The 115,343-nt window shown below is 53.2% G+C and carries 96 protein-coding genes and 6 tRNA genes (2 of these 102 only partly in view); 31 read left to right on the top strand and 71 right to left on the bottom strand.

The annotated features are described in order from the left end of the window. The 9 genes in view from FE848_RS01610 to FE848_RS18845 are tightly spaced (at most 21 nt apart) and all read right to left on the bottom strand, a layout consistent with a single transcriptional unit that may run on beyond the window. A protein-coding gene (locus FE848_RS01610; RefSeq protein WP_200200985.1) for a tetratricopeptide repeat protein crosses the window boundary here: on the bottom strand, positions 1-2,271 show its 5' portion. It extends 648 nt beyond the left edge of the window; only the first 2,271 of its 2,919 coding nucleotides appear in the window; the start codon lies at positions 2,269-2,271; the stop codon falls past the left edge of the window. Continuing rightward, positions 2,264-4,228 carry a tetratricopeptide repeat protein gene (locus FE848_RS01615; RefSeq protein ID WP_227715074.1) on the bottom strand — a complete coding sequence of 655 codons (1,965 nt, stop codon included), beginning with the start codon at positions 4,226-4,228 and terminating at the stop codon, positions 2,264-2,266. Before FE848_RS01615 ends, FE848_RS01610 begins: the two co-directional genes overlap by 8 nt. Continuing rightward, a complete protein-coding gene (locus FE848_RS01620) occupies positions 4,225-4,770 on the bottom strand; it encodes an AraC family transcriptional regulator (RefSeq protein ID WP_200200986.1) in 546 nt (181 codons plus the stop codon). Before FE848_RS01620 ends, FE848_RS01615 begins: the two co-directional genes overlap by 4 nt. A gap of 19 nt (positions 4,771-4,789) precedes the next feature. After that, positions 4,790-5,917, bottom strand: coding sequence for a DUF3570 domain-containing protein (locus tag FE848_RS01625; protein ID WP_200201300.1), 1,128 nt, complete (start codon positions 5,915-5,917; stop codon positions 4,790-4,792). A 10-nt stretch (positions 5,918-5,927) separates the two neighbouring features. After that, the gene (locus tag FE848_RS01630; protein WP_200200987.1) at positions 5,928-6,164 is read right to left on the bottom strand and encodes a DUF4266 domain-containing protein; all 237 of its coding nucleotides are present in this window, start codon (positions 6,162-6,164) and stop codon (positions 5,928-5,930) included. 20 nt (positions 6,165-6,184) lie between these two features. Continuing rightward, on the bottom strand, positions 6,185-6,682 hold the full coding sequence (locus FE848_RS01635; RefSeq protein ID WP_200200988.1) for a TlpA disulfide reductase family protein: 498 nt from the start codon (positions 6,680-6,682) through the stop codon (positions 6,185-6,187). A gap of 17 nt (positions 6,683-6,699) precedes the next feature. After that, positions 6,700-7,350: an outer membrane beta-barrel domain-containing protein gene (locus FE848_RS01640; protein ID WP_200200989.1), complete on the bottom strand. Its 651-nt coding sequence runs from the start codon at positions 7,348-7,350 to the stop codon at positions 6,700-6,702. Beyond that, entirely contained in the window at positions 7,320-8,069 is a 750-nt protein-coding gene (locus FE848_RS01645; protein WP_200200990.1) for an SH3 domain-containing protein, read from the bottom strand. Before FE848_RS01645 ends, FE848_RS01640 begins: the two co-directional genes overlap by 31 nt. A gap of 21 nt (positions 8,070-8,090) precedes the next feature. Beyond that, positions 8,091-10,757 carry a hypothetical protein gene (locus FE848_RS18845; RefSeq protein ID WP_200200991.1) on the bottom strand — a complete coding sequence of 889 codons (2,667 nt, stop codon included), beginning with the start codon at positions 10,755-10,757 and terminating at the stop codon, positions 8,091-8,093. A gap of 214 nt (positions 10,758-10,971) precedes the next feature. Between FE848_RS18845 and FE848_RS01655 the strand changes: the two genes are divergently transcribed. The 3 genes from FE848_RS01655 to FE848_RS01665 are packed head-to-tail and all read left to right on the top strand — an operon-like array spanning position 10,972 to position 16,320. Continuing rightward, positions 10,972-12,219 carry a hypothetical protein gene (locus FE848_RS01655; RefSeq protein WP_200200992.1) on the top strand — a complete coding sequence of 416 codons (1,248 nt, stop codon included), beginning with the start codon at positions 10,972-10,974 and terminating at the stop codon, positions 12,217-12,219. Positions 12,220-12,225: 6 nt separating this feature from the next. After that, positions 12,226-14,739 carry a LamG domain-containing protein gene (locus tag FE848_RS01660; RefSeq protein WP_200200993.1) on the top strand — a complete coding sequence of 838 codons (2,514 nt, stop codon included), beginning with the start codon at positions 12,226-12,228 and terminating at the stop codon, positions 14,737-14,739. Between the two features lie 12 nt (positions 14,740-14,751). Then, a complete protein-coding gene (locus FE848_RS01665) occupies positions 14,752-16,320 on the top strand; it encodes a general secretion pathway protein GspF (protein WP_200200994.1) in 1,569 nt (522 codons plus the stop codon). A 70-nt stretch (positions 16,321-16,390) separates the two neighbouring features. Here the strand turns inward: FE848_RS01665 and FE848_RS01670 are convergent, their stop codons facing one another. The 8 genes from FE848_RS01670 to FE848_RS01705 form a co-directional block, all read right to left on the bottom strand. Beyond that, the gene (locus tag FE848_RS01670; protein WP_227715075.1) at positions 16,391-17,413 is read right to left on the bottom strand and encodes an FAD:protein FMN transferase; all 1,023 of its coding nucleotides are present in this window, start codon (positions 17,411-17,413) and stop codon (positions 16,391-16,393) included. Beyond that, complete coding sequence (locus FE848_RS01675) at positions 17,413-17,943, bottom strand: methylated-DNA--[protein]-cysteine S-methyltransferase (protein WP_200200995.1); 531 nt, start codon at positions 17,941-17,943, stop codon at positions 17,413-17,415. Before FE848_RS01675 ends, FE848_RS01670 begins: the two co-directional genes overlap by 1 nt. A 182-nt stretch (positions 17,944-18,125) precedes the next feature. After that, complete coding sequence (locus FE848_RS01680; protein WP_200200996.1) at positions 18,126-19,874, bottom strand: extracellular solute-binding protein; 1,749 nt, start codon at positions 19,872-19,874, stop codon at positions 18,126-18,128. 216 nt (positions 19,875-20,090) lie between these two features. Next, the gene (locus FE848_RS01685; RefSeq protein WP_200200997.1) at positions 20,091-20,366 is read right to left on the bottom strand and encodes a DUF2160 domain-containing protein; all 276 of its coding nucleotides are present in this window, start codon (positions 20,364-20,366) and stop codon (positions 20,091-20,093) included. Between the two features lie 11 nt (positions 20,367-20,377). Beyond that, the gene (locus FE848_RS01690; protein ID WP_200200998.1) at positions 20,378-21,184 is read right to left on the bottom strand and encodes a carbohydrate ABC transporter permease; all 807 of its coding nucleotides are present in this window, start codon (positions 21,182-21,184) and stop codon (positions 20,378-20,380) included. A gap of 10 nt (positions 21,185-21,194) precedes the next feature. Then, on the bottom strand, positions 21,195-22,061 hold the full coding sequence (locus FE848_RS01695; protein WP_200200999.1) for a carbohydrate ABC transporter permease: 867 nt from the start codon (positions 22,059-22,061) through the stop codon (positions 21,195-21,197). Beyond that, complete coding sequence (locus FE848_RS01700; RefSeq protein WP_200201000.1) at positions 22,061-23,161, bottom strand: ABC transporter ATP-binding protein; 1,101 nt, start codon at positions 23,159-23,161, stop codon at positions 22,061-22,063. The genes FE848_RS01695 and FE848_RS01700 overlap by 1 nt, the downstream gene beginning before the upstream one ends. Further along, positions 23,161-24,255 carry an ABC transporter ATP-binding protein gene (locus FE848_RS01705; protein ID WP_200201001.1) on the bottom strand — a complete coding sequence of 365 codons (1,095 nt, stop codon included), beginning with the start codon at positions 24,253-24,255 and terminating at the stop codon, positions 23,161-23,163. The genes FE848_RS01700 and FE848_RS01705 overlap by 1 nt, the downstream gene beginning before the upstream one ends. 333 nt (positions 24,256-24,588) lie before the next feature. Between FE848_RS01705 and FE848_RS01710 the strand changes: the two genes are divergently transcribed. Next, positions 24,589-26,490, top strand: a complete 1,902-nt coding sequence (locus FE848_RS01710; RefSeq protein WP_200201002.1) for a sigma-54-dependent Fis family transcriptional regulator — start codon at positions 24,589-24,591, stop codon at positions 26,488-26,490. A 42-nt stretch (positions 26,491-26,532) separates the two neighbouring features. Here the strand turns inward: FE848_RS01710 and glpK are convergent, their stop codons facing one another. Next, positions 26,533-28,005, bottom strand: a complete 1,473-nt coding sequence (glpK, locus tag FE848_RS01715) for a glycerol kinase GlpK (protein WP_200201003.1) — start codon at positions 28,003-28,005, stop codon at positions 26,533-26,535. A gap of 210 nt (positions 28,006-28,215) precedes the next feature. Between glpK and FE848_RS01720 the strand changes: the two genes are divergently transcribed. Then, positions 28,216-28,974 (top strand): DeoR/GlpR family transcriptional regulator, encoded by a 759-nt coding sequence (locus FE848_RS01720; protein ID WP_200201004.1) that lies wholly within the window; start codon positions 28,216-28,218, stop codon positions 28,972-28,974. Positions 28,975-29,164: 190 nt separating this feature from the next. Next, positions 29,165-30,655 (top strand): glycerol-3-phosphate dehydrogenase, encoded by a 1,491-nt coding sequence (glpD, locus tag FE848_RS01725; RefSeq protein ID WP_200201005.1) that lies wholly within the window; start codon positions 29,165-29,167, stop codon positions 30,653-30,655. Here the strand turns inward: glpD and FE848_RS01730 are convergent. Then, complete coding sequence (locus FE848_RS01730; RefSeq protein ID WP_200201006.1) at positions 30,650-31,243, bottom strand: uracil-DNA glycosylase family protein; 594 nt, start codon at positions 31,241-31,243, stop codon at positions 30,650-30,652. The genes glpD and FE848_RS01730 overlap by 6 nt on opposite strands. Positions 31,244-31,359: 116 nt before the next feature. Between FE848_RS01730 and FE848_RS01735 the strand changes: the two genes are divergently transcribed. Then, positions 31,360-32,103, top strand: coding sequence for a nitroreductase family protein (locus FE848_RS01735; RefSeq protein WP_200201007.1), 744 nt, complete (start codon positions 31,360-31,362; stop codon positions 32,101-32,103). Here the strand turns inward: FE848_RS01735 and edd are convergent. Beyond that, positions 32,094-33,911, bottom strand: coding sequence for a phosphogluconate dehydratase (gene edd, locus FE848_RS01740; protein ID WP_200201008.1), 1,818 nt, complete (start codon positions 33,909-33,911; stop codon positions 32,094-32,096). The genes FE848_RS01735 and edd overlap by 10 nt on opposite strands. A gap of 179 nt (positions 33,912-34,090) precedes the next feature. Here edd and gap point away from each other — a divergent pair, with 179 nt between their 5' ends. Next, positions 34,091-35,095 carry a type I glyceraldehyde-3-phosphate dehydrogenase gene (gene gap, locus FE848_RS01745; protein ID WP_200201009.1) on the top strand — a complete coding sequence of 335 codons (1,005 nt, stop codon included), beginning with the start codon at positions 34,091-34,093 and terminating at the stop codon, positions 35,093-35,095. A gap of 67 nt (positions 35,096-35,162) precedes the next feature. Further along, complete coding sequence (gene pyk / locus FE848_RS01750; RefSeq protein WP_200201010.1) at positions 35,163-36,611, top strand: pyruvate kinase; 1,449 nt, start codon at positions 35,163-35,165, stop codon at positions 36,609-36,611. Here the strand turns inward: pyk and FE848_RS01755 are convergent. Genes FE848_RS01755 through zwf form a run of 3 tightly spaced genes read right to left on the bottom strand, consistent with a single transcriptional unit; the run spans position 36,604 to position 39,475 of the window. Then, positions 36,604-37,254, bottom strand: a complete 651-nt coding sequence (locus FE848_RS01755) for a bifunctional 4-hydroxy-2-oxoglutarate aldolase/2-dehydro-3-deoxy-phosphogluconate aldolase (RefSeq protein ID WP_200201011.1) — start codon at positions 37,252-37,254, stop codon at positions 36,604-36,606. The genes pyk and FE848_RS01755 overlap by 8 nt on opposite strands. 39 nt (positions 37,255-37,293) lie before the next feature. Beyond that, positions 37,294-38,013: a 6-phosphogluconolactonase gene (gene pgl, locus FE848_RS01760; RefSeq protein WP_227715076.1), complete on the bottom strand. Its 720-nt coding sequence runs from the start codon at positions 38,011-38,013 to the stop codon at positions 37,294-37,296. Then, positions 38,000-39,475, bottom strand: coding sequence for a glucose-6-phosphate dehydrogenase (gene zwf / locus FE848_RS01765; protein WP_200201012.1), 1,476 nt, complete (start codon positions 39,473-39,475; stop codon positions 38,000-38,002). The genes pgl and zwf overlap by 14 nt, the downstream gene beginning before the upstream one ends. A gap of 211 nt (positions 39,476-39,686) precedes the next feature. Here zwf and hexR point away from each other — a divergent pair, with 211 nt between their 5' ends. Next, positions 39,687-40,565, top strand: coding sequence for a transcriptional regulator HexR (hexR, locus tag FE848_RS01770; RefSeq protein ID WP_200201013.1), 879 nt, complete (start codon positions 39,687-39,689; stop codon positions 40,563-40,565). Between the two features lie 71 nt (positions 40,566-40,636). Here the strand turns inward: hexR and FE848_RS01775 are convergent, their stop codons facing one another. The 10 genes from FE848_RS01775 to FE848_RS01820 all read right to left on the bottom strand — a co-directional run bounded on the left by FE848_RS01775 (position 40,637) and on the right by FE848_RS01820 (position 50,122). Continuing rightward, positions 40,637-42,490 (bottom strand): SurA N-terminal domain-containing protein, encoded by a 1,854-nt coding sequence (locus FE848_RS01775; protein WP_200201014.1) that lies wholly within the window; start codon positions 42,488-42,490, stop codon positions 40,637-40,639. A gap of 163 nt (positions 42,491-42,653) precedes the next feature. Continuing rightward, complete coding sequence (locus tag FE848_RS01780) at positions 42,654-42,926, bottom strand: HU family DNA-binding protein (protein WP_200201015.1); 273 nt, start codon at positions 42,924-42,926, stop codon at positions 42,654-42,656. 238 nt (positions 42,927-43,164) lie between these two features. Further along, positions 43,165-45,582: an endopeptidase La gene (gene lon, locus FE848_RS01785; RefSeq protein WP_200201016.1), complete on the bottom strand. Its 2,418-nt coding sequence runs from the start codon at positions 45,580-45,582 to the stop codon at positions 43,165-43,167. A 186-nt stretch (positions 45,583-45,768) separates the two neighbouring features. After that, on the bottom strand, positions 45,769-47,052 hold the full coding sequence (clpX, locus tag FE848_RS01790) for an ATP-dependent Clp protease ATP-binding subunit ClpX (RefSeq protein ID WP_200201017.1): 1,284 nt from the start codon (positions 47,050-47,052) through the stop codon (positions 45,769-45,771). Between the two features lie 80 nt (positions 47,053-47,132). Further along, positions 47,133-47,768, bottom strand: a complete 636-nt coding sequence (gene clpP / locus FE848_RS01795) for an ATP-dependent Clp endopeptidase proteolytic subunit ClpP (protein WP_200201303.1) — start codon at positions 47,766-47,768, stop codon at positions 47,133-47,135. A gap of 187 nt (positions 47,769-47,955) precedes the next feature. Next, entirely contained in the window at positions 47,956-49,260 is a 1,305-nt protein-coding gene (gene tig, locus FE848_RS01800) for a trigger factor (RefSeq protein WP_200201018.1), read from the bottom strand. 268 nt (positions 49,261-49,528) lie between these two features. Beyond that, positions 49,529-49,613, bottom strand: a tRNA-Leu gene (locus FE848_RS01805). A 113-nt stretch (positions 49,614-49,726) separates the two neighbouring features. Continuing rightward, positions 49,727-49,802: transfer RNA gene (locus FE848_RS01810), tRNA-His, on the bottom strand. Positions 49,803-49,935: 133 nt separating this feature from the next. Next, positions 49,936-50,012 (bottom strand) — tRNA-Arg (locus FE848_RS01815). A 33-nt stretch (positions 50,013-50,045) separates the two neighbouring features. Then, a tRNA-Pro gene (locus tag FE848_RS01820) sits at positions 50,046-50,122 on the bottom strand. Positions 50,123-50,348: 226 nt separating this feature from the next. Here FE848_RS01820 and folD point away from each other — a divergent pair. Next, entirely contained in the window at positions 50,349-51,206 is an 858-nt protein-coding gene (gene folD / locus FE848_RS01825) for a bifunctional methylenetetrahydrofolate dehydrogenase/methenyltetrahydrofolate cyclohydrolase FolD (protein ID WP_200201019.1), read from the top strand. Between the two features lie 68 nt (positions 51,207-51,274). Here folD and FE848_RS01830 read toward each other — a convergent pair whose 3' ends face one another. From FE848_RS01830 to FE848_RS01840, 3 genes are all read right to left on the bottom strand, one after another. Further along, complete coding sequence (locus FE848_RS01830) at positions 51,275-53,455, bottom strand: malate synthase G (RefSeq protein ID WP_200201020.1); 2,181 nt, start codon at positions 53,453-53,455, stop codon at positions 51,275-51,277. Between the two features lie 136 nt (positions 53,456-53,591). Beyond that, the gene (gene cysS, locus FE848_RS01835; RefSeq protein ID WP_200201021.1) at positions 53,592-54,980 is read right to left on the bottom strand and encodes a cysteine--tRNA ligase; all 1,389 of its coding nucleotides are present in this window, start codon (positions 54,978-54,980) and stop codon (positions 53,592-53,594) included. A gap of 24 nt (positions 54,981-55,004) precedes the next feature. After that, on the bottom strand, positions 55,005-56,675 hold the full coding sequence (locus FE848_RS01840) for a glutamine--tRNA ligase/YqeY domain fusion protein (RefSeq protein WP_200201022.1): 1,671 nt from the start codon (positions 56,673-56,675) through the stop codon (positions 55,005-55,007). Positions 56,676-56,811: 136 nt separating this feature from the next. Here FE848_RS01840 and FE848_RS01845 point away from each other — a divergent pair, with 136 nt between their 5' ends. The 3 genes from FE848_RS01845 to FE848_RS01855 all read left to right on the top strand — a co-directional run bounded on the left by FE848_RS01845 (position 56,812) and on the right by FE848_RS01855 (position 60,808). Continuing rightward, positions 56,812-57,321, top strand: a complete 510-nt coding sequence (locus FE848_RS01845) for a peptidylprolyl isomerase (protein ID WP_200201023.1) — start codon at positions 56,812-56,814, stop codon at positions 57,319-57,321. Continuing rightward, positions 57,318-58,052, top strand: a complete 735-nt coding sequence (locus FE848_RS01850; RefSeq protein WP_200201024.1) for a UDP-2,3-diacylglucosamine diphosphatase — start codon at positions 57,318-57,320, stop codon at positions 58,050-58,052. Before FE848_RS01845 ends, FE848_RS01850 begins: the two co-directional genes overlap by 4 nt. Before the next feature lie 65 nt (positions 58,053-58,117). Further along, on the top strand, positions 58,118-60,808 hold the full coding sequence (locus FE848_RS01855; RefSeq protein WP_200201025.1) for a mechanosensitive ion channel domain-containing protein: 2,691 nt from the start codon (positions 58,118-58,120) through the stop codon (positions 60,806-60,808). Between the two features lie 15 nt (positions 60,809-60,823). Here FE848_RS01855 and FE848_RS01860 read toward each other — a convergent pair whose 3' ends face one another. The 3 genes from FE848_RS01860 to FE848_RS01870 all read right to left on the bottom strand — a co-directional run bounded on the left by FE848_RS01860 (position 60,824) and on the right by FE848_RS01870 (position 63,023). Further along, positions 60,824-61,711: a hypothetical protein gene (locus FE848_RS01860; protein ID WP_227715077.1), complete on the bottom strand. Its 888-nt coding sequence runs from the start codon at positions 61,709-61,711 to the stop codon at positions 60,824-60,826. 39 nt (positions 61,712-61,750) lie between these two features. Then, complete coding sequence (locus FE848_RS01865; protein ID WP_200201026.1) at positions 61,751-62,143, bottom strand: acyl-CoA thioesterase; 393 nt, start codon at positions 62,141-62,143, stop codon at positions 61,751-61,753. A gap of 109 nt (positions 62,144-62,252) precedes the next feature. Further along, positions 62,253-63,023, bottom strand: coding sequence for a ferredoxin--NADP reductase (locus tag FE848_RS01870; RefSeq protein WP_200201027.1), 771 nt, complete (start codon positions 63,021-63,023; stop codon positions 62,253-62,255). 143 nt (positions 63,024-63,166) lie between these two features. Between FE848_RS01870 and FE848_RS01875 the strand changes: the two genes are divergently transcribed. Further along, on the top strand, positions 63,167-64,051 hold the full coding sequence (locus FE848_RS01875) for a LysR substrate-binding domain-containing protein (protein WP_200201028.1): 885 nt from the start codon (positions 63,167-63,169) through the stop codon (positions 64,049-64,051). Between the two features lie 3 nt (positions 64,052-64,054). On the opposite strand, the gene FE848_RS01880 is transcribed toward FE848_RS01875, so the two are convergent. After that, positions 64,055-64,681: a tRNA-(ms[2]io[6]A)-hydroxylase gene (locus tag FE848_RS01880; RefSeq protein ID WP_227714579.1), complete on the bottom strand. Its 627-nt coding sequence runs from the start codon at positions 64,679-64,681 to the stop codon at positions 64,055-64,057. 193 nt (positions 64,682-64,874) lie between these two features. Between FE848_RS01880 and FE848_RS01885 the strand changes: the two genes are divergently transcribed. After that, a complete protein-coding gene (locus FE848_RS01885; protein WP_200201306.1) occupies positions 64,875-67,469 on the top strand; it encodes a bifunctional aconitate hydratase 2/2-methylisocitrate dehydratase in 2,595 nt (864 codons plus the stop codon). Positions 67,470-67,552: 83 nt separating this feature from the next. On the opposite strand, the gene FE848_RS01890 is transcribed toward FE848_RS01885, so the two are convergent. The 16 genes from FE848_RS01890 to FE848_RS01965 form a co-directional block, all read right to left on the bottom strand. Further along, a complete protein-coding gene (locus FE848_RS01890) occupies positions 67,553-68,545 on the bottom strand; it encodes a zinc-dependent alcohol dehydrogenase family protein (RefSeq protein ID WP_200201029.1) in 993 nt (330 codons plus the stop codon). A 28-nt stretch (positions 68,546-68,573) separates the two neighbouring features. Next, positions 68,574-69,320 (bottom strand): sulfite exporter TauE/SafE family protein, encoded by a 747-nt coding sequence (locus FE848_RS01895; RefSeq protein ID WP_200201030.1) that lies wholly within the window; start codon positions 69,318-69,320, stop codon positions 68,574-68,576. Continuing rightward, positions 69,317-71,494, bottom strand: a complete 2,178-nt coding sequence (locus tag FE848_RS01900; protein WP_200201031.1) for a TRAP transporter permease — start codon at positions 71,492-71,494, stop codon at positions 69,317-69,319. The genes FE848_RS01895 and FE848_RS01900 overlap by 4 nt, the downstream gene beginning before the upstream one ends. After that, positions 71,494-72,501 (bottom strand): TAXI family TRAP transporter solute-binding subunit, encoded by a 1,008-nt coding sequence (locus FE848_RS01905; protein WP_200201032.1) that lies wholly within the window; start codon positions 72,499-72,501, stop codon positions 71,494-71,496. Before FE848_RS01905 ends, FE848_RS01900 begins: the two co-directional genes overlap by 1 nt. A 167-nt stretch (positions 72,502-72,668) precedes the next feature. Then, positions 72,669-74,162: a sodium/proline symporter PutP gene (putP, locus tag FE848_RS01910; protein ID WP_200201033.1), complete on the bottom strand. Its 1,494-nt coding sequence runs from the start codon at positions 74,160-74,162 to the stop codon at positions 72,669-72,671. Between the two features lie 303 nt (positions 74,163-74,465). Continuing rightward, positions 74,466-75,245, bottom strand: a complete 780-nt coding sequence (locus FE848_RS01915) for an AraC family transcriptional regulator (RefSeq protein WP_200201034.1) — start codon at positions 75,243-75,245, stop codon at positions 74,466-74,468. A 38-nt stretch (positions 75,246-75,283) separates the two neighbouring features. Further along, a complete protein-coding gene (tmk, locus tag FE848_RS01920) occupies positions 75,284-75,919 on the bottom strand; it encodes a dTMP kinase (protein WP_200201035.1) in 636 nt (211 codons plus the stop codon). Then, positions 75,916-76,968, bottom strand: a complete 1,053-nt coding sequence (gene mltG / locus FE848_RS01925) for an endolytic transglycosylase MltG (protein ID WP_227715078.1) — start codon at positions 76,966-76,968, stop codon at positions 75,916-75,918. The genes tmk and mltG overlap by 4 nt, the downstream gene beginning before the upstream one ends. A 5-nt stretch (positions 76,969-76,973) precedes the next feature. Continuing rightward, positions 76,974-77,804 carry an aminotransferase class IV gene (locus tag FE848_RS01930; protein ID WP_200201036.1) on the bottom strand — a complete coding sequence of 277 codons (831 nt, stop codon included), beginning with the start codon at positions 77,802-77,804 and terminating at the stop codon, positions 76,974-76,976. 7 nt (positions 77,805-77,811) lie between these two features. After that, entirely contained in the window at positions 77,812-79,059 is a 1,248-nt protein-coding gene (fabF, locus tag FE848_RS01935) for a beta-ketoacyl-ACP synthase II (protein ID WP_200201037.1), read from the bottom strand. 139 nt (positions 79,060-79,198) lie between these two features. Further along, positions 79,199-79,432 carry an acyl carrier protein gene (gene acpP, locus FE848_RS01940; RefSeq protein ID WP_012136033.1) on the bottom strand — a complete coding sequence of 78 codons (234 nt, stop codon included), beginning with the start codon at positions 79,430-79,432 and terminating at the stop codon, positions 79,199-79,201. A 135-nt stretch (positions 79,433-79,567) separates the two neighbouring features. Then, positions 79,568-80,311: a 3-oxoacyl-ACP reductase FabG gene (gene fabG, locus FE848_RS01945; RefSeq protein ID WP_200201038.1), complete on the bottom strand. Its 744-nt coding sequence runs from the start codon at positions 80,309-80,311 to the stop codon at positions 79,568-79,570. Positions 80,312-80,328: 17 nt separating this feature from the next. Further along, positions 80,329-81,267 (bottom strand): ACP S-malonyltransferase, encoded by a 939-nt coding sequence (fabD, locus tag FE848_RS01950; protein WP_200201039.1) that lies wholly within the window; start codon positions 81,265-81,267, stop codon positions 80,329-80,331. A gap of 129 nt (positions 81,268-81,396) precedes the next feature. Then, the gene (gene plsX / locus FE848_RS01955) at positions 81,397-82,398 is read right to left on the bottom strand and encodes a phosphate acyltransferase PlsX (RefSeq protein WP_200201040.1); all 1,002 of its coding nucleotides are present in this window, start codon (positions 82,396-82,398) and stop codon (positions 81,397-81,399) included. Positions 82,399-82,441: 43 nt separating this feature from the next. Beyond that, positions 82,442-82,621: a 50S ribosomal protein L32 gene (gene rpmF / locus FE848_RS01960; protein ID WP_144776298.1), complete on the bottom strand. Its 180-nt coding sequence runs from the start codon at positions 82,619-82,621 to the stop codon at positions 82,442-82,444. A 105-nt stretch (positions 82,622-82,726) separates the two neighbouring features. Next, the gene (locus FE848_RS01965; RefSeq protein WP_200201041.1) at positions 82,727-83,281 is read right to left on the bottom strand and encodes a YceD family protein; all 555 of its coding nucleotides are present in this window, start codon (positions 83,279-83,281) and stop codon (positions 82,727-82,729) included. A 138-nt stretch (positions 83,282-83,419) separates the two neighbouring features. Here FE848_RS01965 and FE848_RS01970 point away from each other — a divergent pair, with 138 nt between their 5' ends. After that, a complete protein-coding gene (locus FE848_RS01970; RefSeq protein ID WP_200201042.1) occupies positions 83,420-84,019 on the top strand; it encodes a Maf family protein in 600 nt (199 codons plus the stop codon). Between the two features lie 9 nt (positions 84,020-84,028). Here FE848_RS01970 and FE848_RS01975 read toward each other — a convergent pair whose 3' ends face one another. Genes FE848_RS01975 through rluC form a run of 3 tightly spaced genes read right to left on the bottom strand, consistent with a single transcriptional unit; the run spans position 84,029 to position 86,803 of the window. Beyond that, on the bottom strand, positions 84,029-85,054 hold the full coding sequence (locus tag FE848_RS01975) for a S49 family peptidase (RefSeq protein ID WP_200201043.1): 1,026 nt from the start codon (positions 85,052-85,054) through the stop codon (positions 84,029-84,031). A 37-nt stretch (positions 85,055-85,091) separates the two neighbouring features. Beyond that, positions 85,092-85,739 (bottom strand): HAD family hydrolase, encoded by a 648-nt coding sequence (locus FE848_RS01980; RefSeq protein WP_200201044.1) that lies wholly within the window; start codon positions 85,737-85,739, stop codon positions 85,092-85,094. After that, entirely contained in the window at positions 85,739-86,803 is a 1,065-nt protein-coding gene (gene rluC / locus FE848_RS01985) for a 23S rRNA pseudouridine(955/2504/2580) synthase RluC (RefSeq protein WP_200201045.1), read from the bottom strand. Before rluC ends, FE848_RS01980 begins: the two co-directional genes overlap by 1 nt. A gap of 614 nt (positions 86,804-87,417) precedes the next feature. Between rluC and rne the strand changes: the two genes are divergently transcribed. Beyond that, positions 87,418-90,588 carry a ribonuclease E gene (gene rne, locus FE848_RS01990; protein ID WP_200201046.1) on the top strand — a complete coding sequence of 1,057 codons (3,171 nt, stop codon included), beginning with the start codon at positions 87,418-87,420 and terminating at the stop codon, positions 90,586-90,588. A gap of 3 nt (positions 90,589-90,591) precedes the next feature. Beyond that, positions 90,592-91,134: a YecA family protein gene (locus FE848_RS01995; RefSeq protein WP_200201047.1), complete on the top strand. Its 543-nt coding sequence runs from the start codon at positions 90,592-90,594 to the stop codon at positions 91,132-91,134. On the opposite strand, the gene FE848_RS02000 is transcribed toward FE848_RS01995, so the two are convergent. Continuing rightward, positions 91,131-92,009, bottom strand: coding sequence for a PHP domain-containing protein (locus tag FE848_RS02000; RefSeq protein WP_320159493.1), 879 nt, complete (start codon positions 92,007-92,009; stop codon positions 91,131-91,133). The two genes, FE848_RS01995 and FE848_RS02000, sit on opposite strands and share 4 nt — an antisense overlap. A gap of 139 nt (positions 92,010-92,148) precedes the next feature. Here FE848_RS02000 and FE848_RS02005 point away from each other — a divergent pair, with 139 nt between their 5' ends. The 3 genes from FE848_RS02005 to FE848_RS02015 all read left to right on the top strand — a co-directional run bounded on the left by FE848_RS02005 (position 92,149) and on the right by FE848_RS02015 (position 93,543). Beyond that, positions 92,149-92,448: a YciI family protein gene (locus tag FE848_RS02005; RefSeq protein ID WP_200201049.1), complete on the top strand. Its 300-nt coding sequence runs from the start codon at positions 92,149-92,151 to the stop codon at positions 92,446-92,448. Between the two features lie 127 nt (positions 92,449-92,575). Then, entirely contained in the window at positions 92,576-93,247 is a 672-nt protein-coding gene (locus tag FE848_RS02010) for a TIGR04211 family SH3 domain-containing protein (protein WP_310965872.1), read from the top strand. Positions 93,248-93,252: 5 nt separating this feature from the next. Next, positions 93,253-93,543, top strand: coding sequence for a PilZ domain-containing protein (locus FE848_RS02015; protein WP_200201050.1), 291 nt, complete (start codon positions 93,253-93,255; stop codon positions 93,541-93,543). 16 nt (positions 93,544-93,559) lie between these two features. Here the strand turns inward: FE848_RS02015 and rraA are convergent, their stop codons facing one another. Together rraA and ppsA are read right to left on the bottom strand one after the other, a co-directional pair. After that, on the bottom strand, positions 93,560-94,039 hold the full coding sequence (gene rraA / locus FE848_RS02020; RefSeq protein WP_200201051.1) for a ribonuclease E activity regulator RraA: 480 nt from the start codon (positions 94,037-94,039) through the stop codon (positions 93,560-93,562). 41 nt (positions 94,040-94,080) lie between these two features. After that, positions 94,081-96,453, bottom strand: coding sequence for a phosphoenolpyruvate synthase (ppsA, locus tag FE848_RS02025; protein ID WP_200201052.1), 2,373 nt, complete (start codon positions 96,451-96,453; stop codon positions 94,081-94,083). Between the two features lie 224 nt (positions 96,454-96,677). Between ppsA and FE848_RS02030 the strand changes: the two genes are divergently transcribed. Continuing rightward, complete coding sequence (locus tag FE848_RS02030) at positions 96,678-97,493, top strand: pyruvate, water dikinase regulatory protein (RefSeq protein ID WP_200201053.1); 816 nt, start codon at positions 96,678-96,680, stop codon at positions 97,491-97,493. Positions 97,494-97,549: 56 nt separating this feature from the next. On the opposite strand, the gene FE848_RS02035 is transcribed toward FE848_RS02030, so the two are convergent. Further along, positions 97,550-100,474: an insulinase family protein gene (locus tag FE848_RS02035; RefSeq protein WP_200201054.1), complete on the bottom strand. Its 2,925-nt coding sequence runs from the start codon at positions 100,472-100,474 to the stop codon at positions 97,550-97,552. 102 nt (positions 100,475-100,576) lie between these two features. Here FE848_RS02035 and FE848_RS02040 point away from each other — a divergent pair, with 102 nt between their 5' ends. The 3 genes from FE848_RS02040 (at position 100,577) to FE848_RS02050 (ending at position 103,643) form a co-directional block, all read left to right on the top strand. Beyond that, a complete protein-coding gene (locus FE848_RS02040; protein WP_200201055.1) occupies positions 100,577-101,038 on the top strand; it encodes a hypothetical protein in 462 nt (153 codons plus the stop codon). A gap of 113 nt (positions 101,039-101,151) precedes the next feature. Beyond that, a complete protein-coding gene (locus FE848_RS02045) occupies positions 101,152-102,489 on the top strand; it encodes an MORN repeat-containing protein (protein WP_200201056.1) in 1,338 nt (445 codons plus the stop codon). Positions 102,490-102,551: 62 nt separating this feature from the next. Then, positions 102,552-103,643, top strand: coding sequence for a response regulator (locus FE848_RS02050; protein WP_200201057.1), 1,092 nt, complete (start codon positions 102,552-102,554; stop codon positions 103,641-103,643). Here FE848_RS02050 and FE848_RS02055 read toward each other — a convergent pair. Beyond that, entirely contained in the window at positions 103,603-104,208 is a 606-nt protein-coding gene (locus FE848_RS02055; protein WP_310965868.1) for a nucleotidyltransferase family protein, read from the bottom strand. The genes FE848_RS02050 and FE848_RS02055 overlap by 41 nt on opposite strands. 181 nt (positions 104,209-104,389) lie before the next feature. On the opposite strand from FE848_RS02055, the gene FE848_RS02060 reads away from it, so the two are divergent. After that, positions 104,390-105,238, top strand: coding sequence for a 6-carboxytetrahydropterin synthase (locus tag FE848_RS02060; protein WP_200201058.1), 849 nt, complete (start codon positions 104,390-104,392; stop codon positions 105,236-105,238). Between the two features lie 237 nt (positions 105,239-105,475). Here the strand turns inward: FE848_RS02060 and FE848_RS02065 are convergent. From FE848_RS02065 to gltX, 3 genes are all read right to left on the bottom strand, one after another. After that, positions 105,476-105,551, bottom strand: a tRNA-Glu gene (locus FE848_RS02065). Positions 105,552-105,559: 8 nt separating this feature from the next. Further along, positions 105,560-105,635 (bottom strand) — tRNA-Ala (locus tag FE848_RS02070). Between the two features lie 113 nt (positions 105,636-105,748). Beyond that, positions 105,749-107,230 (bottom strand): glutamate--tRNA ligase, encoded by a 1,482-nt coding sequence (gene gltX, locus FE848_RS02075; protein ID WP_200201059.1) that lies wholly within the window; start codon positions 107,228-107,230, stop codon positions 105,749-105,751. A 185-nt stretch (positions 107,231-107,415) separates the two neighbouring features. Between gltX and FE848_RS02080 the strand changes: the two genes are divergently transcribed. Next, positions 107,416-108,342, top strand: coding sequence for a zinc ABC transporter substrate-binding protein (locus FE848_RS02080; RefSeq protein WP_200201060.1), 927 nt, complete (start codon positions 107,416-107,418; stop codon positions 108,340-108,342). Here the strand turns inward: FE848_RS02080 and FE848_RS02085 are convergent. After that, positions 108,319-109,233: an AEC family transporter gene (locus tag FE848_RS02085; protein ID WP_200201061.1), complete on the bottom strand. Its 915-nt coding sequence runs from the start codon at positions 109,231-109,233 to the stop codon at positions 108,319-108,321. The two genes, FE848_RS02080 and FE848_RS02085, sit on opposite strands and share 24 nt — an antisense overlap. 233 nt (positions 109,234-109,466) lie before the next feature. On the opposite strand from FE848_RS02085, the gene FE848_RS02090 reads away from it, so the two are divergent. Then, positions 109,467-110,645: a trans-sulfuration enzyme family protein gene (locus tag FE848_RS02090; protein WP_200201062.1), complete on the top strand. Its 1,179-nt coding sequence runs from the start codon at positions 109,467-109,469 to the stop codon at positions 110,643-110,645. Here the strand turns inward: FE848_RS02090 and FE848_RS02095 are convergent. Genes FE848_RS02095 through FE848_RS02105 form a run of 3 tightly spaced genes read right to left on the bottom strand, consistent with a single transcriptional unit; the run spans position 110,640 to position 114,157 of the window. After that, positions 110,640-111,011, bottom strand: coding sequence for a DUF488 domain-containing protein (locus FE848_RS02095; protein ID WP_200201063.1), 372 nt, complete (start codon positions 111,009-111,011; stop codon positions 110,640-110,642). The two genes, FE848_RS02090 and FE848_RS02095, sit on opposite strands and share 6 nt — an antisense overlap. 21 nt (positions 111,012-111,032) lie before the next feature. Beyond that, positions 111,033-112,175 (bottom strand): L-lactate dehydrogenase, encoded by a 1,143-nt coding sequence (locus FE848_RS02100; RefSeq protein ID WP_200201064.1) that lies wholly within the window; start codon positions 112,173-112,175, stop codon positions 111,033-111,035. Then, positions 112,175-114,157, bottom strand: coding sequence for a putative bifunctional diguanylate cyclase/phosphodiesterase (locus FE848_RS02105; RefSeq protein ID WP_200201065.1), 1,983 nt, complete (start codon positions 114,155-114,157; stop codon positions 112,175-112,177). The genes FE848_RS02100 and FE848_RS02105 overlap by 1 nt, the downstream gene beginning before the upstream one ends. Positions 114,158-114,411: 254 nt before the next feature. Here FE848_RS02105 and FE848_RS02110 point away from each other — a divergent pair, with 254 nt between their 5' ends. Further along, positions 114,412-115,125 carry a succinate dehydrogenase iron-sulfur subunit gene (locus tag FE848_RS02110; RefSeq protein WP_200201066.1) on the top strand — a complete coding sequence of 238 codons (714 nt, stop codon included), beginning with the start codon at positions 114,412-114,414 and terminating at the stop codon, positions 115,123-115,125. A gap of 118 nt (positions 115,126-115,243) precedes the next feature. Further along, positions 115,244-115,343, top strand: partial view of a PA2779 family protein gene (locus FE848_RS02115; RefSeq protein ID WP_200201067.1) — the start only. Its footprint extends 302 nt past the window's final position; the window shows 100 of its 402 coding nt (coding positions 1-100); its start codon is at positions 115,244-115,246; the stop codon falls past the right edge of the window.

Below are 115,343 nucleotides of genomic sequence, written 5' to 3' on the forward strand. Positions count from 1 at the left end.
ATCAATTGCCTTGGTATCGTTGCCTGCCCGATCATATAATTCTGCCGCAATCTGCAGGTTTTGCCGGCGCTCCTCTGGCGTGGTCGCCTTGGCCACCATGAGATTAAGCTCATCGCCGGCTTTCTCCCACTGTTCTGTTTCCCGATAGGCGAACGCCAGTTTTGCGGGCACCGTATCGGCTAGCTCATGCTCGGGGAAATCTGCCCGGAAACCTGTCAACACACTAATCGCCTCGCCCCATCGTGCGGAGCTTACCAGCAGCGATGCCGCATCGTATTGGGCATTGGCGTTCAGTGCGGAGGCAGGCGCGACAAAACCTACCCGCAGGTACTCGCTAACGGCGGTATCTGTATCGCCTGCTTGCGCAAACTGCTCTGCCTGGCGGAATACCGAGGCCGCCATGTTTTCCTGTACGCCCGGCCGCCGTTGGTCTTCGGGGGGCATCATGGAAAGGGCGTCGCGGTAGGACTGTTCGGCCTCGCCATAGCGTGCAAGCTCAAACAGACTGTGGCCCGCAAGCAACAAGGCTTCGGTGACCAGGGCGGGGTCTGCCGCTGGCTGCCAGGTAACCAGGCGGCTGGCCATAGGAATCACTTCTTCAAGATTCTGCTGGTCATATTCCCGCTGCAGTGCAATGTAGTAGACATCTGGCGCACGCGGGTCTTCGGGGTATGCGTTCGCAAACCTTAGTCGGTTCAGTTGCTGCATTTCCTGCAGCGCGAAGAGATCTTCAGTGGTTTCATTCATCCAGGTGCCTGCGTACTCACGGAATGCCAGCACTGAGGCATAACCTGCTTCGGCTGCCCTCTCCGGTACTGTTCCAGCCGCTGGAAAATCGTAGGCAACACGCTCAAAGGCTTCGATGGCATCTGGCCACTGTTGAAGCTCCACATAGGTTTCTGCCAGCAGGAACAGGCGCTCAGGTGTGCGAGGATGATTCGGGAAGGTCGCCGCAAATTCGGAATAATAGGCTGCTGCCTGGCGGTAGTGTTGATCCGCATTCAGGCTTTGCTGGTCCCTTCGCGCCTCCCCGGCTAAAAGATAATGGCGATCAGCCAATTCGGGCAGGAGAATTTCAAGCTGAACTTCAATGTAGGCCAGGGTTTCTAGATTCGTCTCCGGCCAGTAACGGCTATAGATGCCATAATTTTCTATGAATGCGGCTTTTCGAACCGGAATAGCCTTGTCGAAACCGGCAAGTATCAGGGTATCAATGGCTCGCATGTGATAGCTGGGCGCCCAGGGGCTATCCGGGTGGTCTTCGATATAGGCATCAAACACAGCAACAGCGTCGCTGTAGCGCTCACGGCCAATCAATAAAGTGCTGTAGCGATCGTAAACCAGAATTTCATAGGGCCGGCTTCCGGTTTCCCTGAAAAGCGCTTGAAGGGTTTGAGCGCCATCCAGATAGGACAGTGAAAGCCCCATAACCCGGAACAAGTCTTCCGTAAGTGTTTGATAGCGCTGCTCTGGCGCCTCTGCGGCCTGTTCAACCGGCATGATCAGATCCAGCACTTCAATGTAACTGAATAGCGCCTGTTGGTAGTCCCCCTGCTTGAATTGGCTCCACCCCTTCATGTATTGAGCGTTCATCAAGAAGGACGGATCGGCGTTGCGCTCCTTGGCCGCAAGAGTAACCTCATGAAATGCCTGTTCCGCTTCCGGGTAGCGGCCATTGATAAACAGAATATCTGCCCGCCGGAATTGGGCTTCTACCCAGTAAGCTGAGCCCGGATACTGTGTTACCAGGGTATCCAGGGCTGCTAACTGTTCATCCGTCATGCCCCGCATTTCCCAGGCTCGGGCTAACTGGTAGTAAATCTGGTCATTGCCCGCACGCTCCGGGTACTCTGCCAGCAAACCGGTATATGCATCGATAGCGCCGGAAAGGTCATCCTCTGCGGTATCTGTCATCAAGCGCTCGGCCCGGGCGAACTCGAGATCTGCCAGGCGGTGCCGAATGGTGACCTGTTTGATGGGGTCATCCACCAATGGCAGTAACTCACGGTAGCTGTGCATCACAGATTCGAGAGAAACGGCCTCAGCACCAGCTTCAATCTCTGGGAGATCGGCTTCACGTTCCCGGCTAACAGGGCTCAAAGACGCAAGAGTACCTGGCCGGGCTGCGGGCATTACTCCACCACCCTGCCCCCACCCCAGCGATTGGCAACCACTAACCAACAGGGCAAGCAGCACTGGCACCAGCGCACGGGTCACACCCGCGAAAGTGTCCAGCCTATCACCGTTCGTGTTGCGGGGCCGTTTAATCATTTGCGGCCTCCGTGCTCTTGCCTGCCCTGAACAACTGGTCCGCCAGCCGCGCCTGTGCATGGCGAGATGCCACCCGGTAACGCCGCAGTTCATTGCTCTGTTGTTCCAGCGCATTATCCAACCGGCTAATGAGAATATTCCGCGCCTGAGCCAAGGCTTCATCTACTTGTACTTTAAGCGACTGGACCTCGGCGGCGTTATTGGCAAGCCGACTCGCCAGCTCCTCATGTTCGCTGTCGCCTGCCATCAACTGCTCTATATCTGATCGCTGGGTTTGAAGCTGCTCCATTTCCGAACTCAGCTCACGAAGCTGCTTCTGCGCGGCCCAGCGGTTTACACCGTAATCGTTAGCGACACTCCAGTCGAAGTAGGCCTTCATTCTCTGGTACTTTTTTCGCTGCCGGGCTGTGCGCTGGTCGTCCGGGAGCTGAGCAAGCGTAGCCGCGACCTTGCCCAATCGGGCTTTCAAGGCTTTCTGTTCCGTTGTCATGAAGAATTCAGCATCTTCTTCGGCAAGGGCGGCCTCAATGTTTGCCCGAAACGCATTCTGGGCTTCTATCCACTCATCCGGCTGTTGCTGCTCTAGTTCAATACCTGCTTCCTGGCTTCGGCGCGCTCGTTGCACCCGGCGGGTTTCCAGCATGGTTTCAAAGGTGCCGAGCTGTTGTTCCCGCTGCGCCAGCAATGCTTGCATCCGGTAAAGCTCATTGAGTTCCCCCAGAGCCTGCTGGAATGGTTCCGTTGCGAGCACTTCCGAAAGCCCGAAATCAGCAGGCGTTACCCTAAGGCGGCCGTAGGAGTCGGTAATAATTTCATCGCTGTCCCGAAGAAAATTCAAACGTGCCATGAGGCTTTCTTCGGTCAGTGCTTGCCGGGCTGCAATCAGCTCTTCACCTCGGTTTTCGTAGTGTTCCGCGGCCTGGGTAAATGCTTGTAAGGCCTCACGTGGCTGGTTCATCTGTTCGAGCACATAGCCACGAGCGTAGGGAACCTGCTCTCTCCAGGGTAAAAACAATTCTCTTTGGGAGAGTGCATCCAGCGCGTCCAATGCCCTTTGCATCTCGCCCTGACCAGCAGCCGCGACGGCATAATCAAATAGAGCTCGGTCAGCAAACACACCATCCAAAGGCATGGCTCCGAGCAGCACTAACGCCTCATCAAACCTGGCATCTCTGAGATATAGACGGGCAAGGGAGAGCCGGCTTTTATCAAGCAAGGCCTGGTGCTCGGAAATCAGTTCGTCTTTGGGTGCCTTGCGCTGCATAGCCTCAATGAGTTCTCGCAGGCTTTGTTCTGCTGCCGTGAAATCATCGTCGGCAATCTCGGCCATGGCCAGGTTATAGTTCAGGTAGTGTGCCCAAGGGCCAGAATGCTGCCCCCCGGTCTGTTCGTCCGGATCACCGCGGAACCCCTCAGACATCATGGCCAGTTGCGCTCTGAGGTAACCCCATTCTGCGTATAACTCTGAGTCGGCTTCCTCCAGCACGCTAGAATCAACCCGCTGAAGATTTTCGTAGGCCAGTTGGTAATCACCTTCAAGGTAAAAAACCTTGCCCAGATAAAACCAGGCCTGGCTGCGCACTTCAGGTGCAAGGGTGACGCGGGAGCGGCCGTGTTCATCTTCAAGCAATCGGATAAAGAGCTCACGGGCTTCGCGAGTCATGCCGTAAGAGAGCATTAGCCCGCCTTCGACCAGCTCCGGATAATCGCCGTGCCCTCTGATTCCACCGCGCTCCCGAGCTACATCCAGCAGAGTGAGCGCCTCTAACGCCTCGCCTTGGTGGTAGTTATATAACGCCCAGCCATAGGCAAGATCTCTGGCCCGCTCTGGCGACTCTTCAGCAAATACAGCGGGCACACTGAGTAATAGTGCCAGGCAGCCGGCGGCTACCGCACCCAGGCGTGTGCCTGATCCGGCTTTATTCGGCTTTGAGCTGAATACCAAGGGTCGTTTCACTCCCACTCCACTATGGAAACCATGGGTTGGTAATCCAACGACCGATCCTCAATGCGAATCTCCAGGGCGGCTGTATCCGTGCCCTTTTCAAATGCCAGGGTAGCGGCCTGTTTGTAGGCGCGATTGTTCGGGCCAATGCCTTCTACGAAAGCCGTCACTTCGTGGGTTCCGGTCTTGAGGTTACCGATGTACAAACGCTGCATGCCACCGCGCTCAAGAGCCGTAACCTGGCGCTCGGTGTACAGGTGGGAGGCGACAATATCGCCGTTCACCTTCAGCTTTACGGCATCCAGTTGTAGAAACTTGCCCGTATCAACGCTGAGAAACACCGCAAACTGTGTGCTGGCCGGGAACAGCAAGTCTTCTTCCAGAATGAAAAGATCCCGATTCAGGCGAATCACTTTCTTTTTGAGATCCTGAACCCGTTCTGCGACCGCTTTGCTGTCTTCTGCCGGGTCCGTTTGCGCAAGCAGGCTCCCACTCATGAGCAACATGAATGCAGCCAGCAGGCCGGTAGCCAAGGTCTTCAGTGAATCCGTCATAGTCAGGTTTCCTGCAAACTCAGTATTCGAGAATCAGCGATGCGCGGGTCACCAGCGCATCGAATGAATAAAGCGGCTCCTGGCCCGGCAGATAATTGCCCGGAGCGGTGACATCCCGGAAGTTGTCATAATCGAAATTCAGCCAATCCAGCAGCAGGCTGACCTGGAGCCGCTTGATGCCGGGTAAGGATGTCTGCTTCCATTCATAGACTGCGCCCGCTCCCAGGGTTGTACCCGAGAGAGAACTCATTTCTTTGTCTCTCGCCAGATGGGTCTGTGAGTTTTCATAGGCGTATAGGTCGCTGTAGAAATCCGCCTCGCCCTGGGTGTAGTAGCGCACCGAACCCTCCAGCGACCAATGTTGATTCAGTGCGTGCACGTAACCCAGTTGCACTGTGTGTGCGTTAATACCCCAGGTGTCTGAGAAGTATCGATATTCACCCCGGATAGAGGCTCGATACGGCAGGTGGTACATGGCTCGAGCGGCCACCGCAGTACTGGTGCGGGTTTCGGGATAACGCTCAGGCTGGTACAGATAGGCGGTGGCATCATTGGGGTCAAGATAGCGGTTCTGGCGGTAGGGGTTCTGCAGGAAGCCTTCGTCTGTGACCACTTCCAGATCAAGCCCAACCAGCAAGTTACGGGTTAGCACCTGGCTAAACCCTAACTGGTAGTTTCGGCGATCTGCATCTTCACTGAAGTTGTCATTACCAAGCTTGCCAACCTCATCCCAGCCGGCCGCATACCCAAGGGTGACAGTGGACATTCCACCAAAGAACTCCTGGCTCACAGTGAAATACAGGGTACTGGCTTCGTAATCGTTTTCTGAACTGTTGGTAAACCCCAGACTCATAATCGCCCGGTCATACAGGTAATCAACGCCCAGCGTGTATTCGGTACGCTCTTCTTTATAAGCGCTGGCAGTGGCCAAAACATCGACCGAGGCCGCCGATACCATATCCACGTAATATTGCCCGGATACAGACACCTGTGGCCCAACACTTTTACGCGCAAGCACTACAGGGCCATCAATCACCATGCCGCCGCCGTCGTACCGGTGATAGAACAGATCCACGTTATCCACTGGCAAGGTTGCTGAATGGGCAACCGAAGACACCACCATAAACACGAGAAGCAGCCAGGCCATAGGAGCGCGTTCAGTTACAACCACAGCCACCTCCTGCGCCACCTTCCGCCCCGCGGGCAGACTCCCTCGCCTGATACACGTGGTTGATGTAGGAATCTGCTTTGCCATGACGACTCAGGCTCATGATCGGGTCCGCCAAGCGATCCCTCTCATAAGGTTTAACCCAGGGCTCGACAGAGCTGCACCCAGCCGTTGCTGAAAACAGCAGCGCCAATAACAAAGGCGCGATAATGGTCAGTTTGCGCATAACGCTTACCCGCTCGGGAATCACTCTCGCACCAGTTCTCTTATCTGGGCTTCGTACTCAACTTCGTAGCCCGGCTTGTAGCCGTAATGAATGTAGCGGGCATTGCCATCGCGATCGATCATCACGGTTGTGGGCATGGCCGGCACCTCGTAAAGCTTGCTCACCGAGCTTTCCGGATCGTACAAAATGGGGTAATCCACCGGCACTTTTTCCAGAAAACGCAAAGCCTCATCGCGGTTCTCATCCACATTCACCGCAAGGATGGTGAAGCCCAAATCCTGATAGCGGCTGTAAATGTCATCCATCAGAGGCATTTCCTGACGGCAGGGGCCGCACCAGGAGGCCCAGAAGTTGAGCATGACCACTTCACCACGATGATCTTCCAGGCGAATGTTGTCTCCGTTTCGGCTCTCCAAAGTAAAATCCGGAGCCGGAACATTGATGGCATCTGCCTGCACACTCATTGCAGCGCCGGACAAAGCAAGGGCCAGAGCTATGGCTGTAACCGGGTTGTTCATTCAAATGGCTCCTGTGTTCAGAAAAATACTGACAATCCGGTACGGATTTCAGTGTTCATGGAGGTTTTCTCGGCACCGACCACATCGATGCGGTAAAAGTGCTGGCGCACACCCAGGTCTATGGCAAGGCTGTCTGTGAGTAAAACCTGATAGCCTGCACCGGCGTTGACGGTAAAGCGGGTATCACCGCCGAATTCCGTAGCGCCCGCGCCGGCAATCAGATAAAAATTGGTATTGAACGCATAGTTCTCACTAAGAAAAGCCTGACCTGGCAGAAGGTTATAGCCCAGATTGATGTTGTAATAGCGATACTCTCGCTCGCTGTCGGTTAACACCTGCACATTACCCGCCAGATTTTCAAAACTGGTTTGGCCACCTTCCGCAAAACCTATTCCTGCCTCAAAAAAGAAGGTTTCACTCAGGTGATAGGTGAGCTTGCCGCCATAAATAAACGACGACTCAAAATCTTCAATATTGATCACGCCCAGAAAGGCGCCGATCTCGAAGTTCTCAGTATCGATCAGCGCCTCATTAGCTGGCACAGGTTTTACATCAGGCTCGATCAAAGGCCGATCATCACGCTCCTGCGCGAATACCTGAGGTGCAAACGCCATGACCTGTGCCAGGCAAAACCCGGTCAGAAAAAGATGCTTAGTCCGATTTTCCATTCTGTCGCTTCTTCGTTGGTTGATCGGCTGGTAAAGACTTTGTAGTCCTTGAACTCGGCCCGGATAAAGTAACGCTCGGTGATATAAGCCCGCAGTCCCAGTCCAGCATGGCCTACCGTGTTATCACGCTCCTCTGGCACAGCCAGTGTTGCTTTGGGATCTACCCATATATGACCTACACCAAGGGTGAAATACGGTGACACTCTCCAGTGGGGAAACGGCTGGTGGACTATATTGGCGTTCACCATAAGTATTTCCGAGGCGCTGCCCAGTACCTGTGAGCCCCACAATTCTGCGGCGAGGTTAGGCGTAAACCAGTAGCCTCCGTAGCCTGCGGTTACGGGGCTACCTTCAAACTCACCCATCAGAATTCCGGCTTCAAACTTGCGATCGCTGAATGCCCTGATATCCGGCACGCTGAGATTGACGTTTTCACCGGTTGCGTCTTGAGTTTGTGCAATGGCGGCAACAGCCACCCAGCCTTCCCGGCCTTTCTTGTCCCGTACTTTCATCCAGCCGGTTTTGCGGTGCAGCAGGGTTAACCATTCGCCTTTCTCGCTGCTATGAAACACCGGGTAGCCCACTGCAGGACCAGTACGCCAGACCACAAACGGCTCAACGACCTGCACCCGTTGTTCCGGCTCATCGTCTCCCCACAGCCAGCCCGCCCAGGTCATCCCGGGTAAACAGAGCATCAGTAACAGAATGACAATGGGCATGGTTGTGGCGTCAGGTCCTGATTAATTGTCTGGAGCGTCAAACGGGTTGTTGTAGTACTGGGCGCCCAGATCTAACCACTCTGCAATCAAGCGCAATTCGGCTGGCGAGAGGCGGCCATCGTGGGATGCTCCCCCTCTGAACACTTCACTGAACCGGATACTGGCCCTTGCACCATTGACCGACATGCTGGCAGGCACAGGTACCGGAACAAATATTGGTTGCACGTGGCCACTTTCATCCAGGATAGGTTCTCCCTCTTCATCCCTGAGGACTTCCCCCGAATCGACCATTTCATCAACAAGAACACCCTCCGGGTTTAATTCCTGCTTGTTGTCTGGAAACAGCAATTCCCGGTATGACTTGAAGTGCGATGGGTTGGCATCAGAAGGGCCGTCGGTTAGATCCAGATCGGCAGCCAGAAAGACATCATCCGGATCAACAGGAACTACAATGTTGTGGCACCTGGTGCAGGTGTGATCCTCTAGTACCGCGCCACCACCATCGACCACTTTTCGGTCCAGGCCCCACAACGGATGAATATTGGTTTCGTAGTTGATCACTGCACGGCAGTTTGCGGTCCAGGCATCTGCACCTGCATTTGCACATGCACCTGAAACTGGCGGCGGTGTTTGAAGGTTTTCATAAGCCAGTGACCGATCCTCAACACTACCATCGAAATCTACCCACTCATCCGCCCAATAAATCGGATCTGGTAGAGGCAGGCGAATGTCCTTAACCCGGGCATAAACCTCAGCCATGGTGTCCCCCATATCCGGATAAAAAACCGGATCTGTATTCGGGAAAGGCTGCCCAGTGGTATTCGCTCCGCTCCACACTGGCTCTGGGCCAGCATCCCGTCGGCCGTGGGATACAGGTGAACCAGATTCGTGGCAACCTTGGCATTCCAGAGTCTCACCAGGGCGTACCGACAACCAATTCTGGTGGCGGTCGCTGGTTCTGCGGCCTTGGGCATCGAGCACGCTGATCGCAAAGGCGACGTTGGCCGGTACAGCAACCTTTACCGAACCATCGGGCTCTATGGGCACATACCCCAGAATTTCGCGCATTAGCTGCCCACGGCTGCGGCCAAAGGCACTGTTATCAAAATCTTTCACGTTGTCATCGGGCATGGAAACCGGCTTCTCAAGCCTCAGGAATCGCGCCGGGCGCTGTTCTGCGCTTGTACGCAAGGGATCGGCCGTTGCTGCAATACCGTTTGGCGCTCTATCTACGCCATCCATGTCGTAAACACTGCGAATATGCAGAATGCCGTAACCTTCATCTGCCAGGGTTGCGGCATCTCCCATGGGCTGGTCGTCAGGAATAAAATCTTCCAGAGAGCGCTCCCGCATCAGCATGGCTTCATCAAACTGCTCACCTTCTGAGGGCTCCACAATCGGCCGCTGAGTGCCATTTGCCACATCCAGTAACCAGAGCCCGTACACAGGCGGTGCTGGCACATAGGCATCAGATTCCAGACGCTCTTCAGTACAGTTCACAATCCGACCGGATGCCGTTTCGCTGAGCCGACAGGGTGTCCAACTAACCAGATACCTGCCGGTTCCATCCATAAGAGGTGAAACAGAACCATAGCGACCATTCAGAGACAGCTCGCCATCCAGCCTGATGCCCGGAATCAGTGGGCGCTGGCCGCCATCATCGGCCACGCCGTCAATGCGTAAACCAGCTTCCACGTAGTTATTGATATCTACCTCAGCCGGTGCAGAAGCGTAATCATTGCTCTCAAACGGGCGCAATTGCACCAGTACAGAGTTTGAATCGGTTTTCCGGGCTTTCAGGTACTGAACATTGCGCGCTCCGGGAACAGAGTCGTGGGAATGCCGGCCGTAAAGGTAGCTGAGCCCTGTACCGTCCGGGTTCACCCGATAGAGATTGACGCCATTATTACTGGTCTGGCCGGCGTTATCCCAGCGGCTGAATACGATAAACCCTTCATCGGTGACCAGCGGGTCAAGGTCGTGACTCTGGTTAAAGGTAATTTGCTGAATGTTGTCGCCTTCGTCATCCATTGTGTGGAGAACGAATGCAGGTGCATTCCGGTTTTCATCCAGGCCAGAAAACTGCCCTTTTCCCTCGTCCAGCAAAATGGCTTTGGAAGCCCGCTGGCGAGTGGATGAGAACACTATGCGACCGTCTGGCAAGTAGGCTGGAGCAACGTCTTGACCGGCCTTGGCGGTTACGTCAGAGGTTATGATTCTGCGGAGCACATCCGCTACACGATCGTATTCCCAAATATTCCAGGTGGGCTGATCTTCTTCATCGGCACCTTCAATTTCCGGTGCACGCATGGCAAACAGGGCACGGTTGCCATCGTGGGAAACATGCAGGTCTTTTACGTCATACAACAAACGGCCCGCATCATCGCGATACTGTGAACCGGAAAAAGCCCGGGAAGACACATCAACAGCGGGGGCGTCAATGGATGCACTGGCTTTCACAAACAAGCGGGCGCCTGGGCGAAACCCCGACGGATCGGCAAGATTGTCCCCAATCAGTGCTCCGCTATTGATATCAAACAACAGTGGCCGCTTAACAAAAAGTACCGGGTTCTCGACCACAACAGGGTCAGCTTGTTGGCTGCCCGCACTTGGCAAACAGCCAGAAAGTGCTGCCAACAGGCCTGAAAAGACCAGCAAGCGGATGGTTTTGTTGGATTTGTGAGGCACGCGCCTAGTCCCTTGAAAACAGTGTCAACGCACTGAAACAGTGAATTCGTGACATAAATTAAGTCTGGGCATCCATGTATCTCTAGGAGCTTTACGTAAGTAAATGTAATTACGTGGAGCGCCCCACAAATCCGATGCTAATTGCAAGTATAAACTATTAACAATTGTCAAATTGGCCTATTGTGCCCCAGCCAAGACCACCGAGGACAGCGACATGAAAGCCAAAGAGCGAATGCACGCCAGCGCATTCAAGGCATGCAGTATGTCACTGCTGATTTTGCTTACCGCCACATTTACTTGCACAGCCAGCGCTGGACCGCGGGAACAGGCCAAGCGCATTCATGACAGGATTGCGGGCGTACCTCCGTCTGCCTCTGTGCTTGATGACATGACGCGGGAGATTGAGGCCAGCAGAGCGCTCGATGCTGCCTTTATCGCAATGGAAGATCCGGCTTTTTATAATGTAACGCTGAAAAATTTCGCCGCTCCCTGGACCAATGAGGCGATGACGCCTTTTGTTCCCTTGAACGATTACACCGCTACTGTGATTGGCCTGGTTCGTGATGATGCGGATTTCCGCAGAGTGTTGTATGACGATATTTTATACGTCGGTATCTGGAACGATGTACCGACCTACTCCAACTCGAACAATGATCATTACGAGAAAATTGAAAAACTTGGCCACGATCTTTCCGACAAACAAAACTTCCGGGGCCTGAGCCAGTCATCCGTCACGGGTCTGCCCACCGACGCCACCGCCGGCGTAATAACCTCCCGCGCAGCGGCCAAGGCCTTCTTCAGCGCTGGCACTAATCGCGCCATGTTCCGATTTACCCTGATCAACCACATGTGCCGGGATCTGGAACAGGTGGCCGACGTAAACCTTCCGCCGGACAGAATTCGCCAGGACGTTTCACGAAGCCCGGGTGGCGATAGCCGTGTGTTCCTGAACAACTGCGTGGGCTGCCATACGGGGATGGACCCCATGACCCAGGCCTTTGCCTACTACGATTATGAATACAACCCGGACGGTGATCCTGATGGAACGCTTGGAAGGCTCGTTTACAACACCGTTAACGACCCCGAAACTCAGTCACGGGTGCAGGGCAAGTACCTCATCAACTCCACCACCTTTGCGCCAGGCTACGTTACGCCGGACGACAAATGGGATAACTATTGGCGCCAGGGTGCTAACCGCCGGCTTGAATGGAGTTGGAGCCCTGTGAATGGCGCCCCTTCCGGCTCTGGCAGCGGTGCAAAAAGCCTGGGTATGGAGTGGGCTTCGTCAAAGGCTTTCGCGGAATGCCAGGTAAAGAAAGTGTTCACGAATGTGTGTTTGAGACCGCCTTCTTCCAGCGCAGACCACGTGCAGGTCGATAATATGGTAGATAACTTCAGGTCCCATAACTTCAATCTGAAGCAGGTGTTTGCCGAATCTGCTGTTTACTGTGCGGGGGAGTAACGCCTGATGAAAACACTAACGCTCCCCGGATCAAACCAACTCCGCTCCGCAGCACCTATTGCACTACTGATAGTGTTCACCCTCTTCCTCAGCGCCTGTGGTGGCGAGTCCACAGAGGCGCTGCCAAATACATCTTCTGGATCAAATAGCATTAGCTACAGCGGCCCCGCACCGGCTACCGCTGATATACAGAGTTTTAAACTGAATGTCTGGGACAACCTTGTGCAGGACAATCGCTGTGGTTCCTGCCACGGTGCGGGCGGCCAGTCGCCCACATTTGTTGACCAGAACAACATCAACAGCGCCTACGCCCAAGCTAGAACCATTGTAGATCTCACTGCACCCTCCCAATCCAGAATGGTGACCAAAGTAGCCGGTGGCCATAACTGCTGGACAGGCAGTGACGTCGTCTGCGGGAATATTCTGACCACCTATATTTCGAAGTGGGCTGATGGAGCTGAGGGCTCTGTGAAAACGGTGGAGCTTCAAGCACCGGTGCTCAAATCGCCTGGCTCAACCATCGCTTTCCCGGAAGGCAGCAGCACCTTCGGAAGCACCGTTTATCCAGTATTGAGAACCTACTGCGCCGAATGCCATGGCGACGGTGGCCAAACACCTTACGTTGCCAGCGATAATGTAGATATCGCCTACCAACAATCCCAAAGCAGGATAGACCTGAACTCGCCGGAAAATTCCCGTTTTGTAGTCCGCCTGAGAAGAGATTTCCACAACTGCTGGGCAAATGGAGGTGAGACAGATTGCGACTGGTCTGCTGGCATGATGCAGATGGCTATTGAACAATTCGCCGGGCCATTATCCCCCGAACCGGTGGACCCTGCCCTGGTGGCCAGCAAGGCGCTGGTACTGGATTCAGATGGCCTTCTCGCCAATTCCGGTGGCCGCTTTGAGGACAACATTATTGCGCTGTATGAGTTCAAAGCCGGCCAAGGCCAGATCGCATACGACACCAGCGGCGTCTCTACACCACTGGACCTTACACTCAGTGGCAACGTGGATTGGGTGCTCGGCTGGGGCATCAACATTGGCCCCGAAGTTAAGCCGGAAACCGGCCCTGTAACCCCCGCTGGCAAAGCCCAAGGCTCTACCGCCAGCAGCAGCAAACTGCATGCTCTATTGACGGGCTCTGGTGAATACGCCATCGAAGCCTGGGTCGCGCCTGGCAATATTACCCAGGAAGACGCCCGGATCATCACCTACTCCGGCTCTTCCACTGCTCGCAATCTGACACTGAGCCAGACCCTGCAGCGCTATGAAGTGCTTCATCGCAGCACCACCAGCGATGAGAACACTCCCTTCGCCACACAAGATGGCGACAAGCTTCTCCAAGCCACGCTTCAGCACGTCGTCGTTAACTATAGCCCTGGCACCGGGCGGCAGATCTTTATCAACGGTGAACACTCCGGCGATATCGACCCGGACGAGCCAGGTTTGTTCTCCGATTGGGACGACAGCTTCGCCCTGGTTCTTGGCAATGAAACCGATGGACGATCGCCTTGGCAGGGTGCCATTCGTATGGTCGCATTCCATAACCGGGCACTGACAGCAGAACAGGTCAAAACAAACTACGATGTGGGTGTAGGCCAGAAGTTCTATCTGCTGTTTGGTGTTTCCCACCTTATCGATGTACCTGAAAGCTTTATCGTTTTCGATGTAAGCGTATTCGATAACTACAGCTATCGCTTCACCGAGCCGTTCTTTATCAGCCTTGATGAAACGGCTGAGCCATCCGGTATTGCGCTTGAGGGTATGCGCCTGGGTATCAACGGCAAAGAAGCCACTGTCGGCCAGGCTTGGGCGAACCTTAAAGTAACTCTGGATAGCAACGCCTATGAGCCAGGCAAAGGCCAGCCCTTATCTCGGCTAGGCACTATCATCGCACTGGAAAACGGCCCGGATAGTGACGAGTTCTTCCTAACATTTGACCGTCTTGGCAGCAGCACCTTCTCACGCACCGAACCGCCGTTAACCGGAACCGTTGCACCAACAATCCTGGAGCGCCCATCCGACATCGGGATGAAGACTTTTGATGAAATCAATGAGTCCATGGCTCGCATGACAGATATCCCAAGCACCACTCCAGCGGTTGCGGATACCTTCAAAACCGTGAAGCAGCAATTGCCAACTGTGGAGAACATCAAGGGCTTTCTTTCGTCACACCAGATGGCCATTACCCAGGTGGCGATTCAGTACTGTGATGTGCTGGTATCCGATGTTCAAAGAAGGCAGGACTTTTTCCCGGGCTTTGATTTCTCGGCACCTGCCGCAACAGCCTTTGAGCATGGCGGCGAAAGCCTGATTACCGGGCCTCTGTTAGCCCGGTTTGTGGGTGACAATCTGGGCTCCCAGCCCAGCACAGCGACCATTCAAACTGAAGTGGGCGGTCTGATAGACCAGCTCGCCCTGTGTGGTGGCGACACTTGCCCGGCTGACCGCACCGAAACCATTGTTAAAGCAAGTTGTGCCGCTGTGCTTGCCAGCGCCACCACCCTGGTTCAGTAGAGGACTACGCTCATGTTTATACGCAAACCCCTTAAACGGCCTCTGGCGAATGGCGAGCCCCTCTTCCATAACGACCACGGGCGGCCACGGACTCGCAGGGAGTTTATAGCTCAAGGTTTCAGGGCCGGCACTGCAACGGTTGTTGGCACTTCGATGCTTGGCCTGTTTGCTAACCCCCGAATGGCTGCTGCAGAGCTGTCTCAACAAATCAAAGACGAATGTGGCATTGGAATCGCGGGCGCAGGAAAAATCCCGTTTATCTGCTTTGACCTGGCCGGCGGTGCCAGCATTGCGGGCTCCAACGTGCTGATGGGAAAATCTGGCGGGCAAATGGATTTCCTGAGCACTGCTGGCTACAGCAAGCTTGGTGTGCCGGGTAATATGCTACCGACCGATCCAGCCTTTGTGAACACAGAACTGGGGCTGGCATTCCACTCAGATAGCGGTTTTTTAAGGGGAATCCAGCAAAGCACCAGCATGATGACTCGCATGCAGATCAACGGTGCGATTATTGCGGCGCGCTCGGAAAATGACACCGGCAACAACCCCCACAACCCCATGTATGGCATCCACAAAGCTGGCGCCAATGGCTCCCTGCTCCCCCTGATTGGCTCTCAAAGCACCGAATCGGGGGGCAATTCCATGGCACCAATGAACCTCATAAACCCGGAAGTGCGCCCCACCAAAATTGACCGGCCAAGCGATGCCAAAGGCTTGGTAGATGTAGGTGACCTCACATCCATATTGAACCAAACCGATGCGGTGTCTGTGATGGAAGCCGTTCAACGGATCAGTGATGCCAAAATGAACAGCGTCAGCACCGGCCTCGGCAGCAGCGCCGAAAATGATATCCGAAAACTGGTGCGGTGCGGCTACGCCAAGAGCGCAGACATAATTGATACCTATGGCGACCCAACGATTTTGGACCCGGGCCAAGACCCGGAAATAGTGGGAAACACAGGCATTTTCACTGAAGAAGAGTTCAGATCCAACCGTGAATTCCAAAAGACAGCTTCCGTAATGAAGCTGGCTGTAAACGGCTTTGCGGGCGCAGGCACTATTACCATGGGTGGCTACGACTACCACACGGGTGAAAGAGCAACCGGAGAACGCAGGGACTTACTGGCTGGACGCTGCATGGGAGCCTGTTTGGAATACGCTGCGAGAATGAACAAGCCACTGATGTTGTATGTATTCAGCGACGGCTCAGTATCCAGCAACGGCACGCTGGATGACTCTGAAGATGGCAGGGGCAAAGGTGTGTGGACCGGTGATAACCAACAAACCGCAGCGTCATTTTTCCTGGTTTATAACCCCGGAGGTCGTCCTTCACTTTACCAGGACCGCAACCCGACGGGCATCCAAACCGGGTTCCAGATTGGATTTATGCGCGCAGATGCATCTGTAGAGACGGCGTCCAGCCCGGCAGCAAACAACGTAAACCAACTAGTGCAAACCGTTTTGCTGAACTACATGCAGTTGAACGGCGATCGAGGACGTTTTGCTTCAACATTCGTCGGGCACGGTCTCGGGAACACGGCGAGTCAGGACCGGCTGCTTGCCTTCAATCCTTTAGTTTGAACGTACACAGTCTCCAAAGCTGATACTTCCAAGCGATAGATTTTTGCATCATCCCCCCCCGGCATCCCCATCAAGATTCCGGGGGCGCCAACCCTTCCGTAAAGTGCATCATTCGCTGATCATCAATGATGATCGCATCAATACCCGGCAACTTCTCAATCATCTCCAGACCCTTTTTCGGGCCCAGCACAAATACAGCCGTAGACAAGCCATCGGTTGTCAGCGCATCGTTACCAATAATGGTAACGCTCTGCACACCTCGCACGGATTTCCCTGTACCGGGGGAAAGTATGTGGTGCACACGCTCCCCCTGATCATCAATAAAAAAGCGTTCGTAATCACCGGATGTGGAAATAGCGAGATCGGCAAGCGGCAACACCACCACATTGCGATTTTCTGAGCGGGGGTCACGAACACCCACAAGCCAAGGCCGGCCGCGCTTATCGCCTAGCAAGCGCAAATCACCACCCGCACTGAGCCGTGCATGGCGCACGCCGGCTGATTTCAGATGCTCTATACCAAGATCCACAGCGTAACCTTTGGCAATACCTCCCAAATCGATCAACAAGCCTTTCTGGCGAAAGAAGACTGTTTGCGCCTTATCATCCAGAACAATGTCCTGATGATTAATATGGCCAAGCCTGGCCTGAAGTGCCTCCTCGCTTGGCTGCTTGCGCTCCCGGTAGTCGTACAAGTAACCGACAGACCCAAAGCTGATATCAAAAGCACCACCGCTAAGAACAGCTACTTCTTCCGCTTTCTTCAGAACCTGAAACAGGCCGGTGCTTACCTGCACTGGGTCATCCGCTGCTTTACGGTTAAGGCCAGAGAGTTCGGAGTCCTCCCGGTACCGGCTCATGTCCCTGTCTACTTGGTGGAACACCGCCAGAACATCTTTCGCGATTGCATCAGCAACGCTTTTCTCATCAGCCCAAAACTCAAGCTCCACCGGTGTCGTCATAGCCGTATCTGTGTAACGGAACCACTTTGCCTGAGCCACCGAAGGCACCAGAAATACAAAAAGAAGAAATAAAGAAGGATTCAAACCGATAAACTCAAGGATATTGAAGGGATTGAAACAATTTTTAGGCATCACCGATCAGACAGTCCCTGTTCGTGGCTCAATACGGCTTGTTTGCGCTTAACACCCCAGCGATATCCAGAAAGGCTGCCATCACCACGTAAAACTCGATGGCATGGAACAACCACCGCCAGCGGGTTGGCAGCACAGGCACCTGCGACAGCTCTCGAGGCGGTGGGCAGGCCTAATTGCTGGGCGATATCGCCATAGCTGGACGAGCACCCAGAAGGAATCTGTTGCAGTGCCTGCCAGACTCTACATTGAAAATCCGTGCCTCGAACATCAAGCTCTACAGAGAGTGGTCTTCGGCTGTCGATCAGGTAGTTCATTACCTCGGTAAACCAGGGGGCCCGAAAATCGTTTGCATGGATGAGTTCGGCACGGGGGAAACGTTGAGCCAGGTCTTCAACCAATTCGTCAGCTGTGTCTCCCAGCAAAACAGCACATACGCCACGAGGCGTGCATGCAACCAGAACCTCGCCGAGGTAACAGTGGCCGGTTTGCCATTGGATGGTTTCGTCCTGGGCGTTCTTGGCCGTCATGAAAAACTCCTCAGCATGGGCTCATCCGGTATTGCGGTACTCGTGAGTTCAAGCAAGCGTATTACGGATCATGTCAGTGAGAAGGCAATCGTGCAATTTTTTATAAGAGAAGGGATAGAACAGCTTGCCGGGCACTGGTTGAATGACAGCGCCCGGCAAGTTACTACAAAATACTACCGGGCTCAGCTCTTGCGAGCGTCTTCCCAGGTTTTAATCAGCTCATCGTAAGGTACAGTTTGACCCTGCACTTTTTCATTCGCCAGTTTGGGCTTGGGTGCGCCAGGCTGGTCGAACCAGTACTGCGGATCACGCGGCTCGTTCAGCTTGGGAGCACAGGTGGTCAGAACATTGGCTCTCTCAAGCCGTTCCATAACCCGGTCCTGAGCCTTTGCCAAGCCATCAAGCGCTTCCTGCGCTGTGGCTTCGCCACTAGCTGCCTGGGCAACATACTGCCACCACAACTGAGCCATCTTCGGGTAATCTGGAATGTTGGTGCCGGTAGGCGTCCACTGAACCCTTGCAGGGCTACGGTAGAACTCAACCAGACCACCCAGCTTGGGTGCCATTTCCGTCATCACGTCCGAGTTGATATCGGAATCGCGAATGGGAGTGAGGCCCGCCACAAGCTTTTCAAGTGACACTGTTTTCGACACAGTGAACTGCGCGTAAAGCCATGCCGCCAAACGACGCTTTTCAGGTGTCGAGTTCAGGAAGGTCCAGGAACCCACGTCCTGATAACCCAGCTTCATGCCTTCTTCCCAGTAGGGGCCACGTGGAGACGGCGCCATACGCCACTTCGGCAGTCCTTTTTCATCTACAACCGGAAGCCCTTCTTCAATCATGCTCGCGGTGAAGGCCGTATACCAGAAAATCTGCTGAGCTACATTGCCTTGTGCAGGTACGGGGCCAGATTCGGAGAAGGTCATCCCCGTAGCCTCTGGCGGCGCATACTTGCCCATCCACTCAACGTACTTCTCTGTCGCGTATACAGCAGCCGGGCTGTTTGTAGCACCACCGCGGGAGACATCAGAACCAACAGGGTGGCAATCCTCTACCCGAACACCCCACTCATCTACTGGCAAACCGTTAGGCAAGCCTTTATCGCCAGCGCCAGCCATGGAGAACCAGGCATCGGTAAAGCGCCATCCCAGGGAGGGGTCCTTCTTGCCGTAGTCCATGTGGCCGTATACTTTTTTGCCGTCTATCTCTTTAACGTGAACCGAGAAGAACTCTGCAATGTCTTCGTAGGCCGACCAGTTAACAGGAACACCCAAGTCATAGCCGTAGAGTTCCTTGAACTGCTTTTTCAGATCTGCACGCTCAAACCAGTCAGCGCGAAACCAATACAGGTTTGCAAACTGCTGAGTTGGCAGTTGGTAAAGTTTGCCATCAGGGCCGGTGGTGAAATCAAGGCCGATGAAATCATCAAGATCCAGCGTTGGCAGGGTTAGGTCCTTGCCTTCACCCTTCATAATATCTTCAACCGCTACAACCTTACCGTACCTGACGTGAGTACCAATCAAGTCAGAGTCATTCACGTAGCCATCATAGATGTTGCGCCCCGACTGCATCTGGGTTTGCAGCTTCTCGATAACATCCCCTTCCTGAATCAGGGTATGGGTAAGCTTGATGCCGGTAATGTCGGTGAAGGCCTTGGCCAGCACGCTGGATTCGTATTCGTGGGTCGCAATGGTTTCTGAAACAACATTGATTTCCATGCCACGGAAAGGCTCCGCAGCTTTGGTGAACCAGGCCATTTCTTCCATCTGCTGTTCTTTGGTAAGGGTAGACCGTTTGAACGAGTCGTTTACCCACTTTTCAGCTGCATCCGAGTACTGGTCAGCACTGGCCTGCAGGCTCAGGCCCATACTGACGGCACCGATTGCAGCGCCAAGCAGTAGGGTCTTAGGATATTTATTGTTTTTAAACATACCCAACCTCGTCATCTTTATTATGAATGGGGCGAAGAAAGCCCTCGCTCCGGTTTTTGGCTTGTTACAGCTCTTGTTACTTCTAGCCTTGCCTTTTCGAAAACCAAACACTCATCACTTTCGTTCCTGGTGAAAAAATAGTTCGGTTTCGAATCCTTTACAACATTTGAGCAAGTTTATTCGGGGTGCGTTTATTGCCCCTTTTTGACCGCCTTCCTAGCCCCATCGCAGCAAAACAAGAAGCCAGACAACAGACACAGCCAACGCAATCCACAAAGTGATGTCACTAACCGCAAGGAACGTGAGGTGTATGTAGGCTGCCGAAAGCAAACCAATAAACAGTCGGTCTCCGCGCGTTGTCTCTATTGGTAGAAAGCCTTTGCGCTCTGTGCAGGGAGACACGATTTCGTAAACGGTCATTACCGCAAGAATCATTGCAATAACTGCAAAAAACACGATGACCGTAGGGGTCCAATTCATCCAGGCAATCATTTGCTTTCTCCTTAAACGCGCCCGAGAGCGAAGCCTTTAGCCACATGGTTACGAACGAACCAGATAACCAGCAAGCCTGGGATTATTGTTAGAACGCCAGCCGCGGCCAGCACACCCCAATCAATACCACTCGCCCCTATCGTACGAGTCATGATTGCGCCAATTGGCTGAGCATCCACAGAGGTCAATGTTCTCGCCAGAAGCAACTCAACCCATGAAAACATGAAGGCAAAAAAGGCCGTTACGCCGATACCTGAGCGAATCATCGGCAAAAACACTTTGATGAAGAATTTGGGAAAACTGTAGCCATCGATATAAGCCATCTCGTCGTATTCACGAGGAACGCCCTTCATGAACCCCTCAAGAATCCAAACCGCCAAGGGCACGTTGAATAAACAGTGGGCCAAGGCAACGGCAATGTGGGTATCGAAAAGCCCGATAGATGAATACAGCTGAAAGAATGGCAGCAGGAAAACCGCCGGCGGCGCCATCCGGTTGCTGAGCAACCAGAAAAACAGATGCTTGTCCCCCAGAAATTTGTACCGACTGAAGGCGTAGGCCGCAGGCAAAGCAACCAACAAGGTAATCACCACGTTGATGGAGACATACGCCATTGAGTTGAGGTAGCCGTTATACCAACTGGGATCTGTAAAGATCACGGCATAATTATCAAACGTGAAATTCTGCGGCCATAACGTAAGCCCCCCGAGAATTTCACGGTTGGTTTTAAACGACATGTTCAGCAGCCAGTAAACCGGCGTAAGAAGGAGCAGGATGTATATGGTGATCCCGATGTTTTTATAGCCTGTTTGCCTCATCACACTCTCCTTATTTTTCTTTATCGGCGTGAGTAATGGCTGTGAAGAACAACCAGGAGATCAGCAATACGATCAGGAAGTAGATCAATGAGAATGCCGCTGCACGCCCAAGATCAAACTGCCCTATTGCCATGGTTGTAAGGGTCTGGCTAAGGAAGGTCGTCGAGCTCCCCGGGCCCCCGCCAGTGAGCACAAAGGGTTCGATATAAATCATGAAGCTGTCCATAAACCGCAACAGCACAGCAATGATCAATACGCTCTTTAGGCGCGGGAGCTGGATATAACGAAACACTGCCCACTTGGAAGCACGATCAATTTCAGCGGCTTGGTAAAAGGCCTCGGGAATAGCCCTCAATCCTGAGTAGCACAACAGAGCAACCAGAGGTGTCCAGTGCCAAACATCCATAAGAAGGACGGTCAGCCAGGCATCTACCGTATCCCCCGTGTAGTTGTAATCGATGCCGGCCTGGTTCACCGCCCAGCCAAATAATCCGATATCGCCCCGGGCAAATATTTGCCAGATAGTCCCTACAACGTTCCAGGGAATAAGTAGCGGAATAGCAACCAGAATGAGACAAAGTGACCCCTTGATTCCAGACTTGGGCATCATAAGCGCAACACCAATACCCAACGGAATCTGAATCAACAATACCGCGCCGGAGAAGGCAAACTGTCGGATCAATGAATCCTGCAATCGTTGATCCGTCAGAACTTCTTTAAACCACTCCGTGCCAACGTAGTAGGCTTGGCCCGGGCCAAAAATATCCTGAACGGAATAGTTCACCACCGTCATAAGTGGTACGAGTGCCGAAAAGGCTACGAGCAGGAAAACCGGCAGGACGAGCCACCAGGCTCTGTTATCCGGGATCTTGTCCATCACTGTTGCTCCTGTACCAGGAATTCATCCACATAAAGCATTAGCCACTGCCCCGGGAACAGGAGATTTACCTGGCTACCAATGCCGGCATCAAACTCTTCACTCTGGCGCACTTTCATCTGCTGTTCGCCGAGTTTCACCGTCACAATCTTGTAGGTACCAAGATCCTCCACATCCCGCACTTCAGCGGCGTAGGTGTCATCGGACATTACCGGGGAGATTTCGATAAACTCGGGCCGGATACCAACCTTCAGATTGTCGGATTTCATGCCCCCGAGAATCTCTGACTGCCAGGGTTCGAGGCGCAGTTCAGTTGAATCAAACCGAACGCCCCCCTGGCATCTTTCAACCTCCAGAATATTCATGCCTGGGCTACCGATGAAGTAGCCGACAAACGTGTGGTTGGGTGCTTCGAACAGCTCCGTGGGTGTGCCGAATTGCACCACCTGCCCGTCGAACATCACGGCAATTCTGTCGGCGAAGGTAGATGCCTCAAGCTGATCGTGGGTGACGTACACCATGGTGATATCGAACTGCTCGTGAATCTGCTTGAGCTTTCTACGCAACTTCCACTTGAGCTGAGGATCGATAACCGTCAAAGGTTCATCAAACAAAATGGCGGAGACATCTTCCCTCACCAAACCACGGCCCATGGAAACCTTTTGCTTTTCGTCAGCCGTAAGGTTCTTCGCCTTCTTGTGCAGTTTGTCCTCAATTTCAAGAACCTCTGCAATTTCCTGCACACGGGTCTTGATCTTTGCAGCTGGCACCTTGTTGTTCTTGAGGGGAAACGCCAGATTTTCGAATACAGTCATCGAGTCGTAGACCACAGGGAACTGAAACACCTGGGCGATATTTCTGTCTCGGGGTGACAGCTCGTTCACCCGCTTGCCATCAAACAGCACCTCCCCTTCAGAGGGCTGAACCAACCCTGAGATAATGTTCAGCATGGTGCTTTTGCCACAACCCGATGGCCCAAGCAGCGCGTAAGCTCCGCCCTTGTGCCATACATGATCCAGCTGTCGGATAGCGTAATCACCGGGGCCCGATGGGTTTGCGCTGTAACTGTGCGCCAAAGATTTCAGTTGAATTTCAGCCATCAGTTTGCACCTCCTGAAACCCGTGTTGGTGTGTGCACCAGCTGCTCATTACTGTCGAATACAAACAGTTTGTTCACTGGCAAGTACACCTTGAGCGGCGCGCCAGTGTGATATTGATGAACGCCCATCAACTGCAACACCATCTCGAAATGGCTGTTCTCAACATGCATGAAGGTTTCTGAGCCACTGATCTCGCTGAGAGCAACCTCCATAGACATCTCAAGGTCATCATCATTGGCAGGCACCAGCGCTATGTGGCTGGGCCGAATCCCGAACCAATAGTCGCCCGGGGCCAACCTTGCCAACTCCTGAGTTAATGCGTGGTGTGAATACTCATCGAAGGTCACTTCGGTATCGCTTACACGGCCACGGATGATGTTCATGGGCGGCTCACTGAACAGCTGTGCCGCGAGGGTGTTAACGGGTGAGCGATAAACATCCATAACAGGCCCGCTCTGAACAACGCCACCCTCATGCAACAGAGTTGTGGTGCCACCCAACGCCAAAGCCTCATTGGCTTCCGTGGTTGCGTAAACTGCAATGCATTGGCGCTCTCGAAACAAATCCCGCAGCTCTGCACGAAGCTCTTCCCTCAGCTTGTAATCAAGGTTCACCAGGGGTTCATCGAACAGCACCAGCGTTGCATCTTTTACCAGTGCTCGCGCCATGGCCGTGCGCTGTTGCTGGCCGCCGGAAAGTTCAAGAGGGTAACGTTTAAGCAGAGGTTCGATCCGCAGCATTGACGCGGTTTCTTTCACCCGGCGATCAATTTCGGACCCTGACATTTTGGCAAGGCGTAGCGGTGATGCGATGTTTTCGTAAACGGTGAGCGTGGGGTAATTGATGAACTGTTGGTAGATCATCGAAATGTTCCGGCGCTGCACACTCTGCCCGGTAACATCTTCCCCCTTGTAGAGCACACGCCCCTTCGTCGGCTTATCAAGGCCGGCCATCAGGCGCATCATTGAGGTTTTACCGGCTAGTGTCCGGCCAAGCAGAACATTGAAAGATCCCGCCTCAAAAGTGAGGTTGGCATCCCGAACGTAATCGACACCGTCGACCGTGCGGGAGAGGTTCTCCAGCGTTAAGGACATAAGCTTTCCTTGTTATTCTTATTAAAGCGCGACCGGATATAAAACGAACACCCGGAAACTTAATGTTTGCGAGCATGAACGCAAATCGCATACCAGTTTTTACCTATCCGCCCAGACCATAACTCCAAGTTATTGTTTTTATATACAAAGCTCAAAAACACCCTGGTTTCCCATTCGAAAACAGCAATGTTCGCTTGGAAACAATTTGTTCAAACAAAGCATTGACGTGAACAACTGTTAAACAGATTATTGAACAGTTCTCGCACATCAACTGAACACATGCTTCCCAAGGCATATCCAAAAACAAGAAAGCGAACACAGGGATGTAGTCTGATGAAGAAGAGCACATACACGTCAAATCGAACGGACATTTCTGATTCCTGGCAGCGCTGTATTGCCATTGGCCTCGACCACGAAGGCGAACCAATTCAGCCAACACTCAGCAGCGAGCAGCTGCAAGATTTAACGTGCCAGTATGGTGAACTCATCGCCAGCTCAGAGGCTGAGGTGCTTCCCTATTACCGGAACGTACTTTCCAGCAGTCGCTGCCTGATTCTTCTGGCGGACCAGAAAGGCAGGATACTGAAACGCTGGGGAGACCAGCGCATCACTGAATCCCGGTTAAAGCCCTGGTTCCAGCAAGGCGCCAACTGGCAGGAACAACTGTGCGGCACCAATGCCATAGGAACGGCCATAGCAACCGGGCGGGCGGTACAGGTACAAAGGAGCGAACATTTCCTGAAGGTACACAGAAGCCTCATAGCTTCAGCTGCTCCCATATTCGATTCAAAAAAACAGCTTGCTGGTGTGCTGAGCGTGTTCAGTGATGCCTACCTGCCACAGGATCACACTCTCGGTATGGTTCGTCTGCTTGCTCAATCCGTTGAAAACCGGCTGCTCAATCGCCAGTTCGAGGCTGACTTCTTTCAAATCATACTCAATACGACCGCCGATAACTTTGATAGTCCCTGGTCTGGGATCCTCGTATGCAATGATTCAGGCCAGGTTGTCGCCAGCAACCGGCGAGCCGACCAACTACTGGGCACTCAAACAAAGAATGTCATGCTTGATGAACTGTTCACTACCGATCGCAGTGGCATTCTTGGCCACCCGGAACAAGCTCCATTACAGCTGAAAACCAAAAGTAAGGTCCGGCTCAGCGCCCTTGTAAAACGGCCCTCAACAATCCGAACAGCGCCTGCTGAGACGTTAGCAGGTGTGCAGCACTCCACTTTCCCTGATAAGCAGGCAAGCTTTTCCAACCTCGAATACGGTGACGCCTCCGTACGCCGGTGTGCCGAGCAAAGTTTGAAAGTCCTGGAGCGGGGCGTTCCGGTTCTGATAACGGGTGAGACAGGTGTAGGAAAAGAAGTGCTGGTGAATGCGTTGCACAAGGCTTCGAACCGAAAAGATCAACCGCTGGTTGCCGTCAACTGCGCAGCTATACCGCCAGAACTTGTGGAATCAGAGCTGTTTGGTTACGAGCCAGGAGCATTTACAGGCGCACGGGCTAAAGGCTCCCTTGGTTTGATCCGCAATGCTCACAAAGGCATTTTGTTTCTCGATGAGATTGGCGAAATGCCGGTTTCCGCCCAATCAAGACTGCTTAGGGTATTACAGGAACGGGTGGTTACGCCGGTGGGCGCAACAGAGAGCATTGTGGTTGATATTTGGCTGATCACAGCAACCAATCGCTCCCCGCTATCCAGCATAGAATCCGGGCAGTTCCGGGCTGACCTTTATTATCGGATCAACGGCCTGTCTGTAGAATTGCCGGCGCTGAGGCATCGCAAAGATATACGAAGCCTGATTCAGCATATCTATCAGCAACATCGGGACTCGAGCCAAAGCGAATATTTAGCGCCTCAATTATTGTCAACGCTGGAAAACCACCGCTGGCCAGGCAACATCCGTCAGCTGGTAAACGTTTTGAAAGTAGCTATCGCCTTGGCTGATAGCGAGGACGTGCAAATTTGGCACTTGCCTGCTGATTTTCTCGCTGAGTACAGCGGCATAACACCCCCAGACGAAGTTTCAGATTCCGAGCACTCAAACGGCTTCAAGCCTGAGCCAGCTATAATTCCAAACCGGCGGGAGGGCGATGAGCGTAATAGCCATGCCCATATACTGCAGGTTTATCACAGGTGTAAAGGTAACGTGTCCAGCGCTGCCAGAGAGCTTTCGATCAGTCGGAACACACTCTACAAACGACTACGGGAGTTGGGGGTTCGTTAACCCCCTACTCCCGGCTATGTCTGCTGATCTCAATGGATCTGGTTAGAGTTTCTGAACGGCATGAATCCATCCTTCATACAGCTCATCGCGTTTTTGTTTTGTCATGATGGGCTCAAAGCTACGGTCACACCGCCAAAGATCCGAAAGCTCATCGAGTGATTCATAAACACCTGCCTTGAGCCCTGCCAAATACGCCACACCCAAAGCTGTTGTTTCTATAATGGATGGTCTATCGACCCTCGCGCCCAGAATGTCTGCAAGGAACTGAAGCACCCAATTATTCGCCACCATGCCGCCATCAACCCGCAGAGTAATCGGGCGCATGCCGTCTTTTTCCATGGCCTTCTGCAAGTCTTTGGTTTGGTAGCACACAGATTGCAGCCCTGCGGTCACGATTTCTTTTATGCCCGTATCTCTGGTCAAACCAAAAATCGCCCCCCGGGCATTTGGGTCCCAATAAGGCGCCCCAAGCCCGGTAAAGGCAGGCACAAGATAAACACCATGATCTACTGGCGTATCCTTTGCCAATGGCTCTGTGTCGCAGGCGTTCTCGATCAATTGCAGGCCATCGCGCAACCACTGAATCGCTGCGCCTGCCACAAAAATGCTGCCCTCCATGGCGTAGGTAGGCTTGCCATTCAAGCGGTAGGCTACTGTTGTTAACAGCCGGTGCTCAGATTTCAATGCCTTGTCACCAGTATTGAGCATGAGGAAACACCCGGTGCCATAGGTGCTTTTTGCCATTCCTACATCGAAACAGGTTTGGCCGAACAGGGCTGCCTGCTGGTCGCCCGCCACACCAAGCACCGACACCCCATTGAGGGCTTCACACTCTGTGATCTCACCAAAGTCGTCAGCGGAATCCAGCACCTCGGGCAGCAGGGATTCAGGAATGTTGAACAGCTCAAGCAACTCCGGGTCCCACTGCTGGGTGTGGATGTTGAACAGCAGGGTTCGGCTTGCGTTAGTGGCGTCGGTTTTGTGTACTCGCCCGCCAGTCAGACGCCACAAAAGAAACGTGTCGATCGTTCCAAAAGCCAGCTCCCCCCGCTCTGCACGTTCACGGGCACCAGGAACATTATCAAGAATCCAGCGAATTTTGGTTGCAGAAAAATAGGGATCGATCAACAGGCCGGTTTTACTGTGGACTGCGGGTTCTCGGCTCGCGCTCTTGAGGGACTTACAATAGGAAGCAGTTCGGCGGTCCTGCCACACAATCGCGTTGTAAACCGGTTTGCCTGTTTTCCTGTCCCAAACAATGGTGGTTTCCCGCTGATTGGTAATACCTACCGCAACAACCTCGTCATCAACTCCGCACTCCTCCGCCATAACCTCGTTGCAGGTCTGAGTGACAGTTGACCAGATATCCTCCGGATCGTGTTCAACCCACCCACTATCCGGAAAATGCTGAGGAAATTCCTGCTGGCGTACGGCGTGTATGTTGCCCTTCAAATCAAACAGTATGGCCCGGGAACTGGTGGTGCCCTGATCAATGGATAGCAGGTACTGGCTCATCGCTATTTCGTCCTCGCTTTCTTATTTGTTCGTATGTTTACTTTTTTGAATATGATTGCCAAGAGATTTCGCGAACATCATCTGCCAACGAACAGATAAGTGGCTCTAAATACTGTATAAAATGCTCAAAAGGACTAAACTTTACTCTAACTGAGTTTATAATTGCTCATTATTTCGCATAAGAACAACGGCAGGGTGGAGGCTTTTTGAATGGCACAGCGGCGGCGACAGGATCTGATTATTGAGCTGATCCAACAGAACGGCTTTGTAACCACCGAGCAGCTGGTAGACCAATTCAAGGTAACCCCCCAAACCATCCGCCGGGATCTGAACGAACTCGCCAAAGAGAACAAGCTACGCCGGCATCATGGTGGGGCCGGAATCGATTCCAGCACAATGAATACCTCCTACCATGCCCGGAAGATTATGGATCTGGAAGCCAAGGAACGCATTGCCGAAGCCATGGTTGCAATGATCCCCGACAATTCCTCAATGTTCATCAATATTGGTACCACCACTGAGACTATCGCCAAAGCCCTGCTCCAGAAGAACAACCTGCAGGTTGTAACCAATAATCTTCACGTTGCCTCCATCCTCTCTGCCAAAGAGGATTTTCATGTGATCATTGCCGGCGGAGAGGTCAGAAGTCGTGATGGCGGCATAGTTGGCGAGGCAACCCGCGACTTTATCAATCAATTCAAAATGGACTTCGGCATCATCGGAATCAGCGGTATCCACAACGATGGCTCCCTGCTTGATTTTGACTACCGCGAAGTTCGGGTGGCGCAGGCTATTATCGCCAATTCCAATCAGGTTCTACTCGCCGCCGACCATTCCAAGTTTGGCCGAAATGCAATGGTAAGGCTTGGCAATATATCCCAGGCAGATCATGTATTTACCGACCAAAAACCACCTGCCGAAATCTCCCGGATTCTGAAAGAGAACAGCATCAAACTCCACATTGTTTGATTAGCGCCAGGCATTGAGTCGTCAGCTTCACTTTAACACCCATCAGAATCTTCGTTTATTTTCTATATTTTCCTTTACGAAAACATAAGTCTTTCGCATACTACTCAAATAACCTTTTTCGCTTCAGAAAAGTTCGCTTTCAGCACCTCAAAATGGCGCCTTTTCCCTTAGCATCAGGAGATGACTAGCAATGACTATGGGGCATGAACAGTACGATGTTGTCGTGGTTGGCGGCGGCGTTAATGGCACAGGAATAGCGATGGACGCGGCTGGCCGCAACCTCAAGGTGCTGCTCTGTGAAATGAACGACCTGGCATCTGCAACCTCCTCGAACAGCAGCAAGCTCATTCACGGCGGGCTTCGTTATCTGGAGCACTATGAGTTCCGGCTCGTACAAAAAGCCCTGGCTGAGCGCGAGTCACTGCTCAAGAACTCACCCCATATCATGTGGCCAATGCGCTTTCGGCTTCCCCATCGCCCTCACTTGAGACCAGCCTGGATGATACGTACAGGCTTGTTCCTTTATGACCACCTGGCCAAACGCGAAATGCTGCCCGGGTCACGTTCAATCCGCTTTGATAAGTCAGGACCATTAAAGCCAGACATCACCAAAGGGTTTGAGTACTCCGACGGTTGGGTTGATGACGCAAGATTGGTCATTCTTACTGCGAAAAAGGCACAGGAGTCGGGTGCAACCATTCTCACCCGAACCAAGTGCGTGAATGCAGTACGTGGAGACAAGAACTGGACCGTTACCCTACGCGATATGGTCAGCGAAGAAGAGAAAACCGTTTCAGCCAGGGTTATTGTTAACGCGTCTGGCCCCTGGGTAAGCAAGCTGTTTGGAGAAACTCTCTCCATGCCAGCGCCCAAAGCAATACGAATGGTTAAAGGCAGCCATATTGTTGTGCCCAAGCTCAACCAGGATCAGGAAGCCTACATTCTCCAGAACGAAGATGAGCGCATCGTGTTTGTGATCCCATACGAAGATCAATTCTCTCTGGTGGGCACCACGGATGTTGAATACGAAGGCGACCCCAAAGATGCCAAAATTTCTCCGGAAGAGACAGACTACCTGCTGAAGATTGTAAATGCGCACTTTGTCAGACAGCTGGAACCCTCAGATGTGGTCTGGTCTTACTCCGGTGTCCGGCCACTTATGGACGGTGAAGAAGAAAATGCCCAAAAGGCCTCCCGCGACTACTCGTTTGAGATTGACCAGGCAAAAGGCAAGGCGCCTTTGATTTCAGTTTTCGGCGGCAAAATAACTACCTACCGAAAGCTTGCCGAGGTCGCAACCAACAAGCTTTGTCATTTCTTTCCGGAAGCCGGTGGCCGCTGGACGAAAACCGCAGTTTTGCCTGGCGGTGATTTTGCCACCAAGGATAGCCTTGCAGCAGAACTCAAGCAGAATTTCCCCTGGTTGGCTGACGACATTATTAGCCGTTATGTGAGAACTTACGGCACAGCTTCCCGCGAACTCCTGCAGGGATGCACCTCTATGGAGGAGCTAGGCCAACTCTTTACCGGCAACCTGTATGAGAAAGAGGTTCAGCACCTTGTAAAACACGAGTGGGCAATGACTTCAGAGGACATCCTTTGGCGCAGAACCAAACAGGGGCTCTATGCGTCAATTAGTGAGGTTGAAGTGCTTGATGCGTACCTTGAGAAAAACTTATAGAAGTTGGGATATCCGTTCCTGAAGCTCCGGAATCACCTCGGTTTCAAACCAGGCATTCCGGCGCAACCAGAGGTTATTGCGCGGGCTTGGATGAGGCATCGGCAGCACTTCTGGCCAGAAATGCTGCCAGTTCCGGACGTTTTCTGTAACAGATTTCTTTGCACCGGGTAAATGCCAGGCATGGGCGTACTGCCCTATCACCAACGTCAGCGCGATGCTGGGCAAACGCTCAAGCAATGCGCTACGCCATGCTGGTGCGCATTCCGGCCTTGGAGGTAGATCACCGGATTTCCCGGTTCCGGGGTAACAGAACCCCATGGGCAAAATGGCCAGTTTTCGGTCATCGTAAAACTCCTCCCGTGTAATCCCCATCCACTGCCGCAACCGGTCACCGCTTGGATCGTTAAACGGCACGCCAGTTTCGTGAACACGCCTTCCGGGTGCTTGCCCCACCACAAGAATTCTGGACTCCGGAGACAACTGCACAACTGGCCGCGGCCCTAGCGGCAAGAAGTCTGCGCACAGATTGCAGGCGCGCACCTGTTGCACCAGCTCTTCAAAAGACAGGTGGGCAAGTTTATCCATCATAGATTCCAAATCACTCCGGCGATTGCATAAGAATCGATTTCCCGTAACCATAGAGCTCAAAATCCAAGGCGGCAAGCAGCCTGAATCGCTCGCCGCAACACCACCAGGTATTAATAATGAACGCAAAAGCAAGCCCCCTACCCCTACCAGAAATTGATATTGAGGAGTTTCGCAAGGTCGTTCGTAGCCGCCGCTCTATCCGGCGCTTCACAGATGAACCCATCCCCGATGCGGTACTTGAGGACTGCCTGGAGCTGGCCACACTGGCACCAAACTCCAGCAATCTGCAGCCTTGGGAGTTTTTTGTTGTCAGAACACCCGAGTTACGAAGCAAACTTGCTGAAGCCTGCCTGGGACAGAATGCTGCGACCACCGCCCCCGTATTGATTGCAATTGTTGCGCGCCCAGACACCTGGAGAAAGCACGCTCGCCTCGCGCTGGAAGAATGGCCAAAAGATGAAAAGCTGCCTGGTATTGTTGAAAAGTACTACAAAAAAATCGCACCTATTCATTACAACCAAGGGCCATTTGGTGTCCTGGGAGTGGCCAAGAAGTCCCTGGGACTGGCTGTAGGGCTGACCCGCCCTGTTCCCCGTGGTCCCTACTCAGTGAACGAAATGAAAGTATGGGCAACCAAATCCACAGCTTTAGCGGCCCAGAACCTGATGCTCGCACTTCGTGCACACGGTTACGACTCTTGCCCCATGGAAGGATTTGACGAGTGCCGCGTGCGCAAATTGCTAAAACTGCCCCGCAAAGGGCTGGTCACCATGGTGTTGGCCGCAGGACGCCGAGCTGAGAACGGCGTCTACAACCAACAGTACAGGTTCGATCAAGACACCTTGATTCACTATCTGTGATCTCCGAACACACTGGCACCTTCTTCCGGCGTGCTGACCGCGCGCCGCATCCAGCCAAACAACTCTCGACCAAAGCCTTTTTGATACCCCGATAAGTCTGGCCTCGCGGGTTGCCGGCTTGCGAACTCCGCTTCATCGACAAGGATTTCCAGGGTGCCCTTATCAGCATCCAGGCATATAGTGTCACCATCTTTAACCCGGGCAAGCGCCCCACCTTCGAGAGCTTCCGGGTATACGTGAATTGCAGCAGGAACCTTGCCTGACGCTCCAGACATTCGGCCGTCCGTAACCAGGGCAACCTTGAACCCTCTATCCTGTAACACGCCGAGATACGGCGTCAGCTTGTGCAGTTCCGGCATGCCATTGGATCTTGGGCCCTGAAAGCGCACGACAACAACGCAATCTTTATCCAGTTCGCCCGCATCGAACGCCGCTTTCAATTCATTCTGATCATTGAACACCACAGCGGGCGCTTCGACTCTGTGGTGTTCTGCCGCAACCGAAGAGACCTTGATCACGCCCCGCCCCAGGTTGCCGTGCAACACCTTGAGCCCACCGTCTGGCGCAAAAGGCTCAGAAGCAGTACTTAGAACGTCCGGGCGCAGGCTTTTTCCAATAAATGGCCGCCAGACCAACTTGCCGGATTCCAATGTTGGCATTTGGGTATAGCGTTCCAGCCCTCGCCCTACAACCGTCTCCACATCGTTATGCAAGAGCCCGTTATCAAGCAGTTCCCGAATCAGGAATGGTGTGCCACCGGCTTCGTGGAAGGCATTCACATCTTCTTCGCCATTGGGGTAGATGCGAGTCATGGAAGGCACTGCGGAGGAAAGATCGGCGTAATCATCCCAGTCGATAATAATACCGGCAGCGCGGGCAATCGCCACCCAATGCAGCGTATGGTTGGTGGAGCCTCCCGTTACCAGAAGCGCAACCAGCGCATTCACAATACTTTTCTCATCAACCATATCACCCAAGCCAAGCTCTCCCCCCTGGGGCCTGGATAGACGGATCACTTGCTCGGTTGCGGCACGGGTCAGCTGATCCCGCAACGGCGTGTTCGGGTGAACAAAGGCCGCCCCGGGTAAATGCAGCCCCATAACCTCAACCAGTAACTGGTTGCTGTTGGCCGTGCCATAAAAGGTGCAGGTGCCTGGACTGTGGTAAGACTTGCTCTCTGCCTCGAGTAACTCCTCTTTGCCTATCTTACCCTCGGCATAAAGCTGACGAATTCGCTGTTTTTCTTTATTCGGAAGGCCAGAAGGCATAGGGCCGGCTGGAACAAGGATGGTGGGCAGGTACCCAAAACTGAGTGCCCCGATCATTAGTCCGGGAACAATTTTGTCGCAAACACCCAGTAATAATGTGGCATCGAACATGTTGTGGCTCAGAGCTACCGCCGTGCTCATGGCGATAGTGTCCCGAGAGAACAGGCTGAGCTCCATACCGGGCTGGCCTTGAGTAACGCCATCGCACATGGCGGGTGTGCCACCCGCAAACTGGGCCACAGACCCCATGCCGTGGGCCGCCTCACGAATAACATCAGGAAAACCCGCGTATGGCTGATGCGCTGAAAGCATGTCGTTATAAGCGGAAACCATGGCCACATTGGCTTTGTTCATTAGCTTCAACGTGTCTTTATCGCTTTGGCCACAAGCAGCAAAGCCATGGGCAAGATTACTGCAGGAGAGCGCGCCCCGATGCGGCGACTGTGCTTTAAGCTCATTCATCCGGCCAAGGTAATCCTCTCGAGAGGCGCGGCTGCGGTCGATAATTCGCTGGGTAACTTTTTGAACCGTCGGATGCATTTTGAAGCTCCAATATCTGCCAGTTATGCAATTACACTCAATAGTACGTAATTTTACCTTCTCTTTCCGCCATTCATCACTATGACGTTCATAACCGAACATTATTTTGCTATATTTACTACATTAACAACAAAGTTCGAGCAAGAATCGAACAAAACATCTAGATCAGGATCCAGAATATGACAATTCGTATCGCAATTAATGGTTTTGGACGGATTGGCCGCAACATCCTCCGCGCACTTTATGAAAATGACTACCGCAACCGACTCCATGTAGTTGCAATCAACGACCTTGGCGACGCTGAAACCAATGCCCACCTGCTCAAGTATGACAGTGTTCACGGGCGTTTTAATGCAGAAGTCAGCCACGATGCCGAATCTATCAGCGTAAATGGCGACCGGATTGCTATCACCGCCATTCGCAACCCGGAAGATCTGCCCTGGGGCGAACTGAATGTTGACCTTGTTTTGGAGTGCACCGGACTATTCACAAAGCGTGATAAGGCAGAAGCCCACATCAAAGCCGGCGCCCGCAAGGTTATTATCTCGGCACCAAGCCCGGATGCCGATGCCATGATTGTTTATGGTGTAAACCACAACACACTCACGGCACAGCACACTATTATTTCCAGTGCGTCCTGCACCACCAACTGCCTGGCACCGGTTGCCGATGCGCTACATAACGCGATAGGCATCGAAAGCGGACTAATGACAACCATACATTCTTATACGAACGATCAGAATTTAAGCGATGTGTACCATACTGATCTCTACCGCGCCCGCTCCGCAACCCAGTCGATGATCCCGACCAAAACCGGCGCCGCAGCAGCCATCGGGAAAATCATTCCCGAGCTGGATGGAAAGCTTGACGGCCTGGCAGTGCGAGTGCCAACAATCAACGTGTCGCTGGTCGATTTCGGGTTTATCGCAAGCCGGGAAACCTCCATTGAAGAAGTAAATGCTGCGGTAAAGGCCGCTGCTGAATCCAATCCGGTACTAGGCTACAGCGTCGAGAAACTGGTCAGCATCGATTTCAACCACAATGCCCTATCCAGCATTTTCGACGCAAACCACACTCGCGTTCTTGGCTGTCATGTAAAAGTCATGGCTTGGTACGATAATGAGTGGGGATTCTCAAACCGGATGCTGGACAATGCTCTCGCACTGATGGAGGCCAGCCAATAAAGGCGACCACTCCGGAACAAACACAAACTTGAACAACATTAACCCGAACAAGCAAGGGACATTATATATGCTCAGGCGTACCAAGATTGTCGCCACCCTAGGCCCTGCCACAGATTCTCCAGAATCCCTGGCTGCCATCATCCGTGCCGGAGTCGATGTTACCCGACTAAACTTTTCCCATGGCAGCGCGGATGAGCATCTTGAACGTGCCCGCAAGGTGCGTGAAGCGGCCGCAGCACAAGGACGGTTCGTAGCTTTACTCGCCGACCTTCAGGGCCCGAAACTTCGGATCGCCCGCTTTGCTGAAAACAAGGTCACCCTGCAGGCTGGGCAAACATTTGTTCTGGACACCTCAATGGACAAAGAAGCCGGCACGGATGAGCGCGTGGGTATCGACTATGAACAACTGATCGACGATGTTGAACCGGGCGACATACTGGTTCTGGACGACGGCCGCATCGAGATGGAAGTAAAATCTGTTGATGGGCACAGCATCACATCAACAGTTCTGATTGGCGGGCCACTGTCGAACAACAAAGGCCTGAACAAGCGTGGTGGCGGGCTCTCTGCTGATGCGCTTACCGAAAAAGACAAACAGGATATAGTCACAGCAGCCCGCATGGGTGCCGATTATGTTGCGGTCTCATTTGTCCGCACAGCTGACGATATGCACACAGCCCGCAAACTGCTCAAGGAAGCCGGATCAACCGCTGGACTGGTTGCAAAAATTGAACGGGCTGAGTTGGCACACAATGTGGGTGCTCTGGACTCCGTGATCGAAGCATCCGATGCCGTTATGGTGGCGCGGGGCGATCTCGCCGTAGAAATTGGCGATGCCGAGTTGGTGGGCGTGCAAAAACACATTATCTCACGAGCCCGTGTGCTTAACCGTGCGGTGATTACCGCAACACAAATGATGGAGTCCATGATCACCAACCCCATGCCGACGAGGGCTGAGGTGTCGGATGTTGCAAACGCCGTTATGGATTACACAGACGCGGTCATGCTATCCGCAGAAACTGCCGTCGGTGATTACCCGGTAGAAGCGGTCGAGGCTATGGAACGCATATGTCTGGGTGCAGAAAAACATCCCACAATGCATCAGTCGAAGCACCGCATGCATGAAAGCATGGAACAGATAGATGAGGCTGTAGCCTTGTCGGCCATGTATGCCGCCAACCATCTTACTGGCGTGGCAGCGATCATCTGCATGACAGAAACAGGCGCAACCCCGCGTTTGATGTCGCGCATAAAGTCCAGTTTGCCAATTTTTGCCTATTCAAGGCACCATTCCACACAACACCGGGTTGTCATGTACCGCGGTGTTCAGACAATTCCATTTGATTCAGAGACGATTCCCCCAGAGCAAACCAATGCTCGGGCGATTGCAGAACTACTGGATAGAAAAGTGGTCAATGTGGGCGATTTGGTGGTAATCACCAAGGGTGATTATGTAAATGCCCAAGGTGGCACCAATGCCATGAAGATCGTCAGGGTGGGCTCTGATATCAGCTGATATCAGAGAGACTGGCTCGGGCAATTTCGGTTACCTGAGCCCAATCCTTCCTGGCTACAACATCCTCTGGCGTCAGCCAGCTACCCCCTACCGTGAGTACGTTGCCCAAGGCCAGGTAATCCCTGGCTGTCTCGCGGCGAACACCGCCGGTTGGACAAAAAACCGCATCGGGGAACGGGCCACCAAACGCTTTCAAGGCAGGCGGTCCACCTGCCACCTCCGCTGGAAAAAACTTGAATTCCCGGTAACCCAATCCGTAACCGAGCAGCAACTCGGACGCCGTTGATACTCCCGGCAAAAGAGGTGCTTCAGACGTTAACGCAAAATCCAGAAGCGCTTTTGTAACGCCCGGAGTGACAACAAACTGAGCGCCTGCTGTTTCAGCTTTGCGGTACTGATCAACGCAGGTGACGGTGCCTGCACCAACCCACGCATCCGGCAGGGCTTCCCGTACCTGTTTTATCGCCTCAACCCCATGCTCCGTGCGCAAGGTTATTTCCATTACCCGAATACCCCCATCAAAGAGCGCCTGACAAAGCGGCACCGCATCATCAAGATGCTTGATGGTGATCACCGGCATGAGCCGAGACGCTGCCAAAACAGATCTGATGCGGTCGCGGTGAAAGTCGGACACAAGGTTCATGGTTCTCTCCAAAGGGGCTTATGATGGGCCAGGAAAGGCTCAGGGGCTCCAGAAGACCTGGAGCCCCGGCTTCAGGAATCCACGAACGGGCATCGCTAACATGCGGCTGGGCTCGCTCAGTGCCTTCTTCAAGGTGTCCAGTTTGTCGTCGCCCTTTAGGTGCAGCGCAACAAAACGAGCCCTATGCATAAAGGCATAGGTGAGCGTGATGCGCTGATGTGCCTGGGAAGGTGGCGTCATCGCAGCCAAGGTTTCCCGGCTTTCCAGGCTCATTCCATGGGCAAGCTCCGGAGCATCAGGAAATAGCGATGCGGTATGGCCATCATTGCCCATCCCAAGAATCAGGACATCCAGAGGGCGCGTGAGCTTAACAAGCTCAGCATTAGCTGCGGCCAAGCCGTCTTCCGGTGTATCACCCTTCTGCTTGAGAGAAAAAAACCTGGCTGCTGCTGCGTTATTCTGCAGCAAGTTTGCTTTGACCAGCCGGGTATTGCTGGCGGCATCGGTTTCTTCAACCCAGCGTTCATCCACCAGCAATATATCCACCCTGCCCCAATCCAGCTCCTTGTGCGACAAGGCCTGAAAAAATGGCAAGGGAGTGGAGCCACCAGAAACTGCCAGGCTCGCACGTGGTGCAATTTCAAGGCGAGCTTGCAGGAATCCGGCAACTGTATCGGCAAGCTGCGCTGCAACTTGCTGAGGCGTCGCTCCGAACCGAGCTTCTATACCTTGGGGCAAATCCAGTTCAGGCATCTTCATACCAGCTCCTTCCATCCCGCGTGATCATTGCAATGGAGGCCACAGGCCCCCAGGTTCCCGAAGCGTATCGCTTCGGTGGGTCACCACCGTCATTCCAATTCTGGATAATCCGATCAACCCAGCGCCACGCATGCTCTACTTCATCCCGACGCACGAACAGGTACTGGTTACCTTTCATGACTTCCCAAAGAAGCCGCTCATAAGCGTCGGGAATACGCTCTGCTTCAAAAGTTTCTGAGAACGTCAGTTCCAGCGGGCCCTGGCGCAGGCGCATGCCTTTATGCAGCCCCTGATCCTTGGTGAGAATTTTAAGGGACATCCCCTCATCTGGCTGCAACCGTATAATCAACTTATTGTTTGCAAGATGCCTCTGGTCCGGATCAAAAATGTAATGGGGAGCCGGTTTGAAGTGAATAATAATCTGCGACAGCTTTTCCGGAAGGCGCTTGCCAGTGCGGATATAGAACGGCACGCCTGACCAGCGCCAGTTGTCGATTTCCACTTTCAGCGCCACAAAGGTTTCTGTTTCGCTCCTGTTGTTGGCGCCTTCCTCCTCCAGGTAACCCGGAACCGGCTTTCCGGTGCTGGCGCCCGCTGCGTATTGGCCCCGTACCACGCAGGTATCCATCATGTCCGGAGTGATAGAGCGCAGGGCCTTGAGCACTTTAACCTTCTCATCACGGATACTGTCAGCAGACAAGTCAGCAGGTGGGTCCATGGCAATCAGGCACAACAACTGCAACATGTGATTCTGGATCATGTCGCGGATTTGCCCGGCCTTGTCAAAGTACCCCCACCGCCCTTCAATGCCAACACTCTCGGCAACCGTTATTTCAACATGGGAAATATGGTTCTGATCCCACTGGGAAGCAAACAGATTATTGGCAAAGCGCAAAGCTATCAGGTTCTGAACAGTTTCCTTTCCCAGGTAGTGATCGATCCGAAACAGCTGGCTCTCGCTATACACTGCGCCAAGTTCATCGTTGATCACTCGGGAGGATTCAAGGTCATGGCCAATGGGCTTCTCAACCACCACGCGGGTGTTTTCGGTACAGCAACTGGCAGAACTGAGATTGCGGGCGATAACACCATACATGGAGGGGGGGCTTGCCAGGTAAACGATGAGCTGATTGTCATACTCGGTGCGCCAACTGTTAAGCACACCAAATCCCTCCTCATCGTGAAAGTCCAGAATCTGGTACTCAACACGCCGCAGAAACGTTTCAGCTACCGGGCGCTCAAACTCCTCTGGCTTCACATACTTCTCAAGCCTTTCCATCAAATGCTTACGAACCGCTGCCGTATCAAGCTCTCTGCGAGCAATCGCAAGTATTCTGCTGCCATCGGCCAGCAGCCCGGCTCTTTCAAGCTGGTAGAATGCCGGAAACAGCTTACGCTGAGCCAAGTCACCCATAGCACCAAATAGCATTATGTCGCAACGGGTAGTGATTCTGTTGGCCATTAAACACTTCTCTCCGGTGAGTCAGGCGTTAACAAGCGCCCTGTCCGTTGTTTTAAATGTAGTAATTTTATCTAAATAATGGCACCTGGCCCGAATTAAGCCAAGGGGCTTTCCGGAGATTGATACGTTTACTACCCCGAATGCGCTAAAATTTCGGTATAATCACCCAATATTCAAAATAATTTCATCCAGAATTCAGGGAGCAGCTTTGATGGCCGAAAACCGGGCGCATCGTGACGACAATCTTCTGGAGGTCATCCAGTCCAGACTGGAAACTCTGAACAAATCGGAACGTAAGGTGGCAGAGGCAATCCTGCGCGACCCCAGTGCAGCCACACGCTACAGCATTGCAGCTTTGGCCAGAGCTTCAAACGTCAGCGAGCCCACCGTCAACCGGTTTTGCCGGGGCTTCTCTGCAACAGGCTTCCCGGACTTCAAGATCCGCCTTGCACAAAGCATTGCCACAGGCACACCCTATATAGGCCAGAACATTGAGCCTGACGACACCGTTGCAGAATTTGCCGACAAGATCATGCTAAGTACCATGGCTAACCTGGAAAAAGCCCGACAGGCTCTGGACCCCCGCGCTTTGGCAACGGCTATTGATTATCTGATTCAAGCCAAACAGATTAACTTTTTCGGCATGGGCGGTTCCGCATCAGTGGCGCTGGACGCGCAGCACAAGTTTTTTCGGTTTAACATTCCGGTGATGTCTTATGACGACGCACTGATGCAACGAATGGTCGCGGCCGGCGCAAGTGTAGGGGATGTGATTGTGATGATCTCCTACACTGGACGCACCAAAGAAACGGTGGAGATTGCCCGTATCGCCCGGGACAACGGCGCAGCCGTTATTGGCATTACAACCCCTAACTCTCCGCTAGCGGAAGTTTGCACAACCACGCTGGAAATAACAGCTCCGGAGGACATTGAGGTGTATATGCCTATGTCATCCAGAATTATCCATCTTACCGTTATCGATATCCTCGCTACCGGCGTTACACTCAAACGTGGCGCAGACTTTCTTGGGCATCTAAAGAAAATTAAAGACAGCCTTATGCCGACGCGACTTCCGTCAACCCCGGACTGAACGCCGCCACTATGTTTCAGGCAAAAAAAACCCGGGCAAATTGTCCGGGTTTTTTTATTGCCTGCTTCAACCTAGGGTCGGGATACTTCTGCGGTGTTTCTCAGGAACTGCTGGTAAGCCGCGTATTCACGCTGACCTTCCAGTGAGGCCAGGAAAGTACGCAGTTGATCCAGATCAGCACTGTTGTCCTCTGCACTGCCTTCGTTGACCGCATCCAGAGCGACTACAACAACTGCGCTCTGAGTCATCGCAGAGCCATAACTTGGCAATTCCTCAGAAGGCCGGGCCAGGGAGAATGCGGCCTGTACAACCTGCGGATCGACACCCGCAGCATTACGCGCCTGCTCCTCAAATTGCTCCCAGTCACCAACATCAAAAGCATCCAGCGCCTTGCCCTCTTCAAGGCCGGCAATGATGGCATTTGCACGCTCATTCAGCAGCTTCCGCGTTTGGCGTGCCTCTAGAGTTCTGCGTATATCCTCTCGAACGTCATCCAGAGCGAGCTTCTGGGCTTCACGGTACTCTCTCACGCGGGCTACAACGGAGACATTGTCACCCACATCGATCAGCTCAGTGTTATAGCCACCCTCAAGAACATCTTCCGAGAACAACTGGCGAACGAGCCCTGCGTGGTCAAACGGCGCCTGCCCACCATTTTTGGTGACTCCAGTAGCCTCACGAATCTCTAACCCCAGCTCCTTCGCAGGGCCGGCAAGATCATCTGCCGCATAGGCTGAATCCGCCAGTTCTGCACGCACCTCTGCATACTTTTCCTGCGCACGCTCACGGGCAAGTTCGCTGCGAAGCTGCTGCTCCAACTCTGCCAATGATGGAACTTCTGACCGACGAACATCATCCAGGCGGATCAAATGCACACCAAAAGTGGTTTTCACTGGATCGGATACAGCGCCTTTTTCAAGGGAAAACAAGGCTTCTTCGAAGGCTTCATCATAAACGCCGCGGCCCGCATAGCCCAGATCACCACCTTCTTTCGCAGAAACGGTGTCTACAGAGAATTCTTTCGCCAGCTCCTCAAAGCTCTCACCAGCGCTCAGGCGCTCTTTGATCGATGCGAGAGTCTGCTCGGCATCAGCACCATCCTCAATCAGAATATGGGAGGCACGACGCTCCTCACGGGCCAGGTCGCCTGACCTCTGCTCGTAGTAAGCCTCCAGATCTTTCTGGCTAATCTCAACTTTTTCGGCCATGGAGCCCAGGGACAAGGTTATATATGCAGCATCCACCTGTTCCGGCTGCTGGAATGCGGCACTGTTACCCTCATAGAAGGATTCTATGTCTGCATCTGTAATCTCGATATCACCAGAAACGGCAGTTGCAGGAATCTGAAGAATACGGAAACTCCGGGTCTGGTTCTGAATCCGCAACAGTTGCGCGGCATTCTCGTTGGCGACCAAGCCACTTTGCATAATACCCGCACGAATCTGGTTGACCACATACTGCTTGCGCATGGCTTCACGGAACTCGCCAACACCCATGCCCAGATTGCGCACAGAAGCCACAAAACGATCACGGTTGAATTGCCCTTCTACCTGAAACTGGGGCATTTGGGTAATCAAGACATCAATGTCGGCATCGCTGAGCGCAAGGCCCTGAGCGTCGGCATCCTGGATAAGAACCTGTTCCTGAATCAGCGAATCAAGCACATCTTTACGAATCTGATCTTCATTCAGCAAGGCAGGGTCAGGACGCTCCATAGCGGCCAGACGACGCTGGCTTTCCAACTGAACTACCCGAAGGAAATCCCGCTCGGTAATATCCTCACCGTTAACTGTTGCCACTTCCGGCTCGCCGGAGAATCCGCCAACAATGGCGTCCATTCCCCAGATGGAGAGGGACACGACCAACAGACCGATGATGATCTTGGCAATCGTTCCTTGGGAATTTTCCCGTATATCTTGAAGCATGTTTCTCCCGAACCCCTGTTAAGGTCGTGCAGTTTTTATATTCTGGCGGCGCTATCAAAATCTGCTGCCGGTGCTCTTAACGTAAAAAGGCGCACCCTGTTGGAATGCGCCTTGAATTCTTCTTGGCGACTCCGTTTTACCGGAGCCACCGGAGAAAGAACCGTTACTTAACGGCGTCTTTCAGGGCCTTACCTGCTTTGAACCCAGGCACTTTGGAAGCCGCGATCTTGATCTCGGCACCCGTCTGCGGGTTACGACCAGTGCGTGCTGCACGGTCTTTAACAGAGAATGTACCAAAACCGATCAGAGTTACCTGATCGCCGCTTTTAAGGGCACCGGTAATAGAGTTGGTCATTGCGTCCAGAGCACGGCCAGCGGCGGCTTTGGAAATATCTGCTGATTCTGCAATTGCATCGATAAGTTCGGACTTGTTCACACTAAACCCCTTCGCTTTCAGGTTGAAGATGTTCTCGGTTGGATTGTTTTTTCTTGGACGTTCTCGACTATCGCACAAGCGGTCGGAGAATTCCATTCTTCGGTTTTCTTATTCCTTTCGGCATTCAACCGGTGTTTGGAATAGGTACACACTGCGCGGGAGCCCTTGGTATTGGCTGCTTCACGGCGAAACAGTTATACCAATGGGTTCTCCGGCGTGTCAACAACTCATGTCGGGTTTAATGCGTATTTATGCGCTCTGCACTGTCACTTTCGTCATCACGGGGTTTACCTGAGCCCTTTTCTGACGGCGAACTGGCCGTGTGCGGCTCGGGTGCATAAGCCAGCGCAATGTCCAATACCTCATCAATCCATTTAACCGGAATTATCTCCAGCGATTCCTTTATATTATCCGGTATCTCTTTGAGATCGCGAACATTTTCATCAGGAATCACAATGGTCTTGATGCCGCCACGATGCGCCGCAAGGAGCTTTTCCTTGAGCCCGCCAATAGGCAAAACCCGACCGCGAAGAGTAATCTCACCGGTCATGGCGACGTCTGCACGCACCGGGATTTTGGTTAATGCAGAAACCAACGCTGTGCACATCCCGATACCGGCACTCGGCCCATCTTTGGGCGTTGCACCTTCAGGCACGTGAACGTGCAAATCGTGTTTTTCATGGAAATCATCTGCAATACCCAAACCCGCTGCACGACTTCTGACAACCGTGAGCGCCGTCTGGATTGATTCCTGCATCACATCCCCAAGCGAACCGGTTTTGACAACTCGGCCCTTACCTGGGGTGAGAGCACACTCAATTGTAAGTAATTCACCACCTACCTGGGTCCAGGCAAGACCTGTCACCTGACCTATCTGATTGGTTTCTTCCGCCAGCCCATAATTGAACTTCCGGACACCCGAATAGCTCTCAAGCATGTCGGGCTCGATCGTGATAACCGCTTTGTCGTTGGCTTCCACGTGCTCGCGCACTACTTTGCGGCAGATCTTGGCAATTTCACGCTCAAGCCCACGAACACCGGCTTCACGGGTGTAATAGCGAACTATATCTCGCAAGGTATCCTCACGCAGCGTGAGTTCATCCTTACGCAATCCGTTGGCTTTGATCTGCTTGGGCAACAGGTAGCGCAGCGCAATGTTGACCTTTTCATCCTCGGTGTAACCCGGAATCCGGATAACTTCCATGCGGTCAAGCAATGCAGAAGGGATGTTCATGGAGTTGGAGGTACACACGAACATGACATCGGAAAGGTCGTAGTCCACTTCCAAATAATGATCGTTAAACGTGTGATTCTGCTCCGGATCCAGCACTTCCAGCAATGCCGACGCCGGGTCGCCACGATGATCCATACCCATCTTGTCGATTTCGTCAAACAGGAACAGAGGGTTTTTAACACCGACTTTGGCCAGTTTTTGCAGCAACTTACCCGGCAATGCGCCTATGTAAGTTTTGCGGTGGCCGCGAATTTCGGCTTCATCCCGCACACCACCCAAGGCCATTCGCGTGTACTTGCGGTTGGTGGCACGGGCGATGGACTGCCCAAGGGAGGTCTTACCAACACCAGGAGGGCCCACCAGACAAAGCACAGGCCCCTTTACCTTTTTCACGCGGCTCTGCACTGCGAGGTATTCAAGAATGCGCTTCTTGACCTCTTCAAGGCCGTAGTGATCCTGATCAAGAATCTCCCGCGCTTTTTCAATGTCGTGACGCACCCGACTGCGCTTTTTCCAGGGTACTGCCAGCATCCAGTCGATATAGCCACGTACTACTGTAGCCTCAGCAGACATGGGCGACATCATTTTCAGCTTATTCAGCTCCGATTCTGTCTTTTTGCGAGCCTCTTCCGGCAGCCCTGCCTCTTCAAGCTTCTGCTCAAGCTCCTCAAAATCGTTATTACCCTCTCCAAGGTTACCCATTTCTTTCTGGATAGCCTTCATCTGCTCATTGAGGTAATACTCGCGCTGACTGCGCTCCATTTGCTTTTTTACGCGGCCGCGAATGCGTTTTTCAACTTCAATAAGATCAATTTCGCCATCCAGTTTGCCAAGCAGAAGCTCTACACGGAGGCGAATATCGAGGGCTTCGAGCAGTTCCTGTTTTTCCGGGATACGCATTTCCAGATGAGCCGCCATGGTGTCGGCAAGACGCTCCAGTTCTTCGATACCCGTCAGGGCGCTGGAGACCTCTGAAGGCACTTTCCGGGACAGCTTTACGTACTTTTCAAACTCTTCTGTGAGGGTCTTCATAAGTACGTCTTCTTCGCGCTCAGGAAGACTCTCTTCCTCGAGCAGCGTAGCGCCACCGGATAAATACTCGGCTTCTGAAACGTTACTTATAGCGGCCCGGGCGTTGCCCTCAACCAGTACTTTCACGGTACCATCCGGGAGACGCAGCATTTGCAATACGGTTGCCAGCGTACCCATTTCAAAGACGTCATCGGGGCCAGGCTCATCGGTGGAAGCATCCCGCTGGGCCACCAGGAGGATTTCCTTGCTCCCTTCCATTGCGGCTTCAAGAGCCTGGATGGATTTCTCGCGGCCCACAAACAGGGGGACCACCATGTGCGGAAACACCACTACGTCCCTAAGGGGAAGCAGCGGGTAGTCTTGCACGATATCTTGGGGTATCCGGGTCATAAGGAATCCTCTGACTGTGTTTCATTCAGCATACCACCCTTCATTGGGGCGACCTCTGAAATTGCAATCTTTTTACCAAACAGCACAACACTATGCCTGTTGATACAAACCATTAAAAAAGGGGCGTTTCCGCCCCTTTTTCAGATTTCTTCAGGTTGTTTGATCAACCCGGCCTTGCAGATCTGATCAATCATCAGGTACGGCTTTGGCATGATCATTATTCGCGTAGATCTTGAAGGGCTCGGAATCGCCCTTGATCACGCTTTCATCAATCACAACCTTGGAGATATCGTGCTCCGAAGGAATCTGATACATGGTGTCGAGCAACGTAGCTTCCATGATAGATCTGAGACCCCGGGCGCCCGTTTTACGCTCCAGAGCCTTGCTCGCAACCGCGCGCAGTGCGTCATCCCGGAAATCCAGCTCCACGCCCTCCATGTCAAACAGCTTTTGATACTGCTTGGTCAGAGAGTTTTTTGGCTCTGTGAGAATCTGCACAAGTGCTTCTTCATCCAGCTCTGTCAAGGTAGCTATGACAGGCAAGCGCCCTACAAACTCGGGAATCAGGCCGTATTTGACCAGATCCTCTGTTTCGACGTGCTTGATCACATCACCGGTATTTTTAGTCTCTTCCCGACTGGCAACCGCTGCCGAGAAACCGATGCTACTTTTTTCAGTACGGTCACGGATGACTTTATCCAGGCCTGCAAAGGCGCCACCGCAGATAAACAGCATGTTGCTGGTATCAACCTGCAAGAACTCCTGCTGTGGATGTTTGCGGCCACCCTGGGGCGGCACAGAGGCAACCGTGCCCTCTATCAGCTTCAGCAAAGCCTGCTGAACGCCTTCACCCGACACATCACGGGTAATGGAGGGATTATCAGACTTGCGTGAAATCTTGTCGATTTCATCAATATAGACAATGCCGCGCTGGGCCTTGTCCACATCGTAATCGCACTTCTGAAGCAATTTCTGGATGATATTCTCAACGTCTTCACCCACGTAGCCCGCTTCCGTAAGCGTTGTGGCATCGGCAATGGTAAAGGGAACATTAAGCATGCGTGCCAGCGTTTCCGCCAGCAATGTTTTACCGCTACCCGTAGGGCCAATCAGCAGAATGTTACTTTTGCCAAGCTCCACATCGCCTTTGCCTTCACCATAACGAAGGCGCTTGTAGTGGTTATAAACCGCTACCGCGAGTACAACCTTGGCTCGATCCTGGCCAATGACATATTCATCAAGCGTATTGCGGATTTCAGCCGGCGTCGGAAGGCGATCACTCGGCTCCTCCTGTGCGTTTTCCTGAATTTCTTCACGGATAATATCGTTGCACAGGTCGACACACTCGTCGCAGATGAACACCGAAGGCCCTGCAATGAGCTTACGGACTTCATGCTGGCTCTTTCCACAAAACGAGCAGTAGAGCAACTTGCCGTTATCGTCGCCTCTGCCGTTTCTTTCATCTGCCATTGAAATACCTCTGATCTCGTTTTGCCGGCGCGCCAGATAAACAGCAAACGCCGGCCAGGGTGATGCAATTACTGCCAGTATTATTTATTCGGCACGCGCTTATCAAGTATCGAGTCTATCAACCCGTACTCTTTAGCCTGTGTCGGATCCATAAAGTTATCGCGATCTGTGTCCCGGGCGATGGTTTCCAGATCCTGGCCTGTGTGATGAGCCAGTATGGAATTAAGTGTATGCCGGATTTTCAGAATCTCGCGGGTATGTATTTCGATATCTGTCGCCTGGCCCTGATAGCCTCCCAGAGGCTGATGAATCATGACTCGGGAATTGGGTAGGCATGCACGCTTACCTGCAGCGCCACCCGCAAGAAGGAAAGCGCCCATACTCGCAGCCTGGCCTACACAAAGAGTTGAAACATCTGGCTTGATAAACTGCATGGTATCGTAAATTGACATGCCAGCTGTCACAGAGCCACCGGGGCTGTTGATGTACAGATGGATGTCTTTATCCGGGTTTTCAGATTCCAGGAACAGAAGTTGCGCCACGATCAGGTTAGCCATGTGGTCTTCCACCTGCCCAACCATGAAGATCACCCGTTCCTTTAGCAGACGAGAGTAAATATCAAACGAGCGTTCCCCACGGGCGGTCTGCTCGATAACCATCGGCACCAGGGCGGACCTGGTATCCATTGCGAGACCATCGATTGGTTTCTGCATCATGATTCGCCTGAACTCCTTATGGATAAATGGGGCGTGGCTTAAAACCACAGCATCTTCAGCTTTTGCGTCTGTTACTTTGCCAGCCTCAAGCCTAGATGAAAACAGCCGGACATGCCGGCTGTTAATTTCATTCGGCCAGCGAGGAGCCAGAAGCATTTCCGGCTCCGGTGCTGTTACGCCGCCAACCTCAGCGCTGGGGCTGCCCTGCCTGAATGGCTTCTTCGTACTTGACCTTCTTCTCTTTGACATTAGCCTGAGAAAGAACATAGTCAACAACCTGGTCTTCCAGAACTGAAGATTCGATCTGGCTCTTCTGCTCCGGGTTACCGTTGAAGTGCGCAATGACTTCATCTGGTTGTTCATACGTTGACGCGATTTCCTGGATCTTTTCGTCAACCTTGGCCGCATCGACTTTCAGGTCGTTTGCCTTTACAACTTCCTGGAACAACAGACCGGTCTTCACACGACGCTCCGCCTGCTCCTGGAAAATTTCCTTGGGCAGCTGCTGGAAATCAACCTGTCCGCCAAAGCGCTGGACAGCATCCTGACGCAAGCGATCGATTTCCTGATCGGTCAGTGCGGCCGGAATATCAAACTCGGTTGATTCAAGCAGCCCATCTACTACGTCATTCTTGACCTTGTTGGACACAGCCTGTTTCAGCTCGCGCTCCATGTTCTTTTTAACTTCTTCACGGAATGCAGCTTCGTCTTCCGCCTCGATACCAAACTTGGTAAAGAACTCGGCATTCAGCTCAGGCAGCTGAGGCTCTTCAACCTCATGAATCTTGATTTCAAACTTCGCAGGCTTACCTTTTAAATCTTCGTTGTGGTAGTCCTCAGGGAACGTCACTTCGATCTCAAGCTCTTCACCGGCCTTACCGCCAACGATGGCTTTCTCGAAGCCAGGAATCATCTGGTCAGAACCCAGGGTCAGCTTATGGCCTTCCGCCGCGCCACCATCAAACTCTTCACCGTCGATGAAACCTTTGAAATCGATAGTCAGCACGTCCTTGTTCTTGGACTTGCGCTTTACGGACTTCATAGTGGCCTGCTGACGACGCAGGTTATCGACCATAGTGTCGATATCCTTGTCGGTGATTTCAGAGGTCATCTTCTCGATTGAGACTTTGCTCAGGTCACCCAGTTCAATTTCAGGAAGCACTTCGAAAATGGCAACAAACTCGAGGTCCTTACCCGCTTCCATGGTTTTTGGCTCAAGCTTGGGCCAGCCAGCCGGATTAATATCCTGCTCCTGCAAGGCCTTGATGTAGTTATCGCGCATGATTTCGCCAACGATTTCCTGGCGAACGCTGTCACCGAAACGACGCTTGACCACGCTCATGGGCACCTTCCCTGGACGGAAACCATTCAGGCGCACTGTACGCGCAGTTTCCTGCAGGCGTTTCTGAACCGCCTGTTCAATTTCCTGGGCGGGCACACCAATCGTCATGCGACGCTCGATGTTGGAGGTCGTTTCTACAGACACTTGCATGGAAGATCCTCAAAATTCAGGTTCGGTATGTGAATGAAATTAAAACTAAAAGACCATTTCAGAGTAAATTCCCGGAAATGACCCAAAATTAAAAGCCGATAGTTTATCACGGTTTACCCTGACGAGAGAATCATCTCCCAAAGGTAGTTTCAGGGATCGTGACGCCAGCGGCACTTGTTAGGCAGGAGTTTGGGACGAAAACTGCAAAATAAAGGGGAAAGAACAATAAAAAAAGGCCCTCAGATTATCTCCAAGAGCCTTTTCAAGGTGGTCGGGTTGGGGAGAATCGAACTCCCACTCCTCTCGGAACCAGAACCTAAATCTGGCGCGTCTACCAATTTCGCCACAACCCGGAATTCTTAAACCTGTACCGCGTTGCCGTATCGTTTAATTGCTGAAACCTGACAGCTACAGCTATTACGGCGCTAACACACTTCGCAAATGCGGATTTCATTACTTTGAAAAGTGGGGTGGACGAAGGGGATCGAACCCTCGACCGCAGGAGTCACAATCCTGAGCTCTACCAACTGAGCTACGTCCACCACATCGGGACATACCTTTCGGTATCTTCGGTAATTTCGATTAGCTGCTGCCTAACCACTCAGCATGCAATCTTTAACTCTATACCTGTTAACTTTGCCTGCAGTTCGGTTTCGATCAAGCCGACGGCGTTAATGGCGCGCCCGGCAGGACTCGAACCTGCGACCCTCGGCTTAGAAGGCCGATGCTCTATCCAGCTGAGCTACGGGCGCTTGACCGTTGGCCTAGCTGAACATGAAGAAAAGTGGTCGGGGTAGAGAGATTCGAACTCCCGACATCCTGCTCCCAAAGCAGGCGCGCTACCAGACTGCGCTATACCCCGTTCAAACTGATCAACTCTTGCTTCAGCAAAGTTGGCGCGCATATTACCGTCGCCAATCCGCTTCGTCAACAAGGAAATGAAAATTATCCTTTAAATCAGTATTTTTCACGCTCCCCCCCTATTCTCTGCTGCAATAATGCACAGAGCACCCCTAATTGGAGTTAGACGACAAGCGTGCGACAATACTGCCCCTTTTATTTCCAAAAGCCAACCGACAAGACGAAACATGAGCGCCAAACTGATCAACGGAAAAGAAATCGCCGCCGGAGTACGACAACAAGTTGCAGCCGGCGTAGAAGCCCGAACCCGCAAAGGGCTCCGCGCGCCCGGCCTGGCAGTAGTACTGGTGGGCAACGATCCGGCTTCCGAGGTATATGTAGGTAATAAACGGAAAGCCTGCGATGCAGCGGGCATCCTGTCCCTTTCCTACGACCTGCCCGCAGATACATCCCAGCAAGCCCTGGAAGCTTTGGTTGATGAACTGAACGAAAACCCTGCGGTGGACGGCATCCTTGTTCAGCTGCCTCTACCCAGCCATCTGGACGCAGACCCGATTTTATTAAAAATCCGCCCAGATAAAGATGTCGACGGCTTTCACCCATACAATATAGGCCGCCTGATGCAGCGCAAACCTGCTTTAAGGCCCTGCACGCCCGCTGGCGTGATTACCCTGCTGGATAGCATCAACACCCCCTATAAAGGGCAGCACGCGGTGATTGTAGGCGCTTCAAACATTGTAGGCCGCCCCATGACCATGGAATTGCTACTCAAGGGCGCCACCACCACTGTATGCCACCGCTTCACGCCAGATTTGGAAAAGTTCGTTCGTGAAGCGGATATTTTGATTGCCGCCGCAGGCAAACCCGGGCTGATCAAGGGCGAGTGGATAAAGCCAGGCGCAACTGTGATTGACGTCGGCATCAACCGTATGGATAACGGCAGACTGCAAGGCGACGTTGACTTCGAACCCGCCGCTGCCCGCGCAGCTTACATCACACCGGTACCCGGCGGTGTGGGCCCGATGACAATCGCTACCCTGCTGCAAAACACCTTGTATGCTGCAAATGAGCTGCATAAAGACTGATCGCTAACTCTCCTGATCATCAAGCACAAAAAAACCCGCCGAAGCGGGTTTTTTTGTGTCAGCCAAACTTACTGGCCGAACTTCTGCTTTGCCTTGAGGCGGTATGCGTGCAGCAGCGGCTCAGTGTAACCGCTTGGCTGCTCGCGACCCTTGAGAACCAGATCCATAGCGGCCTGGAACGCAATGCTGTCAGCAAAGTCAGGCGCCATAGGGCGGTAGCTTGGGTCATTGGCATTCTGCTTGTCCACAACCTGCGCCATACGCTTCATGGTTTCTTCAACCTGCGCGTCGGTGCAAATACCGTGGTACAGCCAGTTAGCCAGGTGCTGGGATGAAATACGCAGAGTCGCGCGGTCTTCCATCAGGCCGATATCGTTGATATCGGGCACCTTGGAGCAACCCACACCGCTATCAATCCAGCGCACAACGTAACCCAGAATACCCTGAGCATTGTTGTCCAACTCCTGCTGGATGTCTGTCGCTGTCAGTTTGGAAGGATCTTCCATTACCGGCACAGTGAGAATGTCGTCCAGGCTAGCCCGAGCACGGCTTTCCAGCTCTTTCTGAATATCAGCAACAGATACCTGGTGATAGTGAGTCGCATGCAGGGTCGCTGCCGTTGGCGAAGGAACCCAAGCAGTGTTGGCACCAGATTTCGGATGACCAATCTTTTGCTCAAGCATAGCCGCCATCAGGTCTGGCATTGCCCACATACCTTTACCGATCTGTGCAACGCCACGGAAGCCTGTCTCCAGACCTACATCTACGTTCCACTGCTCATATGCGCCAATCCATGCTGCCTGCTTCATTTCACCCTTGCGGATGAACGGACCAAGCTCCATTGAGGTGTGCATTTCATCACCGGTACGATCCAGGAAGCCAGTGTTAATGAACACCGCGCGCTCTTTGGCTGCGTGGATACAGGCTTTCAGGTTGACGGTGGTACGACGCTCTTCGTCCATGATGCCGACTTTCAGAGTGAAGCGCGGCAGGCCCAGAGCATCTTCAACACGACCAAAGAATTCGTTGGTAAACGCAACCTCTTCAGGGCCGTGCATCTTCGGCTTGACAATGTACACAGAGCCGGTTGCGGTGTTCTGGAACTTGCCGTTGCCCTTCAGGTCGTGAATAGCGATCAGGGAGGTAAGAATACCGTCCATCAACCCCTCGGGCACTTCACTGCCGTCTTTCAGCAAAATAGCCGGGTTGGTCATCAGGTGGCCAACGTTACGAACGAACATCAGGCTGCGGCCTTTCAGTTTGATCTGGCTACCGTCGGCTGCAGTGTATTCGCGATCCGGATTCATTTTACGGGTGAGGCGCTCACCACCTTTCTCGAAGGTTTCTTCAAGATCGCCTTTCATCAGGCCCAGCCAGTTGCTGTACGCCAGAGTTTTATCATCGGCATCTACTGCAGCAACAGAGTCTTCGCAGTCCATGATGGTGGTCAGAGCAGACTCCATCAGCACGTCTTTAACGTGAGCTCCGTCGTCCTTGCCAATCGGGTGGCTGGCATCAATCTGGATTTCGAAGTGCATACCATTCTTAACCAGCAGAACGCCGGTAGGCGCATCGGCCGCACCTGTGTAACCAACAAATCCAGACTCGTCTTTAAGGCCGGTTACTTCGCCATTTTGCAACTTGATCACAAGCTTGCCGTCAGCAATCTGGTAAAGAGCTGCATCTTTATGGCTGCCTGCCACCAAGGGCGCAGAGCTATCCAGCAGGTTACGTGCAAATTCGATAACCTTGGCACCGCGAACCGGGTTGTAGCCACGGCCTTTTTCAGCACCGTTCTCTTCGGAAATGGCATCGGTACCGTAAAGTGCATCATAAAGGCTGCCCCAGCGTGCGTTTGCAGCGTTCAGTGCAAAGCGGGCATTCATGATTGGCACTACCAACTGCGGGCCGGCCATGGTTGCAACTTCAGGGTCAACATTCGCAGTAGATATGCGGAAATCTGCAGGCTCTTCTACCAGGTAACCAATTTCTTTCAGAAAGCTTTTGTAAGCGGCCATATCGAGCTTTTGGCCCTTGTGCTCGCTGTTCCAGCTGTTCAGCTTTTCCTGGATGGCACCGCGCTTGGCCAGCAGCTCACGATTTCTCGGCGCCAGATCGTTTACGATCTTGTCGAACTCCGCCCAGAATTTATCTGCATCCAGCCCAGTGCCCGGAATTGCTTCGTTAGTTACGAAGTCATACAAGTTCTTTGCGACCTGAATGCCGCCGAGTTGTACGCGATCTGTCATCGTTAATTAGCCTCAGTGGGTTAGCCCTGTCCCGGCAGCCGTTCAGCAGCCGGGCTCGAAAAATCGAAGGGCGCATTATACGGGAAGTTCCCTATAAGGTCATTTCCCTGAGTACAACGCGACCTTGGTATCAGCGTTAACTACGCCGCCAACTTGTTCCCTCGCGGGAGTCGTCCAGAATAATACCCTGCTCTGCCAGTTCGTCACGAATGCGGTCGGCACCGGCAAAATCTTTAGACTTGCGGGCGTCAGCACGGGCCTGAATTTTCGCTTCAATGTCTTCTGCCGTCAGCTCTCCGCCGGAATCAGCCTGAAAGAAGGCATCCGGGTTTTGCTGCAAGATCCCAAGAACATCGCCAAGCCTGATCATCACAGTTGCCGCTTTCCTTGCATCGTCTTCACGACCTTCACGACGGTGTTGATTTATGTCATTAGCCAACGCGTGTAAAACCGATATCGCACCCGGGCAGTTAAAGTCGTCATTCATCAACTCTACGAAGCGCCGATCCTGCTCAGTGTCAGGCACATCGTTTGAGCTCATGGGTTCTACACCACGCAGTGCATGGTATAACCGGGCCAGAGAGCGCCCTGCTTCAGCAAGATTGTCTTCAGAGTAATCAACCTGACTGCGGTAGTGGCTGGACACCAGAAAGAAGCGCACCACTTCAGGCGGATAGGTTTCCAGTATCTCCCGAATCGTGAAAAAATTGCCCAAGGATTTGGACATCTTTTCCTTGTTCACGCGGATAGCTCCCGCGTGCATCCAGGTGTTTACGAAAGTGTGCCCGGTAGCGCACTCAGACTGGGCAATTTCGTTTTCATGGTGAGGGAACAGTAAGTCTGGCCCGCCTCCATGAATGTCGAAGGTATTACCCAGGCAATGGGTAGACATGGCGGAGCACTCAATGTGCCAGCCAGGACGCCCATTCCCCCATGGCGAGGGCCAACTAACCTCGCCTTCGCCTGCGGCTTTCCAAAGCGCAAAATCAGCAGGGCTTCGCTTGGCTTCCTGCACATCAATGCGCGCACCTGCCAGCAGGTCTTCGAGCTTTTTCTTGCTGAGTTTTCCGTAGTTCTCAAAAGACTCTACGGAAAAATAAACATCACCGTTAGCTGCAGCATAGGCATGATCGGATTCAATCAGCGTACTGATCATGGCAATGATCTCAGCAATATAATCCGTAGCCCTTGGCTCTTCGCTGGGTGACAGCACGCCAAGGCGCGCCTCATCCTCATGCATGGCCGCAATCATGCGCTCGGTCAGCTCGGTAAACGGCTCGCCGTTTTCCTCTGCCCTGCGAAGAATCTTGTCGTCAATATCGGTGATATTTCGCACATAGGTTACATCGTAGCCACGACTGCGCATGTAACGTGTGATCACATCAAATGCCACCAACACCCGGGCATGACCCAGATGGCAGTAGTCGTAAACCGTCATACCACACACGTACATACGAACCTTTCCAGGCTCAATCGGCGTAAAGGTTTCTTTTTGCTGGGTGAGCGTATTATAAATCCTGATCAAAGCTGGTCTCCCGAATGCTTACCCTTATTTACCCCAGGAATCCCGCAAGGTAACTGTACGATTGAATACCGGCTTACCGGCCTTGGCTGTCAGCTCCTGATCACAGAAGAAATAACCTTCCCGCTCAAACTGGTATGGCAGGTCTGTAAGCGGCGTTGCCAAGCCCTTCTCTGCCCGTGCTCCTTTCAGAACTACAAGTGATTGGGAGTTAACATGATCCAGGAAGTCGCCTTCCTTATCGCTGTCCGGGAATTCGTGGTTGAACAACCTGTCGTACAGGTTAATGTCGCAATCTACGCTGTCGGCCTCAGATACCCAGTGAATAACACCGTTAGGCTTATAACCTTCAGGGTTAACACCCAAAGTAGCTGGATCGTATTCACAGCGGAGCTCAACAATTTCGCCACTGGCGTCCCGAACAACTTCTTTGCAGGTCATCACATAGCCGCCGCGAAGGCGAACCGCCTGCTCCGGCGCCAGGCGCTTCCACTTGCGCGGCGCCTCTTCCACAAAGTCTTCCCGATCGATAAACAGGGTCTGACTCCAGGTCACTTCACGCTGCCCCATACCCGGATTCTGAGGATGTACAGGCAGGGATAGAGTTTCGGTCTTGTCAGCCGGGTAATTGGTCAGCGTCACTTTCAGTGGGCGCATTACGCACATGGCACGGGGGGAGCGGGCGTTCAAATCCTCTCGGATAGCGAACTCAAGCATCCCCATATCCACTGTTCCGCCAGCCTTGTTAACGCCGATCATGTCACAGAAGGCACGCAGAGATTCCGGCGTATACCCCCGGCGACGCATACCCGAAATAGTCGGCATACGCGGGTCATTCCAGCCGTCCACCAGATTCTCGTCAACCAGGCGCTTGAGCTTACGCTTGCTGGTAATGGTGTAGTTCAGGTTCAGGCGAGCGAACTCGATCTGCCGTGGCTGGCATGGCGCAGTGATGTTTTCCAGCACCCACTCATAGAGGGGGCGGTGGTCTTCAAATTCGAGTGTGCACAGAGAGTGAGTAATCCCCTCCATGGCATCAGAAATTGGGTGCGTGTAATCGTACATCGGGTAGATGCACCACTTGTTACCTGTCTGGTGGTGTTCTGCGAAACGAATGCGGTAAAGAATAGGATCGCGCATATTGATGTTCGGAGAAGCCATATCAATCTTCGCCCGCAACACCAGCTCACCGTTTTCGAACTTTCCGTCTCGCATCTCCCGGAATAGCTTCAGGCTTTCTTCGACAGGCCGGTCGCGATAAGGGCTGTTTTTACCCGGCTCTGTCAGAGTGCCGCGGTACTCGGCCATTTCCTCTGCCGTAAGCGCGCACACATACGCCTTGCCTTTTTCGATCAACTCCTCGGCAAAATGGTAGAGAGCATCAAAATAATCAGAGGCATAACGCACATCCCCATTCCAGGTGTAACCAAGCCACTCAACATCTTCCTTGATGGCATCGATGTACTCCTGACTCTCCTTTTCCGGATTGGTGTCGTCAAACCGCAGGTTACACACACCAGAAAACGTATCGGCAATGCCAAAGTTAAGACAAATGGATTTCGCATGACCAACGTGCAGATATCCATTTGGCTCCGGCGGGAAACGGGTAACCACCTGACCGGTATGCTCGCCTTTGGCAAGGGCGTCTTCAATCAGGTTCTGAATAAAGTTATGGGCTTTCTTCGGCTCGGCGCTCATACAATCTCTGTCAAAAGAAGTGGGTCGTAAACCATCTATTATACTCATAAATCCGGGCCGGACTCATGCATCACCGGAAACTCTTGCGTACAATACCGGCTTTACCCGATTCTAACTCAATGAACAGGAACCCCTGATGATTCTGCTGACAACCAATCACGGCGATATCAAGCTCGAACTGGATTACGAAAAAGCCCCTGAAACCGCAAAAAACTTTGAGCAATATGTTCGTGAAGGTTTTTATGATGGCCTTATTTTTCACCGCGTTATCAGCAACTTCATGGTCCAGGGCGGCGGCTTTGAGCCAGGTATGGCTGCGCGTAAAACTCGCGAGCCCATCAAAAACGAAGCCGATAACGGCCTGAGCAACATGAAAGGCACGGTTGCCATGGCCCGCACCATGGATCCACATTCCGCCTCCGCACAGTTTTTCATCAACGTGGAAGACAACGGATTTCTGGACCACTCGGCCAAAACGACCGAAGGCTGGGGCTATTGCGTATTTGGCAAAGTAGTAGAAGGCATGGAAACGGTTAACGCTATTCGTGCCGTGCGCACCACCATGAACGCGGGCCATCAAGACGTCCCCTATGAGGATGTGGTCATTGAGAAAGCCAGCGTTATCGAGGATGGAGGCGCAGCGTGACAACGCTGTTTATTTCCGATCTGCACATGGAGGAGTCACGCCCTGATATTACCGGGGCGTTTCTTCGCTTTCTCGAAGAAAAGGCGCCTGGCGCAGAGCAGCTCTACATACTCGGCGATTTCTTTGAGGCCTGGATTGGTGATGATGAACGCACGCCTCTGCAAGAGCAGGCTGCAGCCGCACTGCGCGCCCTGAGCGACAGGGGCACTCGTGTTTTTCTGATGCACGGCAACCGGGATTTTCTGCTAGGCGAGGTTTTTTGTGAGCGAGCAGGCGCCACCCTGCTGGATGATCCCACGCTCATTGACCTCTATGGCACCCCTACCCTGCTGATGCATGGTGACAGCCTTTGCACAGCCGACGTGGAATACCAGAAATTCCGTGCAAAAATGCGCAACCCGCAAATGCAAAAGATGATTCTGGCTCGTCCTCTCAAAGATCGCCAACAAATGGCGCGCCAACTGAGGGAAATGAGCATGGCCTCAAATCAGGGCAAAGCAGAAGATATTATGGACGTGACCCCAGAGGAGGTGGTGCGCATTATGGAAGCCCATGATGTGCCGCAACTGATTCATGGGCATACCCATAGACCTGCCGAACACTCCCTGGAAGTAAACGGTAAGGCCGCACAGCGGATCGTTCTGGGCGACTGGGACAAGCACGTCTGGTGGCTGGCTGTGCAACCTGGGCAAAAGCCAGAGTTGAAAAAGATGCCGCTCTCAAACTCCTGAGGCGCACAGTTGCCTTATAATTCAGGGCTCACTCTCGAGTGCCGTCCATGCAAGGAGTGCATAATATGAAGCAACGTCTTACCCGCTATGCAGCTCTGGCACCATGCTTGGCCGGCCTCTTGTTACTCTGCGCCTTGCACCTGCCAGCCTGGGCCGAAGAATCGGAGACCGCCAACAAGCAATCAAACACAGCATCAGGACAAAGCAACCAAACCGCAGAGCAACCAGAAGAATCGCGGCCTGCCGTGCAACCTGAGCTTGACGCAGGTACAGAATCACCGCCAGAGATAAAGTTACCCGACGTGGTTAACTCTGACATTCTGGAGCAGGTACGAGCCCTGCAGTCCTCACTCACTCAGCGCCAGATCGCGGTAAGGGAGAGCCGGGGTCGGCTAGCATATGCGGAATCCATTTTGACCCGCCTTCAAGATGAGTATAAGAGCTTTGAACTGAGGCTGGAGAAAGCGGGGCTTAATCTGACGGCAAGCTATGCCAACCTGCTAAGGCAAAGGCTTGAACGCCTGCAAAGACAAAGTATTGCCAGCGATTTGATTGAAGGCATCGAGGACAAGCTTGCTTCAGCAAGAGAAGAGCAACTGAGGCTGGAGGAGTTTGAAGCCATTGCCGAACCAGGCGACGATGCCCGCGGACAACTGCGGACCCGCCGTTCTGAACTGCTGCGTGAACTGCACGAAGCTGTTACCGAACACATTGATGTGCTCAACGAATATTACAGCACAGTTTCCACCCTGCAAGAACAGGTTCTGGAATATCAGGAACTCCTGCAGCAAAGGCTTTTCTGGCTTCCCAGCGCAGCGGCTGTCAGCGCAGAAACCGCAGGAGAATTATACAAATCCGCCGAATGGTTCATCTCACAACTGAGCCCTGATGCATTAGTCGAGGCCCTTACCCAGTCAGTGAAAGAGCGCGGCATCCGCATTGGGCTTGTCGCGCTGCTACTCATCGTTTTGCTGGTGAAACGCAAAGCCATTCTGAAAAACCTCATGGAAAACAGCCGCCATATCGGTAACGTTGGCCATGACCGAACTACATTTACCCTTCAGGCACTGGCTAACAGCCTTTTACTGGCGATGCCGGGCGTGTTGTTGTTTTCCCTGCTGGCGCTGATACTGATGGAGGGCAATGCCTTTTACTCGGCACTCTCGAAAGGCTTCACAGCCGCTGCCTTCATAATGCTTTTGCTTGCATTTGTTCGCAACGTTGCCCGCAAACAGGGGCTGGGAGAAAGCCATTTTCACTGGAACACCAACACCTTGGTGGTGATACGTCGCGAACTGCCCATCCTCATGGTGTCTGTTATTCCTGTGGCGATAATAACCACATCAACGAACTCCACACCTGATGGTGCCCAATTTGACGACAGCCTCGGCCGCCTGCTTTTCACCCTGGTGTCCATCGTGCTGGCAGTTTTCGCACAGCGCATCATGAAAGCGGTGCGAACCGGAAAACCCCACAGCAACTTTTTACAAATCTTTCATGTGACCGCCGTAGCCGCTCCGCTCGTATTGGCGGCGGCATCCCTCATTGGCTACCACTACACAGCCCTGCAACTCGAGCGCAACCTGTTTATAACAATCTGCTGGCTCGCCTTTAACACGCTGGTCTACTACGTAGGCCTGAGGGGCCTCTCGGTGCGCGAGCGCCGGCTCACCCTTGAGCGCCTCAGAGAGCAGAGAGCTGCTGAACGCAGGGCAGCAGAAGCCAGAGAGGCTGCCGACACCTCGGGCGAAGGCATACTTCAAAACCTGGACATGCCCGAGATGGACCTCAAGGATATTAGCCAGCAAAGTTCCGCCCTGCTGAGAATCCTTGTCTCAGCGTTCGCAATCACAGGTCTGCTGTTCCTTTGGGCCAGCGTTATTCCTGCACTGCAACTGTTCAATGACATTACCTTGTGGACGATTGCCACAGACCTCCAGGGCGGCGATCCGCTTCCAATCACACTTGCAGATGCTCTGCTTGCCTTGCTGGTGGCCACCGGTACCGTGCTTGCCGCAAAGAACCTTCCGGGAACAATGGAGGTAACCATACTGAGCCGCATGAATCTCGAACCGGGCGCTGGCTACGCCATCACAACCATTACCACCTACATTCTCGTGCTAATGGGCGTGGTGATCTGTCTTGGCGTGATAGGCGTTCAGTGGTCCAAACTCCAGTGGCTGGTTGCCGCCCTCGGGGTGGGCCTTGGTTTCGGGCTGCAGGAGATTGTTGCCAACTTTGTTTCCGGCATTATTCTCCTGTTCGAACGCCCTATCCGGGTAGGTGATACGGTGACCATTGACGGCATAACCGGCACAGTGTCACGCATACGAATTCGCGCTACAACGCTAGTGGACTGGGACAGGAAAGAACAGATTATTCCCAACAAAACCTTCGTTACCCAGGATCTTACTAACTGGACGCTCTCCGATCCTATTACCCGCGTGATACTTCGTGTGGGCGTCGCTTATGGCACCGATGTGGACAAGGTTCAGGAGATACTCACCAAGGTGGCCCATGACAATGCCCGGGTGGTAGACGAGCCTGCCCCCGCCGTTTTCTGTGTTGGCCTGGCGGACAGCAGTATCAACTTTGAAGTGCGGGTGTTTGTGAAAGACCTTCTGGACATCATGCCGCTGTCCCATGAAATACACGCAGCAATCACAAGGGCCTTGATGGAAGCCGGAATAAACATCCCCTTCCCGCAACGGGACATTCATGTCCGCACCCTGCCTGAACCCCAAAAGAAGGACTAAGGCAGGCTGTTCATATCAGCTGGATACGCCCGGAACTGAATGCATATCGACGGGTTCCCGATAGGTTTCCAGGCGCTTTAACCAGCCGGCCAACCAGCGATCCCGCTCGACCGGGTTTGCTGCGTTTTGGGCGCGGCGCGTGAGCACTTCGCCTGCCGCCTTACGAAACTCGTCTAACGTGCTTGAGGCTGGCATGGCCAGCAAAACCTGCAATAACCCCCAGCCCTCACCGTTATAGCGCTCATCGGGAGATAGCCCCTCTCCCTTGAAGTTCACATAATCCATAATCGCGTAAACACCGCCAGGCGTCTGACTCAACGCCTGCAAATGCCTTTTTAAATCAGCCTGACGATGCTCAGGCGCCGCATCAATTATTGTCGCCAGCGAGTCCTTCGCGCGGCGAAAGATAAACTCCGCCTGAACTCCCTGGGTTCCCGCCAGAAACTCCCTCAACTCCGCCATTTCGGGAGAGTCGGAGACTTTAAGGAAGGTTTCCCGATCTGGCCAGGGGGCATCAAAAGGCTCGAGCTCCCGCAACCATTCAGGAATGTTGCGCTGGCGCTGCTCCATATACTCATAAAGTGCAGGGAAGCTTTCAACAAACCGCTCGTTAACCCCTTCCGGGTACCAGATAAAATGACCAATACCCAGTGACGGGAAAGCCTCAGATTCGTTCCAGTGAACAAGGCACTCGTATTTACCGGCACACTCGTTCTGAAATATTTTTTGGCCAACCCAGTCTAGCTGTGCGGGCTTGAGGGCGAGAGAGATGTCGCTGGCAGCGGTTTCTGAAACGCCTTTAGCAGGGCCGGCTTCTCCAATACCCCGCATCTCACCAGCATCGCAACCGGCAAGCAACAGAGAACCTGCCAGCAAAACCGACCATAACGCTTTTATGCTCAAACTCACCACCTCGTGCGTAAAACCGTTGCCGGCTTTTTGTTACTCAACCACATGCTCGGCCAACTGGCTGCGAATGTCCTGAGGAATCGGAAGGGATTTTTCCGTTTCGTAATCAAAATGGATCATCACCGCCGTGCCCCGCGCAATCAGCTTTCCATCTTGCCAAGCTTCCTGAACGGCCTGAAATGAGCTGTTTCCGATCCTTCCCACGCCGGTTCGAACTTCCACAGGCAGATGCCAAAAGCTCTGGGCAACATAGTCGACTTCAACGCGGGCGATGATCAGCGGCCAGGTTTTTACATCCAGTGTGGGGTGAAAGATCCGGAATAGCGGCATTCTGGCCTGCTCGAACCATACTGGTAGCGTGGTGTTACTGATGTGGCCCAGCGCATCTGTGTCGCTGAAGCTGGGCTGTAGCTCTAGATAAAACATGCTGTCCTTCCTGATGATTAAAACCGACTACTATACACAGGCTTCCTTCTTCCATAAAAAAACCCGAGGGCTTGCCCTCGGGTTTCAACAGTTCCTTCCGGTTTTCGTCTTACTTCTCGACAAAAGCCCGCTCAATCACAAAGTGACCCAAATCGCCACCCCGAGCTTCCTTGAAACCCATTTCATCAAGAATGGAGCAGGTATCCTTAAGCATGCTTGGGCTACCACAAATCATGAACCGGTCATCTTCAAGGTTCAGCTCGGGCAAGCCAAACTCACTGGTTATCTTGCCACTCTGCATGGCGCGGGTAAGCCTGCCCTCATTTCGGAACGGCTCACGGGTAACTGTTGGGTAGTATTCAAGTTTGCCTTTAACCATTTCGCCAAAGAACTCGTTTTCCGGAAGCGCTTCAATTTCCTCCTGATACGCAAGCTCTGACACATATCTAACGCCGTGGGTCAGAATTACCTTGTCAAACGCTTCGTAAATCTCAGGATCTTTGATGATGCTCATGAATGGCGCCAGCCCGGTACCGGTGCTGATCAGCCAGAGATTTTTTCCCGGTAGAAGGTTGTCCAAAACCAGAGTTCCAGTAGGCTTGCGGCTTACTAAAATCTCGTCACCCACCTGAATTTTTTGCAGACGGGAGGTCAGTGGGCCGTCCTGAACTTTGATTGAGAAGAACTCCAGCTCCTCTTCATAGTTCGCACTGGCAATGCTGTAGGCGCGCATTAAAGGCTTGCCTTCAGACTCCAGACCAATCATCACAAAATGGCCGTTCTTGAAACGAAAACCGGGATCGCGACTGGTTTTGAAGCTAAACAGGGTGTCATTCCAGTGATGTACACTGGTTACTGTTTCTTTTATCAGGTTACTCATTAAAGCCCCTTACCCGTTTGATTCGCTATCGGCGGAGAATGTAAAAATAGGAATTGCCTAAAGTCTAACCCACCATTAACCTATCGATGAAATGGGATATTCCCATAACCCTATTCGGTTACATCGATTTAGAGTGCTTTGTTATGAAATACAGTTTCAGGCAACTTGAAGTCTTCCTGGCTGCTGCACACTTTCAGAACATTACCCGGGCCGCGGAATCGCTGGCGATGTCTCAATCTGCTGCCAGCAGTGCGCTCAAGGAGCTGGAAAACCAGTTCGACATCCAGCTGTTCGACCGCGTTGGCAAACGCCTGCAACTGAATGAGCTCGGGCGACTCTATCGACCAAAAGTAGAAGCTGTTCTCGCTCAGGCAACAGAGCTGGAACAAGCTTTCAGCAAAAACTCTGAAATAGGCGCTCTTAAAGTTGGAGCCACCTTAACTATAGGTAACTATCTGGCCGTTGGCGTTATGGCCCAATACATGAATACCCCTACCCGGCCCCGGGTTGCGCTGGAAGTAGCCAATACCAGCACGATCGTGCGCAGGGTCAAGGATTTCGAACTGGACATCGGCCTCATTGAAGGCGAGTTGCAATCTTCTGAACTTGAAGTTTTGCCCTGGCGCGGAGACCAACTGGTTGTGTTCTGCTCACCAACCCACCCGCTCGCCAAAAAAGAGGCGCTGACCGACGACGATCTTAGAGGCGCTACCTGGATCATGAGAGAACAAGGCTCCGGGACCCGGCAGAGTTTTGAGCGTGGAATGCATGGCCTGTTGCCAGATATGAACGTGCTGCTCGAACTGGAGCACACAGAAGCGATCAAGCGTGCTGTGGAGGCCGACCTGGGCATAGGTTGCCTGTCGGAGGTGGTTCTGGAAGATGCCTTCAGGCGCGGTAGCCTGGTGCCCTTGAAAACACCCGAGCACCGAAGCTTTGAACGACAGTTCTACTTCATCCTGCACAAACAGAAGTACCGCAGCGCCGGTATCGATGCCTGGATCAAGTTGTGCCGCGCGCTGACCTGATTTTCAGGCTATGGGCCCACTGTGGAACCGAAACTCTGTATCCGGCTCGAGTATGAGTTGCTTTTCAATCGCGATGAAATCCGCAAGCCGCTCATCAACGGGGCCCTTATTGGCCTGCACGGCAAGTGCCAGGTAATCCCTGTAGTGGCGCGCTTCTGACTTGAGCAAGCTGCCATAAAAATCTGCAAGCTCATCATCAAGAAACGGTACCAGTGCCGCAAAGCGCTCGCATGAGCGGGCTTCGATGATAGCGCCCACAATCATCACATCCACCAGCCGCCCCGGATCATCCGTGCGCACCTCTTTACGCAGACCGGCGGCATAGCGCGCAGGAGTAAGGTGGCAGTATGCGATGCTGCGTTTATCAATAATGGCCAGAACCTGTTCGAAATGACGCAACTCTTCTCTGGCCAGTCGGGACATTTTGTTGAGTAAGTCGCTGTTGTCCACATAGCGATACATAAGGCTTAGCGCCGTTGATGCGGCCTTTTTCTCGCAATGGGCGTGATCAATCAGCATCAGGTCCTGATTGGCTAATGCGTTATCAATCCACTGTTTGGGTGTAACACAGGGCAGAAAATCGTGAATATCCTGCAGGGCTTTGGTTATGGAATCAGTTTTCTGGGTCATGGTAAGCAACAGCATCAATTCAAAGGGTGGGCGATTATAGCGCAGCTATCAGCGTTCTCCGACCACTGGCCAGCTTAACTTTATAGGGGCTTTCCTATACAATACAGCGCCAACTTAAAGTCCATCCGCCATAAAACTCCCGCCAGGCGTGTGCTAAAGGCGCGGGACACACCAACTGATGAGGGTACAAATAGTGTTAGAAGCCTATCGCGAACACGTTGCAGAACGTGCGGCTCTGAATATTCCCCCAAAGCCACTGAATGCTGAGCAAACTGCAGCGCTGGTTGAGTTGCTGAAGAACCCACCTGCAGGCGAAGAGGAAACTCTGGTTGACCTGCTGGAGAACCGCATTCCACCAGGTGTAGATGAAGCCGCATACGTGAAAGCTGCGTTCCTGACCGCCATTGTTAAAGGCGACGCCGAATCTCCCCTGCTGGACAAGCCTAAAGCCGTTCAACTGCTGGGCATGATGCAAGGCGGCTACAACATTGAAACTCTGGTAGACCTGCTCGACGACAGCGATCTGGCCGAACTGGCTGGCGAACAGCTGAAGCACACTCTGCTGATGTTTGACGCATTCAACGACGTTAAAGACAAAATGGATGCAGGCAATGCCGTGGCCAAGTCTGTTGTTGAGTCCTGGGCCAACGCTGAGTGGTTCACCAAGAAAGACAAGGTTCCTGAAAGCACCAAGATGGTGGTTTTCAAGGTTACCGGCGAAACCAACACTGACGACCTGTCTCCTGCACCGGATGCATGGTCACGCCCTGACATCCCGCTGCATGCCCGCGCTGCCTATAAAATGGAACGCGATGGCCTGAAGCCGGAAGAGCCTGGCGTAACTGGCCCAATGAGCCAGATTGACGAAATCAAGGCCAAAGGTTTCCCTGTTGCATTTGTTGGCGACGTGGTTGGTACCGGTTCCTCACGTAAGTCTGCCACCAACTCTGTACTTTGGTTCTTCGGTGACGACATCCCGGGCGTTCCCAACAAGCGCGCTGGCGGTGTATGTATCGGTAACAAGGTTGCCCCGATCTTCTTCAACACTATGGAAGATGCCGGCGCTTTGGTATTCGAAGCACCCGTAGACAACATGAACATGGGCGACGTTATCGAAATCCGCCCATACGAAGGCAAGATCCTGAACGAAGCTGGCGAGACCATCTCCGAGTTCAAGTTCAAGTCTGACGTTATTCTGGACGAAGTTCAGGCTGGCGGCCGTATCCCTCTGATCATCGGTCGTGGTTTGACTGCCAAGGCACGTACTGCTCTGGGTCTGGGCGCGACTGATCTGTTCCGTCTGCCTAACGATCCTGCTGCTGGCACCAAGGGCTTCACCCTGGGTCAGAAGATGGTTGGTAAGGCGTGCGGACTGGAAGAAGGCCAAGGCGTTCGCCCTGGCACCTACTGTGAGCCTCACATGACTACTGTGGGATCTCAGGACACCACTGGTCCTATGACCCGTGACGAACTGAAGGATTTGGCTTGCTTAGGCTTCCAGGCTGACCTGGTTATGCAGTCTTTCTGTCACACTGCGGCTTACCCAAAGCCGGTTGACGTTGAAATGCAGCACACCATGCCAGACTTTATCCGCAACCGCGGTGGTGTATCCCTGCGCCCAGGCGACGGTATCATCCATTCCTGGTTGAACCGCATGCTGCTGCCTGACACTGTTGGTACTGGTGGTGACTCTCACACCCGTTTCCCGATGGGCATCTCCTTCCCGGCCGGTTCTGGTCTGGTTGCGTTTGCTGCGGCTACCGGTGTTATGCCACTGGACATGCCTGAGTCTGTTCTGGTTCGCTTCAAAGGCGAAATGCAGCCAGGTATCACCCTGCGCGATCTGGTACACGCTATTCCGCTGTACGGCATCAAGCAAGGCATGCTGACTGTTGAGAAGAAAGGCAAGATCAACGAATTCTCTGGTCGTATCCTGGAAATCGAAGGTCTTGAGCACCTGACGGTAGAGCAAGCCTTCGAACTGTCCGATGCTTCTGCTGAGCGCTCTGCTGCTGGTTGTACTATCAACCTGTCTGAAGAGTCTGTTGCTGAGTACCTGCGCTCTAACATCACCATGCTGCGCTGGATGATTGCTGAAGGTTACGGCGATGCCCGTACTCTGGAGCGTCGTGCCCAGCAGATGGAAGCATGGCTTGCTGATCCTAAGCTGATGCGTGCTGACAAAGACGCTGAGTACGCTCACGTCGTTGAAATCGATCTGGCTGACATCAAAGAGCCAATCGTTTGCTGCCCGAACGATCCTGACGATGCCAGGTTCCTGTCCGAAGTGGCCGGCGACAAGGTAGACGAAGTGTTCATCGGTTCTTGCATGACCAACATCGGCCACTTCCGTGCCGCTGGTAAATTGCTTGAGCAGCATAAAGGCGGCTTGAACACCCGTCTGTGGATGTCTCCACCTACCAAGATGGATCAGGCGCAGTTGATGGAAGAAGGTTACTTCAACATCTACGGTACCGCCGGTGTTCGCACCGAGATGCCGGGCTGCTCCCTGTGCATGGGTAACCAGGCGCGTGTAGCTCCCAAGTCTACCGTTCTGTCTACCTCTACCCGTAACTTCCCGAACCGTTTGGGTGATGGTGCCAACGTGTACCTGACCTCTGCGGAACTGGCGGCTGTGGGCGCGATTCTGGGTAAACTTCCAACTCCTGAGGAGTACATGGAATACGCCAAGGATCTGGACAGCATGTCTGCAGAGATCTACAAGTATCTGAACTTTGATCAGATGGAGAACTACACCAAGAAGGCTGCTGAAGCGACTGTCGCTTAAGCATTAAGCTTCAAGGTTTAGATCTACGAAAACGCCAACCCTCGGGTTGGCGTTTTTTTGTGGATGCTGAAAAGTAACGCGGGTTATCGCAGCAGGAGTATCTTGCCTATGGCGAGCCCGGATTCAAGACGACGATGGGCATCACCCACATTGGTAAACGAGTACCGCTCCTTGTCGAGCAGCGGCTGTAGCGCTCCCTGTTCCAGCATATCGCTCATGGCGGAAACAAGACGCGGCTGATCATCCATCCCAATTCCATGCAGCAAAGGAATAGAACGAAAAATCACATGTAGCGTCAGGCCTTTGGCATGCATCAGGCTTAAATCATGGGTGGAGCGAGTATTAATGGAACAGAGACGCCCCGAAATTGCAGTTGCCTCGATTGCCCGATCCACGTTCTCTCTACCCACAGTATCGAAGACCAGGCTGAAACCCCGCCCCTGAGTCAACCGCTGCTTGTAACCCTCTACAGACTCTTCACGGTAAAGAATAATGTCGTCAGCACCCAGCTTCTTTGCCAACGCAGCTTTTTCCGGGGTAGATACAGTTGTAGCCACTCGCGCCCCAAAGTGCTTGGCGATCTGAATGGCAACATGCCCCACCCCACCCGTGCCAGCATGAATCAGCACATGCTCGCCAGCCTGGATTTGCGCTCGTTCAACAAGGGCTGCCCAAGCGGTCAAAAACACTAGCGGTACTGCAGCACACTCAGCCAGAGGCAATTTCATAGCTGGCGTGCGCTTTGCGAGCAACCGGGCATCGGCCACCATGAAGTCTGCGAGTGCGCCAGGCCAGCCCTTAGTTCCACCTGCGCACCCAAATACCTCATCACCCACAGCAAAAGAGGACACTCCCGGGCCAATTTTGTCTATAACACCAGACACATCACCGTTCAGGATTGCCGGCATCTCAGGCCCGGCCTTTACAAACCCTGAGCGTATTTTGGTTTCAATAGGGTTAATACTGGAAGCCACCACCTTGATTCGAACCTGCCCAGCCGACGGCTCAGGCGCCTCCACTTCCCGTTCGACAAACACCTCGGGGCCGCCAAACTGCTCGATAACCATCGCCTTCATTGCTCTATCTCCTACCGCCAGAGTGTGATCAGTAAACAATCAACCGGATCAGAATCGCCGCTGCCATCACAAGGGTAATCCACTTCACCCATTTAGCGCCCTCATTGCTCAGATTCACCTTAACGGCTACAAATGCCCCGGTAATATTGCCTAGTGCCAGAACCAACCCCATACCCCAGCGTACTTGCCCGTTAAAGGCGAAAATCATCAATGCGGGAACTGTGTAAAGCAGAATAATAGACACCTTGAAAACGTTGACCTGGCGTAGATCAATGCGCAGCAACCGATATAAAACCACTATAAACAGAGCCCCTACACCCACCTGAATAAAGCCGCCATATACACCAATCAGAAACATAGCCATGTAAATCACAGGGCCAAGCCTGTTTACAGTCAGCGGGTTGGTTTCCAGCCGGGGTTGAGGCAACAGCATGAATGCCGAAGCGAAAATCATGGCAAGAATCAGCACCCATTCGAATATCACGTCTGGCACCCATGTTGCTACCCAGGCACCCAGTAGAGATCCAAGAACCGCCGGTACTGCAAGGTGCAAGCTAACACGGAGATTACCGTGACCCATGCGGCGAAAGCCTGCTACAGCGGTTGTGCTTTGCAGAACGATTGCTACCCGGTTGGTACCATTTGCAACCTGAGGAGGAAGCCCAAGAAACATCAGCAACGGCAACGTAAGCATTGACCCGCCTGCCGAAAGCACATTGATGAACCCGGCAATACCGCCTAGTGCCAGTAATGCAATAACGTCTGTGATGCTCATGCAGCGTTCGCACTTCCTTCGTTATTGCCCGAGTGATCGCCGCTGAGTCGTTTTCCATAACGACTGCTCCACACCAGAACCGAGATAAATATGATTAGCCCTGCTCCATCGATCAGTAACTGCCCATGAGGCCAAAGCATCAAGGCACCAAGCGGAAACATCAACGCGCGAACCAGCAGATTAAGCTTGTGCTCCAAGAAGCCTTCGAGACCGGCAATAATGGCGTAGATGCCGAACAAGGCAAAACAGAATACCTGGATCATCTCGGTAAAATCGCCGGTAATCAGTGGTGAGTAGGCAAACAGAAGCGGCACAATGTAAAGCCCCTTTGCCAGCTTCCAGGCAGTAAACCCGGTGCGCATCTGTGGCGTTCCGGCAATAGCAGCAGCAGCAAAAGCTGTAAGGCAAACCGGAGGTGTAACGTTGGAATCCTGGGAAAGCCAGAAGATGACCATGTGCGCAGCCACCAGCAGCATGGAAAGTGTTTCCGGCGATAAAGCCTGCTCAAGGAGTTGGCTACTGAAGGTATCCGGCACCAGTGCGAGCATCTGTTTCGCAGTCGTGACATCCATAGGCCCATCCAGCAAAGGCAGCTTATCTGGTGCGGCAAGCATGAAGATTGCTTTAGCCTGTTCAGGAAGGTTTCCGCTTACCATCAACTCCAGCAGCTGACTTTGAGCGATCAGGCTGTATATTGCCGGTGCCGAGAGCGTGGCAAGAACAATGTACGCTGCCGTTACGGGTAACCCCATCCCCAGTATCAGCGAGGCCAGCGCCACCAGAAGTATAGTTATCAACAGGCTCCCGCCTGCCCAATCGGTAATCATCAACGAAAACGTATTGCCGATGCCGGTGGTTGAAACGACCATCACAATGAGGCCGACTGTAATCAGGAGAATTGCAGTGGTAGTGATGTTCCGTGTACCCATCGCCAACGCATCGAGAATATCCCTTAATCCCATGGGACTCTTCGACAGCCAGGAGGCGACGATAACCGACAATATCGCTATACCTGCAGCATAAGTTGGCGTAAAGCCGTAAACCAGCGCAGCCACTAGAACGACCAGTGGCAAAAGAAAATGCCAGCCACCTTTCAAGACCTCCTTTAGCGCAGGCGCAGCAGCATCTTCCAGTTTGTCAGCATGGCTGCGCTTGGCCTCGATACGCACAAACATGGCCACCGAGATAAAATAAAGAAGCGCCGGGAGTGCAGCAACTGCAATGATGGTGAGATAGGAAACCTGGGTGTAGGAAGCCATGATAAAAGCACCTGCACCCATCACAGGCGGCATCAGTTGCCCACCGGTTGAAGCGGCTGCTTCAACACCAGCAGCAAAACGCGCGGGAAAGCCGGCTTTGCGCATCAAGGGGATGGTAATGACGCCTGTAGAAACCGTATTGGCAACACTGGATCCTGAGACTGAGCCCATGAGACCAGAGGCGAATACTGCCACAAACCCAGGACCACCCACGAAACGCCCTGCCGCACAGCGGGCCAATTCGATAATAAAGTCCCCTGCCCCGGATTTCACCAGAAAGGCACCGAACAAAATGAACATGAATACGTAGGTCCATGAAATCCGGGCGATGGAACCCAGCATTCCCTGGCCGCCGATATATGAGCGATACAGAACAGTCTCCCAGGAAAGCCCGGGGAAATTAAAGATGCCATCAACATATTGGCCCCACCAAGCTACGTAGGTCAGAGCAACAATACACAGCACGGGAATAAACCAGCCAACCGTGCGCCGCGCCAACTCAAGTATCAATGCCACCGACACGACTGAGAAAACCCAGTCGCCGGTAGAGAAATTGAATCCCCGTTGGTACAGATCGTCTTCAAAGAAAATCAGGTAGTAAGCACAGACCAGCGCAGTAAGCCCCAGCAGAATATCGCCTCCAAGTGCCAGCCTCTTGCCGCCAACTGTTCGGGCTTTGAACATAGGCGTGGTCAAAGTGCAGATCAACCCGAAAAGGCCGAAGTGAAGAGCAGAACTCCACAGCTCAGAAAGGGTCGAAACCGTATTGAAATACAGATGAATCAGCGCCGTGGCGATGGCGAGCCAGAAAATCACTGGCCCAAGCAACCAGTGATCTACTCGCTCACTCGCCTCGCTAACACTTTCATCGCGAACCACAATGACGGTTTCGCCTTCTGTTTTGCCAGTCACCATTACTGAGCGAGCAAGCGTTCAGGAATGGTCAAACCCTGCTCTTTATAGAAACGGGCAGCACCGGGATGAAGTGGCATTGGCAGGCCTGCAATGGCCTTCTCGAGCGCCATAGCTTTCGTTGCCTGATGGATGTTATTCAGGAATGGCAGATTTTCGTAGATAGTTTTCGTAATCTCATAGACATCCTGCTCGGAGACATCATCACGAACTGCCAGGATATTAGGCTGGGCAATGGTATTGATATCCTTAGCCTGCTTGGGATAGGTCCCCGCAGGGATGGTATAAGGTGTCCACAGCTCAAAGTCACTGTTGACCCTGGCAACCTGATCTGGCGTAAAGTTAAGGGTGGTAATTTTGTCACCCATATTGGCATAGGCTCTTGTTACCGCCGCCGCTGGCACACCCGCCGGTATATTCATGCCATCGATATTGCCATTCTGCAGGGCATCTGCACTGGGCCCATAGCCTTGGTATGCGAGGTTTACTTTTTCCAGATCAATGCCAACCTTGCCCAGAATAAAGCGACCAGAACCTTCGGTTCCCGAGTTTCTCGCGCCTATGGAGAAGCTTTCTCCATACAGGTTTTTCATATCTTCGATTGTGCCGGTTTTGGCGATGCCCTTGGTTACTACAAAGTGCTCCACGTTCTGCCATAGCATTGATACTGAACGCAGATCTTTATAAGGCTTGTTAACCGGCCCTGTTCCGTTCCAGGCATAAGCTCCGTATAGCCCCTGAAGAATGCCAAACTGGATCTGGTTTTCATCCATAAGCTTCAAGTTCTCAGCGGAACCAGCTGAACTTATGGCCGAAACCGATATGTTAGTCTTGGGTTCAAGCTTCACTTTGATCAGTGTGGAAATCGCAACACCCACGGGATAGTAAGTTCCTCCCGTCGTGGCTGTGCCCATCACATAGTTGCCTTCAGCCTGTACACCACTTGAAACAGACACTACGGCCGCCGCCAGCAGCCCTGAGGCATATCTCAAAACCCTGTTCTTACTCATGGAACGACTCCTGTTTTATCATTATTTTTGCTTCATCCGAGAAATATCACTGAGTAAAGATAGCTTCCCACTCTTGAATCTACCAGTTCGCAGAGGCAAACAGACAATAAAAAAGGGCCCCGGCGGGGCCCCTTTTTGCGTACTTATAATGCCTCACCCAAGAGGTATTAGCTGTGCTGTTCTGCCCGATACTCATTGGCGTCGGAGGTAGCAAGACTCACTACTACGATAGCAATGAGGGAGGCTGCGAAACCAGGCATGATTTCGTAGACGCCCGGGCCACCCATGAACTCTGAGTTGTAGCCCAGAGATACCCAGATCATTGCCGTACCCGCACCGGCAATCATACCGGCCAGTGCGCCAGCACCATTAGTGCGAGGCCAGACAAGCGCAAGAATGATCAGAGGCCCAAACGCCGAACCGAAGCCCGCCCATGCGTTACCAACCAGGCTCAGAACGTTTGAGTTGGGATCAGAAGCAATAACTGCAGCCACAAGGCCTACAAGCACTACACATACCCGGCCTACGTTTACGCACTCGCGGTCACCAGCCTCTTTGCGCAGGAACAAGCGATAAAAGTCCTCAGTCAGTGACGAAGACGCTACCAAAAGCTGGCTGGAGATGGTGCTCATTACTGCGGCCAACAAAGCTGCATACAGGAAGCCCGTAATTAGCGGGTGGAACAGCAAGTCTGCGAGAATGATGAAGATGGTTTCCGGATCATCAATTTGCATGCCATTACGCACTGCGTAGGCACGACCGAAAATACCAAGGCCAATCGCTCCTATCAGGGAAATAGCCATCCAGGACATACCGATATTTCGAGCAGTCGGCACTTCTTTCACGGAACGGATTGCCATAAAGCGAACAATGATGTGCGGCTGGCCAAAATAGCCCAAGCCCCAGGTTACCGCCGAAAGCCATCCTACAAAGGTCAGCCCTTCTGTCCAGGACAGCAGGGTTGGGTCTACCTCATTCAGCGTGGCTGTCGCCTGGGCAAAGCCGCCACCGCCTTCGCCAAACAGAACCACCGCTGGCATGAGAACCAGCGCAACCATCATGATGCAACCCTGAACAAAGTCGGTCATGCTCACAGCCAGGAACCCGCCAACCACTGTATAAGCAAGTACAACACCCAGCGTTATGACGATACCCACACCGTAATCACCCATGCCGCCAAAATTGAAAATTCCGGCAAATGCACTTTCAAACAGCTTGCCACCTGCTACCAGGCCTGAGGCTGTGTAAACCGAGAAAAACACAACAATAACAATCGCCGCAACGGTTCTTAGTGGCAATGCCTGCGTGGGAAAACGATTGGCCAGAAAAGCCGGAATGGTAAGCGCGTTGCCGTAAGAGACCGTTTGTGAACGCAACCTGGGAGCAACAATAACCCAGTTAAGAAACGCACCTACAAACAGACCAACGCCAATCCATGCCGAAGCAAGACCCGATACGTACATCGCACCGGGGAGACCCAGAAGCAACCATCCGCTCATATCGGAGGCACCAGCCGATAACGCCGCTACCTTTGGGCTGAGTCCCCTGCCACCCAGCATGTAATCTTCTGATGAAGAAGTGGATGTGCGCATCGCAAAAAGGCCAATGCCAATCATCACTGCAAAATAAGCAAATAGACTAATCCAAACACCAATAGCCATGGAATTCCTCCGGTTTAATGAGTCGGACTATATCCGCTCGCAAAGCACAGCTCTGGCGCGAGCGCCTGCCAACTGTGTCGTTCTTCTTGTTTACTGGTATGCCTTACGAATCTGAGCGAAACACCGAATCGCATACTCAGGCTTAACTATAGTTAAGTATTGCCAATTAGCGACCAAACCAAGCAACAGATCGTCAGGATGTGATTTGACGCAACCAGCCTAGTATTACTACGTATTATCGGCTTACAAAATCCTACGATAATTTTGTGGAATTCTACGGGAATGCGGTCATTTCAGATTAAATCAGGCAACGTTATCACGAACTTGCAGTTTTGTAGGGGTGGTTCCCTTATGTTTGCGCAGTGCATTGGTCAATGCACTCTGGGACGAGAAGCCAACCCGGTAGCTGATTTCAGAGACGGAAAGGGGTGTCGAAGCCAGCAGTTTGATGGCTTGATCCAGGCGGGCCTCCAACAAGAACTGGTGAGGCGTAGTTCCCACCACCTCTCGAAATACCTCATGAAACCGGCTCACACTCAAGCAGGCCTCACTGGCCAGATCCTGCACCCTTATTTTCCTGTGCAGGTTTGCCCGAACATAACGGTGCATGGCATCCGGGCTCAGACTGTGGCGGTGCGACGGACCCACCCTCTGATCTACCACTCTGTCAGCCATACAATAGAGAATACTGGCCGCGAGATGGCCATGCATTGCCTGATTTCCGGGTGACCGATCAAACTCGCCGGCCGCAAACTGAACCAATCCCTGCAAACGGCTATCCATGTGAATGGTGCGGGGTTTTTCGAACACACGAACCATGCGCTCATAGTCCGCATGGTTCGGCGTGGAAATAGCAGGGGTTGAGGGATCGAGATTGATGACCATCACATGATTCTGATGATCACCGCAGTAGTCGTGCCTGGCCTCCGTCGGAACGAGGCATGCCTTCCAGGTGTCCAGATGAGATCCGGTACCGTCAACACTCAAGTCTGCCTCACCCTGAACACCTATCACTATCTGGTGATGCTCATGGCGATGCTGGTGAGATGCTATCGGCAGTTTGAGTAGACGGGCATCCAACATAGACGCGACCGGAACCTTCAAGTGAGAATGTGACTCAATTAAAGCAGATCTGATTGGAACTTGCACATAAGTTCGCGGATATGGGCACTAACCTGCTCTAATGAGTCTGCCGCGTTCACAACACTGTAGCGAGATGGCGCAGCTTTGGCGCGAGCCAGGTAGGTATCACGAATACGCTGGAAAAAGGCCACAGCCTCCTGTTCAAAACGGTCCAACTGCCCCCGCTTCCTCGCGCGGGTCATACCGGTTTCAACGGGCGCATCCAATAGAACCACCTGATCCGGGCGCACATCCCCCTGCACCAGGTTTTCCAACAAGGCAATCCGTTCGCTTGGAACACCTCGTCCTCCGCCCTGGTAGGCAAAAGTTGCATCGGTAAAGCGATCACAAAGGACCCACTGCCCCCGCTCAAGAGCTGGAAGAATAAGCGTGTGCAAGTGTTGTGCACGGGCTGCGAACATCAACAACAGTTCAGTGAGCTCGTTTACAGACTCATCCCGCGGCGCCAACAACAACTCACGAATCGACTCAGCCATGGGCGTTCCGCCCGGCTCACGGGTCACAACACAATCAATGCCAAGTTCTTTCAGAGTTTCAGCAGCGTTGGCAATCTGGGTAGACTTGCCCACTCCCTCGGTTCCCTCGAAGGTAATAAACCGGCCACGAACAGTCATTCTTTCTCATCCTTGTCAGGAGCAGGTGAAGACCGGTAATCCGATCGACGATTGAGCTGAAACGCGCGAACTGCCTTCTGGTGTTCCGCCAGTGTATTGGAAAACTTGTGGGTACCATCGCCACGAGCCACAAAATACAGAGCCGTGCCGGAGCCTGGGTGCAGGGATGCATGTATGGCCTCACGACCTGGTAAAGCAATAGGTGTTGGCGGTAATCCATTGATACGATATGTGTTGTAGGGCGTGTGAGTGCGTAGATCCCGGCTTCCAATACGGCCCTTGTACTTGTCGCCCATACCATAAATGACGGTAGGATCCGTCTGTAATCGCATGCCTTTCTGCAGGCGGCGAACGAACACACCCGCCACCTGATCCCGTTCATGGGGCGCGCCGGTCTCCCGCTCTACAATTGAGGCCATAATCAGAGCTTCATAAGCGCTATCGTATGGCAGGCCTTCCGCCCTGCCTTCCCATTCCTCCGCAAGAACGGCCTCCATGCGCCGATACGAACGCTTGAGCAGGTCAAGATCCGATTCACTACTTGTAAACAGGTATGTGTCCGGGAAAAACCGTCCTTCAGGGTGCTCACCCTCTGCACCAACGGCTTCCATAATCTGCGCATCTGACCACTCGGATGTGAGTTTCTTAAGACGATCCGTAGCTGCCAAAGCCGCACGCATGTCCTGGAACGTCCAGCCTTCAATAAATTGAACAGACCAATGTTTGGTATCACCCGCAACCATTTTTTCGAGCATGGCTGTAGCGCTCATGCCGCTGACAAACTCATATTCTCCGGCTTTGATTCTGGCCTTATCCGGATACAGCCGGCCGAACACTCTTACCCACAGGCTATCTTCGACCAACCCGCGAGACTTTAACTGCCTGGCAACATCACTGAATGCTGTGCCAGCCGGAACATCAAACAGCATCGGCTCTTCCATAGCAACGGGTTTGGATAAGGATCCCAGCCCCTGCCAGACCCACAATCCTGTGCCTGCAGCCACGAGCACGGCAGCGCAAATTCCTGCAATTAAAAGTTTCTTGAGCAAATGAATTATTCCAACAATTCGAGAGGATTAAAGATTGTCGCAACTCCGTCATCTACAGGCAAATCCTGGCCTGCAAGCCTGCGTACCGGAACTGCTCCTACAACGCTGTTCAGAAAGAAGAGCCCCTGACAGTGAGAGCCCATAACATCTGCAATGCTCACCGAGCGCTCAAAGACGGTCTCTCCCCGCGCACGCAATCGCTCCAGCATCCACTGTCGCATGATACCGGCTACGGCAAGGCTTTTTAATGGTGGGGTTACCCAGCCATCAGCCACCTTAAGTAGCAAGTTGGTACGAGTACCCTCAACCAGATTACCGGCACTGTCAGCCATAATAACTTCATACACCTCCCCCTCAATTTCTCTGGCAGCCATAACCTGCTCAAGACGGTTCAGGGATTTGATGCCAGTAAGCAGGGGGTTAACGGTAAGCGGTATCCGGGAAAAGTCAGCGATAACGCCTGAGCTTGCCGGCAGCGCAGGCATTGGGCCAGCAGACACCATAAGGTTAGGCCGAATTCCGGAGCCTGGCTGGTACCCGCGGCCACCTTCCCCCCTGGTAAGGGTCAGCTTGAGTACCCAGCCCCTATCGTTGTCTTTTTTGCTGAAGCGATCCAGGTAGCGACCAGTGGCTGCGGTACAGACTTTGCGAAGATCCGTAAGCGCAATGGGAATACCCAGCCGACCTGCATCACGGACCATTCGATCGAGGTGGCGAGATAAAAGCACCCCCCGGTCACCATGCATCCTTATGGTCTCAAACAGGCCATCACCGTATAAAGCACCGCGGTCACCCGCGGGGAACCCGTTTTCATCCGCCCAGAACAGATTGAACATGGGCCGCTTAGCCTTCGTAGCGGCGCATAATCAGAGTGCCATTGGTTCCACCAAAGCCAAACGAGTTGGACAAAACCACGCGAACATCAGACTTGCGGCAAGTGTTAGGCACCAAGTCCAGGTCGCAACCTTCATCCGGGTTATCCAGATTAATTGTCGGCGGCAGCACGCCATCACGTATAGCAAGCAACGAAAAGATAGCCTCAACAGCGCCTGCCGCACCGAGCAAATGCCCCGTCATGGATTTTGTACTGCTCATTGCCAGTCGGCTAACGTGCACACCAAACACACGCTTGGCTGCTGCAATTTCTGCTACATCGCCCACCTGCGTTGAAGTCCCGTGGGCATTTATGTAGTCGACATCTTCCGGCTTCAGGCCTGCGTCTCGTAACGCATTGCTCATTGACCGGGCTGCGCCCTCACCATCTTCTGGTGGCGCTGTTATGTGGTGGGCATCGTCGCTCATGCCAAAACCCACCAGCTCGCCGTAAATCGTCGCGCCGCGGTTTTTGGCATGCTCAAGCTCTTCCATTACCAGAACCCCGGCACCGTCACTCAGCACGAACCCGTCACGATCCCGATCCCAGGGGCGACTCGCCTTTTCCGGCTCGTCATTGCGGGTTGAAAGTGCGCGAGCTGACGAGAAGGCTGCAACGCCTGTGCGAGTTGTTGCCATTTCAGAACCACCTGCAAGCATGACATCGGCATCGCCGTAGGCAATGGTGCGAGCAGCGTATCCAATGTTATGGGTGCCGGTAGTACAGGCGGTCACAATGGCAATATTCGGGCCTCGGTACCCGAAGCGAATGGCGGCATTGCCAGAGATCATGTTGATTACCGACGCAGGAACAAAGAACGGCGACACCTTGCGGGGGCCAGACTTCTCCATAGTCAGCACGTTCTTTTCGATATACTCAAGCCCGCCGATGCCTGAACCGATAGCAATACCAACCCGGTCCCGATCCAAGGCTTCATAATCTGCAAGCCCGCTGTCATCGACAGCTTGCTGAGCTGCAATCAGACCGTAGTGAATAAACGCATCCAGCTTTCTGGCATCTTTTGTCGAAAGATACGACTCCAGATCCAGATTTTTGATTGCACCACCAATACGGGTGCCATACCCGGACGCATCAAAACGGTCGATTAAGCCGATTCCGCTGCGCCCGGCCAGAATAGCCTCCCAGGAAGTCGCTACATCGTTTCCTAGCGGAGACAACATTCCCATGCCAGTGATAACAACCCGTCGTTTACTCATAACTGCGTTCACCTGATCATTTCATGGGTCAGTGTTACTGAATGAACCCGAACCCCGGGTCATTTTCAGGCAATAAAAAAGCCGTCCTTCACAGAATAACAAGGACGGCTTTTAGCCTGGCTAACTAAAATTCAGAGTATCAGGTATGCGCGACGATGTAGTCGATCGCGTCCTGAACACTGGCCAGCTTCTCGGCTTCTTCATCAGGAATTTCAGTTTCAAATTCCTCTTCCAGTGCCATCACCAGCTCAACGGTGTCCAGTGAGTCAGCGCCAAGATCCTCTACAAAAGAAGATGAGTTCTGAACTTCGGACTCTTTAACGCCCAACTGTTCACAAACGATCTTCTTAACGCGCTCTTCAACTGTACTCATAATGTCCTCACTTTGTGTATCTACCAAGCAACTCAAGTGCTGCCAGTTTAGTGTAAACCCTACCTGCAAACAAGCAGGGATCCGGTTAAACATGTTGCGCGACAATGAGTTGCGCACGAGCTCCAAAATTGGAGCTTATCCCATGTACATTCCACCGTTTACATGAATGGTTTCCCCAGTCACGTAACCGGCAACATCCGATGCCAGGAAAGCAACAAGCGCTGCCACCTCTTCCGGCTCCCCCAAACGACCCGCGGGTATGATTTCCAGCATAGCCTCACGTTGCTTGTCGTCCAGTTTTTTTGTCATATCTGTGTCAATAAATCCCGGCGCCACGCAATTAGCTGTGATACCACGATTCGACATTTCCTTCGCCAGGCTGCGGGTAAAACCCTCAACACCCGCTTTTGCTGCACAATAATTAGACTGCCCTGCGTTACCCATACTGGCAACCACTGAACTCACGTTGATAACGCGCCCCCAACGTGCCTTTGCCATGCCTCGCAGTACAGCTTTGGTGGTGCGGAACACGCTTGAGAGGTTAGTTTCGAGCACTGCCGCCCAATCATCATCTTTTAACCGCATCAGCAGGTTATCACGGGTTATACCAGCATTATTAACCAAAATAAGGGGTACCGAAGATTTACTGGCTATCTCTTTAAGGCCAACTTCAATGCTTTCGGCATCTGCTACGTCCATCACTATGCCATAGCCGCTTGCACCAGCCGCCTGAAGGTTTTCGGTAATGGTTGCAGCTCCCTCTGCGGTTGTGGCTGTGCCTACAACCTCAGCACCCTGCTTTGCGAGCGCCAGGGCGATAGCTTTTCCAATTCCGCGAGTAGCACCGGTTACCAGTGCTGTTTTACCTTCCAGAGACATGCACAACTCCCTTTACATCAAGACGGTTCAAATGCCGCAAGCGCAGCAGACAAAGCCTCGGGGTCTTCGATGCCGTATACGGCAAGCCCCCGGTCAATTCGCTTGGCTAGCCCGGCAAGCACTTTGCCAGTGCCGCACTCCAAGGCAACCTTAACGTCATTCCCCACCAGCGTGCGGACTGAATCTGTCCACAATACCGGAGAATACAACTGCTTCAACAGATTTGCCTTTAGTGTAGCTGAATCTGTAACCGCTGCTGCGTTAACATTCTGTATAACCGGGATGACAGCATCACTAAAACGAACTTCATCCAGAGCCTGCCCCAACTCTTCAGCCGCGCCCTTCATCAATGCACAGTGCGAAGGGACACTGACCGGCAATGGCATAGCCTTGCGCGCGCCCCTGGCTTTACAAGCTTCAATGGCCCGATCAACAGCTGCAACTGAGCCGGCGATAACAACCTGCCCAGGTGCGTTAAAATTAACTGCCGCCACTACATCGCCATTAGCTGCCTCTTCACAGGCTGCAACAACTTCGGCATCTTCCAAACCAAGAATAGCAGCCATTTTGCCTTCACCGGCAGGAACAGCCTCTTGCATGAGTTCACCACGCAGGCGCACCAGTTTCACAGCTTCGACAAAATCGAGGCTTTCAGCAGCCACAAGCGCACTGTACTCACCCAGACTATGCCCCGCCAGAAAATCGGGTCGCGGCCCACCGGCAACAAACCACTCACGCCATAGTGCGACGCTTGCAGTCAGCAGTGCTGGCTGGGTAATCATGGTCTGGTTGAGCTCTTCTGCAGGGCCCTTCTGGCAAAGGTGCCACAGGTCGTAGCCAAGCACATTGGAGGCTTCTGCAAAGGTTTTGTTGATCATGGGCCAAGATTCGGCGGCGATGGATAACATGCCAACCGACTGGGAACCCTGTCCGGGGAATATAAAGGCTGATTTCATAAGCGGGATCTTATCGTCATTGGGAGTTTCAGGAGATTAGCCAATAGTACAAGTTGGCTGGATTTTGCGCGAACAAACCAAATGATTTCAAGCAAGCTCTGCATCAGGGAGCCAAAAGGCCCTGACCAATCAAAGCATCAAATCATCCAGGCGCTCATTGATGCGCCTGGGCACCTCGAGCTCGACCTCAAGGACGGCCTGGCGAATGGCCGCAAGCATAGCGCGCTCATTGGCGTTGCCGTGGCTCTTTATAACCACGCCCTGAAGACCAAGAAGGCTGGCGCCGTTGTGCCGGGAGGGATCCATCAGCCGAAGAAGCCTGCCGATGATAGGACGCGCAAGAAGACCTACAAAGCGGCCGTAAAGAGTGCGAGTAAAGGCCTGCTCCATAAGCTCTATGAGCAACCCGGCCACACCTTCGCCGGTTTTCAGCGCAATATTACCCACAAACCCATCACATACCACTACATCCGCAACATCGCGAAACAGATCACTGCCTTCCACGTAGCCAATGTAGTTAATGGAGTCACATTGGGCGAGCATGTGAGAGGCAAGGCGAACCTGCTCGTTACCTTTTATCTCTTCCTCGCCAACATTCAGCAGTGCCACCCGCGGCTCACCCTGACTGCAGATTGCCGACGCCATAAGCGAGCCCATCAGGGCGTATTGATAAAGATTCTCTGCGCTGGAATCTACGTTGGCGCCAAGATCGAGAACGTGACAGCGCCCCCGTAGCGAAGGGATAAGCTTGGTTATAGCAGGACGCTCAATACCCGGATACATACGTATAATGGAGCGACCAAATGCCATCAAGGCACCGGTATTACCTGCACTGACACACCCCTGAGCTTCGCCATCACGTACCAGCCTGAGAGCAATAGCCATGGACGAGTTTTTCTTGTGCCGCAACGCATGGGATGGGCGCTCATTCATGCGCACAATGTCTGCAGCTTCGACAATACGGATTCGTGGGTGCCCCTCACGCAACAAAGCCTCAAGTTCACTCCGGATTCCCACCAGGATGAAACTCAAGGCTTTGTTTTCACACACCGCTTCGAGGGCCGCAGCAACTACAACTGCCGGACCTCGATCGCCACTCATGGCGTCAACCGCTATGGTAACCGGATTCACCGCTTGCCCACTCGATTGAGGTTTGCGCGGCTATACAACGAGATTACTCGTCGTTAGCTTCGATTACCTGCTTGCCACGGTAAAATCCGTCTGGAGATACGTGGTGACGGCGATGAACTTCACCAGTTGTTGAATCAGTGCTCAGAGCTGCAGGGCTCAGGGCATCGTGGGCACGACGCATGCCACGCTTGGAACGAGTCTTACGGTTCTTCTGTACAGCCATGGTTCTACTCCTGACCTGTTAACGTAAACTTTACTTGAATAGGGTTACGAATAACGTGTGTTCGTTTAATTGCGCCGGCACCCAATATGGTTGCCCACGCCCTGATTAATGCTTTGTATTCTTGAGCCCCGCCAGCACACTGAACGGGTTATCGCCTGCCTTCTTCTCAGGCTTTTCTGAAGATCCATCTGGCTCATAGGCTTTCAGATCTTCGTTAGCCGGGCATTCGCCGCGATCATGAAGAGGATACGGTGCCAAAACCAACAGCAACTCGTCCTCTGTCATCGACCATAAATCCGCACTGAAATCATCAGTCAGAAAAGGCTCAAGGTCCTTTGGCAACCCCTGCGCCTGTTCATCGCTGGTCACCAGCCCAAGAACGAACCGGGAAACCAACACGGACTTCATAGGCCCCATGCAGCGCTGGCATTCCAGATTGACCGGAACTTCCAACTCACCCGAGACGATGCGGCGACGCTCACTATCCTTGTAGAAGGACAGTTTCACGCGACAGACAGCGCCATCTTCAAACCCAAAAACAGCTTCACGGAAACGAGACAATGCACTGAGAGGAATTTCTCCCTCCAGCACGCTGTTGTGCTCCGCCAACTTGTATGGGTCGACTATCTTTGGTAATTCGGCACTAGACGCATTTGACATAGGCGCGCAATTCTAGGGGCGAAGCTCGCTGCTGTCAAAGACTTCGTCCGCTTTTGCCAAGGGCTTTCCGTTTTCGTAGGTGTATTCTACGATACGGGCACGAAAATTGGCCGAAATTATTGAAGGAGCGCCCTTATCATGCCCCAAAAACACCTACTGCTGGCGTCTTCTTCTCCCTATCGCCGGGAGCTTTTAGCTCGACTGAGGCTGCCCTTCACCTGCGCAAGCCCGAATATTAACGAATCGCCAGCGCCAGGAGAAGATCCGGTGGCTTTGGCCAGGCGCCTGGCCGAAAGCAAATCCAGAGCCCTGGCGCCCATATATCCGAGCCACTGGATTATTGGATCAGATCAAGTTGCCGCCTTACCCAGCGGAGCCCTGCTAAGTAAACCCGGAAATTACTCAACTGCATTTCGGCAACTGGAGCAGTGCAGCAACAAAAGCGTCAATTTCCACACCGGGCTTGCTCTTCTGGACTCCGATTCCGGAAACCTGCAAATCGCCTGCGAGCAGTTTACCGTGCATTTCCGCGAACTGTCGGCCAAAGAAATCGATGCGTACCTGCGCAAAGAAGAACCTTACGACTGCGCAGGTAGCTTCAAAATGGAAGGCATGGGAATAACCCTGTTCAGGGAACTGCAAGGCAGAGACCCGAACAGCCTTGTCGGCCTTCCACTGATCGCACTCAATGAAATGCTGATAGCATGGGGGAGAAATCCGTTATTGGAATCCCGGTAGCCCCCGCCACTAACGCAACTCCAGTCGGGACTCTACGAGCTGCGAAGCGACTCCGTGTCCCAAGGAGACGCCAAGCTGATCCACTAGATCCCGCAAGGCGCCCTTACGGCGGCTGTAATCGACCAACTCTTCCTGACCGACAATCTCCCTGGCCACATAAGACGTACTGCCCAACCCATCAATCAGCCCAAGCTCCAGCGCCTGCTCTCCACTCCAAACCAATCCACTAAACAGCCGTTCATCATCTGCAAGACGGTCACCACGCCCTTTTTTTACGGCCGCTATAAATTGCTGATGGGTATTCTCGAGCACGCTTTGCCAGAAGACCACCTCCCCCTCTTGCTCGGGGGAGAATGGGTCCAGAAACGCTTTGTTATCACCTGAGGTATAAAGCCTGCGCTCAACCCCCAACTTATCCATAGCACCTGTAAACCCGAAACCACCGGCAACCACACCAATAGACCCAACGAGGCTGGCGCGGTTTGCGTAAATTTCATCAGCCGCAGCTGCAATATAGTAAGCACCGGATGCACCGATATCCGAGATCACCGCATAGACCTTCTTCTCGGGATATTCGCCCCTCAGCCGTTTGATCTCATCATAAATATAGCCGGACTGAACAGGACTACCTCCCGGGCTATTAATGCGCAATATCACCGCCAGAGCATTTTCCTGCTCAAACGCTGAACGCAATGAACCAACAATGTTGTCGGCACTGGCAATCTCATCTGCAGAAATTGGCCCGTTAATTTCAACAACTGCCGTGTGCTCGCTGGTTGTTGCCTCAAGGCCGCCGCCGAGTGGCGACCAGACAATAGCCAGCAGCGCAAACAAATAAGCAAAGGTAAGGAACTTGAAAAAAATACCCCACCGCCGGCTACGGCGCTGCTCGGACTGTAACGACATAACCAGTTTTTCTATCAACTTCCAGTCACGCCCAGTCTCTGGCGGCAGATTTGGCTTGCGTCGCAATGCACCTTGCTCAGCAGGTTTGTCACCCCACTCAGCCGTTTTATCGGAATCCCAGTCACTCATGCACATTTCCTGCTATAGACAAATTTACCAAGGCTGGCTACAAACCAAGCACGTCGCGAAGGTCCGCCACAGTATCTACGATAGCGTGAGGCGCATAACCACCAAGCACGTCGCGCTTATGCACCCCCCACTCAACACCAATAGACGGCATACCAATCCTTTGGGCCATCTCCAGATCATAACGGGTATCCCCGATCATGACGGCCTCGGCAGGCTTGATACCGTAAAACAGAAGAATCTCTTCAAGCATGCGCGGATCCGGCTTGGATCGGGTTTCATCAGCGCAGCGGGTAATATCGAAATGCGGCCCCAGCCCACTGGAAACCAGCGCCGGATCCAAACCCCTGCGGCTCTTACCGGTTGCCACCGAGCACCCGCGGCCAGATTGCTGGAGATTCAGTACAACCTCCCCCATCCCCTCAAAAAGATTCTGTGGTGTTGTTACCTTGCGGAAAAAATAATTGGCGTACCCCTCCCGTATACTCGTTATCTCTTCGTGACTCAGCCCCGGGTACAACTTCTCCAGCGCCTCGACCATACCCAGACCTATAATGTCACGGTATGCCTCCCTCTCCAGCGCAGGGAACCCAAGATCCGTGGCAGCCTGGTGCAGGCTATCGGCAATATGATCTACGGAATCCACCAAGGTACCGTCCCAGTCGAAAATCACCACTTTCACATCCATTACTCTGCTCCCGTCGCACGCACATCAAGCCTGCCAAGCACGTGACTGAATACATCATCATAAGGGGCCTCAAACCGCACCATCTCCCCGGTAACAGGCAGGGAAAGCTCGAGAGCCCGGGCGTGCAACATTAAACGCTGCCCACCAACTGCCCGAAACGCTTTGAGACTTACATCATCCATATACTTGTCATCCCCCGCTATTGGATGACCGGCACACAAACTGTGCACACGAATCTGATGGGTCCGACCAGTAATTGGCGAGGCCTCCACCAGGGTATATCCTGTATAACGCGCCAGGCAACGAAAGGTCGTCAAAGAGGCCTTGCCAGCCTGATCCACCCTGACCCGCCGCTCTCCATTAGGCATTTCATAGCGCAACAGCGGCTCATCAACCCGATTCAGCTTACTTGGCCAATCTCCGGCCACCAACGCATGGTATTGCTTGCGGATGCGCCTTTGCCGGAGTTCGTCCTGCAGAAAACGCAATGCAGAGCGCTTTTTGGCAACCATAACCAACCCGGAAGTGTCCCTGTCCAAGCGATGCACCAACTCAAGAAAACGCGCTTCCGGGCGAGCGGACCGCAACACCTCTATTAGCCCGAAACTGAGGCCACTGCCACCATGCACCGCTATTCCAGATGGCTTGTTAACCACCAGCATCTGGTCATTTTCAAACACGATGGCTGCTTCGACCACGCTCTGCACCCGGCTACCAGGAGCCGCCTGCGGCGCTTTCTCCTTACGTATAACTGGTGGTATGCGCACCTGATCGCCCGTTACAAGGCGAGTATCTGGCTTAACCCTGCCTTTATTAATCCGCACCTCGCCTTTGCGCACAATCCGATAAATAATACTTCTGGGCACACCGCGAAGCTGCGCCAATAGAAAATTATCCAGACGCTGCCCATGGTTATCCTCATCCACCGTCACCCATACAACACCCTGCTGCACTGCCTCCCGGCCAGGGCCTGCATGCTTGCTGTCTTCGCGAGACACCGGATGAGGCGCCGGTTTTCTCGCCCGGGATTTAGCGGGCTTTCCGGTAGCAATTTTGCGGGACATAAGGTTCCTTTAACGGGTGGTATAACTGGCGATACAAGCAGGATTGAACGGTTCTGTGAATACTGTTATATTCCGGCGTGATCTGTCGTTTGTCTACGGCCTGACCTACTCTAGTCAGAAGCCGGAGCGGCAGAAGAGTATACCGACACTATTCAAGAGTTTGAACGTCGGACGCCCAATCACTATCGGGCACGGCGTAAGAAATGCTTCCGGAGTGTCAGGACAGACCCGTAAAAAGAAACGGTGAGCTGACACCGGAAAAACTGAAACCGCGCGGAAAACCGCCGGGCGATATCGCGAAGAATCACTGCCACGCAAGGCCGGGCCGTCCAGCTTACGAATACGACGTGAGACCCAGGCACTTGTGTGAACTTGAAAACGGATTATATGCGTCAACAGATACGAACCCTATATGACACCTCTCTGCCATCAGGCAGGCGGATTGTCGGCGGTGGTCTCAGATCAACAGGGTCATACCCCGGAAGGGAATGATCCGTCTGTCCGCCGCTCACCCCCCTGATGTAACAGGGCCAGCGGCACGCATATCCCTGCTTCGCAGATGCGACGCCCTACGGTTTTCTGTCAAATTTTACTGACAGGAATAACCACTTTCCATGAAAAGAATGCTCATCAATGCAACTCACCCAGAAGAGTTGCGCGTCGCCCTGGTTGACGGCCAGCGTCTGTTTGACCTCGATATCGAATCCAGCTCCCGCGAGCAGAAAAAAGCCAACATCTACAAAGGGCGCATTACCCGTGTAGAGCCTAGCCTCGAAGCTGCATTTGTGGACTTTGGCGCCGACCGCCACGGTTTTCTTCCTCTCAAGGAAATCTCCCGGGATTACTTCAAAAAGTCACCAGGCCAGATCGAAGGCAAGGTGAATATCAAGGAAGTGGTTGCCGAAGGTCAGGAAGTTATTGTTCAGGTTGATAAAGAAGAGCGCGGTAACAAAGGCGCTGCCCTAACAACATTTATCTCCCTTGCTGGTCGCTATCTTGTTCTGATGCCCAACAACCCACGCGCAGGCGGAATTTCCCGGCGCATTGAGGGTGAAGAGCGCGCACAGCTAAAAGACGCCATGAACAACGTTCAAGTGCCCAAATCCATGGGCATTATCGTGCGCACCGCAGGCATCGGGCGCACGTCTGAAGAGCTCCAGTGGGATCTCGACTACCTCGTGCAATTCTGGGAAGCCATCACTCAGGCGGCCGGTGAGCGCAAAGCGCCCTTCCTTATTCACCAGGAAAGCAACGTTATCATCCGCGCCGTTCGCGACTATCTCCGCCAGGATATCGGCGAGGTATTGATCGACTCGGAAGGCGTTTACGAGGATGTACTTAACTTTGTCCGCGCAGTAATGCCTACGTTCGAAAACAAGATCAAGCTGTACAAGGATGAAATTCCGCTGTTCAGCCGGTATCAGATTGAAGGCCAGATTGAGACCGCGTTCCAGCGCGAAGTAAAACTTCCCTCGGGCGGGTCTATTGTTATCGACCCGACAGAAGCTCTGGTTTCCATCGACATCAACTCATCCCGCGCCACCAAGGGCCAGGATATAGAAGAGACGGCTTATCAGACAAACCTGGAAGCAGCCGAAGAAATCGCACGCCAACTCCGTTTGCGGGATATGGGCGGCCTGATCGTTATCGACTTTATCGACATGACGCCGGCCAGACACCAGCGCGAAGTTGAGCAAAAAATGCGCGAAGCCTTGGAAATCGACCGGGCCCGTGTTCAGGTAGGCAAGATCTCACGCTTCGGCCTGCTGGAAATGTCGCGCCAACGGTTACGCCCTTCCCTGGGAGAAACCCGCAGTGAAGTCTGCCCACGCTGCGAAGGCCAAGGCACCATCCGCGGTATCGAATCTCTGGCGCTAAGCATCATGCGCCTGATCTACGAAGAGTCATCAAAAGACAAGACCGGAGAAGTCCGGGCCATAGTGCCGGTTTCTGTGGCCACCTTCCTGCTTAACGAAAAGCGCAAACAGCTTGCAGACATTGAAGCCAGCCAGGAAGTGAACATTGTTATCGTGCCGGTTCCTCACATGGAAACGCCGCACTTTGAAATTTTGCGCATGCGCGACGACGAAACCACTCCCGAGCACATTTCAAGCCACCAGGTAGCTCAGGAATACAGTGAGCGCGAAGAAGAAGTCTTTGAAGCACCTGCCGCAGACAAGCCTGTTCGCGAACAGGCTGCCGTAAGAGCTATCCGCCCAAGAGCACCCGCTCCGACGGCCGCAGCCCAGCAAGCTGCACCCCAGGCACCAGCCGAGCAGGACGACGGCCTGTTCCGCAGAATTGGCCGCAAGATTGCGTGCTTCTTTAGTGGTGAGGAAGAGCCTCAAAGCGAAGCCAGTGGCAACGCCAAGGCGAACGCTAGCCGCGAAGATCAGCGCAACCAGGCACGGCAAGATCGCCGTAAAACTCGTGTTGCCCGCGATAGTCAGAATACCGGCGGAACCAACCGCAAACCTAACGAGCGCCGTCAAAGCAGCAGTCAGCCAAACCGCGGTGACGATAACCGCTCGCGCGGCCGCAACCGAAATGACGACCAGAGCCGCCCCAACCAGAACCGTCAGGCTAATGACAGTGACAACAAAGGTTCTGAAAGCAAAAATGGTGAAAGCCGCGGCGGAGACAATCGTCGGGACAACCGCAAGGATGGCCAGAACCGTGGTCAAAACCGTAACCGCCCTCAGCGTGATGCTAAAAATAACGGCGATCAAAAAGACACGACTCAGCAGGAAGCCCCACAAAAGGCTGCTGCTGAAAAATCCGGTTCTGACGATACCCGTCGCAAGCCACGCCGCCCCCGTAATCGGGACGGTTCACCCTCCGAGACCCCGGCATCTACTCCGGCTGCCCGCAAGAGCACCCGCAATGAGCGGCATCAGAAGGACACTCAGCCAGAAGCAGCCAGTGACAACACTAGCGTGAAACCAGCCGCCGCAGCGGTATCTGAAAAGAGCACGGCCCAGGCTACTGCCAATGTGCCAGTAGCTCAGCAAAGCGAGCAAAAGCAGCCTGAGCAGAAGGCTATTACGCACAAGGCAAATCCAGCTCCTGCTGAGGCCAGCACCGAGACTCAGCAAAAACCTGAGCAGGCACAAAAGCCTCACGCGCCAGCTAAAGACTCAGCAGCTGAAAAGCCGGAGGCGCCTGTTGCCACGCCAAAATCTGATGCGCCTGTCGCAACAACCGAAGCAAGCAAAGCACCCCCTGCCCCAAAGGCCAAAGAGCCTGAGGTTCAGAGCGTTAGCGAGCGCGCTCCGGAGTCTGCAAACAAGCCCTCAACTGAGCTGGAGCAGAAACCTGCTGCAGCAGCCGAGCAGAAACCTTCAGCTGCTGCTGACAAAGAAGCTGCCGCACCCTTGGCAGAAGAGGACAAAGCACCGTCAGCTACAGCGGCTAAGGAATCCCCGGCCAAAGCTGCAGAGGAGCCTTCCGCTAAAACAGAAGAGTCTTCAGCCAGGCAGACCAAAGAAACACCCCCTGCAAAGGCAGAGACTATTGTTGCTGAAAACGAAGCTGCGCCGACCAGGAAGCCAAGATCAGCGCCCGCCAGAAGCAGAGCAAAAGCTCCTGCAGCGGAAAAGCCTGCAGAGAAAGCTCCGGCAGATAAGCCAGCGACAGAACAAAGCGCTCCAGCTCCGGAAGCCGCAGACAAGCCGGCTGAGGATACTGGCATTCCAGTAACCCCTGGGCGCGCATACAACGATCCTCGTGAAGTGCGCAAGCGTCAACGAGCGGCCGAAGCAGCCAAAAAACTCGAGGGTAACTAACCAATGCTGTCCAATTCCGACATCGAAGCGCTGGAAGACATACTGTTCGCGGAACCCTGGGGTGATGATGCCCTGGACTTTTTCGGCTTTCACGGCGTGGTCTGCGCCAGCGTCGTCGGGCCTGCCAAACTGAGTGTGGAAACCGTTTTCCGGCTCGTAACTGGCACCGATGACACACCCGGCGGCGGAATTCCGGAGACCTTCCGCCAGTGCGTTACGCAACTGGCGGGAGACATGATCAAAGCCCTCGATATGGGCCAGGCTATTGAGCTTCCGGAACCGGAGGATGGTGACCCGATGAACGCACTGGAAAACTGGTGTGCGGGCTTTGTGGACACCTTCCTGGAGCATGAAGATGAGTGGCTGGATGCCGCGAGCGAAGAGGAAACAGCCGATCTGATGGTGCCCATGCTTACACTGTCAGGACTGTTTGATGATGAAGATTTCCAGAACGTTCGTAGCAGCGAAAAATTGTCAGGCCAGATGGCAGATGCTATCCCCGACTCGCTGACTGATCTTTACCTGCTGTTCCACGCACCGGATTAAACCGGTGCGCTAGCACCAGGAATCTGCTTGAAATGATGCCAGACCGGCTCCAGCCCGTCTGGCATTTTCATAATCCGCCCTAGCTCACACCAGGGCGCGCCAGGAAAATGGAAATCGCTGCCCTGAGACGCCAGAAGCTTCTCCCGCATACACAACTCTGCCAAAAACCCGAGATCACCGCTGGACTGCCCCGACGTACTCACTTCAATGGACCGCCCCCCGGCCCGGCGAAAATCCGCCGTCAACTCACGCAATTTTGTTGCAGTAAGTTGATATTTTCTCGGGTGAGCAAGCACCGCAATCCCACCTGCTGCATTAATCCATTGCACAACTTCCTGCAATTCTGGCCAGTAGGCCTTCACATCACCAACTTTACCCGCGCCCAGGTAGCGCTTGAACGCCTGCGCTGCATTCTTCACCACGCCTGACTCCACCATGACCCGTGCAAAATGTGGTCGGCCAGGCACATCTCCGCCAGCCTCAGTAGTGGCACGATCAAGCAAATCCGGAATGGCAAGCTTGCTCAGACGCTCGGCAATCATCGCCGCTCTGGCCCAACGGTTACGGTTTTGCTGCTCCAACGCAGAAATGAATTCGCTATTGTTGACGTCAAAGTCCAAACCAACGATGTGTATCGTTCGACTCCGCCACAAACAGGAAAGTTCAATACCGGAAATCAGCACCACTCCAGCGGCTTCCGCTGCAGCCTGTGCCTCTGCAAGACCGCTAATCGTATCGTGATCCGTAAGAGCGAGATGGGTAACATGTTTCTCAGCAGCGCGAGCTAATAGCTCACCTGGTGAAAGAGCCCCGTCTGACGCGGTACTGTGGCAATGCAGATCAATGCACAAAACAGGGTCTTGCGGTATAGTCACAAAAATTCCCAAATGAAATAAATAACGGAGTGAATGGCAACAGAGGCTCATATCTGACTATGCTAACCGGAGCCTACAGTGTACCAGCCCCACAACTCCATGCATCACTTTACACGGCCCCCAAGGAACCGGAGACCCCATGTACTACGCCATTATCAGTGAAGACGTCGATAACAGCCTTACTCTGCGCAAGAGTGCACGACCTGCTCATATCGAGCGCCTGCAACAACTGAAAAAAGAAGGGCGACTTCTCATTGCAGGGCCGCACCCTGCCATAGACACACCAGATCCGGGTGATGCCGGTTTCTCAGGCAGTCTCGTTGTAGCGGAATTTGACTCCCTTGCCGCGGCTGAGGCGTGGGCGGCTAGCGACCCCTATATGGATGCAGGTGTTTACAACAAAGTAACAGTTAAACCGTTTAAAGTAGTTCTGCCTTAATGCTATTGATCGAGAGCTCCATGAGCTTATTGTAATGACAGCTCGCTTGAACCACCGCATATCTGTGACAAAATTGCGGCTTTGAAATTAACGAGTTTTTAAACCGAACATTGTGGGAACCTTGCCAGTGACGCTTTTTCGCCTTGCCATCAGTGCGTTTTTTGTATTGTCATCCATCGCTATGGCTCAGGCGAAAACCGTCTGGGTTGACGATCAACTCTACCTACCTGTTCGCTCCGGTGCCGGCACCCAATACCGCATCATTGAAAACGCCGTACCCAGCGGCACAGCTTTGGAAGTTATCGAAGTTTCGGATACCGGCTATACTCGAGTACGTACGCCAAAAGGTAATGATGGCTGGGTCTCCACCCAATATCTCAGTGAAACGCCCATCGCAGCGGACAGATTGAAAACCGTCAGCCGTCAGCTTGAGCAGGCACAAAGCGAGTTAGCCTCGCTGAAAGGGCAATTGAAGGACGTGTCCAATGAACGGGACACATTGAGTACGGCAGAATCAACCCTGTCTACCCAGACAGAGGAGCTGCAACAGGAACTCAGACGCATCAAAAGCATAGCGTCAGATTCGATCAACCTGGTACGTCGAAATCGTGAACTACTGGAGGAGAATCAGAAGCTGCGCAATGATCTGGAAGTATTGACCGCCGAAAACGAGCGACTGGAAGCTGGCAAAGAATCTGATTTCATGCTGGTTGGTGCTGGCCTTGTGTTGGGCGGCGTTCTTCTGGCTCTGCTCATACCAATGCTCAAACCCACAAGAAAAACAGACAACTGGGCGTGAATTATATGAAGGACTATTCGGAGAAGCGCGATTTTCATCGCATGCAGGTTGAGTCAGAAATAGAAATCACTGACAGCAAAGGAAATACCTTCGCAGGCACTTGCAGAGATCTCAGTGCCACGGGGATGCAGCTACTAGTAAAAAACCCGGTTGCAGTAGGGGAAGAGTTGAGCACTGTACTTCATCCGAATAGTGACCAGTTTCCTCCACTCGAAACCATTTGCGAAGTGACACGGTGCGAGCCTGAGGGTGACGGCTTTCTGTTGGGAGCCAACATCAGCGAAGTCACCCGCTAGGCGCACTCCCCTGGCTCTATACCAGGGGTTTCTCTGACACGATGATACCGTTGTTGTCAGCATACACGTAGTGGCCTGGGCGGAAGGTCACTCCGTGGAATGTTACCGGTACATCCAGGTCGCCGAGACCGCGCTTTTCACTTTTCCGGGGATAGGTAGCCAGCGCTTGCACCCCCAGATCCGTCTTTCCAATCTCATCTACATCCCGCACACAGCCGTATATGATCAAGCCTGCCCAGCCATTACTGGCGGCTTTCTCTGCCAGCATATCGCCCAGCAACGCATGGCGCATTGAGCCGCCACCGTCTACTACCATCACACGACCCTTGCCTGGCAGGCCAACCTGCTCTTTAACCACAGAGTTATCTTCAAAGCACTTTACGGTGACGATTTCACCACCGAAGGCCTTTACTCCGCCATAGTTATTAAAGCCAGGTGCTGCCACCTCAACTTCCGGAAATTCATCACACAAGTCCGGGGTAATAATCGTTGCCACCTTGTCGCTCTCCTTAATTGCCAAAGTAAATGCAGAAAAAGTCAGTCGATTTTTTCGTCTGCCAGGAAGAACCAGGTATCCAGAACCGAATCCGGGTTCAGAGATACGGTATCAATGCCCTGATCCATCAGCCATTTTGCGAGATCAGGATGGTCAGATGGTCCCTGGCCACAGATGCCAATGTACTTATTTGCCTTTTTACACGCCTGAATAGCGTTGGACAAAAGTATCTTGACGGCCTCGTCCCGCTCGTCGAACAGGTGCGCAATAATACCCGAGTCACGATCCAGACCAAGAGTAAGCTGGGTCAGGTCATTGGAGCCGATAGAGAAACCATCAAAGTGCTCAAGGAACTTGTCTGCCAGCAACGCGTTGCCCGGCAGTTCGCACATCATGATCACCCGTAGGCCGTTCTCGCCACGCTTAAGACCATTTTCCGCCAACAACTTGACCGCTTGCTCAGCCTCACCCACGGTACGCACGAAGGGCACCATGATCTCTACGTTAGTCAGGCCCATTTCATTGCGCACCCTCTTCAGTGCACGGCACTCCAGCTCGAAACAGTCACGGAAGGTTTCAGAGATATAGCGGGAAGCTCCACGGAAACCCAGCATCGGGTTTTCTTCATCTGGCTCGTACAGGGTGCCGCCGATCAGGTTGGCATACTCGTTGGATTTGAAGTCAGACAGGCGCACTATGACCTTCTTCGGCGAAAATGCGGCGGCCAAGGTGGAAATCCCTTCAACAAGCTTGTCCACGTAGAAATCGACCGGGGAGCTGTAGCCAGAGATACGCTTTTCTACCGTCTGCTTGATATCCCTTGGCAAACCCTCAAAGTTCAGCAGCGCCTTGGGGTGCACACCAATCATACGGTTAATAATGAACTCAAGGCGCGCCAGGCCAACGCCTTCGTTAGGCAACGACTGGAAATCAAAGGCACGATCCGGGTTACCCACGTTCATCATGATCTTGAACGGGATATTCGGCATGGAATCTACGGTATTTTCACGCAGCTCAAAATCCAGAGCGCCTTCGTAGATCAGACCGGTATCACCTTCTGCACAAGACACGGTGACTTCCTGGCCGTCATTCAGAATCTCGGTGGCATCGCCACAACCAACAACCGCTGGAATGCCCAGTTCACGGGCAATGATCGCAGCATGGCAAGTACGGCCACCACGATCAGTGATAATTGCAGATGCCCGCTTCATCACTGGTTCCCAGTCGGGATCTGTCATATCCGTTACCAGAACATCGCCGTCCTGAACTCGATCCATTTCCTTGATGCTGGTAATAATCTTGACCGGGCCTGCACCAATCTTGTGGCCGATACTCCGGCCTTCCACCAACACTGTGCCGGTTTCATTGAGCAGGTAACGCTCCATAACATTGGCAGACGCCCTGCTTTTAACGGTTTCCGGACGAGCTTGCACAATGTAGATCTTGCCGTCATCGCCATCTTTAGCCCATTCAATATCCATGGGCCGCTGATAGTGCTCCTCGATGATCATGGCCTGCCTGGCCAACTCTTCAACTTCCGAGTCTGTGATACAGAAACGGCCGCGCTCTTCCGGGTCAACTTTAACGGTTTCCACCAACTGGCCACTGGCTGGATCTGAGTGATAAACCATTTTTATGGCCTTGCTACCCAGATTCCGGCGCAACACAGCGGGCTTGCCAGACGCCAGAGTGGGTTTATGCACATAGAACTCATCAGGGTTAACCGCGCCCTGAACAACAGTCTCACCCAGACCATAAGAACCGGTGATAAACACTACACCACGGAAGCCTGACTCCGTATCCAATGTAAACATAACACCACTGGACGCAGTTTCACTGCGGACCATTTTCTGGATGCCGGCAGACAAGGCAACAAGCTTGTGATCAAAACCGTGATGAACGCGGTAGGAAATCGCACGATCGTTAAACAGAGAAGCAAACACTTCTTTCACAGACGTGCGAACCTGTTCCAGGCCAACCACGTTCAGGAAGGTTTCCTGTTGCCCGGCAAAAGAAGCATCCGGCAGATCTTCTGCGGTTGCAGAGGAGCGCACAGCCACGGCCATCTTATCGTTGCCGTTAAGTATTTGGCTGTAGGCTTCTTTCAGCGCAACGTCCAGGGCCTCAGGGAAAGGTGTATCAATAATCCACTGGCGTATCTTCGCGCCCACACGGGCAAGTTCGTTCACGTCATTGATATCAAGATCATCAAGGAGGCTATCGATCTTGTCCTTCAGGCCATCTTTAGCCAGAAACTCACGGTATGCATGTGCAGTGGTGGCAAAACCGCCGGGAACGGTTACACCAGCATTGGCGAGATTACTGATCATTTCACCGAGGGAAGCGTTTTTCCCGCCAACCCGGTCAACATCGGACATTCCCAGGTGATCAAACCAGATTATGTAATCTTCCAAAGCGTGTCTCCCTTGAATCTGTGTAACTAAAGAATAAACCGGGCCAGCGGTAGCAAGCGTAAAAAGCGGACAACAACCACTGCGGAGTCTCGAACTTGCCGTGTATGATACTGTAACCTTCGGAATTTACCTAGGGAGCCCCCGAGAAAGTGCATGCTGCTTTCCGGTGCCACCCTGCCAGATTCGCCCAGACAACCCTGCGCCAACGGAGCCGGAAAAACATCATGAAACGTACAGCCTTCTTTATTTCTGACGGTACCGGCATCACCGCTGAGGCCCTTGGACACAGTCTTTTGGCCCAATTCGGTAAAATTGATTTCGAGCGCGTCACCGTACCTTATATCGACGATGTTGAAAAAGCGCGGGACATGGTCAAACGCATTAACAGTGCAACTGAAACCGACGGTGCCCGCCCACTGGTCTTTGACACAATTCTTGATAGTTCTATCCGGGAAATCATTTCAGATGCCCAGGGCTTCATGGTGGATATTTTCGGGACCTTTCTGGGGCCGCTGGAAAATGAGCTGCAGTCGTCTTCGTCTTATTCTGTGGGCAAATCCCATTCGATTAATAACGAAGGTGTTTATGAGCGCCGTATCGCTGCGGTGAACTTTGCCCTGGACAACGATGACGGTGCGCGCACACGACACTACGATGAAGCAGATCTGATTCTGGTTGGTGCCTCCCGTAGTGGCAAAACCCCAACCTGCCTCTACCTGGCGCTCCAATATGGCGTGAAAGCCGCCAACTATCCGATCACCGAAGACGATCTTTCAGATCAGCAGATGCCCACTGCTCTGCGGCCTCACAAGGAAAAAATATTCGGGCTGACCATTGAGCCGGAAAGACTGGCCACCATCCGGAATGAACGGCGACCAAACTCTCGCTACGCGTCCATCCAGCAATGCATGCACGAAATCGAAGAAATAGAGCTTATGTACCGGAGGGAGCGCATTCCGTACCTGAACACGACAGCCTATTCCGTGGAGGAAATTTCGACTCGCATCATGGTTACTACGGGGCTCAAGAGAAATCGCTGAAATCTGGCCTACCGATTTTTAGCAGGCAGGCCGTTACCGACCTGCCTGCCTGCAACTTACAGCTCCTGAATTTCCAGCCCCAAGCCTTCAGCTAAAGCCCGGTTTTCAGAACCCGTCACTACTGCTGTACTGGCCTTTGCAGGCTGCAGCCAGGTTGTCGCAACCCGTTTGAGATCTTCAAGCGTCACTGACAGCACCCGCTCGCGGAAGCGTGCGCGCTGCTCAGCACTGCGACCAAACAGCTTGTTGTGGAACGCATGTCGCGCAGCACCCGCTGGAGAGCGCGGGCGATCTAGCTGGCCGATCACTCCGAGAATGGATTCTTCCAACTCCTGATACTCATGCTCAGTCTCCTGAAGCCATACCAGTGCCTTGTCGAAGTCTTCAAGGGTTTCTGACAGGCGCGGATCCCGGTATGAGAAAAAGCGGAAGGTGCCATTCACGCTGTCCTGGGAGGCGCCGCCGCCGTAGGCACCACCCTTCTCCCGAATAGCCCTGTGCAGGTAACCATTGCGCAGGAAACCACCCAGCACAGTAAGTGCCGCTGCATCGGGGTGATCGATCGGCACGGTGCTGTATGCACGGGCGCAGAAGTTTACCTGAGTAGAGGTCAGCCAGGCTTCGCGTGTTACGAAATTCACAGGCTCCATTGTCCAGCTGGATGACTCTACACCCTCATCGCCCTGCCAGCAGGATTTCAGATCGTCGATCAGCGCAGGAAGCTGCTCTTCCTCACCAATGACAAGGAACTCGCGAGCCTGCTGGCGAATCCTGTCATGCAGGCTAGCCAGCTTCTGGCAAAAAGCAGCAAGTTCCGCGGGATCTTTCAGGGACTGATCCAGCTCCTTGGTACCGCGAATACCAGCCAACCCCCCAAGACGGAAACTCAACCAGGCTCCAGGCCCCATACCCTGGGACGCTGCACCCATGGCCAAAGCGTGGCCACTGCCGGTTACCGACTGCTCTCGACGCGCACGAATCTGGGCAATAATCTCCCGAATACGGTCTTTTTCATCAAAGCGAGCGCTGGTGTACACATCACGGAGCAGCTTCGTCAGAGCCATTCGGTTGCGGGCCAGCGCTTTGCCGCTGAAGATCATATAGCCAGAGAGGTTTTGAACATCATCAATGCGCCCCTTGGTACTGAAAGAGGCACCAATTCCACCGGATTCTGCCGAAATTCGGTCCTGCATCTGAAGATAATCCAGCTCACCGCAGCCAACTTCTGAAATCAAGGCACCATAATACGGCAGGAGCAACAGTTCATCTTCCGTCAAATCAGGCAGTGGCAACACAACCTGCTGATAAATCAGCCCGTTGGTTCCCCGCGCATAAACCGTTGCTGAAATATCCCCGTCAAACCGTGCTTCCGGCTCGGGCATTTGCAGCGGTACATCCGTGAGATCCACCTTTGGCAGTATGGAGTCATCATCCTTACGCATCTGCCGCTCTTCCAGCGCTTTGGCACGCTCAACAATCTGCATAACCTCTTCGCTGGTGAGTTCTGCCTTGCGTTTCGCCTGGGCCTCACGAATGGCCTGCTGACGGCGCCCATCCAACTTGTCATCTGGCCGCAAAGTGAGCGTTACCCGGTGCGGGTTGTTGATCAACTTGCGACGAATCAGGTCCGGGATGTATTGCGGGTCGCGAATTTTCTCACGCAAAACGGCCAGAACAGGCTCCAGATCAAGCAGCTCAACCGGGTCGCCACCATGAACCATGGGGGCTATAGCACTCATGATCAATTGAAGGCCATAAGGGAAGCTGTCTCCTGCAATTTCGCGCTGATGCAATTCCAGTTGATGAAGAATCGCTTCCAGGCGCTCCTCGCTAACGCCTTCCTCAACCACTTTCTCAAGCGTTGTCTCGATCAAGGCTTCCAGATCTTTGAGCTTCTCCGGCTCACTTCCTTCAATGCCGCAAATAAACGTCATTTCTCTGTTGGAATCCTCCAACCCGCACATGGGTGAAGGTGCATGACCGATATCCGTGGTTTCCAACGCACGCATCAGAGGAGAGGCGCTATTTTCGAGCAGCACGGCGGACAACAAATGGCCTTCCAGGTTTTCCTGCAGATCAAAGCTGTGACCAAGCAGCCACCCCATAACGATATGAGTTTTACCGGTGGTGTCTTCACCCTCGGTAACGCCGTAGCCCTGCTCTACACGGACCGGCGCATACATTCGCTTTTCATCGCGCACTGGCAGTTTGATATCCAGCTTGTCGAACCGCTTGAGAGCCAGCTCTTCGAAGCGTTCGTGGTGTTCATGGGCCGGAATGTTGCCGTAAGTGGCAAAAATGGCGTTACTTGGGTGGTAGTGATGCTTATAGAAGCGGATGAGGTCGTCATAGCTCAGATCAACAATGTGATCCGGCTCGCCGCCACTGTTGTAATGATAGGTCGTTGTCGGGAAAAGGTGACTGCTCAGATTCTGCCAGAGCTGTGAGGTTGCCGAACTCATGGCACCTTTCATTTCGTTGTAGACAACGCCTTTGTATACCAACTCGGTGCTGGGATCATCGGGCTTTTCAAACTCCAGCCGATGCCCTTCCTGAGCAAAATCCAAGGGATCCAGTTTAGAGAAAAATACTGAATCCAGATAAACCGACAATAGGTTGTCAAAATCCTTTCGGTTCATGCTGGCAAAAGGGTAAGCCGTCCAGTCGCTGCTGGTGAACGCATTCATGAAGGTATTCAGGGAGCGGCGAATCATCATGAAAAACGGATCGCGAACCGGGTAGCGCTCACTGCCGCACAGTGCCGTATGTTCAAGAATATGGGCAACGCCGGTAGAATCCATGGGGAAGGTTCTTAACGCCACAAAAAACACGTTTTCATCATTATCCGCCGCCAGGTGGAGATGACGGGCACCGGTTTTTATATGACGATACTCTTCAACATCAAGATTAAGCGTGTCAATCCGGTGACTGCGAAGCTTCTCAAAAGCCGGGTGGATTGCGTTATCGATCACTGCAGCCATTCAAACTATTCCTGTCGTTAAACAATTGGAGAATGACAGGGTAACACGTAGTATCAGTTATCCTGTATCCGTCACCCTAGCTATAAGGTAGCTCCCTGGATCATGAGCACACTTTCAGGCCCCACAAAAACCGCCCAGGCTCCCGAAGTCGCAGCCTATTGGGCAGAACGCCGCCGGTACCTGGAGCGCATTCGCAAGTCCCCCGAGGTGCGCCAGCGCTTCTGGCGCGAGGTGGCTATCTACCTGGCGCGCCGCCTGCTTTGGTCGTTCGGTTTCTTCCCCATATTTATGGCCTTCTGGATACCGTTGGTGCTGTCCAGCTTCAATCCTGTAGTGATGGCGTCAGACTTGATCCCGCTGCTCCAGGATTTTGTGAGCAGCAACCCGGAGGTTCAGGCTACAACACTCAGCACCCTGACCATCGCCTGGGCATCGGTAGGCTTTTTCTTCCTTATGTTTGATTTTGTTCTGACACCGTTCAAATCACCCTACGAATATGAAGCCGATGTCTACATGAGAGCCTGGGAACAGCTCAACCATGACCAGCTTCCGTCCAAAGTGTGATTTGGCCAGCATTCTGGCCAAGTTCAGACACTTTCTGTTACATAACGCCGCTCTCGCTGGGTAAGATGAACTTGCTCGCGAATTTGTAGAATGCAGGATTAAGAGGTTCCGCCATGGTCGATTTCAGACCACTTTTGTTTTTGAATGCCCTGGCTCTTATGCTTCTGGTAACAGCTGGCTTTGCTTCTGTTCGGAGCGAAATGCCAATTGCGGCCGCGCCTCTGCAACCCGCGCAAAATGTGACTCTACCGAAGCCCGCAAACAAACCAGCGGTAACACAAAGCCCACAAGTGCTCGTCGAAGCACCAGCACCAGCACCAGCACCAGCACCAGCAATTGAAACTGTTGCAGAAGCACCGGTTGAAGCAGAAACACTCCCGATGGAACAGCCGGCGAGCGCCGAGCAATTCAATATTCCCGACCTTCCGGATGAGGCGGTCATGCTTGCCTCTGCGGAACCGCCAGCAGCAATGGCCACATATACCGCCAAGGCTGTGCCAGAACAGTCACCTGCCCCGACAACCGGCACCCTTACACTGCGCTCTAACGTGGCTGGCGACCGGGTTGAAATCAACGGCAAGGAATACGGCCCAACGCGACTGGACCTTGAACTGGCCCCAGGCAAATACGACATCACCATCAAAAAGGACGGGTTCCGCCCCTGGCAGCAAAGCGTTGCCCTCGATGCTGGCAACGAGTTGACCCTCGTAGGCAAACTTGAAGCCTACACCACCGTTAATTACCAGAACGGGAATTGGCGAGGTGGCATAAAGACCGGCGACGGAACCTATGAAGACAAAGACGGCCTGAAATACGAAGGTCAATTTGCAGATGGCGCTTTCCACGGCTCGGGCACAGCCTGGTACCCGGATGGCACTCGCTATGAGGGTGACTGGGAAAATGGCAAGCGCTCGGGTGAAGGCGCATGGCGCGACGCCGATGGCTCACGTTATACCGGGCAATTTGCCGACGATTCGTTCCAGGGCCAAGGTACTCTCACCCTTGCCAATGGTGACATCCTCACCGGGGAGTGGTCACAGGGTCGGCTCAACGGCCACGGTTCCCTGACAACAGCAGACGGCATGCTGTATGTCGGAGGGTTTCGCAACAGCGACTTTCACGGGCGTGGCACCCTCACCTACCCGGATGGCCGTCACTACGAAGGCGATTTTTCAAATGGCACCTTCCATGGCCGTGGCTCGGAAGTTTTTGCCAATGGCAAGAAATACGAAGGCGAGTATATTGAAGGCAAGTTCCACGGAAATGGTTTGCTGCGCAACCCGAATGGCAGCTCCATCGAGGCGACATTCCGCCACGGTGAACCCTATGGGCAGGTTCGCCTGACCACGGCGGCAGGTGAGATATTCACTGCCAGAACGACAGAGCCCGGCGTGTGTTATCGGGACAAAAGCTACAGGGCCACACAGTGCCCGAAACTCGAAGGCTGGTAGCTTTAATAGTAAAACCAGCCCGATAAACAACGCGATTGAAGTAACAGCTTGAGGTAGTAAGGATGGCGATCAAGAATGCTCTTCTGGTGGACGACTCCAAGGTAGCCAGGTTTGCCCTGAGCAAACTGCTGGAAAGCCGTGACATGCATGTCAACATGGCAGGCTCAGCCGAAGAAGCCCTGGACTTTCTGGACAGCAACGAACATCCGGACGTCATCTTCATGGATCACCTGATGCCTGGCATGAACGGCGTGGAAGCCACAAAGGCCATCAAGAGCAATCCGAACACCGCGGGCATACCAATCATTATGTGCACGTCTCAGAAGTCGTCATCTTTCACCAAAGAGGCGAAAAACTTCGGGGTCTACAACATCCTTACCAAGCCCACTCAACCAGACGGCCTTGGCATGGTGCTTGAGCAACTGGCCATTGATCTGAAAGCTGGATCCCTCCCTCTCGCACCGATACAGGAAGCAGAACAAGACGACCTGGCTATTGGAGTTACCCAAGGCGGATCGCTGGAGTTGTCAGCCGAGCGGTCCGATCTTGAGTCTGCCCTCAATGGCAAGAAGACATCCAGCACCGTACCGCTCACAAGCGATCTGATTGAACAGATTGCCCGCTCTGCAGCCCATGGCCAGGTTAATAGCAATCTGCATGAATTGCTCAGCTCACTGTTTGATGAGCAGTTTGACAATCTCAAGCGCGCGCTGGATGAGTCAAGGGGCAAGCAGGAAAGCATCATTGAAGATCGCCTGGGCGCCATGAGAGCAATGATAGAAGAGCGGACCCGAAATCTGAGCGATGAAGTCGCGGCTGAGGTAAATCTAAATCTGGGCCGGGAACTTGCCGACCTTAAAAAGGACCTCTCACGCAACTCTGGTTTTACTGCAAACCACATGGCAGAACTGAAGGACCATATTACCAGCGTACAAACCATTGATACGGAGTTTTGGCAAACACTGCAATCTGAAGCCATCCAGCAAGCTCACGAAATCTCCCGTGAGACTGCTGAAGACATAGCTCAGCGCACAATTGACTTGTTTGTAGCGCAGCAACGTTCTGCTTCATCCCGAATCTACACCGTCGGACTGGCTGTTAGCCTCGGGGTATTCAGTCTGGGTATTGCCTGGCTTGCAGGGCTCTTCGGCTAAGCACCTCCCTGATTCTCGCCCAATCTTCCGGGGTGTCTATGTCGTCATGGACACCCGGAATATCCATTCGCGTCGCATTGGCTTCTGCCAACAGCCCCCCTGCACCTCGATCACCCTCAAGGGTCAGCACGTCTGGCCAAAGCCACCGCGGCAGATAGGCTGGCACACCTGGGCGCCGGCCATAATCTGCGGCCGCTGGCGTCTTCGGAAAACATCTCACAGCTTCACCAAACGCTTGAAGGGCGTCTCTGTCTAACAGCGGCTGATCCACCACCAACACAAACACTCCCCTGGCCCTCGGCCCCAAACTTCGGATGCCCGCTACCAGGGAAGCGGCCATGCCTTCATGCCAATCAGGCACAGGCACCCAGCTGGAGGGCTGCTGGCTGCAGCGAAAACGAATCAACGGATACCAGGCCCCGCAGGCAACACGCACATCCCGGCTAAGCAACCTGGCTTGCCCGATGGCGTTATCCAGCAGAATGTGACCTCGCCCCTGTTCGCCGCTCACCTTTAATAGAGCCTTGGGGCGACCAAACCGGCTGGAAGCCCCGGCTGCGAGCACAAGTGCCGGAAAATCCTGATCGAAGTCATGGCGAGAGGCAGTTATGATGTCGCTCCTGATAAAGCAATGAACACGAAAAGAGTGGCGAGCAACGATTCAAGGCATTAGCTCGACAAGACACTCACTCAGGGATTTTTGCTAGAATCCCCCCATCAATCAACTATACCCGCCCGGAAATTTAATGAACCATCTGTTTGTAGACAACCTCACCGTTATTGATTTCGCTTACCTGGATCCCGCCCGTGGATTAGTCGGGGAAAGCTGGATTGCCGACGTGGTGCTGGGGGGCGAGCTTGATGAACAGGGCATGGTATTCGATTTCAGCAATGTGAAGCGCACTATAAAGCGCATCATCGATGAGCGCGTGGATCACAGGCTTGTGATACCCCGTGGCTACGAAGGCCTCTCCTGGAATCAGGATACGCCTGACACCTTCACCTGGGCACTTGCCGATGGCAGTCACATTATCCATCGCTCCCCCGACGAAGCCGTTGTATGGCTTTCTGCAGACCGGGTTATGCCATCGGCTGTCGCCGCTCTGCTCGAACGTGAATTGCTGGCTGTTCTACCTTCGAATGTCACTTCAGTGCAGATCAACCTGCGGGAAGAGGAACTTGAAGGAGCTTATTATCACTACGTGCATGGCCTTAAAAAGCACCTGGGCAACTGCCAGCGCATCGCCCATGGTCACCGCTCACCTATTCGGATAGACCGCAATGGCAAGCGTGATGAGGAGCTGGAACGCTCTTGGGCCAAGTTATGGCAGGATATTTATGTGGGCTCTGAGGAAGATGTCGTACGTCGCCATGTTGACGCCGGCGTGGCGTACATAACCTTCGAATATGAGTCCAATCAGGGTGAGTTTGCCCTGACCCTGCCCGAGGCGCGGGTTTATATGATGAACACAGATACGACTGTGGAATTCATTGCCGCTCACATTGCAGACGAGCTGAAAGCCAAATTCCCATCTGACACGATTCTTGTGAAAGCCTACGAAGGTGTTGGTAAAGGTGCCATAGCTTCCCGCTAACACTGCCTACTCCGAGCACTGACAAGCAGGGAGAGTGTGCTCCCAAAACACGCCGTGAACCCATCCATGGGGGCTTGGTGTTGCCATCCCTGGCAACACACAGTTTTGGGAGCACACTCTCCCTGCTTGCCACCATAGTTTCTGTATTAGCCTTCAGCTTTTTCTTCAGGCACAAAAAAACCGCCCGAAGGCGGTTTTTTTGATGGCTATCCGGTGGACTAAACCGTCAAGCCGTATTGGCGTCCCCTAGGGGGTTCGAACCCCTGTTGCCGCCGTGAAAGGGCGGAGTCCTAGGCCACTAGACGAAGGGGACTAGAAAATTGGTGGAGCCAGACGGGATCGAACCGTCGACCTCAACACTGCCAGTGTTGCGCTCTCCCAGCTGAGCTATGGCCCCAACGGATGCGTATATTAAGGATCCACCCCATGGTCGTCAACCTTTCGCCCCACTTTTTTCAACTTTTCTGAACTTCCTTGTTCATTGCGCTCATTTCTTGGTCAATCTGGTCATTAAGCGCCCAAAGCCGCGTACTCTTTCTCCACTTTCTTGGTTTCTTTCTTGGAGAAACCACCGAGCACTTCCAGAGCTTGGCGCAAGCGGGCGCGAGTCATATCCGGGCCCAACATATCCATGGAATCCATAACAGACCAGGAGTTCGGGGTACCAGCAATAGCCACAAACACAGAAAACATGAAATCGCCCATTTTCAGATCCATGGCTTTCGCCAGGAATTTGATATCTGCGAAAATGGTGTCCTTGCTCCAGTGACGTTGAGCCTCCAGCTTCCACAGAGTGAACTGCAATACCCGTTTGATCTGAGATTCTTCCAGTTTGTTGTGGGCAAAGTTCTCAGGCTTCAAATCCAGCATGCCAGAAAACATAAACTGGGCCATGGGCGCCACATCGGAGAACACCTCTGCCCTACCCTGGATATGGGGCACCATTGCCTTGAGCGAATCCTTGTTGAACCACCACTGGCTCATGCGCTCCACAAACTGGTCTTCTGTGAGCTCGTCGCGCAGCCACTGGCCGTTGAGCCAACGTAACTTCTCAACATCAAACACCGGGCCGCCAAGGGAAACGCGCTGGATGTCGAAATTCCCGATCATCTCATCCAGGGTGAACTTTTCACGCTCATCCGGCATGGACCAGCCCATACGGCCAAGGTAATTGGTTACCGCTTCCGGCAAAAAGCCCATGCGCTCGTAAAAGTTAATGCTGGTGGGGTTTTTGCGTTTTGACAGCTTGCTCTTATCCGGGTTGCGCAGCAGCGGCAGATGACAAAGTACCGGCATATCCCAGCCAAAATACTCGTACAGCAACTTGTGCTTGGGCGCAGAATTAATCCACTCTTCGCCACGCAGTACGTGGGTAATTTCCATCAGATGGTCATCAACCACGTTCGCCAAGTGATACGTCGGCATGCCATCGGATTTCAGCAGGATTTGGCAATCCACCTGTGCCCAATCGATTTCAATGGTGCCCCTGAGCATGTCATCAATTTCGCAAACACCTTCGTCGGGCACTTTCATGCGGATAACATAGGATTCACCCGCATCCAGGCGACGCTTGATCTCTTCCTGGGACAACTCAAGGTTTCCCTTGATACCCGGGTTCAGGCCTTGCGCCTTGCGATCTTCTCGAATGGCATCCAGCTCTTCAGGCGTGCGAAAACAATAGAACGCATGGCCAGCTGTCACCAGATCTTCGGCGTACTGAGCATAAGAGTGCTTGCGCTCTGACTGACGATAAGGACCATGGGGGCCGCCCACATCGGGACCTTCATCCCAGTTGAGGCCGAGCCAGCGCAGAGCCTTGAGAATATCCTGCTCGGATTCTGCCGTACTACGTGCCTGGTCGGTATCTTCAATGCGCAGGATAAACTTGCCACCGTGCTGCCGGGCAAAACACAGGTTAAACAGGGCCACGTAGGCGGTACCAACATGTGGGTCACCGGTGGGTGATGGGGCAATTCGGGTACGTACAGTCATGGAACCTTCCTGAAAATCGGTGGCCGTTTGATTAGCCCGGTATTATACCGGCCCGGGCATTATTTCGCATGAGTGCAAATCGTATCATTGCGCTCACGCTTTGAGACACAACAAGATTTTGCGATGGCACCACTAGCGGTGTTATATTATAACATTACCAACACGCACCAGGATTCAGACCTAACATGCGCATCCAAATCATAGCCCTGGCTCTAACACTGACAACCAGCACCCTGCTCTATTCCGACAACACGCTTGCCGACACTCGCATTCTCACTTCCATCAAGCCACTGGAACTTCTGGTGCGCGCGATAGCCACGGAAGATATGCAGGTAAATACACTGGTGCCGCTAGGCGCCAGCCCTCACAACTATTCGATGACACCGTCAAAGCGCAGGGTACTGGAAGATTCCGATGTGATTTTCTGGGTAGGGCCCAAAATGGAGACGTTTCTGAATCGCCTGCTGACGGGCAGCGAATTTGGCGGACGCTCGACCACACTCATGGAACACGATGAAGACAGCGAGCACGCTGCCAGTGCAGATAGCCACGATGAACACAGCCACGGACATGACCATGGAGATGGTGAAGACCCTCATATCTGGGTGGACCCACACATGGCGCAAACCATGGCAGAAACCATCCGAGATACCCTGGCCCAACGGAACATGGCAGACAAGCCTGCCCTCGATGCCAACCTGGAAGCATTCAGAGCATCACTGACAGCCAAAGAGCAGCAAATCCGGAAGCAACTGGAGCCCTTGCGGGATACCAGCCTGTTTGCATACCACAGCGCCTTCACACGGTTCGCAGAACACTACAACCTGAATGTAGAGGGTGTGCTAACACTCAACCCCGAACTATCGCCGGGAGCCAGACACATAGCTGAGGTTCAGAGCAGCCTGCGCCGTGCAAATCATCCCTGCCTGCTAACGGAGCCCCAATTCAACCGGCAGTGGTGGCGTTCCATCACCGCCGGGCTGGATGTGACATTCAGCACCTGGGACCCACTGGCTACAAACATAACCGCAACTCCGGAGGGTTATGTGGCCTTCCAGCAAAGCATTGCCGATGCCGTGCTCAAGTGCCTACCAGAGAATGCTGAGCATTAAAGGAATAGACACCATGGCCAGAAGTGTCTGGCCACTGATGATACCCGCCATCAAGGGTGCATCGCCGCCCAACTGGCGCGCCAGGATATAGGCCGAGGTCGCTGTTGGCAGAGTGGCCAGCAGTATCGCTACTTGCACCAGGGTGCCATCAAGGCCCAACAGAAGGGCCAAGCCTGCCGCCATAAACGGGAACAGCAACAACTTTAAAACAGACGACACTACGAAAGGCACGGAAGCGCCTCGCAGGGCTTTTAGCTGAAGCCCTGCGCCAACAGTCATCAGCCCCATAGGCAAGGCCAGATTGCTTAGCGGCTCAAGTGTTCCAGCGAGAAGCGGATGAAAGCCAATCTCGAAAAAGCTCCAAATCACCCCAAGAACTGACCCTATAATCAACGGATTTGACGCAATGGCACGCACTACCGGCGCTAGCCGTGCCGGGCCGTCGGATGTGACAATCGAAAACATAAGAATGCACAGCAAATTAATCAGCGGCACCATGACGGCAACGGCAATAGCTGTGAGGGACAAACCATCATCGCCAAGTAGCATGCCCCCCGCCGCTAGCGCGACATAGGAATTAAACCGGATAGCTCCCTGGTACACCGAAGAAAAAACCGGCCCATTCCAGCGCCAGAAGAACTGCACAACCACCAAAAGCAACGTCATCGCCAGCAGCATGGACGCGATAAGCAAGGCAGTGTCACCATAGGCGGAGGCGGGTAAACGAGCCTGCCCAAGTTTGAACACCAGCATGGCGGGAAAAAGTACGTAGTAGGTAAAGCGCTCAGCCTGAGGCCAGAATTCAATCGAAGGAAATGCCCAGCGCCTGAACAGGTGCCCTAAAACAATCAGCGCAAAAACAGGCACAAGCGCCTGAACCATAACCGGCATACCGAATACTCCAGCATCAAAAACTGAAAAATAAGCATCTATCCCGAACTTGGTACCGGGAAACAGCCGAGCATATCAGATGACCAATAACCCGTCCCGAAGTGGTTATTTCTATAGTGCTCTATGCCTACGGTCATCTGCCCCGGTAGTCAGCGCGAGCCATGCCTGCGAGAATAATTCCCTCTACACTGCGAAATTACTTTTATAACTTTAGCCAGCTTAAGGGACAGCCCATGCACAAAGATTCAGAGCACGGTAAGGCAACTCGAATCATCCATAACCGCCGCCACAAGGATGGCTTTGGCAGTCCCTACTCGCCGATTTACAACACCACTACCTACCGGTTTCCGGATACAGCAGCGCTCCAAGAGGTCATTGCAGGCCGTGCGCCGGGTAATCTGTACACTCGCTGGGGAAGCAACCCATCCATCCAGGAGCTGGAACAAGGCCTGGCCAGCCTTGAGGAGACAGAAGATGCGCTAGCCTTCGCCTCGGGGATGGCCGCCATCTCGGCAACCCTGTTTGCCCATGGTCGAAACGGCATTGTATGCGTTGGCGACCTCTACGGCGGTACACAGGAACTGCTGACCAAGCACATGGAACCTCTGGGCCTTCCCGTTACCTTCCTGTTACGACATGAACCCGATCAACTGGCCAGCGCCCTGAGCAAACCCGGCATGTTGGTGTACTGCGAATCGCCGGCCAATCCGACGTTGAGCATACTGGACATTCAGCAGCTGGCGCAGCAAGCCCATGCCAAGGGCGCCCTGCTTGCAGTAGACAATACCTTTGCATCGCCGGTGAACCAACGGCCGTTAAACCTGGGGGCAGACTTGAGCCTTCACAGCGCAAGTAAATTCCTTGGTGGGCACAGCGATATTACAGCAGGCGCAGTCATGGCCTCTGCGGAACGAATAAAGCCCATAGCCCAGTGGCGCAAAAACCTCGGCCAGATTCTCGCACCAGAAACCGCTGCTCTACTCTCTCGCAGCCTCAGAACCCTGCCCCTGCGGGTAAAGCAACACAATGAGAACGCATTGGCGGTTGCCCGCGCGATGGAAGGCCATCCGGCCATAAAACGAGTGCTCTATCCGGGTTTGCCAGACTTCCCGGGCCACAACCTGGCCAAGCAACAAATGGACGGATTTGGTGGTGTGTTGACGATAGAGATCAAAGGGGATCGGGAACAGGCGGTAAAAGTTGCCGACAACTTGCAGGTTTTCTTGCTGGCCACCAGTTTGGGTGGCGTGGAAAGCCTGGTTTCCCAGCCCTGCGCCACAAGCCATTATGGAATCAGTCAGGAGGAACGGGAACGCCGTGGCATAAGCGACAGTATGCTGCGGCTATCTGTTGGGCTTGAGGATGCAGAAGACCTGATAGCAGACCTTCAGCAGGCCCTTGGCACGCTATAAATCGCCGTTATCCAGAAAGTCGCGAAGGGCTACAGCGTTATTGTGCTCTGTATCCTTTGCGGCGAACACCAGGGTTATGCGCTTGTGCTCTTTTAGAATCGCCTGCAGTTCCTTCAGAGCGTCGGCCGTGTCTCCCTCCTTCGAGGCTTTCAGCTCCTTCAGGTAACGCTGGCGAAACTCTTTCCACTTCTCAGGGTCGTGATCAAACCACTTTCGCAGCTCAGTGGAAGGCGCCAGCCCTTTTAGCCAGGCCTCGAGATCAGCATCTTCCTTGGCAACGCCACGGGGCCATATCCTGTCGACCAGAATGCGCGGGCCGTCAGAACGTGCGGCGTCTTCGTAAGCTCTCTTGATTCGAATATCCATCAGCAAGCCTCCGTTTGTCGCTCAAACAATATCATCCGGGTTTAACTGTTCTACCGAAGTTTTGCCCAGCAGTGCAAGAGTCAACTCAACCTCATAGCGGAAGTTGTCCAGCATTCGTACGACTGCCGCCTCACCGCCGGCTGCCAGTGCATAAGCCCATGCACGCCCCACCAGGCAAGCGTTCGCGCCAAGGCAAAGCGCCCGCACAACATCCTGACCAGACTGTATACCGCCATCAAACAGAATCTCGGTTTTTCCGGACACGGCTTCTACGATGGCGGGTAGCGCCGAGATGGTTGACGGCGCACCATCCAGTTGTCTCCCACCATGGTTGGAAACAACAATGCCATCGGCGCCAACATCTACCGCCGAACGGGCATCGTCAGGATCCATAATCCCTTTGATAACCAGTTTGCCCGACCAGTGCTGGCGTACCCAATCGAGATCCTTCCAGGTAACCGACGCATCAAACTGCTGGTCTACCCATGCTTTGAAATCTTCAGGATTGCGGCCCGAGGGCACGGCATCAGACAGGTTGCCAAACGTTAGAGGTTTGCCCTTGATGGCAACATCCCAAAGCCATAGGGGATGGGAAAGCAAATCAGACAGCTTTTGTATCTTGCCCCAAGACGAGAGGCCGCCATTCATGCCGTTACGTATATCTCTATAACGTACGCCAAGTTTGGGAAGATCCACTGTAAACACCAGAGTTGAGTATCCGGCTTTGTGTGCACGATCAAGCAAGGCTTCCGAGTAGCCCCTGTCCTTCAAAACATACAGTTGAAACCAGTTAGCCGCAGTGGCTGCCGCGGCAACCTCTTCCAGCGAACAAATGGACACGGTGCTGAGGCAAAAGGACACACCAGCTTTCTTCGCTGCCCGTGCTACCTGAACCTCTCCCCTGCGGGCGAGCATGCCGGCTAGACCAACTGGCGAAAGAGCCAGTGGTAAAGAGGTATCCTGGCCCAGTATTCGTGTAGCAGCAGAGGCAGCAGACACGTCCCGCATGACCCGTTGGCGGAAGTGCAGCTCTTGGAAATCCCCCGCATTTTCCCTGAGGGTCTGCTCCGAAAAGGCACCACCGTCAAAGTAATCGAACATCATTCGCGGCAGTCGCGCTTCCGCGATCTTGCGGTTATCCATTGTATTTGCGGGCGTAATCATTATTTTACGTATTCTCCGGCAGACCATTCAGGATAAGGCCGCCACTGTTTTTTCCAGGCTGCTATTTTCTCTGGTTTCATGGGCCTGGCAATGGCGTAGCCCTGAGCATGATAACAACCAAGGCGAATCAGAAGCTTCCCGTGTTCCATGGTTTCTACCCCCTCCGCCACCAACTTTTTGTCGAACGCATGAGAAAGGCCAATTATGCCTTTGAGGATTGCTCTATCGTCACCATTCAACAATGCACTGCTTACAAAGCCCTGGTCTATTTTCAGGGTTCTGACAGGTAGCTTTTTGAGGTACGAAAGTGAAGAGTAGCCGGTACCAAAATCGTCCAATGAAAAGGTTACCCCAAGGCTTTCGCATTCCCGAATAATACTGCCTGCCTTATCAAGCTCACCAAGAGCAGCTGTTTCAAGTATTTCCAGATCCAGTCTTTGCGGCGCAACATGTGGGTATCTGGCCAGCGCCCCGGCCAACCTGGTTGCAAAATCCGGGTGCTGGAGATGTACCGCAGCAATATTCACACCCACATCCAAAGCCAAGCCTTCACTATCCCAAACCGTCATTTGCCTGAGCGCCTGGCTAATAACCCACTCACCTATGCTGATCATCAGTGGGTGATACTCCAATGCTGGCAAAAATTGCATTGGGCTCAAGGTACCTTTTTCCGGGTGCTCCCACCGAATCAGCGCCTCAACACCTATTACTCCGCCAGTTCTAAGACAGACCTTGGGTTGATAGAGCAACCTGAACTGATCGCCTGCAAGCCCGGCACGAATGTCCGCCAAAAGCCGCTGGCGCTCAACTGACTGGCGCTGTGCGTCGGCATCCAGAAACAGCCACTCACCTTTTTGTTCCTGTTTGGCGCGAAACAACGTGTGGTCAGCCTGCCGCAAAAGCGTATCCCCGTCATCTGCACCATCATGGGGAAACCGGACGACACCTGCAGTAAACGCCATACTGATACTGCCACCATCAAGCATGAACGGTTGTTCAGCCGTCAGTCTCAATGCCCTTAGCTGGGCCTCTACTTTTCCGCTATCGGCCAGAAGCACAACAAACTCGTCGCCACTGATTCGTGCAAGCTGCCCACCGTGGGCCATCGCTTCCCTCCAGCGCCTGGCAAGCAAACCAAGCAGTCTGTCGGCAGAGTCTTCACCGAAGCGGGCATTCACCTTGTGAAAATTATCCAGATCAATAGAGATCACCGCAGCGGACTCTGCAGGTAAATGCTTTTGCTGCATTAGATGCCGGATTTCCCGGAGTATTCCATTGCGATTCATCAGCCCCGTAACCGGATCTGAATAGGCGAGAAACTGCAACTGTTCTGCGTGTTCAGATGCCTGCTTCTCAAGTGCTGTACTGAGGTTACGCTGATGCAAACGGGCAATTTCATCCTCAGCTCTAAGGCGCGCCATTTTTTCACGCATCAACTGCATGGTGCTGGCTGAGAGTTTTTCGTAAATCTCCAACAAAGCTGAAACCATCACTGACACTGCGCCGCTCAACTCGTTGTCCACTTCTTTTCTAGCTTCTGTTAGCGTAGCGCCTCGCTCTACCGCTTTGATGGTGAGAGCCATTCGGCGATCCGATTCCAGAATATGAAATGCCAGCCAGCGGGTAAGGTAGGAGAACAATTTGCCCATAACCATTTCTTGCGGCTCATCACTGGAGCGGAACATGTGGATCTGCACGAAAAACAGTTGATGACCATCGTGATGGTTCTGCACCATTTCCTGCTCACCGAGAGCAGCTTTCCAGATTTCCTCCTCCTCTTCAAAATGGTAAGCAGCATAAGAAAGCAGCTCATCAAGAATGTGGCTAATCTCAAGCTCGGAGGTACTGGATGCAAAGTGCCAGGCAAGCCTGTTCACGATTTCAACAAGCACCTTATGCTGTTCATCAATTGTTTTGATGCCCGTTTCGAAATTCCGGTTCCATGGGAATATTTCGAAAACGGTAGTGTCTATTTCAGACATGATTAAGGATCCAAACTTCGTTGATAGGAGCTGTCTTAAGCATAGACTAAATTGCTGCCATTCTTTTTCAGCGTCGCTGCGAAACGAATAGACAGCTCCATGCGCTGGATCATTCCCAGGCAGCACAACTTGATTTTTCCGTAGGTAAAAGCTCCCTGCTTCTGCTAAACGTTTTGCGGTCAACATCACCCAATGCGCAGGCTTATCCGGCAAATAGCCATTCGCGCTTCAGGGAAGCAAAGAGGGATAACACAATGGCAACTATTACCGTCCAACTCTACCGCTACAACCCGGAAGCTGATACCACGCCTTATGTACAGGATGTGGAAGTCGATGCCAGTTACCGCGACCGCATGGTGCTGGATGTTCTTGAGCACCTGAAAACTGTCGACCCCACGCTGTCTTTCCGCCGCTCCTGTCGCGAGGGCGTGTGCGGATCTGACGGCCTTAACATTAATGGCCGCAATGGTCTGGGCTGTATCACCCGGGTGGCTGATGCCCTTGGCAAGTCGTCCAAACTGGTCATCCGACCACTCCCCGGCATGCCGGTGATCCGTGATTTAGTGGTGGATCAAACGCTGTTCTTCAAACAATACAAAAGCATTCAACCGTGGTTGGTAAACGACCAACCAACACCAGCAATCGAGCGACTCCAAAGCCCGGAAGATCGCGCCAAACTTGATGGTTTGTACGAATGCATACTGTGCGCCTGCTGTTCCTCCGCCTGCCCGTCCTGGTGGTGGAACCCCGAAAAATACGTGGGGCCGGCAGGCTTGCTGCAAGCCCACCGATTTTTACTGGATTCTCGAGACACAGCAACCGCAGAACGTTTGGCAAAACTGGAGGACCCGTTCAGCGTATTCCGCTGCAGGGGAATTGGGAACTGCACAGCATACTGCCCAAAGGGGCTCAACCCTATGAAGCAAATTGGAAGGATCAAGGCAATGCTAGTCCGTCACCAAATATAAACTGGAGATTAATGCATGTTAATCTGATTTTAACGGCAAATGGCGCGCAAATGCTTACACTTGTGACTTGACTGATCCAGAATAGAAACTCGAAGCAATACCTAGCAGGAGCAGCATTATGCAAGCTATCAGATCCTACACCCAGTCCGTTTCCGCTATCATGGCGTTGGTAATGGTATTGAGTTCTATGTGGGCAATTCCTGCCTCTGCCAACATTG

It is taken from the genome of Marinobacter sp. 1-3A (genome assembly GCF_016597775.1).
Taxonomy (GTDB): Bacteria; Pseudomonadota; Gammaproteobacteria; order Pseudomonadales; family Oleiphilaceae; genus Marinobacter; species Marinobacter xiaoshiensis.

What these genes read in the sequence shown, in the direction of transcription:
- FE848_RS02035 (WP_200201054.1), bottom strand. Translation starts at nt 100,474, where the DNA reads ATGGCTGCAGTGATCGATAACGCAATCCACCCGGCTTTTGAGAAGCTT.
- FE848_RS01995 (WP_200201047.1), top strand. Translation starts at nt 90,592, where the DNA reads ATGCTGTCCAATTCCGACATCGAAGCGCTGGAAGACATACTGTTCGCG.
- zwf (WP_200201012.1), bottom strand. Translation starts at nt 39,475, where the DNA reads ATGGCCAACAGAATCACTACCCGTTGCGACATAATGCTATTTGGTGCT.
- FE848_RS01620 (WP_200200986.1), bottom strand. Translation starts at nt 4,770, where the DNA reads ATGACGGATTCACTGAAGACCTTGGCTACCGGCCTGCTGGCTGCATTC.
- FE848_RS01890 (WP_200201029.1), bottom strand. Translation starts at nt 68,545, where the DNA reads ATGAAGGCGATGGTTATCGAGCAGTTTGGCGGCCCCGAGGTGTTTGTC.
- FE848_RS02085 (WP_200201061.1), bottom strand. Translation starts at nt 109,233, where the DNA reads ATGCCGGTTATGGTTCAGGCGCTTGTGCCTGTTTTTGCGCTGATTGTT.
- fabG (WP_200201038.1), bottom strand. Translation starts at nt 80,311, where the DNA reads ATGTCTCTGGAAGGTAAAACAGCACTGGTAACCGGTGCTACTCGCGGA.
- lon (WP_200201016.1), bottom strand. Translation starts at nt 45,582, where the DNA reads ATGACCCGGATACCCCAAGATATCGTGCAAGACTACCCGCTGCTTCCC.
- FE848_RS01845 (WP_200201023.1), top strand. Translation starts at nt 56,812, where the DNA reads ATGATTCTGCTGACAACCAATCACGGCGATATCAAGCTCGAACTGGAT.
- clpX (WP_200201017.1), bottom strand. Translation starts at nt 47,052, where the DNA reads ATGGCAGATGAAAGAAACGGCAGAGGCGACGATAACGGCAAGTTGCTC.
- rpmF (WP_144776298.1), bottom strand. Translation starts at nt 82,621, where the DNA reads ATGGCTGTACAGAAGAACCGTAAGACTCGTTCCAAGCGTGGCATGCGT.
- tig (WP_200201018.1), bottom strand. Translation starts at nt 49,260, where the DNA reads ATGCAAGTGTCTGTAGAAACGACCTCCAACATCGAGCGTCGCATGACG.
- glpD (WP_200201005.1), top strand. Translation starts at nt 29,165, where the DNA reads ATGACTATGGGGCATGAACAGTACGATGTTGTCGTGGTTGGCGGCGGC.
- FE848_RS01775 (WP_200201014.1), bottom strand. Translation starts at nt 42,490, where the DNA reads ATGCTTCAAGATATACGGGAAAATTCCCAAGGAACGATTGCCAAGATC.
- edd (WP_200201008.1), bottom strand. Translation starts at nt 33,911, where the DNA reads ATGCATCCGACGGTTCAAAAAGTTACCCAGCGAATTATCGACCGCAGC.
- FE848_RS01705 (WP_200201001.1), bottom strand. Translation starts at nt 24,255, where the DNA reads ATGTCCTTAACGCTGGAGAACCTCTCCCGCACGGTCGACGGTGTCGAT.
- FE848_RS01645 (WP_200200990.1), bottom strand. Translation starts at nt 8,069, where the DNA reads ATGCCCATTGTCATTCTGTTACTGATGCTCTGTTTACCCGGGATGACC.
- FE848_RS02005 (WP_200201049.1), top strand. Translation starts at nt 92,149, where the DNA reads ATGTACTACGCCATTATCAGTGAAGACGTCGATAACAGCCTTACTCTG.
- FE848_RS01930 (WP_200201036.1), bottom strand. Translation starts at nt 77,804, where the DNA reads ATGTTCAATCTGTTCTGGGCGGATGAAAACGGGTTCCCCGCGGGTGAC.
- FE848_RS01755 (WP_200201011.1), bottom strand. Translation starts at nt 37,254, where the DNA reads ATGAACCTTGTGTCCGACTTTCACCGCGACCGCATCAGATCTGTTTTG.
- gap (WP_200201009.1), top strand. Translation starts at nt 34,091, where the DNA reads ATGACAATTCGTATCGCAATTAATGGTTTTGGACGGATTGGCCGCAAC.
- FE848_RS02050 (WP_200201057.1), top strand. Translation starts at nt 102,552, where the DNA reads ATGGCGATCAAGAATGCTCTTCTGGTGGACGACTCCAAGGTAGCCAGG.
- hexR (WP_200201013.1), top strand. Translation starts at nt 39,687, where the DNA reads ATGGCCGAAAACCGGGCGCATCGTGACGACAATCTTCTGGAGGTCATC.
- FE848_RS01880 (WP_227714579.1), bottom strand. Translation starts at nt 64,681, where the DNA reads ATGACCCAGAAAACTGATTCCATAACCAAAGCCCTGCAGGATATTCAC.
- FE848_RS01735 (WP_200201007.1), top strand. Translation starts at nt 31,360, where the DNA reads ATGAACGCAAAAGCAAGCCCCCTACCCCTACCAGAAATTGATATTGAG.
- FE848_RS01980 (WP_200201044.1), bottom strand. Translation starts at nt 85,739, where the DNA reads ATGGATGTGAAAGTGGTGATTTTCGACTGGGACGGTACCTTGGTGGAT.
- pgl (WP_227715076.1), bottom strand. Translation starts at nt 38,013, where the DNA reads ATGAAGATGCCTGAACTGGATTTGCCCCAAGGTATAGAAGCTCGGTTC.
- FE848_RS02045 (WP_200201056.1), top strand. Translation starts at nt 101,152, where the DNA reads ATGGTCGATTTCAGACCACTTTTGTTTTTGAATGCCCTGGCTCTTATG.
- tmk (WP_200201035.1), bottom strand. Translation starts at nt 75,919, where the DNA reads ATGACTGTTCGTGGCCGGTTTATTACCTTCGAGGGAACCGAGGGAGTG.
- FE848_RS01840 (WP_200201022.1), bottom strand. Translation starts at nt 56,675, where the DNA reads ATGAGCGCCGAGCCGAAGAAAGCCCATAACTTTATTCAGAACCTGATT.
- FE848_RS01655 (WP_200200992.1), top strand. Translation starts at nt 10,972, where the DNA reads ATGAAAGCCAAAGAGCGAATGCACGCCAGCGCATTCAAGGCATGCAGT.
- FE848_RS01730 (WP_200201006.1), bottom strand. Translation starts at nt 31,243, where the DNA reads ATGATGGATAAACTTGCCCACCTGTCTTTTGAAGAGCTGGTGCAACAG.
- FE848_RS01660 (WP_200200993.1), top strand. Translation starts at nt 12,226, where the DNA reads ATGAAAACACTAACGCTCCCCGGATCAAACCAACTCCGCTCCGCAGCA.
- clpP (WP_200201303.1), bottom strand. Translation starts at nt 47,768, where the DNA reads ATGATGCAGAAACCAATCGATGGTCTCGCAATGGATACCAGGTCCGCC.
- FE848_RS02095 (WP_200201063.1), bottom strand. Translation starts at nt 111,011, where the DNA reads ATGGATATTCGAATCAAGAGAGCTTACGAAGACGCCGCACGTTCTGAC.
- FE848_RS01875 (WP_200201028.1), top strand. Translation starts at nt 63,167, where the DNA reads ATGAAATACAGTTTCAGGCAACTTGAAGTCTTCCTGGCTGCTGCACAC.
- FE848_RS01640 (WP_200200989.1), bottom strand. Translation starts at nt 7,350, where the DNA reads ATGGAAAATCGGACTAAGCATCTTTTTCTGACCGGGTTTTGCCTGGCA.
- FE848_RS01720 (WP_200201004.1), top strand. Translation starts at nt 28,216, where the DNA reads ATGGCACAGCGGCGGCGACAGGATCTGATTATTGAGCTGATCCAACAG.
- FE848_RS01695 (WP_200200999.1), bottom strand. Translation starts at nt 22,061, where the DNA reads ATGGACAAGATCCCGGATAACAGAGCCTGGTGGCTCGTCCTGCCGGTT.
- FE848_RS01830 (WP_200201020.1), bottom strand. Translation starts at nt 53,455, where the DNA reads ATGACAGATCGCGTACAACTCGGCGGCATTCAGGTCGCAAAGAACTTG.
- FE848_RS01635 (WP_200200988.1), bottom strand. Translation starts at nt 6,682, where the DNA reads ATGAACAACCCGGTTACAGCCATAGCTCTGGCCCTTGCTTTGTCCGGC.
- FE848_RS02040 (WP_200201055.1), top strand. Translation starts at nt 100,577, where the DNA reads ATGAGCACACTTTCAGGCCCCACAAAAACCGCCCAGGCTCCCGAAGTC.
- FE848_RS01975 (WP_200201043.1), bottom strand. Translation starts at nt 85,054, where the DNA reads ATGAGTGACTGGGATTCCGATAAAACGGCTGAGTGGGGTGACAAACCT.
- FE848_RS01625 (WP_200201300.1), bottom strand. Translation starts at nt 5,917, where the DNA reads ATGGCCTGGCTGCTTCTCGTGTTTATGGTGGTGTCTTCGGTTGCCCAT.
- acpP (WP_012136033.1), bottom strand. Translation starts at nt 79,432, where the DNA reads ATGAGTACAGTTGAAGAGCGCGTTAAGAAGATCGTTTGTGAACAGTTG.
- FE848_RS01915 (WP_200201034.1), bottom strand. Translation starts at nt 75,245, where the DNA reads ATGTTGGATGCCCGTCTACTCAAACTGCCGATAGCATCTCACCAGCAT.
- FE848_RS01895 (WP_200201030.1), bottom strand. Translation starts at nt 69,320, where the DNA reads ATGAGCATCACAGACGTTATTGCATTACTGGCACTAGGCGGTATTGCC.
- fabD (WP_200201039.1), bottom strand. Translation starts at nt 81,267, where the DNA reads ATGAAATCAGCCTTTATATTCCCCGGACAGGGTTCCCAGTCGGTTGGC.
- putP (WP_200201033.1), bottom strand. Translation starts at nt 74,162, where the DNA reads ATGGCTATTGGTGTTTGGATTAGTCTATTTGCTTATTTTGCAGTGATG.
- FE848_RS02015 (WP_200201050.1), top strand. Translation starts at nt 93,253, where the DNA reads ATGAAGGACTATTCGGAGAAGCGCGATTTTCATCGCATGCAGGTTGAG.
- FE848_RS01630 (WP_200200987.1), bottom strand. Translation starts at nt 6,164, where the DNA reads ATGCGCAAACTGACCATTATCGCGCCTTTGTTATTGGCGCTGCTGTTT.
- FE848_RS01665 (WP_200200994.1), top strand. Translation starts at nt 14,752, where the DNA reads ATGTTTATACGCAAACCCCTTAAACGGCCTCTGGCGAATGGCGAGCCC.
- rne (WP_200201046.1), top strand. Translation starts at nt 87,418, where the DNA reads ATGAAAAGAATGCTCATCAATGCAACTCACCCAGAAGAGTTGCGCGTC.
- rluC (WP_200201045.1), bottom strand. Translation starts at nt 86,803, where the DNA reads ATGTCCCGCAAAATTGCTACCGGAAAGCCCGCTAAATCCCGGGCGAGA.
- glpK (WP_200201003.1), bottom strand. Translation starts at nt 28,005, where the DNA reads ATGAGCCAGTACCTGCTATCCATTGATCAGGGCACCACCAGTTCCCGG.
- FE848_RS01900 (WP_200201031.1), bottom strand. Translation starts at nt 71,494, where the DNA reads ATGGTGACTGGCAAAACAGAAGGCGAAACCGTCATTGTGGTTCGCGAT.
- FE848_RS01710 (WP_200201002.1), top strand. Translation starts at nt 24,589, where the DNA reads ATGAAGAAGAGCACATACACGTCAAATCGAACGGACATTTCTGATTCC.
- FE848_RS01690 (WP_200200998.1), bottom strand. Translation starts at nt 21,184, where the DNA reads ATGAGGCAAACAGGCTATAAAAACATCGGGATCACCATATACATCCTG.
- FE848_RS01865 (WP_200201026.1), bottom strand. Translation starts at nt 62,143, where the DNA reads ATGTTTTATCTAGAGCTACAGCCCAGCTTCAGCGACACAGATGCGCTG.
- FE848_RS02060 (WP_200201058.1), top strand. Translation starts at nt 104,390, where the DNA reads ATGAACCATCTGTTTGTAGACAACCTCACCGTTATTGATTTCGCTTAC.
- FE848_RS02090 (WP_200201062.1), top strand. Translation starts at nt 109,467, where the DNA reads ATGCACAAAGATTCAGAGCACGGTAAGGCAACTCGAATCATCCATAAC.
- fabF (WP_200201037.1), bottom strand. Translation starts at nt 79,059, where the DNA reads ATGAGTAAACGACGGGTTGTTATCACTGGCATGGGAATGTTGTCTCCG.
- FE848_RS01680 (WP_200200996.1), bottom strand. Translation starts at nt 19,874, where the DNA reads ATGTTTAAAAACAATAAATATCCTAAGACCCTACTGCTTGGCGCTGCA.
- FE848_RS02080 (WP_200201060.1), top strand. Translation starts at nt 107,416, where the DNA reads ATGCGCATCCAAATCATAGCCCTGGCTCTAACACTGACAACCAGCACC.
- FE848_RS01855 (WP_200201025.1), top strand. Translation starts at nt 58,118, where the DNA reads ATGAAGCAACGTCTTACCCGCTATGCAGCTCTGGCACCATGCTTGGCC.
- FE848_RS01970 (WP_200201042.1), top strand. Translation starts at nt 83,420, where the DNA reads ATGCCCCAAAAACACCTACTGCTGGCGTCTTCTTCTCCCTATCGCCGG.
- FE848_RS01965 (WP_200201041.1), bottom strand. Translation starts at nt 83,281, where the DNA reads ATGTCAAATGCGTCTAGTGCCGAATTACCAAAGATAGTCGACCCATAC.
- FE848_RS02110 (WP_200201066.1), top strand. Translation starts at nt 114,412, where the DNA reads ATGGCAACTATTACCGTCCAACTCTACCGCTACAACCCGGAAGCTGAT.
- FE848_RS01700 (WP_200201000.1), bottom strand. Translation starts at nt 23,161, where the DNA reads ATGGCTGAAATTCAACTGAAATCTTTGGCGCACAGTTACAGCGCAAAC.
- FE848_RS01685 (WP_200200997.1), bottom strand. Translation starts at nt 20,366, where the DNA reads ATGATTGCCTGGATGAATTGGACCCCTACGGTCATCGTGTTTTTTGCA.
- FE848_RS01670 (WP_227715075.1), bottom strand. Translation starts at nt 17,413, where the DNA reads ATGCCTAAAAATTGTTTCAATCCCTTCAATATCCTTGAGTTTATCGGT.
- folD (WP_200201019.1), top strand. Translation starts at nt 50,349, where the DNA reads ATGAGCGCCAAACTGATCAACGGAAAAGAAATCGCCGCCGGAGTACGA.
- pyk (WP_200201010.1), top strand. Translation starts at nt 35,163, where the DNA reads ATGCTCAGGCGTACCAAGATTGTCGCCACCCTAGGCCCTGCCACAGAT.
- FE848_RS02030 (WP_200201053.1), top strand. Translation starts at nt 96,678, where the DNA reads ATGAAACGTACAGCCTTCTTTATTTCTGACGGTACCGGCATCACCGCT.
- FE848_RS01675 (WP_200200995.1), bottom strand. Translation starts at nt 17,943, where the DNA reads ATGACGGCCAAGAACGCCCAGGACGAAACCATCCAATGGCAAACCGGC.
- FE848_RS02100 (WP_200201064.1), bottom strand. Translation starts at nt 112,175, where the DNA reads ATGATTACGCCCGCAAATACAATGGATAACCGCAAGATCGCGGAAGCG.
- gltX (WP_200201059.1), bottom strand. Translation starts at nt 107,230, where the DNA reads ATGACTGTACGTACCCGAATTGCCCCATCACCCACCGGTGACCCACAT.
- FE848_RS02105 (WP_200201065.1), bottom strand. Translation starts at nt 114,157, where the DNA reads ATGTCTGAAATAGACACTACCGTTTTCGAAATATTCCCATGGAACCGG.
- FE848_RS01870 (WP_200201027.1), bottom strand. Translation starts at nt 63,023, where the DNA reads ATGAGTAACCTGATAAAAGAAACAGTAACCAGTGTACATCACTGGAAT.
- FE848_RS01905 (WP_200201032.1), bottom strand. Translation starts at nt 72,501, where the DNA reads ATGAGTAAGAACAGGGTTTTGAGATATGCCTCAGGGCTGCTGGCGGCG.